General features: G+C 40.4%; 106 protein-coding genes (2 of these 106 cut by a window edge). 104 read left to right on the forward strand and 2 right to left on the reverse strand.

What is annotated here, in order from left to right:
* From priA to spoVM, 11 genes are all read left to right on the forward strand, one after another.
* Window positions 1-2,090, forward strand: the 3' portion of a protein-coding gene (priA, locus tag HHO41_RS04060) for a primosomal protein N' (RefSeq protein WP_169095748.1). 328 nt of this gene lie to the left of the window's left edge; only the last 2,090 of its 2,418 coding nucleotides appear in the window; its start codon lies beyond the left edge, outside the window; the stop codon is at window positions 2,088-2,090.
* 60 nt (window positions 2,091-2,150) lie between these two features.
* Window positions 2,151-2,639 carry a peptide deformylase gene (def, locus tag HHO41_RS04065; RefSeq protein WP_169095750.1) on the forward strand — a complete coding sequence of 163 codons (489 nt, stop codon included), beginning with the start codon at window positions 2,151-2,153 and terminating at the stop codon, window positions 2,637-2,639.
* The gene (gene fmt / locus HHO41_RS04070; protein ID WP_169095752.1) at window positions 2,636-3,577 is read left to right on the forward strand and encodes a methionyl-tRNA formyltransferase; all 942 of its coding nucleotides are present in this window, start codon (window positions 2,636-2,638) and stop codon (window positions 3,575-3,577) included. Before def ends, fmt begins: the two co-directional genes overlap by 4 nt.
* Window position 3,578: 1 nt before the next feature.
* Window positions 3,579-4,928 (forward strand): 16S rRNA (cytosine(967)-C(5))-methyltransferase RsmB, encoded by a 1,350-nt coding sequence (rsmB, locus tag HHO41_RS04075; RefSeq protein WP_169095754.1) that lies wholly within the window; start codon window positions 3,579-3,581, stop codon window positions 4,926-4,928.
* Window positions 4,928-6,019 carry a dual-specificity RNA methyltransferase RlmN gene (gene rlmN / locus HHO41_RS04080; RefSeq protein WP_169095756.1) on the forward strand — a complete coding sequence of 364 codons (1,092 nt, stop codon included), beginning with the start codon at window positions 4,928-4,930 and terminating at the stop codon, window positions 6,017-6,019. Before rsmB ends, rlmN begins: the two co-directional genes overlap by 1 nt.
* A 4-nt stretch (window positions 6,020-6,023) precedes the next feature.
* Entirely contained in the window at window positions 6,024-6,776 is a 753-nt protein-coding gene (locus HHO41_RS04085) for a Stp1/IreP family PP2C-type Ser/Thr phosphatase (protein WP_169095758.1), read from the forward strand.
* Between the two features lie 2 nt (window positions 6,777-6,778).
* Window positions 6,779-8,758, forward strand: coding sequence for a Stk1 family PASTA domain-containing Ser/Thr kinase (gene pknB / locus HHO41_RS04090; RefSeq protein WP_169095760.1), 1,980 nt, complete (start codon window positions 6,779-6,781; stop codon window positions 8,756-8,758).
* Window positions 8,759-8,897: 139 nt separating this feature from the next.
* Window positions 8,898-9,779 (forward strand): ribosome small subunit-dependent GTPase A, encoded by an 882-nt coding sequence (rsgA, locus tag HHO41_RS04095; protein WP_169095762.1) that lies wholly within the window; start codon window positions 8,898-8,900, stop codon window positions 9,777-9,779.
* Window position 9,780: 1 nt separating this feature from the next.
* The gene (rpe, locus tag HHO41_RS04100) at window positions 9,781-10,425 is read left to right on the forward strand and encodes a ribulose-phosphate 3-epimerase (protein WP_169095764.1); all 645 of its coding nucleotides are present in this window, start codon (window positions 9,781-9,783) and stop codon (window positions 10,423-10,425) included.
* A gap of 72 nt (window positions 10,426-10,497) precedes the next feature.
* Entirely contained in the window at window positions 10,498-11,139 is a 642-nt protein-coding gene (locus HHO41_RS04105; protein WP_169095766.1) for a thiamine diphosphokinase, read from the forward strand.
* A 103-nt stretch (window positions 11,140-11,242) separates the two neighbouring features.
* Window positions 11,243-11,323 carry a stage V sporulation protein SpoVM gene (spoVM, locus tag HHO41_RS04110; protein ID WP_169096063.1) on the forward strand — a complete coding sequence of 27 codons (81 nt, stop codon included), beginning with the start codon at window positions 11,243-11,245 and terminating at the stop codon, window positions 11,321-11,323.
* Window positions 11,324-11,934: 611 nt separating this feature from the next.
* Here spoVM and rpmB read toward each other — a convergent pair.
* Entirely contained in the window at window positions 11,935-12,123 is a 189-nt protein-coding gene (gene rpmB / locus HHO41_RS04115; RefSeq protein ID WP_090830093.1) for a 50S ribosomal protein L28, read from the reverse strand.
* 317 nt (window positions 12,124-12,440) lie between these two features.
* Here rpmB and HHO41_RS04120 point away from each other — a divergent pair, with 317 nt between their 5' ends.
* From HHO41_RS04120 to ylqF, 28 genes are all read left to right on the forward strand, one after another.
* On the forward strand, window positions 12,441-12,803 hold the full coding sequence (locus tag HHO41_RS04120) for an Asp23/Gls24 family envelope stress response protein (protein WP_169095768.1): 363 nt from the start codon (window positions 12,441-12,443) through the stop codon (window positions 12,801-12,803).
* Between the two features lie 15 nt (window positions 12,804-12,818).
* Entirely contained in the window at window positions 12,819-14,492 is a 1,674-nt protein-coding gene (locus tag HHO41_RS04125; protein ID WP_169095770.1) for a DAK2 domain-containing protein, read from the forward strand.
* 123 nt (window positions 14,493-14,615) lie between these two features.
* Window positions 14,616-15,278, forward strand: coding sequence for an L-serine ammonia-lyase, iron-sulfur-dependent subunit beta (sdaAB, locus tag HHO41_RS04130; protein WP_169095772.1), 663 nt, complete (start codon window positions 14,616-14,618; stop codon window positions 15,276-15,278).
* 56 nt (window positions 15,279-15,334) lie between these two features.
* The gene (gene sdaAA / locus HHO41_RS04135) at window positions 15,335-16,213 is read left to right on the forward strand and encodes an L-serine ammonia-lyase, iron-sulfur-dependent, subunit alpha (protein ID WP_169095774.1); all 879 of its coding nucleotides are present in this window, start codon (window positions 15,335-15,337) and stop codon (window positions 16,211-16,213) included.
* Window positions 16,214-16,215: 2 nt separating this feature from the next.
* Window positions 16,216-18,264 carry an ATP-dependent DNA helicase RecG gene (gene recG / locus HHO41_RS04140; protein WP_169095776.1) on the forward strand — a complete coding sequence of 683 codons (2,049 nt, stop codon included), beginning with the start codon at window positions 16,216-16,218 and terminating at the stop codon, window positions 18,262-18,264.
* A gap of 212 nt (window positions 18,265-18,476) precedes the next feature.
* A complete protein-coding gene (fapR, locus tag HHO41_RS04145; protein ID WP_169095778.1) occupies window positions 18,477-19,040 on the forward strand; it encodes a transcription factor FapR in 564 nt (187 codons plus the stop codon).
* 16 nt (window positions 19,041-19,056) lie between these two features.
* Window positions 19,057-20,058 carry a phosphate acyltransferase PlsX gene (gene plsX / locus HHO41_RS04150; RefSeq protein WP_169095780.1) on the forward strand — a complete coding sequence of 334 codons (1,002 nt, stop codon included), beginning with the start codon at window positions 19,057-19,059 and terminating at the stop codon, window positions 20,056-20,058.
* 18 nt (window positions 20,059-20,076) lie between these two features.
* The gene (fabD, locus tag HHO41_RS04155) at window positions 20,077-21,021 is read left to right on the forward strand and encodes an ACP S-malonyltransferase (RefSeq protein WP_169095782.1); all 945 of its coding nucleotides are present in this window, start codon (window positions 20,077-20,079) and stop codon (window positions 21,019-21,021) included.
* Window positions 21,021-21,764, forward strand: a complete 744-nt coding sequence (gene fabG, locus HHO41_RS04160) for a 3-oxoacyl-[acyl-carrier-protein] reductase (protein ID WP_169095784.1) — start codon at window positions 21,021-21,023, stop codon at window positions 21,762-21,764. Before fabD ends, fabG begins: the two co-directional genes overlap by 1 nt.
* 86 nt (window positions 21,765-21,850) lie before the next feature.
* Window positions 21,851-22,084 (forward strand): acyl carrier protein, encoded by a 234-nt coding sequence (gene acpP, locus HHO41_RS04165; protein WP_169095786.1) that lies wholly within the window; start codon window positions 21,851-21,853, stop codon window positions 22,082-22,084.
* A 230-nt stretch (window positions 22,085-22,314) separates the two neighbouring features.
* On the forward strand, window positions 22,315-23,079 hold the full coding sequence (gene rnc, locus HHO41_RS04170) for a ribonuclease III (protein ID WP_169095787.1): 765 nt from the start codon (window positions 22,315-22,317) through the stop codon (window positions 23,077-23,079).
* Between the two features lie 38 nt (window positions 23,080-23,117).
* Entirely contained in the window at window positions 23,118-26,684 is a 3,567-nt protein-coding gene (smc, locus tag HHO41_RS04175) for a chromosome segregation protein SMC (RefSeq protein ID WP_169095789.1), read from the forward strand.
* A 27-nt stretch (window positions 26,685-26,711) separates the two neighbouring features.
* Window positions 26,712-27,701: a signal recognition particle-docking protein FtsY gene (ftsY, locus tag HHO41_RS04180; protein ID WP_169095791.1), complete on the forward strand. Its 990-nt coding sequence runs from the start codon at window positions 26,712-26,714 to the stop codon at window positions 27,699-27,701.
* Between the two features lie 186 nt (window positions 27,702-27,887).
* A complete protein-coding gene (locus HHO41_RS04185; RefSeq protein ID WP_169095793.1) occupies window positions 27,888-28,217 on the forward strand; it encodes an aminotransferase yhxA in 330 nt (109 codons plus the stop codon).
* Window positions 28,218-28,240: 23 nt separating this feature from the next.
* Window positions 28,241-28,639: a DUF350 domain-containing protein gene (locus tag HHO41_RS04190; protein ID WP_169095795.1), complete on the forward strand. Its 399-nt coding sequence runs from the start codon at window positions 28,241-28,243 to the stop codon at window positions 28,637-28,639.
* Window positions 28,640-28,662: 23 nt separating this feature from the next.
* Window positions 28,663-29,118, forward strand: coding sequence for an RNA helicase (locus tag HHO41_RS04195; protein ID WP_169095797.1), 456 nt, complete (start codon window positions 28,663-28,665; stop codon window positions 29,116-29,118).
* A 13-nt stretch (window positions 29,119-29,131) separates the two neighbouring features.
* The gene (locus HHO41_RS04200; RefSeq protein WP_169095799.1) at window positions 29,132-30,361 is read left to right on the forward strand and encodes a glutathionylspermidine synthase family protein; all 1,230 of its coding nucleotides are present in this window, start codon (window positions 29,132-29,134) and stop codon (window positions 30,359-30,361) included.
* Window positions 30,362-30,384: 23 nt separating this feature from the next.
* Window positions 30,385-31,416 carry an ion channel gene (locus HHO41_RS04205; protein WP_169095801.1) on the forward strand — a complete coding sequence of 344 codons (1,032 nt, stop codon included), beginning with the start codon at window positions 30,385-30,387 and terminating at the stop codon, window positions 31,414-31,416.
* 96 nt (window positions 31,417-31,512) lie between these two features.
* Window positions 31,513-31,845, forward strand: coding sequence for a putative DNA-binding protein (locus HHO41_RS04210; protein WP_169095803.1), 333 nt, complete (start codon window positions 31,513-31,515; stop codon window positions 31,843-31,845).
* Between the two features lie 15 nt (window positions 31,846-31,860).
* The gene (gene ffh, locus HHO41_RS04215; protein WP_169095805.1) at window positions 31,861-33,216 is read left to right on the forward strand and encodes a signal recognition particle protein; all 1,356 of its coding nucleotides are present in this window, start codon (window positions 31,861-31,863) and stop codon (window positions 33,214-33,216) included.
* Between the two features lie 106 nt (window positions 33,217-33,322).
* The gene (rpsP, locus tag HHO41_RS04220; RefSeq protein ID WP_169095807.1) at window positions 33,323-33,595 is read left to right on the forward strand and encodes a 30S ribosomal protein S16; all 273 of its coding nucleotides are present in this window, start codon (window positions 33,323-33,325) and stop codon (window positions 33,593-33,595) included.
* A 12-nt stretch (window positions 33,596-33,607) separates the two neighbouring features.
* On the forward strand, window positions 33,608-33,838 hold the full coding sequence (locus tag HHO41_RS04225) for a KH domain-containing protein (protein ID WP_169095809.1): 231 nt from the start codon (window positions 33,608-33,610) through the stop codon (window positions 33,836-33,838).
* A 231-nt stretch (window positions 33,839-34,069) separates the two neighbouring features.
* Window positions 34,070-34,462, forward strand: coding sequence for a YlqD family protein (locus tag HHO41_RS04230; RefSeq protein WP_169095811.1), 393 nt, complete (start codon window positions 34,070-34,072; stop codon window positions 34,460-34,462).
* An 8-nt stretch (window positions 34,463-34,470) separates the two neighbouring features.
* Window positions 34,471-34,992: a ribosome maturation factor RimM gene (gene rimM, locus HHO41_RS04235; protein WP_169095813.1), complete on the forward strand. Its 522-nt coding sequence runs from the start codon at window positions 34,471-34,473 to the stop codon at window positions 34,990-34,992.
* Complete coding sequence (gene trmD / locus HHO41_RS04240) at window positions 34,992-35,741, forward strand: tRNA (guanosine(37)-N1)-methyltransferase TrmD (protein ID WP_169096065.1); 750 nt, start codon at window positions 34,992-34,994, stop codon at window positions 35,739-35,741. The genes rimM and trmD overlap by 1 nt, the downstream gene beginning before the upstream one ends.
* Window positions 35,742-35,875: 134 nt before the next feature.
* Window positions 35,876-36,220 (forward strand): 50S ribosomal protein L19, encoded by a 345-nt coding sequence (gene rplS, locus HHO41_RS04245; protein WP_169095815.1) that lies wholly within the window; start codon window positions 35,876-35,878, stop codon window positions 36,218-36,220.
* Between the two features lie 163 nt (window positions 36,221-36,383).
* Entirely contained in the window at window positions 36,384-36,935 is a 552-nt protein-coding gene (lepB, locus tag HHO41_RS04250) for a signal peptidase I (RefSeq protein WP_169095817.1), read from the forward strand.
* A 73-nt stretch (window positions 36,936-37,008) separates the two neighbouring features.
* A complete protein-coding gene (gene ylqF, locus HHO41_RS04255; protein ID WP_169095819.1) occupies window positions 37,009-37,923 on the forward strand; it encodes a ribosome biogenesis GTPase YlqF in 915 nt (304 codons plus the stop codon).
* A gap of 195 nt (window positions 37,924-38,118) precedes the next feature.
* Here the strand turns inward: ylqF and HHO41_RS04260 are convergent, their stop codons facing one another.
* A complete protein-coding gene (locus HHO41_RS04260; protein WP_169095821.1) occupies window positions 38,119-39,090 on the reverse strand; it encodes a nuclease-related domain-containing protein in 972 nt (323 codons plus the stop codon).
* Between the two features lie 109 nt (window positions 39,091-39,199).
* On the opposite strand from HHO41_RS04260, the gene HHO41_RS04265 reads away from it, so the two are divergent.
* From HHO41_RS04265 to HHO41_RS04585, 65 genes are all read left to right on the forward strand, one after another.
* On the forward strand, window positions 39,200-39,976 hold the full coding sequence (locus tag HHO41_RS04265) for a ribonuclease HII (RefSeq protein ID WP_169095823.1): 777 nt from the start codon (window positions 39,200-39,202) through the stop codon (window positions 39,974-39,976).
* A 251-nt stretch (window positions 39,977-40,227) separates the two neighbouring features.
* Window positions 40,228-41,391: an ADP-forming succinate--CoA ligase subunit beta gene (sucC, locus tag HHO41_RS04270; protein ID WP_169095825.1), complete on the forward strand. Its 1,164-nt coding sequence runs from the start codon at window positions 40,228-40,230 to the stop codon at window positions 41,389-41,391.
* Between the two features lie 21 nt (window positions 41,392-41,412).
* Complete coding sequence (gene sucD, locus HHO41_RS04275) at window positions 41,413-42,315, forward strand: succinate--CoA ligase subunit alpha (RefSeq protein WP_169095827.1); 903 nt, start codon at window positions 41,413-41,415, stop codon at window positions 42,313-42,315.
* Window positions 42,316-42,511: 196 nt separating this feature from the next.
* Window positions 42,512-43,381 (forward strand): DNA-processing protein DprA, encoded by an 870-nt coding sequence (dprA, locus tag HHO41_RS04280; RefSeq protein WP_169096067.1) that lies wholly within the window; start codon window positions 42,512-42,514, stop codon window positions 43,379-43,381.
* A 275-nt stretch (window positions 43,382-43,656) separates the two neighbouring features.
* Window positions 43,657-45,738 (forward strand): type I DNA topoisomerase, encoded by a 2,082-nt coding sequence (gene topA, locus HHO41_RS04285; RefSeq protein ID WP_169095829.1) that lies wholly within the window; start codon window positions 43,657-43,659, stop codon window positions 45,736-45,738.
* A 159-nt stretch (window positions 45,739-45,897) separates the two neighbouring features.
* Window positions 45,898-47,202: an FADH(2)-oxidizing methylenetetrahydrofolate--tRNA-(uracil(54)-C(5))-methyltransferase TrmFO gene (trmFO, locus tag HHO41_RS04290; protein WP_169095831.1), complete on the forward strand. Its 1,305-nt coding sequence runs from the start codon at window positions 45,898-45,900 to the stop codon at window positions 47,200-47,202.
* Between the two features lie 61 nt (window positions 47,203-47,263).
* A complete protein-coding gene (xerC, locus tag HHO41_RS04295) occupies window positions 47,264-48,166 on the forward strand; it encodes a tyrosine recombinase XerC (protein ID WP_169095833.1) in 903 nt (300 codons plus the stop codon).
* 23 nt (window positions 48,167-48,189) lie between these two features.
* A complete protein-coding gene (gene hslV / locus HHO41_RS04300; protein WP_169095835.1) occupies window positions 48,190-48,732 on the forward strand; it encodes an ATP-dependent protease subunit HslV in 543 nt (180 codons plus the stop codon).
* A 20-nt stretch (window positions 48,733-48,752) separates the two neighbouring features.
* A complete protein-coding gene (hslU, locus tag HHO41_RS04305; RefSeq protein WP_169095837.1) occupies window positions 48,753-50,162 on the forward strand; it encodes an HslU--HslV peptidase ATPase subunit in 1,410 nt (469 codons plus the stop codon).
* A gap of 107 nt (window positions 50,163-50,269) precedes the next feature.
* Window positions 50,270-51,049 (forward strand): GTP-sensing pleiotropic transcriptional regulator CodY, encoded by a 780-nt coding sequence (gene codY, locus HHO41_RS04310; protein WP_169095839.1) that lies wholly within the window; start codon window positions 50,270-50,272, stop codon window positions 51,047-51,049.
* A 241-nt stretch (window positions 51,050-51,290) separates the two neighbouring features.
* The gene (gene rpsB, locus HHO41_RS04315) at window positions 51,291-51,989 is read left to right on the forward strand and encodes a 30S ribosomal protein S2 (protein ID WP_169095841.1); all 699 of its coding nucleotides are present in this window, start codon (window positions 51,291-51,293) and stop codon (window positions 51,987-51,989) included.
* A 147-nt stretch (window positions 51,990-52,136) separates the two neighbouring features.
* Window positions 52,137-53,018: a translation elongation factor Ts gene (gene tsf / locus HHO41_RS04320; protein WP_169095843.1), complete on the forward strand. Its 882-nt coding sequence runs from the start codon at window positions 52,137-52,139 to the stop codon at window positions 53,016-53,018.
* Window positions 53,019-53,204: 186 nt separating this feature from the next.
* On the forward strand, window positions 53,205-53,927 hold the full coding sequence (gene pyrH, locus HHO41_RS04325) for a UMP kinase (RefSeq protein ID WP_169095845.1): 723 nt from the start codon (window positions 53,205-53,207) through the stop codon (window positions 53,925-53,927).
* Window positions 53,928-53,929: 2 nt separating this feature from the next.
* A complete protein-coding gene (frr, locus tag HHO41_RS04330; RefSeq protein WP_169095847.1) occupies window positions 53,930-54,487 on the forward strand; it encodes a ribosome recycling factor in 558 nt (185 codons plus the stop codon).
* A 293-nt stretch (window positions 54,488-54,780) separates the two neighbouring features.
* The gene (locus HHO41_RS04335) at window positions 54,781-55,557 is read left to right on the forward strand and encodes an isoprenyl transferase (RefSeq protein ID WP_169095849.1); all 777 of its coding nucleotides are present in this window, start codon (window positions 54,781-54,783) and stop codon (window positions 55,555-55,557) included.
* A gap of 36 nt (window positions 55,558-55,593) precedes the next feature.
* Complete coding sequence (locus tag HHO41_RS04340; protein WP_169095851.1) at window positions 55,594-56,394, forward strand: phosphatidate cytidylyltransferase; 801 nt, start codon at window positions 55,594-55,596, stop codon at window positions 56,392-56,394.
* A gap of 34 nt (window positions 56,395-56,428) precedes the next feature.
* Window positions 56,429-57,571: a 1-deoxy-D-xylulose-5-phosphate reductoisomerase gene (dxr, locus tag HHO41_RS04345; protein ID WP_169095853.1), complete on the forward strand. Its 1,143-nt coding sequence runs from the start codon at window positions 56,429-56,431 to the stop codon at window positions 57,569-57,571.
* A gap of 111 nt (window positions 57,572-57,682) precedes the next feature.
* The gene (gene rseP / locus HHO41_RS04350) at window positions 57,683-58,945 is read left to right on the forward strand and encodes an RIP metalloprotease RseP (RefSeq protein WP_169095855.1); all 1,263 of its coding nucleotides are present in this window, start codon (window positions 57,683-57,685) and stop codon (window positions 58,943-58,945) included.
* A 69-nt stretch (window positions 58,946-59,014) separates the two neighbouring features.
* Entirely contained in the window at window positions 59,015-60,718 is a 1,704-nt protein-coding gene (locus tag HHO41_RS04355) for a proline--tRNA ligase (RefSeq protein ID WP_169095857.1), read from the forward strand.
* Window positions 60,719-61,198: 480 nt separating this feature from the next.
* Complete coding sequence (locus tag HHO41_RS04360) at window positions 61,199-65,464, forward strand: PolC-type DNA polymerase III (protein WP_481747083.1); 4,266 nt, start codon at window positions 61,199-61,201, stop codon at window positions 65,462-65,464.
* Between the two features lie 278 nt (window positions 65,465-65,742).
* The gene (gene rimP, locus HHO41_RS04365; RefSeq protein WP_169095861.1) at window positions 65,743-66,210 is read left to right on the forward strand and encodes a ribosome maturation factor RimP; all 468 of its coding nucleotides are present in this window, start codon (window positions 65,743-65,745) and stop codon (window positions 66,208-66,210) included.
* 101 nt (window positions 66,211-66,311) lie between these two features.
* Window positions 66,312-67,439, forward strand: coding sequence for a transcription termination factor NusA (gene nusA / locus HHO41_RS04370; protein WP_169095863.1), 1,128 nt, complete (start codon window positions 66,312-66,314; stop codon window positions 67,437-67,439).
* 17 nt (window positions 67,440-67,456) lie between these two features.
* Entirely contained in the window at window positions 67,457-67,738 is a 282-nt protein-coding gene (gene rnpM / locus HHO41_RS04375; RefSeq protein ID WP_169095865.1) for an RNase P modulator RnpM, read from the forward strand.
* Entirely contained in the window at window positions 67,738-68,040 is a 303-nt protein-coding gene (locus HHO41_RS04380) for a YlxQ family RNA-binding protein (protein ID WP_169095867.1), read from the forward strand. Before rnpM ends, HHO41_RS04380 begins: the two co-directional genes overlap by 1 nt.
* 19 nt (window positions 68,041-68,059) lie before the next feature.
* Window positions 68,060-70,300 (forward strand): translation initiation factor IF-2, encoded by a 2,241-nt coding sequence (gene infB, locus HHO41_RS04385; RefSeq protein WP_169095869.1) that lies wholly within the window; start codon window positions 68,060-68,062, stop codon window positions 70,298-70,300.
* On the forward strand, window positions 70,300-70,581 hold the full coding sequence (locus tag HHO41_RS04390; RefSeq protein ID WP_169095871.1) for a DUF503 domain-containing protein: 282 nt from the start codon (window positions 70,300-70,302) through the stop codon (window positions 70,579-70,581). The genes infB and HHO41_RS04390 overlap by 1 nt, the downstream gene beginning before the upstream one ends.
* A 16-nt stretch (window positions 70,582-70,597) precedes the next feature.
* A complete protein-coding gene (gene rbfA / locus HHO41_RS04395) occupies window positions 70,598-70,966 on the forward strand; it encodes a 30S ribosome-binding factor RbfA (RefSeq protein WP_169095873.1) in 369 nt (122 codons plus the stop codon).
* Window positions 70,967-71,211: 245 nt separating this feature from the next.
* Window positions 71,212-72,135: a tRNA pseudouridine(55) synthase TruB gene (truB, locus tag HHO41_RS04400; protein WP_169095875.1), complete on the forward strand. Its 924-nt coding sequence runs from the start codon at window positions 71,212-71,214 to the stop codon at window positions 72,133-72,135.
* Between the two features lie 26 nt (window positions 72,136-72,161).
* Entirely contained in the window at window positions 72,162-73,109 is a 948-nt protein-coding gene (gene ribF, locus HHO41_RS04405) for a bifunctional riboflavin kinase/FAD synthetase (RefSeq protein ID WP_169095877.1), read from the forward strand.
* Between the two features lie 120 nt (window positions 73,110-73,229).
* Window positions 73,230-73,499: a 30S ribosomal protein S15 gene (rpsO, locus tag HHO41_RS04410; RefSeq protein ID WP_169095879.1), complete on the forward strand. Its 270-nt coding sequence runs from the start codon at window positions 73,230-73,232 to the stop codon at window positions 73,497-73,499.
* A gap of 444 nt (window positions 73,500-73,943) precedes the next feature.
* Window positions 73,944-76,064 carry a polyribonucleotide nucleotidyltransferase gene (gene pnp / locus HHO41_RS04415; RefSeq protein WP_169095881.1) on the forward strand — a complete coding sequence of 707 codons (2,121 nt, stop codon included), beginning with the start codon at window positions 73,944-73,946 and terminating at the stop codon, window positions 76,062-76,064.
* A 423-nt stretch (window positions 76,065-76,487) separates the two neighbouring features.
* Window positions 76,488-77,438, forward strand: coding sequence for a polysaccharide deacetylase family protein (locus tag HHO41_RS04420; protein ID WP_169095883.1), 951 nt, complete (start codon window positions 76,488-76,490; stop codon window positions 77,436-77,438).
* 130 nt (window positions 77,439-77,568) lie between these two features.
* Window positions 77,569-78,804, forward strand: coding sequence for a M16 family metallopeptidase (locus tag HHO41_RS04425; protein ID WP_169095885.1), 1,236 nt, complete (start codon window positions 77,569-77,571; stop codon window positions 78,802-78,804).
* 568 nt (window positions 78,805-79,372) lie between these two features.
* A complete protein-coding gene (locus HHO41_RS04430) occupies window positions 79,373-79,621 on the forward strand; it encodes a YlmC/YmxH family sporulation protein (protein WP_169095887.1) in 249 nt (82 codons plus the stop codon).
* Window positions 79,622-79,773: 152 nt separating this feature from the next.
* Window positions 79,774-80,676 (forward strand): dipicolinic acid synthetase subunit A, encoded by a 903-nt coding sequence (dpaA, locus tag HHO41_RS04435; protein ID WP_169095889.1) that lies wholly within the window; start codon window positions 79,774-79,776, stop codon window positions 80,674-80,676.
* Window positions 80,673-81,266, forward strand: a complete 594-nt coding sequence (gene dpaB, locus HHO41_RS04440; protein ID WP_169095891.1) for a dipicolinate synthase subunit B — start codon at window positions 80,673-80,675, stop codon at window positions 81,264-81,266. The genes dpaA and dpaB overlap by 4 nt, the downstream gene beginning before the upstream one ends.
* A 190-nt stretch (window positions 81,267-81,456) precedes the next feature.
* Window positions 81,457-82,512 (forward strand): aspartate-semialdehyde dehydrogenase, encoded by a 1,056-nt coding sequence (gene asd, locus HHO41_RS04445; protein WP_169095893.1) that lies wholly within the window; start codon window positions 81,457-81,459, stop codon window positions 82,510-82,512.
* Window positions 82,513-82,631: 119 nt separating this feature from the next.
* Window positions 82,632-83,864 carry an aspartate kinase gene (gene dapG, locus HHO41_RS04450; RefSeq protein ID WP_169095895.1) on the forward strand — a complete coding sequence of 411 codons (1,233 nt, stop codon included), beginning with the start codon at window positions 82,632-82,634 and terminating at the stop codon, window positions 83,862-83,864.
* Window positions 83,865-83,926: 62 nt separating this feature from the next.
* Window positions 83,927-84,793 carry a 4-hydroxy-tetrahydrodipicolinate synthase gene (dapA, locus tag HHO41_RS04455; protein WP_169095897.1) on the forward strand — a complete coding sequence of 289 codons (867 nt, stop codon included), beginning with the start codon at window positions 83,927-83,929 and terminating at the stop codon, window positions 84,791-84,793.
* Window positions 84,794-85,166: 373 nt separating this feature from the next.
* Window positions 85,167-86,834 (forward strand): ribonuclease J, encoded by a 1,668-nt coding sequence (locus tag HHO41_RS04460; RefSeq protein ID WP_169095899.1) that lies wholly within the window; start codon window positions 85,167-85,169, stop codon window positions 86,832-86,834.
* Window positions 86,835-87,005: 171 nt separating this feature from the next.
* Window positions 87,006-87,755 (forward strand): ClpP family protease, encoded by a 750-nt coding sequence (locus HHO41_RS04465; protein ID WP_169095901.1) that lies wholly within the window; start codon window positions 87,006-87,008, stop codon window positions 87,753-87,755.
* The gene (locus HHO41_RS04470) at window positions 87,752-87,961 is read left to right on the forward strand and encodes a YlzJ-like family protein (protein ID WP_169095903.1); all 210 of its coding nucleotides are present in this window, start codon (window positions 87,752-87,754) and stop codon (window positions 87,959-87,961) included. Before HHO41_RS04465 ends, HHO41_RS04470 begins: the two co-directional genes overlap by 4 nt.
* A 127-nt stretch (window positions 87,962-88,088) precedes the next feature.
* A complete protein-coding gene (locus HHO41_RS04475) occupies window positions 88,089-90,485 on the forward strand; it encodes an FtsK/SpoIIIE family DNA translocase (protein ID WP_169095905.1) in 2,397 nt (798 codons plus the stop codon).
* A gap of 335 nt (window positions 90,486-90,820) precedes the next feature.
* Window positions 90,821-91,546 (forward strand): GntR family transcriptional regulator, encoded by a 726-nt coding sequence (locus HHO41_RS04480; protein WP_169095907.1) that lies wholly within the window; start codon window positions 90,821-90,823, stop codon window positions 91,544-91,546.
* Between the two features lie 77 nt (window positions 91,547-91,623).
* Window positions 91,624-92,733 (forward strand): BMP family lipoprotein, encoded by a 1,110-nt coding sequence (locus tag HHO41_RS04485; protein WP_169095909.1) that lies wholly within the window; start codon window positions 91,624-91,626, stop codon window positions 92,731-92,733.
* A gap of 153 nt (window positions 92,734-92,886) precedes the next feature.
* Complete coding sequence (locus HHO41_RS04490; RefSeq protein ID WP_169095912.1) at window positions 92,887-94,410, forward strand: ABC transporter ATP-binding protein; 1,524 nt, start codon at window positions 92,887-92,889, stop codon at window positions 94,408-94,410.
* The gene (locus HHO41_RS04495; protein ID WP_169095914.1) at window positions 94,407-95,483 is read left to right on the forward strand and encodes an ABC transporter permease; all 1,077 of its coding nucleotides are present in this window, start codon (window positions 94,407-94,409) and stop codon (window positions 95,481-95,483) included. Before HHO41_RS04490 ends, HHO41_RS04495 begins: the two co-directional genes overlap by 4 nt.
* Window position 95,484: 1 nt before the next feature.
* Window positions 95,485-96,438, forward strand: a complete 954-nt coding sequence (locus HHO41_RS04500) for an ABC transporter permease (RefSeq protein WP_169095916.1) — start codon at window positions 95,485-95,487, stop codon at window positions 96,436-96,438.
* 195 nt (window positions 96,439-96,633) lie between these two features.
* Window positions 96,634-97,914 (forward strand): EF-P 5-aminopentanol modification-associated protein YfmF, encoded by a 1,281-nt coding sequence (gene yfmF / locus HHO41_RS04505; protein ID WP_169095918.1) that lies wholly within the window; start codon window positions 96,634-96,636, stop codon window positions 97,912-97,914.
* Window positions 97,914-99,200, forward strand: coding sequence for an EF-P 5-aminopentanol modification-associated protein YfmH (gene yfmH / locus HHO41_RS04510; protein ID WP_169096069.1), 1,287 nt, complete (start codon window positions 97,914-97,916; stop codon window positions 99,198-99,200). The genes yfmF and yfmH overlap by 1 nt, the downstream gene beginning before the upstream one ends.
* Window positions 99,201-99,463: 263 nt before the next feature.
* On the forward strand, window positions 99,464-100,186 hold the full coding sequence (gene ymfI, locus HHO41_RS04515) for an elongation factor P 5-aminopentanone reductase (protein ID WP_169095920.1): 723 nt from the start codon (window positions 99,464-99,466) through the stop codon (window positions 100,184-100,186).
* Window positions 100,187-100,277: 91 nt separating this feature from the next.
* A complete protein-coding gene (locus HHO41_RS04520) occupies window positions 100,278-100,535 on the forward strand; it encodes a DUF3243 domain-containing protein (protein ID WP_169095922.1) in 258 nt (85 codons plus the stop codon).
* Between the two features lie 183 nt (window positions 100,536-100,718).
* The gene (locus HHO41_RS04525; protein WP_169095924.1) at window positions 100,719-101,504 is read left to right on the forward strand and encodes a YmfK family protein; all 786 of its coding nucleotides are present in this window, start codon (window positions 100,719-100,721) and stop codon (window positions 101,502-101,504) included.
* 17 nt (window positions 101,505-101,521) lie between these two features.
* Window positions 101,522-102,454: a RodZ domain-containing protein gene (locus HHO41_RS04530; RefSeq protein WP_169095926.1), complete on the forward strand. Its 933-nt coding sequence runs from the start codon at window positions 101,522-101,524 to the stop codon at window positions 102,452-102,454.
* 202 nt (window positions 102,455-102,656) lie between these two features.
* Window positions 102,657-103,235, forward strand: a complete 579-nt coding sequence (gene pgsA, locus HHO41_RS04535; RefSeq protein WP_169095928.1) for a CDP-diacylglycerol--glycerol-3-phosphate 3-phosphatidyltransferase — start codon at window positions 102,657-102,659, stop codon at window positions 103,233-103,235.
* A gap of 23 nt (window positions 103,236-103,258) precedes the next feature.
* Window positions 103,259-104,512, forward strand: a complete 1,254-nt coding sequence (locus tag HHO41_RS04540) for a competence/damage-inducible protein A (RefSeq protein ID WP_169095930.1) — start codon at window positions 103,259-103,261, stop codon at window positions 104,510-104,512.
* Between the two features lie 700 nt (window positions 104,513-105,212).
* Complete coding sequence (gene recA / locus HHO41_RS04545) at window positions 105,213-106,262, forward strand: recombinase RecA (protein ID WP_282434260.1); 1,050 nt, start codon at window positions 105,213-105,215, stop codon at window positions 106,260-106,262.
* 400 nt (window positions 106,263-106,662) lie between these two features.
* Window positions 106,663-108,222 (forward strand): ribonuclease Y, encoded by a 1,560-nt coding sequence (gene rny, locus HHO41_RS04550; RefSeq protein WP_169095932.1) that lies wholly within the window; start codon window positions 106,663-106,665, stop codon window positions 108,220-108,222.
* A gap of 283 nt (window positions 108,223-108,505) precedes the next feature.
* Entirely contained in the window at window positions 108,506-109,303 is a 798-nt protein-coding gene (locus tag HHO41_RS04555) for a TIGR00282 family metallophosphoesterase (RefSeq protein ID WP_169095934.1), read from the forward strand.
* Between the two features lie 166 nt (window positions 109,304-109,469).
* Window positions 109,470-109,730, forward strand: coding sequence for a stage V sporulation protein SpoVS (gene spoVS / locus HHO41_RS04560; RefSeq protein ID WP_147532215.1), 261 nt, complete (start codon window positions 109,470-109,472; stop codon window positions 109,728-109,730).
* Window positions 109,731-110,292: 562 nt separating this feature from the next.
* A complete protein-coding gene (locus HHO41_RS04565) occupies window positions 110,293-112,023 on the forward strand; it encodes a 2-oxoacid:acceptor oxidoreductase subunit alpha (RefSeq protein ID WP_169095936.1) in 1,731 nt (576 codons plus the stop codon).
* A complete protein-coding gene (locus HHO41_RS04570) occupies window positions 112,024-112,890 on the forward strand; it encodes a 2-oxoacid:ferredoxin oxidoreductase subunit beta (RefSeq protein ID WP_169095938.1) in 867 nt (288 codons plus the stop codon). It abuts the gene before it with no gap.
* Window positions 112,891-113,074: 184 nt separating this feature from the next.
* Window positions 113,075-113,824, forward strand: a complete 750-nt coding sequence (locus tag HHO41_RS04575) for a DeoR/GlpR family DNA-binding transcription regulator (protein WP_169095940.1) — start codon at window positions 113,075-113,077, stop codon at window positions 113,822-113,824.
* Complete coding sequence (gene pfkB / locus HHO41_RS04580) at window positions 113,821-114,747, forward strand: 1-phosphofructokinase (RefSeq protein ID WP_169095942.1); 927 nt, start codon at window positions 113,821-113,823, stop codon at window positions 114,745-114,747. Before HHO41_RS04575 ends, pfkB begins: the two co-directional genes overlap by 4 nt.
* Window positions 114,744-115,343: the beginning of a PTS fructose transporter subunit IIABC gene (locus HHO41_RS04585; RefSeq protein WP_169095944.1), read on the forward strand. Its footprint extends 1,284 nt past the window's final position; only the first 600 of its 1,884 coding nucleotides appear in the window; it begins with the start codon at window positions 114,744-114,746; its stop codon lies beyond the right edge, outside the window. The genes pfkB and HHO41_RS04585 overlap by 4 nt, the downstream gene beginning before the upstream one ends.

Genomic DNA, 115,343 nt, shown 5'->3' on the forward strand with positions numbered 1-115,343 from the left:
CGCAATATGAAAAAAATATCGTACTGGCTGAAACAGCAGCGATTGCCGATGTTGATGAAAAACTACGTCACTACCTTTTTACGACAAAGCAAATGTCCTGGAAGGAAGCACTCCACCACGATTTAATTTCGACTGTCCATAAAGAAGTAGCAAAAGGAACGGTTGAAGTGCACTATGTCGTAAAGGAGAAAACGAAGAAAAAGAAACGACTTCACGTCCTTCCAGCATTATCAGGTCCTGAGCTTGAACGAGAAAAAGCCAATCTAACCAAAGCTAAAAAACAATTGCAGCTCGTTGATTATTTCCTAGCGAATCCCGAACCAATCGAATTGCAAAAGCTACTCGAAAAGCTGTCCATTGGTAGTGCAACAATTAAAAGCTTAGTTGAAAAGGGGATATTGCAGCAAGAGGAAATCGAAGTGTATCGAGATCCCTATGCCGAGCGGGAGTTTAAGCGGACTGAACCGTTTCCGCTAACAGACCAGCAGTCTCAAGCAATTGCACCGATAATGAGCTCGATTGAAAATGATCAACATCGTGTCTTTCTTTTATATGGAGTAACAGGCAGTGGTAAAACGGAAATTTATCTGCAATCAATTCAAGAAGTAATTGATAAAGGAAAGGAAGCCATCGTGCTTGTTCCGGAAATTGCCCTGACCCCACAAATGGTCAATCGTTTTAAAGGGCGCTTTGGCAACCTAGTTGCCGTCTTGCATAGCGGACTTTCAAATGGTGAGAAATATGATGAGTGGCGGAAAATTCAGCGCAAAGAGGTTTCGGTGGTTGTTGGAGCTCGCTCGGCTATTTTTGCACCATTCGAAAATTTAGGCATTATTATTATTGATGAGGAGCATGAAACAAGCTATAAGCAAGAGGAGAACCCACGGTATCATGCCAGAGATGTTGCGATTCACCGCGCCGAGCGTTATTCATGTCCGGTTATCTTAGGAAGTGCCACACCAGCGCTTGAAACCTTCGCCAGAGCTCAAAAAGGTGTTTATCAATCATTAATCCTATCGAAACGGATGAATGATCAGGCTCTGCCGTCTGTGAAAATCATTGATATGCGTGAGGAGCTTCGCAACGGCAATCGCTCGATGTTCTCGACAGATTTATTTGAAAAGCTTCAGGATCGCATCCAAAAGAAACAGCAAACCGTGTTATTTCTAAATAAACGCGGTCATTCTTCGTTCGTGATGTGTCGGGATTGTGGGTATGTTGTATTATGTCCGCACTGTGAAATCTCATTAACCTATCACCGCGTTCAAAATAATATGAAATGTCATTATTGTGGTTATGAATCAGCAGTGCCGAAGCTTTGCCCAGAATGTCAAAGCGAGCATATTCGCTATTTCGGTACTGGTACTCAGAAGGTTGAAGAGGAGCTAGCAAAGCTCCTGCCTGAGGCCAGGGTCATTCGAATGGATGTGGATACAACCACTCGTAAAGGTTCGCATGAAAGGCTGTTGACTGAATTTCAGCAGGGAAAAGCTGATATTTTATTAGGAACGCAGATGATTGCCAAAGGACTTGATTTTCCGAATATTACCCTTGTTGGCGTCCTGTCGGCTGATACCATGTTACATCTGCCTGATTTTCGCGCTTCTGAAAAAACATTTCAATTGTTAACCCAAGTAAGTGGAAGAGCAGGTCGACACCAGCTCCCTGGTGAGGTTGTGATTCAAACCTATACCCCTGAGCATTACAGTATTGAATTGGCTGGGGAGCAGGATTTTGATCAATTTTATACAAAAGAAATGATGATGCGCAAAATTCATCAATACCCACCGTTCTTTTATTTGACGCTGATTACGGTAAGCCACGAGGAGCTCATGAAGGTGGTCTCGGTTACCGAGAAAATTGCCCGCTATTTACGATCACATCTGTCAAATAAAGCTGTCATTTTAGGCCCGGTCGCTTCACCAATCCCGAGGATCAAGGATAGATATCGATATCAATGTTTGATAAAATACAAACGGGAACCAGAATTGACAAATACGTTAATTAAAATCAATGAATTATTTTTACCAGAAACAACAAGAAATGGAATGCAAATCTCAATAGATATGAATCCATTTATTTTAATGTAAAGTTATGAGATTGCAGATTTTAGTTGAAAATGAAAGATATAGATAATTGGAGGAACGGAATTGGCTATTCGAAAAATCGTAACCTATCCCGCTGAGATATTAGAAACGAAGTGTGAGACGGTCACAGTGTTTGATAAAAAGCTAGCGAGAATTTTAGACGATATGTACGATACGATGATTGAGCATGATGGAGTCGGGCTTGCCGCTCCGCAAATCGGTTTAAATAAACGGATTGCGATTGTCGATATTGATGATGAAATGGGTACCATTGAGCTAATCAATCCGAAAATCGTCGAAGCAACCGGCAGTCAACTTGGACCAGAAGGGTGTTTAAGCTTTCCGGGAGTTTACGGAGAAGTAACTCGGGCAAATTATGTCAAGGTTCAAGCACAAGATCGTAAAGGACGAACCTACTTAATTGAGGCAGAAGAATTTTTAGCACGAGCAATTCAGCACGAACTTGACCATTTGGATGGTGTCCTGTTTACAACGAAAGTGACGAGATATTTAACGGAAAGTGAATTGGAAGGAGGCGAAGCGGAATCATGACCAAAATAGTATTCATGGGTACCCCTGATTTTTCGGTTCCGATTTTACGAACACTTGTGGAAAATGGCTATGATGTCGTTGCTGTAGTCACGCAGCCTGATCGCCCGGTTGGACGTAAAAAGGTGTTAACGCCACCACCTGTGAAAGTTGAGGCTTTGGCGCATGGAATTCCGGTGTTTCAACCTGAAAAAATCCGCCGACCGGAAGAGCTAGCACCAATTCTTGAGCTAAAGCCAGATTTAGTTGTCACTGCAGCATTTGGACAAATTTTACCTAATACATTACTTGAGGCACCAAAGTACGGCTGTATTAATGTCCATGCCTCCCTACTGCCGGAATTGCGCGGAGGAGCGCCCATTCATTATGCAATTTTGCAAGGAAAGAAAACAACAGGCATAACGATTATGTATATGGCCGAGCAATTGGATGCCGGTGATATTCTCACGCAACGGGAGATAGATATTACTGAAGCGGATAATGTCGGAACACTTTTTGAAAAATTAAGCAAAGTCGGCTGCGAGTTACTAATCGATACTTTGCCAAAATTACTTGCAAATGAGCTTACAGCGATTCCCCAAGATGAGGAAAAAGCAACATTTGCTCCAAACATCAAACGGGAGCAGGAGAAAATTGACTGGACTAAATCTGGTGAAGAAATCTATAACCAAATTCGCGGGTTAAATCCATGGCCGGTGGCGTTCACAGTGTGGAACGAATTGCCATTGAAAGTTTGGGAAGCAGCTAAAGTCTCTGCTCCAAAACAAGCTGCACCAGGTACGGTGCTTGAGTTACAAAAAGACGGGATTGTGATTGCAACGGGCAATGAAACGGCAATCAAAATGATAGAGATTCAACCTTCAGGGAAAAAGAAAATGCCTGCAGCACAATTTTTACAAGGAAAAGTCTCGATGAGCATAGGTGAAAAGATTGGAGACTAAAATGAAGGATAAGAAAAAAAATGTCCGCGAAACGGCATTAGAGTTGCTAGAGGCGATTGATAAAAATCAAGCCTATAGCAATCTTTTACTTAATAAAACAATTGAAAAAAATCAAATTCCGAAAGTGGATGTGGGCCTTTTAACGGAGCTTATCTATGGGACCTTGCAGCGCAAAATGACCCTGGACTTTTATTTGGCCCCCTTTATAAAAAATAGTAAAAAGCTTGAGGGCTGGGTCTTAAACCTGCTTAGGCTGACAGTTTATCAAATGGTCTACTTAGATAAGATACCAGATCGTGCCGCAATTTTTGAGGCGGTCGAAATTGCCAAAAAACGCGGACATAAAGGGATTTCCGGCATGGTCAATGGGGTATTGCGCAGCATCCAACGTGAGGGTTTACCGAGTCTTGAAAAAATAGCTGACCCGGTTGAACGGCTTTCTGTGGCCACCAGTCATCCGCTTTGGCTTGTTAAGCGCTGGGTTGACCAGCTAGGATTTGCGAAAACCGAGGCCATGTGCGAATTGAATCTGACAGCGCCTCTGCAAACAGCGCGCGTGAACCTGACGAAAATAAGCCGCGATGAATGTGTCACCATTCTTGAAGGAGAAGGTTTCCAGGTTGAAAAAAGTCCGATTTTACCAGAAGCAATCAAAGCTATGCGAGGTAACTTGGCGACAACTAATGCCTTTAAAGAAGGATTGCTAACAATTCAAGATGAAAGCTCAATGCTCGTTGCGCATGCGCTCGATATCCATCATAACGAGATGATTCTTGATGCCTGTGCTGCTCCTGGTGGAAAATCAACCCATATCGCCGAAAAATTAAACTTAACTGGCTCAGTCATTTCTTTGGACCTTCACGAGCATAAGGTGAAATTAATCGCTGCGAATGCCGAGCGGTTAGGCTTGGAAAACATCAAGACAAAGGCGCTCGATTCAAGGAAGGTGCAAGGGCAATTTGCAAAAGAGAGTTTTGATAAAATATTGCTTGATGCACCGTGCTCAGGGTTAGGGGTTATGAGACGCAAGCCAGACATGAAGTACACGAAAAAGCCTGAGGATTTAAGCCGGCTTCAGTCGATTCAATTAGATCTGCTTGATGCAGTGGCGCCGTTGTTAAAAAATGATGGAATTTTAGTTTATTCTACATGTACGATAGATAAGGAAGAAAACACCATGGTAGTTGAAAAATTCATGCAAAACCACCCTGAATTTTTGGGTGATTTGTCGATGATAAAGCGGATGCCAGACGCTGTCCAACCGCTGATAGACGAATTTTCTCTGCAAATATTACCTCAGGACATAGGTTCAGATGGGTTTTATATCGCGTGTTTAAGAAAGAGGGTGTAATGTTGGAAAATATAACAACAACAGAGAATCAAACAACAAGTGATGATAAGCGTTCGATTTATTCATTGCGATTAATGGAGATTAAGGAATGGTTAACAGAGCAAGGTGAAAAGCCATTTCGTGCCGGGCAAATTTATGATTGGCTTTACAAAAAAAGAGTTTCATCGTTCGAGGAAATGTCAAACCTTTCGAAAGGATTACGGGACAAGCTTGGCGAACATTTTGTGTTAACGACATTAAAGACAATTGTTCAACAGACTTCATCTGATGGTACAATCAAGTTTTTGTTTGAGTTAAAGGATGGTTTTTCAATCGAGACGGTTCTTATGCGACACGATTATGGAAATTCTGTATGCGTAACGACCCAGGTTGGTTGCCGAATTGGCTGTACCTTCTGTGCTTCAACATTGGGAGGGTTAAAACGTAATTTAGAAGCCGGGGAAATTGTTGCTCAAGTCGTTAAAGTTCAACAGGCACTGGATGAAACGGAGGAACGCGTTAGCTCGATTGTTATTATGGGGATTGGTGAACCATTTGATAATTATGATAATATGCTTTCTTTCTTAAAAATTTGTAATAGTGAAGAAGGCTTAAATATCGGAGCACGCCATATTACCGTTTCGACTAGTGGAATCGTTCCCAAAATTTATCAATTTGCTGATGAAAATATGCAAATTAATTTTGCGATTTCACTTCATGCCCCAAATACGGAAATTAGGAGCAGGCTCATGCCAATTAATCGCGCTTACCAGCTCTCAGACTTAATGAAGGCCGTGCGTTATTACATTGAAAAGACTGGGCGTCGCGTCAGCTTTGAGTATGGCTTGTTTGGTGGGGTAAATGACCGGGTTGAACATGCGGAAGAGTTGGCAAAGCTAATAAAAGGAATAAAATGCCATGTGAATTTAATCCCTGTCAATTACGTTCCGGAGCGGGATTATGTAAGGACCCCAAGAAATCAAATTTTTGAATTTGAAAAGACATTAAAAAAACATGGAATCAACGTGACGATTCGCCGCGAGCACGGGCATGATATCGATGCAGCATGTGGACAGCTTCGTGCTAAGGAGCGGAAAGAGGAGACGAGATAAACGCATGAAAGCAGTTTTTATGACAGATAGAGGAAAAATTCGTCAACATAATGAAGATAACGGTGGGATTTTTGCAAATCTCGCCGGTCAACGCTTAGCCATCGTTGCAGATGGGATGGGTGGACATCGCGCCGGGGATGTCGCCAGTGAAATGGCAATTAAATCTCTTAAAGATTTTTGGGAAAAAACCGAAGAGATTACCACAGCTGAAGTTGCGGAACGTTGGATTCGTGAGCATATACTTGTTGTAAATCGTGAAGTTTTTCAGCATTCTCAAGTTCACGATGAATGTGAAGGAATGGGAACAACGATTGTGGCAGCAATCTGTACAAATAAGTTTACGACGATTGCCAATATTGGCGATAGTCGTTGTTATATGCTAAATGAGATTGGTTTTAAGCAAATTACCGAAGATCACTCATTGGTTAATGAACTTGTTCGCTCTGGCCAAATTTCTAAAGAGGATGCTGAACATCACCCACGCAAAAATGTTCTAACACGTGCGTTAGGCACAGAAGCTGATGTTGCGATGGATATCACGACCATTACCTTTGAGGAAGGGGATTTGCTCCTTTTATGCTCTGATGGCTTATCTAATAAAGTAAGCGAAAGCGAGCTTGGTGAAAAATTGACAGATGACACCACTTTGGAACAGAAAGCAACCAGCCTCATTGAACTGGCCAACCATTATGGCGGTGAGGATAATATCACTCTAGTTATTGTAGAATTTTACGATACTTGCGAAAGTGGTGAATAAACATGATGATTGGAAAGCGTGTTAGCGGCCGTTATAAGATCATCGATATGATCGGTGGCGGTGGTATGGCCAATGTTTATTTAGCACATGATATAATCCTAGATCGCGATGTAGCGGTAAAAATGCTTCGGCTTGATTTTGCCAATGACGAAGAATTTATTCGACGTTTTCATCGTGAAGCACAGTCGGCAACAAGTTTAGTACATCCTAATATCGTCAGTATTTACGATGTCGGAGAAGAACAGGACCTCTATTATATTGTCATGGAATTTGTGGATGGACAAACGCTAAAACAATACATACAGCAACATTCGCCGCTTGCAGTGGTAGAAATGCTAGACATTATGAAACAATTAACGTCTGCCATCTCTCATGCGCATCAAAATCACATTATCCATCGGGATATTAAACCTCAAAATATATTAATTGACCATCAAGGGAATGTTAAAATTACCGATTTTGGCATTGCGATGGCGTTAAGTGCGACGAGCATTACCCAAACTAACTCAGTGCTTGGCTCGGTTCACTATTTATCGCCGGAGCAAGCAAGAGGTGGAATGGCCAATAAAAAATCAGATATTTATTCGCTTGGAATTGTCATGTTTGAATTGCTAACTGGTCGACTTCCTTTTTCAGGAGAGTCAGCTGTGTCGATTGCTTTAAAGCATTTACAATCAGAAACACCGTCACTAAGACGTTGGAACCCGCTTATTCCGCAAAGTGTGGAAAATATTGTTTTAAAAGCAACAGCAAAGGACCCGTTCCATCGTTATAATAGCGTTGAGGAAATGGAAGCTGATTTGCTAACAGCGCTTGATCCAGAACGATTAAATGAGCCGAAATTTGTCATTCCGATTGATGATGAGGCAACCAAGGCCATTCCGATTATTACGAATGATCGCAACTATCCTCATAATATGGATGAAACTCGTATTCATGAGAAAGAGAAAGCGGTTGAGGAACCACAGCAGCCAGGGAAGAAGGACAAAGAACCGCAAAAGCCCAAGAAAAAGCGCAAAAAGCTTCCTATTATTCTAGTTTCAGTTTTTGTAGCATTAGTTCTTTTTGGAATACTTGCTGTGACTGTACTCCCTGACTTAATTGGTCCGGATGATGTTACTGTGCCTGATGTGGGCGAAATGGAGCTTGAAGATGCAATCTCGGAGATTCTTTCTGCAGGGCTTGAAGTAGGCGATACAATCGAAGTATCAAGTAATGAAGTTGAAGAAGGCCTTGTTGTTAAAACTGATCCGAAAGCAGGCAGCTCAGTTAAGGAAGGTACTAAAATTGACGTATTCCAAAGTATCGGAAAAGAAAAGCTGAAGCTTGATGATTATGTTGGTCGTAATTTTGATGATATCGAAAGATTGCTCAAAAAGCAAAATTTCAAAGATATTAGGACAATCGAAGTATACGATACCAGTGAACCTGGGACGATATTAGAGCAGACCCCAGAAGAGGGGGAAGAGGTTCTTCCAGAGGATACAGTGATAGAGTTTACGATCAGTAAAGGCCCTGAGAAAATTACGCTAAAAGATTTAACTGAATTTAATGCTAAAGGTGTTCAGGAATATGCGCAGTCCTCGGGATTAACGATAGATATGTCACAAGAGCAATATCATGATACGATTGCTCAAGGTTTAGTCATTTCGCAAAATCCTGTACCTGGTACTGAACTTAATATAGGCGATAAGGTTACTGTGATTATGTCAAAGGGTAAACAGGAAATTCCGCCTAAAAAAGTGATTAAAGAGATTACCATTCCATATGTAGAAGCTGCCCCAGGCCAGGCAAACGAAGTCATCATCTATATTGAGGATTTGAATCACAGCATGACAGAGCCGTATGAAACGATGTATATCACCCAAACCGTAAAAAGAACGATAGAATTGAATGTTCCATATGGTAAAGTTGCAGGCTATAAAGTCATTCGCGATAAGAGTGTCTATATCGAAGAATCCGTCTCCTATCCGGCGGATTAAAGAAAGTGTCCAGCTGCAGCGGCTAGGGGCTCGGGGTCACAAGTCAAGCCCTTCCGGAAATCAGGATTTCCTGCAGGGCGGACCTTTGCCCTGTCGCCCCTAAACGAGCCGCCTCCGCATTTCAATAAGGAGGAGTTCTATGCCTGAAGGCAAGATTATTAAAGCACTTAGTGGCTTTTATTATGTGCTAGGTGATGAAGGAATTGTCCAATGTCGAGGAAGAGGAGTATTTCGAAAAAATAAAGTAACTCCATTAGTTGGTGACTATGTTGTTTATCAAGCTGAAAATGATCTGGAGGGTTATATTCTCGAAATTAAGGAGCGGAAAAATGAATTAGTCCGACCACCAATCTCCAATGTCGATCAAGCGATTCTTGTATTTTCAGCAGTAGAACCAGATTTCAGTACGACCCTATTGGACCGTTTTCTTGTTCTCGTTGAGTACAACCATATAAAACCAATCATTTGTATTTCTAAATTAGATTTACCGAATGAGACCTTAAAAACAAAGCTAGACCAATACGCAGAGGACTATCGAAACGCAGGCTACACCGTCATTCTTACATCCTCGGAAACAGAACTAGGCATAGACGAGCTTGCTCCATATTTAGAAGGGGAAATCTCCGTCTTTGCCGGACAATCGGGTGTTGGCAAGTCATCCTTACTAAATGTGCTTCGGCCAGACTTAGAATTAAAGACAGATGATATTTCATCACACCTGGGTCGGGGGAAACATACGACCAGACATGTGGAGTTGATTGAAATTGGCAATGGACTTGTTGCCGACACACCTGGGTTTAGCTCGTTAGAATTTACCGATATTGAAGCTGAAGAGCTGACCTATTGCTTTCCGGAAATCGCTATTGAGAGTGAACACTGTAAATTTAGAGGTTGTTTACACCTCTCTGAACCAAAATGCGCTGTGAAAGCAGCGGTTGAGACCGGAAAAATTCCTGAGTACCGTTTTGACCACTATAAAGATTTTTTACAAGAAATAAAAAAGAGAAAGCCGAGGTATTAACATGGTTAAAATTGCACCATCAATATTATCAGCTGATTTTGCCAAGCTGGGAGAAGAGATTAAAGATGTAGAACGTGGTGGCGCCGATTATATCCACGTTGATGTAATGGACGGTCATTTTGTTCCCAATATTACAATTGGACCACTGATCGTTGAAGCGATTCGTCCTGTGACAAAATTACCATTGGATGTTCATTTGATGATTGAAAATCCAGACCAGTATATAGAAGCATTCGCGAAAGCTGGAGCCGACTATCTTACGGTTCATGTTGAAGCTTGTAAGCACCTTCATCGCACACTAAATTACATTAAATCATTTGGTGTTAAGGCTGGAGTTGTGTTAAATCCGGCTACTCCTGTGGAAATGATTCAGCATGTTTTGGATGATGTGGATATGGTGTTATTTATGACAGTAAATCCGGGCTTTGGTGGGCAGAAATTTATCCCTGCGGTTCTTCCGAAAATTAAGCAACTAAAGGAAACAATTGATGCAAAAGGACTGGATATTGAGATTGAAGTAGACGGCGGCGTAAATCCAGAAACAGCACGACTTTGTGTTGAAGCAGGAGCAACGGTATTAGTTGCTGGCTCTGCAGTATACAATCAAGCAGACCGGGCAAAAGCAATCGCTGAAATTAGAGGTTAATCATTACCATTTAAAGAGTCAGCTAATCGCTGGCTCTTTTCTTAAATAGAAAAAGGACATCAGGTGAATAAGATGAAAATAAATATTGTTGGAGGCGGACCAACGCAATTCCTACCTGATTTACATCAATATGATGATGATTCAATTTGGGTTGGTGTCGATAAAGGTGTTACGATATTACTGGAAAAGGGAATTACGCCCGCGTATGCATTTGGTGATTTTGATTCAGTCTCTCATGAAGATTGGCTGAAAATTGAGCAAACTGTTAGCGGAATTCAAAGGTTTAAACCTGAAAAAGATGAAACCGATATGGACTTAGCCGTCAACTGGGCGTTGGAGCAAGAAACCGATATGATTCGGATTTTTGGCGGGAGTGGCGGTCGACTCGATCATTTTTTTGGAAATGTTCAATTGTTGCTTAAGCCGATTTTGGAAGCAAAAACGACAGAGTTAACCATGATTGACAAGCAAAATATTATCTACGCCAAACAACAGGGAACTCATGGTATCGAACGTATGTCCAACCTGAAGTATATCTCATTTATTCCTATCACACCGGTAAAAAATCTGTCGCTTCGCGGGTTTAAATATCCATTGACGAATTGTCATATTCCATTAGGTTCAACATTATGTATTAGTAATGAGTTACTAAGTGAATATGGTACTTTTTCTTTTACTGAAGGCATATTATTGGTGATAAGAAGTTGTGATTAAAAATCACCTGATAAAAGTACTTATCTACTTATATTGAATATGATGTTAAGGGCAGATGAAAACCGTATATGGATTTGTTTAGATGGTGAGGAGGGACAATATTATGAGATTTTATACGATCAAACTACCAAAATTCCTTGGGGGACTTGTCCGTGTAATGATAGGAGCATTTAAAAAGAACTAAGGTTGGTTTTATGTGGTTTTCGTATTGCAACAAAATATAGTTCTAATTAGATCGCTGCACCCTGTAATGGGGTGCTTTTTATATTGAAAAAGGACAAAATGAAGCGGAAATCTTCTACAAATGTCCGCAAGGAGGAACCTGGAGGACAAAACGCATCACAAAAAAGAAGAAAGTGTCCGCAAGAAGCTCTCTAGAGGACAAAACGCATCACAAAAAAGAAGAAAATGTCCGCAAGAAGGTCTCTAGGGGACAAAACGCATCACAAAAAAGAAGAAAATGTCCGCAAGAGGGTCTCTAGGGGACAAACGCATAACAAAAAAGGAGAAAGTGTCCGCAAGAAGATCTCTAGGGGACAAAACGCATCACAAAAAAGAAGAAAATGTCCGCAAGAAGGTCTCTAGGGGACAAAACACATCACAAAAAAGAAGAAAGTGTCCGCAAGAAGATCTCTAGGGGACAAAACACATCACAAAAAAGAAGAAAGTGTCCGCAAGGGGGTCTCTAGGGGACAAAATACATCACAAAAAAGAAGAAAGTGTCCGCAAGGCAAGCAAAATGCATTATTTTAACAAAATAAAAAGACACCCTCGGCGGGTGTCTTTAAGAATGCATTAAACGCGTTCTACTTTACCAGATTTTAACGCTCTTGCTGAAACCCATACACGTTTAGGCTTACCGTCAACAAGAATGCGAACTTTTTGAAGGTTTGCACCCCATGTACGCTTGTTAGCGTTCATTGCGTGGGAACGTGCATTACCTGTAGTGGTTTTCTTACCAGTGATTACACATTTGCGTGGCATGTTTCTTTCCCTCCTTACTACCGAAGCTTGAAACTATTTTTCCATGCTGGTATTTACAATCGCTAGATTATGTCCAACAATTTTAAAAAAATTAAAGAGCATGTTTGTTTCTCAGACATAAAAAGATACCTTAATAATTTAACATACAACTTTTGTGAATGCAATAGGATGGGAAAAAAGGTTTCAAGAAAAAAACCTTGACATAGTAAAAATCACTTTGTTCATAATAAGACTATAAGAGGATTCGCTTTTAATCTTAAAGCGGTTATAGTAAAATTACTTTAGTCAAGCAGCAATTTCCAAAGGGGGAACGATTTATGTCAATAGAACTTAAAACACAATACGGGCAAATTGATATTTCAAATGAGGTAATCGCTACAATAGCTGGTGGTGCGGCAACAGATTGCTATGGTATCGTAGGGATGGCTTCAAAACAACAATTAAAAGATGGTTTGACCGAAATATTGCGTCGAGAAAATTTCACGCGTGGTGTAATCGTTCGCCAGGAAAATGATGAAGTACATATCGATATGTATATTATCGTAAGTTACGGAACGAAAATTTCCGAGGTTGCTCACAATGTACAATCAAAAGTGAAATATACATTGGACAAAACCGTTGGGCTTGCAGTTGACTCGGTAAATATTTACGTTCAGGGTGTTCGTGTAACGAACCCGTAGTGAGGAGGATTTTTTGTGTCGATTAACGTCTTAGATGGAAACCGTTTCGCAGAAATGATTATTCAAGGTGCCAATCATCTTTCTGCTAATGCTAAATATGTCGATGCGTTGAATGTATTTCCAGTTCCAGATGGTGATACTGGAACAAATATGAACTTATCTATGACTTCCGGGGCTAAGGAAGTAAAGAATAACACCCAAGCACATATTGGAAAAGTTGGTTCAGCGCTGTCAAAAGGGCTGCTAATGGGTGCAAGAGGGAATTCAGGCGTTATTTTATCCCAGTTATTCCGTGGTTTTTCCCGAGCCATTGAGCATAAATCAGAAATTACAGCAAAAGACTTTGCCTCTGCGCTTGAATCTGGAGTTGAAACTGCCTATAAAGCGGTGATGAAGCCTGTTGAAGGAACGATTTTAACCGTTGCCAAAGATTCTGCGAAAAAGGCAGTCCAAGTTGCTAAAAAACAGGCTGATATTATCGTTGTCATGGAGGAAGTGTTGAAAGAGGCGCAAAGCTCATTAAACCGTACTCCTGATCTATTGCCTGTTTTAAAAGAGGTAGGTGTAGTGGACAGCGGTGGTCAAGGTCTTGTCTTCGTATACGAAGGCTTTTTGGCTGAATTAAAGGGAGAAGCACTTCCAGATGCAACAACTGCCCGAATAAAAATGGAAGAATTAGTAAGTGCTGAGCATCACAAAAGCGTTCAAAGCCATATTCAAACAGAAGATATTGAATTTGGCTATTGCACGGAGTTTATGGTAAAGCTTGATCGAGAGAAGCAACCTTTTTCTGAAGAAACTTTCCGTCAAGATTTAAGTAAACACGGCGACTCCTTACTAGTTATTGCAGATGAAAAGCTTGTAAAAGTTCACATCCATGCGGAGTATCCAGGGGAAGTTCTATCCTACGGTCAACGCTATGGAAGTCTTGTCAATATGAAAATCGAAAACATGCGTGAGCAGCATTCTTCGATCGTTGGCGAGCCAACAATGGCGGTTGAAGAACCGCAAAGCACAAAGGTAGCAGAACCTCGTGAGTACGGGATTGTAACTGTCTCAATGGGCAGCGGGATTGCTGAACTATTCAAAAGCATAGGTGCCCAAGCGGTAATCGAAGGTGGGCAAACGATGAATCCTAGTACAGAGGATATTGTTTCCGCTATTAAAGCAGTAAATGCTAAAAAGATTATTGTTCTTCCGAATAACAAGAATATCATCATGGCAGCAGAACAGGCTGCTGAGCTTGTTGACGAAGAGGTAGTTGTCATTCCTTCAAAAACTGTACCACAAGGAATGTCAGCGCTATTAGCGTTTAACCCTGCTGTATCGTTAGCTGACAATCAAGCGGCGATGACCGAAGCGCTTCAGCATGTGAAGACTGGACAAATTACCTTTGCGGTAAGAGATACAAGCATCGATGGCTTAACGATCGAAAAAGATGATTTCATGGGGATTTTAGATGGAAAGATCCTTGTGAAAAATAAAGATAAAGTTCAGGCAGCCGAGGAGCTCCTTACAGAAATGATTGATGAGGATGCTGAAATCTTAACAATTTTACAAGGCGAAGATGCTACTGAAGCAGATGTCGCTGCACTCACTGACTTTATCGAAAGACAATTCCCAGATGTGGAAGTCGAAATCCACAACGGTAAACAACCATTATATTCATTTATTTTTTCAGTTGAATAAAAATTATTTTGATATATCATTGAAATAGGAGGGGCACCCTCCTATTTTTTTGTGGGCATTTTTGAGCGAAACTGTTTTTAACGACATACAATAGAAAAATAGATAAAAGAGGGGATTAGCAGGGTGAAATACAAAAGTGTATTTGACATCATCGGGCCTGTGATGATTGGGCCATCAAGTTCACATACTGCAGGAGCAGCTAGAATTGGCAGAGTGGCACGCAGCTTGTTTCGGCGTGCGCCTAAATGGGCCCATATTCATTTTTATGGTTCATTTCGGCAAACCTATCGCGGGCACGGTACGGATGTTGCGATTGTTGGCGGTATCCTTGATTACGATACTTTCGATGAGAGAATTATTGATGCGATTACGATCGCTAAAAATTCAGGACTCGAGCTTTATTTTTATGAGGAAGATGCCATACCTGATCATCCTAATACAGCAAAAGTTCGCATTGGTGATGACCACAGTGAAATGGAACTTGTCGGTATATCGATTGGTGGAGGTAAAATTGAGATTATCGAACTCAACGGATTTCAGTTAAAATTATCTGGTAATCATCCTGCCATACTTGTATCCCATAACGATAAATTTGGAACAATTGCTAGTGTCTCCAATACTTTAGCAAAATATGAAATAAATATTGGACACATGGAGGTTTCCCGCAAGGATGTCGGTCAACAAGCACTCATGACGATTGAGGTCGATCAAAACATTGATGATAGGATCCTTCAGGAAATTGAAAAACTCCCCAACGTCTTAAAAGTTACCAGAATTGTAGAGTAATAGATGCATAAGTTTACCAACAAAACAAAATCAATTCAAAAGAAGGAGGACATCTCGTGTTTCGCAACGTAGCTGAATTGGTTCAACTCGCTGAGGCGCAAAAAAAGCAAATTGCCGATATGATGATTGAGCAGGAAATGTCTGTAACAGGACGGACAAAACAAGAAGTTATGCAAATGATGGACCGAAATTTAACGGTGATGGAGCAAGCTGTCGAGCGCGGTATAAACGGTGTGCATTCTCATTCTGGTCTGACTGGCGGAGATGCTGTTAAGCTGCAAACCTATTTGAAAAAAGGGCAGTTTTTATCTGGCGAAACCATTCTTGATGCTGTAAGTAAAGCAGTCGCAACGAATGAAGTTAACGCTGCAATGGGTACTATTTGTGCAACACCGACTGCGGGAAGTGCTGGGGTTGTGCCTGGGACACTATTTGCGGTTAAAAATAAATTACATCCCACGAGGGAGCAAATGCTTAAATTTTTGTTTACAGCGGGAGCATTTGGCTTTGTTGTTGCCAATAATGCCTCCATTTCAGGAGCGGCTGGAGGATGCCAGGCTGAGGTTGGCTCAGCTGCAGGGATGGCTGCTGCTGCAATTGTCGAAATGGCAGGAGGAACGCCAAGCCAATCAGCAGAAGCAATGGCCATTTCTTTGAAAAATATGTTAGGCTTAGTATGTGATCCCGTTGCGGGATTAGTAGAAGTCCCGTGTGTAAAAAGAAACGCAATGGGAGCTGCCAATGCAATGGTGGCTGCCGATATGGCATTGGCGGGAATTACAAGCAGAATACCTTGTGATGAGGTCATTGAAGCGATGTTTAAAATAGGGCAAACCATGCCAACCACACTGAGAGAAACAGGACAAGGAGGGTTGGCGGCAACGCCGACGGGTCGAAAGCTTGAAGCCAAGATCTTTGGCAAGCCGCTAAAATAATTGTGAATCAAACGTTGAGAGAACCGGTAACCGTATTGAAAGGGATTGGGGAAGAAACGGCGGAATTGCTCGCTGAATTGAATATTCACACTGTTTGCGATTTATTGGAATACTTTCCGTATCGTTATGAAGATTACCGGTTACGAGATCTAGCAGAGGTTAAACACGACGAAAGAGTAACGGTAGAAGGGAAGGTTCACAGTGAACCTTCTTTAGTTTTTTATGGACGTAAAAAATCGCGCTTAATCATTCGAGTATTAGTTGACCGCTATTTAATCCAGGTAGTGTTTTTTAATCAGCCTTTTCTAAAAAAGAAAATTAGTTTGAATCAGCAGGTGACCGTAACCGGGAAATGGGACGCACACCGTCAGACAATCACTGCAAGTGAAATTCATGCAGGTGCAGTTTCACAAACGAAGGAGCTTGAGCCGGTTTATGCGATCAAAGGGAAATTGACAGTTAAAGGCGTAAGGAAGTTTATTAAACTGGCGTTTTCACAATATCAAAATCAAATCGAGGAAATTTTACCAGAGGCGATGCTTACCCGCTATAAGCTGTTAAATCGCAAAAGTGCGCTAAGAGCTTTACATTTTCCGCTGAACCAAGATGAAGTGAAACAAGCCCGCAGAAGATTCGTCTATGAGGAATTTCTGATGTTTCAGTTAAAGATGCAGGCGCTCAGGAAATACGAGCGGGAGCAATCTGCTGGAGTTGCTCTAAACTTTGACCAACTAAAGCTGGACGAGTTCATTAGCAGTCTGCCGTTTCCATTAACGAATGCCCAACAGCGAGTCGTAGGCGAAATTTTAGCCGACCTTAGCTCGCCATTTCGGATGAATCGGCTCTTACAGGGAGATGTAGGCTCTGGTAAGACGGTCGTCGCGGCTATTGGATTGTTCGCTAGTGTATCGGCAGGCTATCAAGGTGCGCTTATGGTGCCAACTGAAATCCTGGCTGAACAGCATGCGCAAAGCCTAAAAGCACTGTTAGAGCCGGTAGGAGTCAGGAGTGAATTATTGACTAGCTCCGTTAAAGGGAAACGGCGCAGAGAAATTCTTGAGCAGTTGCAAAATGGTGAGATTGATGTTTTGATCGGTACCCATGCCTTAATTCAAGATGAGGTTGTTTTTAAGCGTTTAGGCTTTGTCATTACCGATGAACAGCATCGCTTCGGTGTTGAGCAGCGCCGTGTGTTACGGGAAAAGGGTGTAAGTCCAGATGTGTTATTCATGACGGCAACACCGATTCCAAGGACTTTGGCGATTACTGTTTTTGGTGAAATGGATGTATCGATTATTGATGAAATGCCGGCAGGGCGAAAGCCGATTGAAACGTATTGGGCAAAACATGAAATGCTCGACCGTGTCCTAGCTTTTATGGAAAAGGAATTACGAAAAGGTCGACAAGCCTATGTGATTTGTCCATTGATTGAAGAATCGGAGAAACTTGATTTGCAAAATGCAATTGATGTCCACCATACATTAACGCAATATTTTCAAAATCGGGCCAAAGTCGGTTTGATGCACGGGAAGCTCGCAAGTGATGAAAAGGACCAGGTGATGAAGGAATTTAGCACAAATGAAGTACAGGTGCTTGTGTCAACAACGGTGGTTGAGGTTGGAGTGAACGTGCCAAACGCAACGTTTATGGTGATTTATGATGCGGAGCGATTTGGATTAGCTCAGCTTCATCAGCTTCGCGGCCGGGTTGGTCGAGGTGCCGAGCAATCCTATTGTATTTTACTAGCTGATCCGAAAACGGAAGTAGGTAAAGAACGGATGACGATTATGACAGAGACCAATGACGGCTTTGTTGTCAGTGAAAAGGACTTGGAATTAAGAGGACCAGGCGACTTTTTTGGGAGAAAACAAAGCGGAATGCCAGAGTTTAAATTGGCCGATTTGGTTCATGATTACCGCGCGCTTGAAACGGCTCGGAACGATGCAGCAACTTTAATAAATTCGAAGGTATTTTGGGAGTCAGACGAGTATAAGGCACTCAGAACCTACCTTGAGGAATCAGGTGCAATGGCAGGAGAAAAATTAGATTAGGGTTCTTAGTGGTGTCTAGCTCCAGCGGCTAGGGGCTCGGGGTCATAAGCCAAATCACTCCAGAGTCTAACGACTCTTGCGTGATTCGTCTTATGCCTGTCGCCCCTGGTCAAGCCGCTTCCGCTTTTCCAATTTTTTTCTTGCAATCTTATATTTCAACTTATATACTACTATTAGTACCTAGTCATAAGAGCTCGGACGGTGTGATAAATATGAGACGCAATAAAAAAGAACGTCAACAATTACTTAAAAGTACTATTAAGGAAAATCCTTTTATTACAGATGAAGAACTTGCCGAAAAGTTCTCTGTCAGCGTGCAAACGATACGCCTTGATCGCTTGGAATTATCGATTCCAGAGTTGCGTGAGCGAATAAAGCATGTTGCTGAAAAACGGTTTGATGACGAAGTTCGCTCACTACCGATTGATGAAATTATTGGTGAAATAATCGATATAGAATTGGATAAAAGTGCAATTTCTATCTTTGACGTAAGACGAGAGCATGTGTTTAAACGTAATCAAATTGCCAGGGGACATCATTTGTTTGCTCAGGCAAATTCGCTAGCTGTTGCGGTAATTGACGATCAACTGGCGTTAACCGCAAAGGCCAATATTCATTTTACTCGGCCTGTTAAAGAAAACGAACGTGTGATTGCCAAAGCAAAGGTTGAAAAAATTGATGATGAGACAGGAAGAACAAAAGTAGAAGTGACTAGTTTTGTGAATAATGAACTTGTCTTCAAAGGCGATTTTGACATGGTTCGTTCAAAAAAATAACATAAGGATGAGTGTTATGAAAATTGCAATCGATGCAATGGGTGGGGACAATGCCCCTAAGGAAATCGTGCTTGGTGCAATGAAAGCCATTAGCAAATTTCCAGATGTCGAGATTACCCTTGTTGGGGATGAGACGAAAATTAAGCAATATTTAACTAATAACGAAAGAATTACGATTTTACATACAGAAGAAGTAATCCTCGGAAGTGATGAACCAGTTAGAGCCGTTCGACGCAAAAAAACGGCATCCATGGTGCTTGCTGCGCAAACTGTAGCCGATGGAAACTCAGATGCTTGTATTTCGGCGGGAAATACTGGAGCGCTTGTTGCAGCTGGATTGTTTGTGGTCGGCAGAATCGAGGGAATTGACCGACCGGCATTATCACCAACCTTGCCAACGATTGGTGGGGAAGGTTTTTTACTACTTGATGTCGGTGCCAATGCTGATGCGCGTCCAGAGCACTTGCAGCAGTTTGCCATTATGGGTTCGATATACTCGCAAAAGGTACGGGGAATTGCCAAGCCTCGTGTAGGTTTATTAAACATAGGTTCAGAAGAAAAAAAGGGAAATGATTTAACCAAAAAAACCTTTGAGCTTCTGAAACAAACCGATCTTCATTTTATCGGAAACGTTGAGGCACGCGATTTGTTAGATGGCGTGGCCGATGTTGTAGTCACAGACGGCTTCACCGGCAATATGGTGCTGAAAACGGTTGAAGGTACTGCGATGTCAGTGTTTAAAATGGTGAAATCAACCTTGATGAACTCATTGAAGACCAAAATTGCAGCCGTAATGTTAAAGCCAGATCTTTATAAATTAAAAAATAAAATGGATTACTCTGAGTATGGTGGGGCCGGGTTGTTTGGCTTGAAGGCTCCTGTCATTAAAGCGCATGGCTCCTCTGATGCCAATGCGATTTATAATGCCGTTCGCCAAACAAGAGAAATGGTTGGTGGCGATGTGACGGGATTGATTAAGGAATCGGTTGCCAAGCTTAACACTCCAGTTGAAAATTAGGAAAATAGGTGAAGATATATGGGTAAAATCGCATTTTTATTTCCAGGCCAAGGTTCACAAACAGTCGGAATGGGTAAAGAAGTCGCTGATTCGTTTCTCGAATCACGGGCCATTTTTGAAAAGGCAGACCAAACTTTACAAGCTGAATTAACGAAATTAATTTTTGAAGGACCACAAGAGGAACTGACGCTTACAACAAATGCGCAGCCTTCATTAATGACAACAAGTATTGCCATTTTAGAGCATTTCAAACAATCCGGAATTAAGCCTGATTACTGTGCTGGTCACAGTCTTGGTGAATATACTGCTTTAGTTGCAGCTGGTGCCTTTTCGTTTGAAGACGGGGTATATGCCGTGCGCAAACGCGGTGAATTCATGGAAGAAGCTGTCCCAGCTGGCGAGGGAACGATGGCAGCAGTTTTAGGAATGGATCGTGATGCGTTAACTGCTGTATGTGAAGAGATTACAAAAGGCGGAAATCCGGTTCAGCTTGCGAATATGAATTGCCCTGGTCAAATCGTTATCTCCGGCTCTAAAACGGGTGTTGAATTAGCTTCAGAGCAGGCGAAGGAAAATGGCGCGAAACGTGTTCTGCCACTTGTGGTAAGTGGACCATTTCATTCTTCGTTAATGAAGCCTGCTGCCGAGAAGCTTAGTGAAGTTCTGAATAAAATTACGATTGGTAATGTCTCTATTCCTGTTATTGCCAATGTTACAGCAGCACCAATGACAGATGCGGAAGATATTAAGCAAAAATTAATCGAGCAATTGTATTCACCTGTTCTTTGGGAGGATTCAGTCAACAAGATGATTGAATTAGGTGTAGATACATTTATTGAAATTGGTCCTGGTAAAGTATTATCTGGATTAGTGAAAAAAGTAGACCGAAAAGCTAAGACTTATTCCATATCTGATGTTGAAAGCTTAAACGCGACAATTGAAGCATTGAAGGGGGAAGCGTAATGAAATTACAAGGTAAAGCAGTGCTTGTTACAGGGGCGTCAAGAGGAATTGGACGTGAAATTGCGTTAGAGCTTGCTAGAGAAGGCGCAAACGTAGCTGTAAACTATTCTGGTAGTGAAGCAAAAGCACAAGAAGTTGTCGCAGAAATCCAAAGTCTTGGTTGTGAAGCATTTGCTGTTCAATGTGATGTTGCCAATAGCGAATCAGTAACGGAAATGATTAAAGCAACGATTGAGCGTTTTGGAAAACTTGATATTTTAGTAAACAATGCCGGAATTACCCGCGATAATCTTTTAATGCGCATGAAGGATGACGAATGGGATTCTGTTATTAATACGAACCTTAAAGGTGTGTACCTCTGTACGAAGGGTGTTACCCGTCAAATGATGAAGCAAAGAAGCGGCCGAATCATTAATATTGCTTCTGTAGTGGGTGTGAGCGGAAATCCTGGTCAAGCAAACTATGTTGCAGCTAAAGCTGGTGTAATCGGTTTAACAAAAACAGCTGCAAAGGAACTTGCTTCGAGAGGAATTACTGTAAATGCAGTCGCTCCAGGGTTTATTACTACCGATATGACGGATAAACTAACAGAAGAGGTAAAGGAAGCGATGCTTAGTCAAATCCCACTAGCGCGTTTTGGTGAGCCAAGTGATATTGCTAAAGTGGTGACCTTCCTTGCTTCAGAAGATAGTCGTTACATGACAGGCCAAACCCTTCATGTTAATGGCGGAATGGTTATGTAATCAGCGAATTTTTAAAGAAAGTTCGATACAACCATTTATTAATGAATCAAAATACTCTATAATGGCTTGAGGGGAGGTGAACAAGAATGGCAGATGTATTAGAACGTGTAACGAAAATCATCGTTGATCGTTTAGGTGTTGAAGAATCTCAAGTAAAATTAGAGGCTTCTTTCAAAGAAGATCTTGGCGCTGATTCCTTAGACGTAGTAGAACTAGTTATGGAATTAGAAGATGAATTTGATATGGAAATCTCTGACGATGATGCTGAGAAAATTTCCACAGTTGGTGACGCTGTGAATTACATAAAAAGCACACTTTAATCGTTAGAGACTAATGAAGCTCCGTTTTAATAACGGGGCTTTATTCTGTAATTTTTGTACACATTTATAACTTGGGCTACCACGCGGGTATTCCAAGTTTCTTTGCGTAATGAGTTCTTTTTTTTATATGATAGAAGATAGACTTTAGTCAAAGTGATTGTGTTTCATTCCAGTCGTAAAAATAAGTATTGGGATGGCATGTTTAATATATGATCAAGGTGGAGACCAAAATGCGCAAAAATGGAAATGACCGTGAAATAAAACTCAGTCGCGCAAAAGAAATTCAATTTAAGGAATTTCAAACACGAATTGGTTTTGATTTTTCAAATAGCACTTTATTAAAACAGGCGTTCACACATTCATCCTATGTGAATGAGCATCGCAAAAAGCCGTATGAAGATAATGAACGGCTTGAATTTTTGGGAGATGCAGTTTTGGAACTGACTGTCTCACAATTCCTTTATAAGAAATATCCAATGATGAGCGAAGGGGAGTTAACGAAGCTTCGTGCAGCGGTTGTATGTGAACCGTCGTTGGTTGGATTTGCCAATGAATTAGCATTTGGCCAGCTTGTCTTGCTTGGCAAGGGCGAAGAAATGACTGGTGGGAGAGAAAGACCAGCGTTATTGGCCGATGTTTTTGAAGCGTTTATTGGCGCATTGTATTTGGATAAAGGAATTGACAGTGTCATTCAGTTTTTAGAACGAGTCGTATTCCCAAAAATCAATTCTGGTGCTTTTTCTCATGTGATGGATTTTAAAAGCCAATTGCAGGAATTGGTGCAAAGAGATGGTGTTGGTACGATTGAGTACAAAATTCTTCTCGAAAAGGGACCGGCCCACAATCGTGAATTTTGTTCAGTGGTCTCATTAAACGGGCAGGAACTTGGGACTGGAACAGGCAGGTCGAAAAAGGAAGCGGAGCAGCATGCTGCACAAATGGCGTTGGAAAAACTAAAGGCATTTATTCAAAAGGAACAAGATCAAGAACTGTAGCTCGCACTGGAGCAGTTGACAATTAGGAGGTACACAGCATGTTTTTGAAGCGTTTAGATGTCGTCGGTTTTAAATCATTTGCCGAACGAATCTCTGTTGATTTTGTTCCAGGTGTTACTGCAGTTGTTGGTCCTAACGGTAGTGGAAAGAGTAATGTTACCGATGCGATTCGCTGGGTGTTAGGCGAGCAATCGGCAAAGTCTTTGCGTGGTTCGAAAATGGAAGACATTATTTTTGCAGGCAGTGATTCTAGACGTCCGTTAAATTTCGCGGAGGTTACGCTGACTCTCGATAATGAGGACCAATTTCTTCCGGTTGATTACAATGAAGTGAGTGTTACAAGACGCGTATATCGCTCGGGTGATAGTGATTTCTTGATCAACAAACAAGCCTGCCGCTTGAAGGATATCATTGATTTGTTTATGGATTCCGGTTTGGGACGTGAGGCCTTTTCAATCATCAGTCAGGGGAAGGTTGAAGAAATCCTTAATAGCAAGGCAGAGGATCGCCGCACGATTTTTGAAGAAGCAGCCGGTGTATTAAAATATAAAAATCGCAAGAAAAAAGCGGAGTACAAGCTTGCCGAAACGCAGGAGAATTTAAATCGTGTCAGCGATATTCTTCATGAACTTGAAGCCCAAGTTGAACCGTTAAAAATTCAAGCGTCCTTAGCAAAGGATTATTTGGACAATAAACAGGAGCTTGAGCATTTTGAAGTGGCGTTAACAGTGTATGAGATTGAAGATTTTCATGCAAAATGGGAAAAGCTCTCACAAGATTTAGAAAAACATCAAGAGGATGAATTAAAGCTTTCCAACCAGCTCCAAATAAAGGAGGCAAAAATTGAAGAAAAGCGCGACAAAATTTTTGCCATCGATGAATCAATTAATGATTTGCAGTCCGTATTGCTTCGTGCCACCGAAGAGCTTGAAAAGCTTGAAGGTCGGAAGGAAGTTTTAAAGGAACGCAAGAAAAATGCCTCGCAAAATAAAGATCAGCTTGAGAAAAATTTAGCTGAGCTTACGGAAAAGGTTGCAGAATTTGCCCGTGACAAGGAGCTACAAACGGAGCAAGTTGCATTGCTGAAAGCAGCAGTGGCGAAGTTGACAAAGGATTTAAGTGACAAGCTTAGCCAACTAGATGCATTTAGTGAAAATATCGAACAAACAATTGAATCATTAAAAAGTGATTATATTGAATTACTAAATGAGCAGGCGAGCAGTAAAAATGAGCTCCGCAATATCGAGCAACAATTAGAGCAGCAAGCAATGCGCAATAGCCGTTTGGATGAAACAAATGAGTCATTTTTGCACAAACGTGAAGAAATTAACCAGAAAAAGCAGGCTGCCGAAGAAAGATTAGCCGAGGCAAGTAAACAGCTCGAGGAACAAATTCAGACCTACTATCAGGAGCAGCGCAAGCTCGAGACTGTTAAAAATCAATATGAAAAGCAGGAAAAATTACTTTACCAGGCAATCCAATACCTGCAGCAATCGAAATCTCGGAAGGAAATGCTCGAAGAAATGGAAGAAGATTTCTCCGGTTTTTTCCAGGGAGTAAAGGAAGTTTTAAAGGCGCGTAAATCTACATTACAAGGGATTGAAGGGGCGGTTGCAGAATTAATCACCGTTCCAAAGGAATATGAAACGGCGTTAGAAATTGCGCTCGGTGCAGCGATGCAGCATATCGTCGTCGATAATGAGCAACATGCACGCAGTGCGATTACCTTTTTAAAACAGCATTCCTATGGTCGTGCAACATTTTTACCATTATCGGTCATTAAAGGGAAAAGCCTGGCCGCTTATCAGCTGGATACTGCTAAACAGCATCCAGCCTATATCGGTGTGGCATCATCATTAATTAGCTTTGATGCCAAATATCAGGAGATTATCACTAATCTTTTAGGTAATGTCGTGATTACGAAGGATTTAAAGGGAGCAAATGAATTAGCTAAACTGCTGCAATACCGCTGTCGTTTAGTCACGCTGGATGGAGACGTTGTGAATCCTGGTGGTTCGATGACGGGTGGTGCGGTAAAACAAAAAAACAATTCATTGTTGAGCAGAAAAAGTGAGTTAGAAGAGCTTAAAGTTAAAATTGCCGAAATGGACCGGAAAACGTCCCAGCTTGAGCAACAGGTGAAACAGTTGAAATCTGACAGTCAGACGAAGGAAGCCGAATTAGAGCAATTACGAAAACGCGGTGAAGAACTGAGACTTCATGAGCAAGCTGTCAAGGGCGACCTGCGTGAAATTGAGTTTGAAGAGAAAACGATTAATGAACGCCTAGCGTTGTATGATATGGACCGAACTCAATCTAATCAGGAAAAGAGCTCACTTAATACCCGAAAAGCGGAGTTGACAGACAAACTGGCTAAGCTGTCTGAGACGATTCTAGAGCTTGATCAACAAATTAAGCAGTTATCTCAGCAACGAAATGATGAATCCACATCTAAAGAAGCTCTGTTGTCAGAGATTAACGATAAAAAAGTAGAGCTGGCCGCGCAAAAGGAGCAACTTTCATTTGCCAATGAAAAACTGAATCGCACTTCGGTTGAGTTAACCGAAAATCAAGAGAAGCAAAAGACAGTTCAAGAGGATTTACAGCTTTTGTCATCAGAAATGACTAATAGTTCCTCTGGTGAAGAACAGCTGGAAATCGCTGCAAAGAACATGCTTGATGACAAAAATGAAACGATTAAGTTCATTGCCCAAAGACGTGATGAGCGTGTAAAACTTCAGCTGGAGCTTGAAGATGAAGAGCTTGACGTGAAAGAATTAAAACGTCAACATAAAGGTTTAGTCGAAGTATTAAAGGATGAAGAGGTAAAGTTGAACCGGTTTGATGTTGAGCTTGAAACACGCTTGGCTCATCTCAGAGAGGAGTATATGCTTACCTTTGATGCTGCAAAAGCAGATTATCCATTGACTTTACCGATTGAGGAAGCTCGTAAAAAAGTAAGGCTGATCAAGAGAACGATTGAGGAGTTAGGAACGGTCAATCTTGGGGCAATCGATGAATATGAACGCGTATCAGAACGCTTCGAATTTTTACTCGAGCAAAAAACAGACCTCCAAGAAGCTAAAGATACTTTGTATCAGGTCATTAGTGAAATGGATGATGAGATGAAAAAGCGGTTTGAACAAACGTTTACAGGCATCCGTTCCTACTTTGAACCAACCTTTAAGGCCTTGTTTGGTGGTGGCCGAGCAGACCTTCGCCTAACGGATCCAACTGATTTGTTAAATACGGGCGTTGAAATTGTCGCTCAGCCGCCAGGTAAGAAGCTGCAAAACCTTGGACTTTTATCAGGTGGCGAACGGGCCTTAACTGCAATTGCCTTGCTGTTCTCAATATTAAAGGTGCGACCGGTGCCGTTCTGTATTTTAGATGAGGTGGAAGCAGCGCTTGATGAAGCCAATGTAAGCAGGTTTAGTGCGTATTTAAAACGCTATAGCAGTGAAACCCAATTTATTGTCATTACACACCGTAAAGGTACGATGGAAGAGGCCGATGTCCTTTATGGGATTACGATGCAGGAGTCTGGAGTATCGAAATTGGTGTCTGTAAGATTAGAGGAAACCCAAGATTTAGTTCAATCTTAATGAACCATTTGGCGAGGAAGTGAGAAGATGAGTTTTTTTAAAAAATTAAAAGATAAGATTTCTCAGCAAGCGGATACGGTAACAGAAAAGTTTAAGCAAGGCTTAACGAAAACCCGTGATAATTTCTCCGGAAAAGTAAATGATCTTGTGGCCCGCTATCGCAAGGTTGATGAGGATTTCTTCGAAGAGCTTGAAGAAATTCTGATTGGAGCCGATGTTGGCTTTGATACCGTCATGGAGCTTATTGACGAATTGAAAATGGAAGTAAAACGGAAAAACATCCAGGACCCAAAGGAAGTTCAAGATGTTATTTCTGAAAAATTGGTCGATATCTATCAAGGCGGAAGCTCAGATGCTTCTTCTGATTTGAATATCCAGGAGCAAGGCTTGACGGTCATTCTATTCGTAGGTGTTAACGGCGTTGGTAAAACGACAACGATCGGTAAGATTGGTCATAAATTCAAATCGGAAGGTAAAACCGTGCTAATGGCAGCAGGAGATACATTCCGGGCCGGTGCGATTGAACAACTAGAGGTGTGGGGCGAACGCGTTGGCGTTGAGGTGATTAAACAGGGAGCCGGTTCAGACCCCGCCGCTGTAATGTATGATGCCATTCAAGCAGCGAAAGCACGTAACGCCGATATCCTTCTTTGTGATACGGCAGGTCGTCTTCAAAACAAGGTAAATTTGATGAAGGAACTTGAAAAGGTTAAGCGGGTGATTGAACGGGAAATTCCTGGTGCACCGCATGAGGTTTTACTTGTACTAGATGCAACTACTGGGCAAAATGCAATGATTCAAGCAAAAACGTTCAAGGAAGCAACCAATGTAAGCGGGATTGTATTAACGAAGCTTGATGGGACTGCCAAGGGTGGTATCGTTCTTGCGATTCGAAACGAACTAGACATTCCAGTTAAATTCGTAGGACTTGGTGAAAAAATGGACGACCTTCAGGAATTTGACGCAGAGAAATACGTATACGGTTTATTTGCTGAACAAATTGAAGAAGAAGCTTGAAGGTGACATGATAATATCAAGACTGCATGAGGGGTGTTCTCAGCAGTCTTTTTTATTGGAGAGAAACCAATCGTATTGAAAGGATGAAAACTAACAAATTATTAATATTTTTGTAAAATTTTAGTAATCAATAAATTCTAATCATGATAAAATAGTGAAGGATAAATGTTAGGAAGGAGGATGCATATGAAGAAAACAAAAAGAATAATGGCGGGTATTTCTACAACGGCACTTGCTTTTGGCCTTTCCGGCTGTGGAAATGATGATTTACCACCGGTTCCAGATGATACTGCTTGTAACGATTGGGAATGGGATAGCGATGATGGTGTCTGGGAATGTGACGAATATGAATCATCATATTATGGTCACTATTACTATGGTGGTTCATACTATTCATCAAAATCGTCTCTATACAAAAATAAAGGTTATTCTAGTTACAAAAAAAGTAGTTCCTTCAAAGGTGGAGGCAAGGCGAGCAGCGGTTTTGGTAGTGGTTCGAAAAGCTTTGGAGGTTAAACTTCGAGAAAAGAGGTATGATAATGGATTTATACATTAATTTTGCATTGTATTTGTTAGTCTCACTTGGGTTACTAGTGGTCGGGATCTTTCTTTTTGAGATTACAACAACCAAGGTAAAGGAATTTCAATTAATTGCTGAGAAAAATTTGACTGCAGCCCTGTCCTTAGGAGGAAAACTTTTAGGTTTAGCGGTTGTCCTTGGTTCAGCAGCAGAAAACTCAGTATCATTAGTCGATATGGCAATTTGGGGTGGTGTTGGGATTGTCGCCCAAATCATTTTCTTTATTTTAGCCGAAGTTTTGACGATTCGCTTCAGCATCGAAAATGCAATTAAGGAAGATAACCGAGCAGTTGGATTTATGCTATTCTCACTAGCAATCGCTGTTGGCTGGGTTGTCGCGAAGTGTTTAACGTACTAATCGTTAGTATGGAGGTGTAATCATTGCGTATACTTACTTATTTTATTGATCGTGGTAATGGCGATTATGAGCCGTTTTATGAATACCATCGTTCCGACGTTGGTGAGGATGAATTTTACGCCCGGCAATTGTGTACATATTTCATTATGAAAGGACTTCAATACCAATTGACCTCAAATGAAATGAAGGGTGAGGAAGAAATTCTTGTTTTAGAAGAAATGGGTTCTAATCACCGCCTGTCTGATGAACAAGATTATCATGGCAAGGGGCTGCATGTGGAGTTTCGCAGTTCTCTTCCAGAAGAGAATTACCGGCTACTCCATGTCCGCCCGTGTGAATCCCACTTTGAGGTCATTCGTTATCTGCTCAAGGATGTGGTCGATATTCCATTTGTTGGTCAGGTTTATACGACTTCAACTGAAATTGATGAGGACAGAGGCGTATATGTGGTCTACGTAAAGGAAATCGAGGCCGACTAAAAGGAGAATTTCGATGAAGCCTTCAACCTACCAGAACAATCGTCAACAATTTTACAGTAGGGTGGAAAAGTTTTGGCCGGATCTTTATGGTGAGGAATATGCTTTATATGATGTATTTCGCACCAACCAAAATTTTGTTTCTAAAGTTCATGAAGCCACCAATCGAATTGGTCAAATTTTTTTCAAAACGGCAAAACTGCTTCGTGTGGCTGATGATGACATCCTACTTGAAATGGGTTTCCCTCGGGAAACTCTCTCTTTTGTTCGGCTTTTGTCTCCTGCAGCTGCAAGCGTGATTGCTAGACTGGACCTTGTTCAAAGCGGCGACAGCTTTAAATGTCTTGAAATAAACGCCGATACCCCTACCTTTATCAAAGAAATATTTTCAATAAATGAATTGATTTGTAAAGATTTTGCCGTTAAGAACCCGAATGCTGGGATGGAAAATCGCTTAGCTAATGCGATTCAGTCTAGTATTAGTACGGTGTTAGGCGATAAATATCCAGCTCATCTCGTGTTTACGGCACATGATGACCATTTAGAAGACTTTAATACAGCACGTTATCTTCAGGAGCTATGTCAACTACCATCTCGGTTTGTTCCACTTAATCAATTGCAAATCATTAAAGGTGATGGTCTTTATGATGAACTTGGAAATAAGATTGATCTGCTTTATCGGCAAACCTTCCCAATTGAAAATTTAATCGAGGATCAAGATGACGAGGGAAATCCTATCGGAGTTTGGCTTTTGGATTTGGTTGCAGAGGGCAAGCTTAAGCTGATTAATCCTCCGTCTGCATTTTTATTACAAAATAAAGCAGTTCAAGCAGTAATCTGGGGTTTGCATCAGGAAAGAAATGATTTTTTTACTCCCATGGAGCATGAGTGGATTGCACAGCATTTTTTGCCGACATACTTAGAGCCAGACTATTTTCTTCTTAATGGTCAAGCTTTCGTAAAAAAGCCTAGCTTTGGTCGTGAAGGCGATACGGTTGAGATATATGATGGCACTGGCCATTTGCAAATGGCGGACAAGCAAACGTCATATACTGGATACACGCCGATATTTCAACAACATATAGAGCTCCCTACCGTTTCCTTTGCTTCAGAAAAAGGGCAGCAAACAGGGCATTGGATCATCGGAAGCTTTTTAGTGAATGGTCGACCTGGAGGTATTGGTTTACGAGTTGGGAATGCCATTACGGACAATTTATCTTACTTTTTACCGATTGGAATCCAGTAAAACGCGAGTAACGGAGGGTTACAATGTGGCTTTTACACAAGATATTTTCCAAGCTTAGTAAGGTTCCTTTAAAAAAATTGGTAGGGCTAACAATTTTAGTCATTTTGGTTTGTAGCTTTATCATCAAGAGCGTTGAACCAGAGACATTCCCAAGCTATTTTGATGCGCTGTGGTGGACGATGACAACGATTGTAACGGTTGGCTATGGTGATTTTTATCCAACAAGCTTTTTCGGCCGGCTGTTTACGATGCTGATTTTGTATACAATCGGCATTGGAGCGATGGGGCTGATCATCGGGAAGATTTTTGAAAGCTTTAGCTTATATCGTAAGCTCAAGGAGGAAGGTAAATTGAAATTTTCCGGGTCTGGTCATTACATATTAATTGGTTCTTCAAAGGAAAAAATGCAAAATGTGCTTGAGGAAATTTGCTGTACGGAGCAAAAGGCCGAAATAGTCATTATCGACAATGCTGATAAATGTCCCATTGACCATGACCGCGTTCATTTTATTAGTGGCGATCCCGCGGATGAATCGGTGCTGCTCAAAGCAAATATTCTTGAATCGAAATCCGTCTCCGTTTTTACGGATGAGCGAATCGAACTTTCGGAGTTTGCTGATGGAAAAACGCTCCTGATTGCCTCAAGGGTGGAGGCCATCTCGAAGCATTATCAAAAAAGTATTTATACGATCGTGGAAATTATGAAGGAGCATCATATTTCTCTATTTGAATACGCTAAAGTTGATGAATTTGTGCTAGCGAAGGAATCAGTGTCCAGATTAATGGCCCAGGCTGCTATTTATCCTGGTTCTAGCCGCCTATTTAAAAAATTGCTTAGTAATGCTGATGAAGAAAATATCTATGAAATATATAAAAAGCCGCATTGGAAAACGTATAAAGAGGCTGCGATGGAGTTATTTGATTTAGGGGCAACGCTTATATCCGATGGAAGCAATTTGGATATTGCCCGCAGATCAAACGAGCCGATTGCTGAAAATGCAAAAATGTTCATCATCTGTAATAAAGAAACGTATGAAAAGGTAAAAGATTGCTAGATTGTCACATGAAAAAACAGGCGTATCTTGACACAATACGTCGTTTTTGTGTAAACTACGATGTAAAGGCTTTTCACTTAACAAGGGGGAACGGCGATGCTTGAAAAAACAACACGCATGAATTACTTGTACGACTTTTATCAATCGTTGTTAACGCCAAAGCAGCGCAGCTATATGTCCCTATATTATTTAGATGATTTTTCCCTTGGAGAAATTGCTGAAGAGTATGACGTAAGCCGGCAGGCAGTGTATGATAACATTAAGCGAACGGAAGCAATGCTTGAAGAATACGAGGAAAAACTCGCCTTGTTCAAGAAATTCCAAGAACGCAATCAACTACTTGCTCAGGTTAAAGAACTGCTTACGAATGACGCTCCGTCTAAACAGGAGTTACTTGAAGCAATTGCCGATATTGAAAAATTAGATTAGGGGGCGGCAAAAGGAATGGCATTTGAAGGATTAGCCGACCGACTGCAAAATACGATCCAAAAAATTCGTGGTAAGGGTAAGGTTTCTGAAGCGGATGTAAAGGAAATGATGCGCGAAGTTCGTCTTGCCCTATTAGAGGCAGACGTTAACTTTAAAGTAGTAAAAGAATTTGTTAAAAAGGTTAGTGAGCGTGCTCAAGGACAGGAAGTACTGAAAAGCCTGACACCAGGGCAACAGGTTATTAAAGTCGTTAAAGAGGAATTAACCGAGCTAATGGGCGGTGAGCAAAGTAAGATTGCCGTTGCCAATCGTCCACCAACAGTCATTTTAATGGTTGGTTTGCAAGGTGCTGGTAAAACGACAACAACCGGGAAACTTGCCAATTTGTTACGCAAGAAATACAATCGTAAACCGATGCTGGTAGCAGCTGATATTTACCGTCCCGCAGCGATAAAGCAGCTTGAAACGCTAGGTAAACAATTAAATATGCCAGTTTTCTCACTGGGTGATCAAGTGAGCCCGGTTGAAATTGCTAGACAAGCCATTGCTAAGGCTAAGGAAGAGCACCATGATTACGTGCTTATTGATACTGCTGGTCGCTTACATATCGATGAAAATCTGATGGATGAGCTGAAGCAAATCAAAGAGTTATCAAAACCTGATGAAATCTTCCTCGTTGTTGATGCGATGACGGGTCAAGATGCTGTCAATGTAGCGCAAAGCTTTAATGATACACTTGGTTTGACGGGTGTTGTGTTAACGAAGCTTGATGGTGATACTCGTGGTGGTGCTGCCCTTTCAATCCGTTCTGTAACAAATACGCCAATTAAATTTGTTGGTCTTGGTGAGAAAATGGATGCGCTGGAGGCGTTCCATCCAGAGCGGATGGCCTCACGGATTCTTGGTATGGGTGATGTATTAACCCTAATCGAGAAGGCCCAAGCAAGTGTTGACGAGGAAAAGGCGAAAGAGCTAGAGCAAAAAATGCGAACGGCATCCTTTACATTGGACGATTTCCTTGATCAGCTTGGTCAAGTTCGTAATCTTGGTCCGCTTGAGGATATTTTAAAAATGTTACCAGGCGCCAATAAAATTAAAGGTTTAAACAACGTACAAATTGATGAAAAACAAATTTCTCATGTCGAAGCGATTATTCAGTCGATGACGAAGGCAGAAAAAATTAACCCTGAAATCATTAATGCAAATCGCAAAAAGCGGATTGCCAAAGGGAGCGGGACATCGGTTCCAGATGTTAATCGCCTATTGAAGCAATTTGAAGACATGAAGAAAATGATGAAGCAAATGACAAATATGCAGCAAAAAGGGAAGAAAAAGGGTGGCTTTAAGCTTCCATTCAACCCATTTGGATAAGATTAGCTAGCCAATTTTTAGGTGTTAAGAAAAAACACTTTACAAACTTTTTATTCATTGGTAATATAATATCTTGTGTGAAACTATTCGGAGGTGCTTTTTTAAAATGGCAGTAAAAATTCGTTTAAAACGTATGGGAGCAAAAAAATCTCCTTTCTATCGTGTTGTAGTAGCAGATTCTCGTTCACCACGTGATGGACGTTACATTGAAGTAGTTGGAACTTACAACCCAGTTGCAAATCCAGCGATCGTTGATATCAATGAAGAATTAGCTCTTAAATGGTTACAAACAGGCGCGAAGCCATCTGATACAGTTCGTAACCTTTTCTCTAACCAAGGCATTATGGAAAAATTCCATAATGTTAAGAACAGCAAGTAATTCGAGATTCTTATGAAACAACTAATTGAAACGATCGTTAAGCCCCTTGTTGATTTTCCGGACGACGTCACCGTTGATGTCATTGAAGAGGATCAGCGCGTAACCTATAAGCTTTCAGTTAACAAAACCGATATGGGGAAGGTAATTGGAAAGCAGGGGCGCGTTGCGAAGGCAATTAGAACAGTAGTCTATGCAGCAGGATCATCACAACAGAAGAAGATTTTTTTAGAAATCTCAGAATAAGGAGGGGCTCACCCTCCTTTTTTCGTATGGAAAAAAAGAAAAGCGGAAGCGGCTCGCACAGGGGCGACAGGCACAAGACGAGCTGGCCTGAAGGTTGTTTTTTACCTTCTGGACAGATTGGCTTGTGACCCCGAGCCCCTAGCCGCTGGAGCTAGACAGGTTAATTGCCCGCGGAAAGCGAGCGTCTGAAGCGTAAATCAACAATTTATCTTGGGGAGGAATAACCTTGCGATGAAATTGCTGCAAACAGTTGTGGTTAAACAAATTTTAACAGAACAAAGCAAGCATGAACTATTTGAAAAATATCAATCCAAAAAGCTCCAGCTCCAAAAAGAATGCGACCAACTCCGTTTTGAAATGAAAAAGCTCGAAAAAACGAAAAAATTTCAGCCAACCAGCCTGATTCAGCATTTCGACAAAGAAATCCAGGCTCGCCAAGAAAAAATCAAGTTAGCTGATTTTCAAATCGAACAACTACATAACCTACCAATAGGAAGCGAATTAAAGGAACGCGAAGTCCAAGCGCTGGTTGACATAAATGTCGGAGAGCGGTGGGATGATTTTCTTGCCGGCTCGACCATCATCGTAAAAGATGGCATGGTAACGGAAATTAGAGAGAGGTGAACACAAACATGGAAAAATGGTTTAATGTTGGTAAAATCGTAAATACGCACGGGATTAAAGGTGAGCTCCGGATTGTTTCAAAGACAGATTTTGCGGAAGAACGCTATAAACCAGGCAACCGCTTGTTTTTATTTTTGGATGGAACTAAGGATCCATTAGAATTGACGGTGAAAACACATCGAACTCATAAAAATTTTGACTTATTGGTGTTCGAAGGTTATGAAAACGTCAACGAAGTGGAAAAGTTTAAAAATGGTGTTTTAAAGGTACCAGAAAATCAGCTAGGTGCATTAGATGAAGGTGAATTTTATTTTCATGAAATCGTTGGATGCCTTGTTTTCACAGTGGATGGCGTTGAAATTGGTAAGGTGACCGAAATATTAACGCCTGGAGCCAATGATGTCTGGGTAATTAAACCGAAAAATGGCGGTCGTGATATATTAATTCCGTATATTGAACAGATTGTTAAAAAGGTCGACGTCAAAGAGAAAATCATTTTGATTCAGCCGATGGAAGGGCTCCTGTCATGATGAAAATCGATGTTCTCACGCTTTTTCCGGAAATGTTCTCCGGCGTGTTCTCCCAATCGATTTTAAAAAAGGCAGCTGATAGTGGTGCTGTTACCTACAATCCAGTGAATTTTCGCCAGTACTCAGATAACAAACATCAGACTGTCGATGATTATCCTTACGGGGGCGGAGCTGGAATGGTTTTGAAGCCACAGCCAATTTTTGATGCGGTGACAGATCTGACCAAGGCTGACGACGCGGAGCATCCGTGTAAGCCTCGGGTTATTTTGCTCTGTCCACAAGGGGAACGTTTTCATCAAAAAAAAGCGGAGGAGCTCGCAAAAGAAGAGCATTTAATCTTTATTTGCGGTCATTACGAGGGCTATGATGAACGAATTCGCGAGCATATAATCACAGACGAAATATCGATTGGAGATTATGTTCTTACCGGGGGAGAGCTTGGGGCAATGGTGATCATTGATAGTGTGGTCAGGTTGCTTCCTGGTGTGCTTGGGAACGAAGAATCCCATCAGCAGGATTCATTCAGCACAGGCTATCTTGAACATCCACATTATACAAGGCCGGCAGACTTCCGTGGTTTGAAGGTCCCAGAGGTGTTAATGTCTGGGAATCACCGATTAATTGAAGAGTGGCGCAGGAAGGAATCGCTGCGAAGAACCTACTTGCGAAGACCTGATTTGCTAGAGGATATTGAGCTGACAGACGAGCAGCAAAAATGGTTAGCAGAGTTTAAAAAACAGCAGGAATAACTATTGCGAATGGGCACTATTTGTGATAAGATATCTTTTGTGACTTGGACTGTAAAGTCTATTGTCTTGATAACGATGTTCCGCTGCATCATTTAGAAGGAGTGCAAGAGCATCTGTGGGAGGAGTTGAATACGATGCAAGCATTAATCAATGAAATTACTAAAGAACAACTTCGTTCTGATCTTCCAGCGTTCCGTCCTGGTGATACTGTACGTGTACACGTAAAAGTTATCGAGGGAACTCGTGAGCGTGTTCAGATCTTTGAAGGTGTTGTAATTAAGCGTCGTGGTGGTGGAATCAGCGAAACTTTTACAGTTCGTAAGATTTCTTACGGTGTAGGCGTTGAGCGTACATTCCCTGTACACACACCAAAAATTGCGAAGCTTGAAGTTCTACGTCGCGGTAAAGTACGCCGTGCGAAACTTTACTACTTACGTGAATTACGTGGTAAAAAAGCTCGTATTAAAGAAATTCGTTAATAGCAAGAATCGGGGGCTTGGGATTTTTCAAGCCCCTATTTTTGTCAGTAAATGATAGAAAAAAATTAACAAAAAAATTGCTTCCCATCGTGTTAATTGTTGCTAACTTATGTAAAATAAATATGTACTGATACTTTTTTGTTGGAGATTGGTGGGGAAACGAATGACTAAGAAGAAAAACGAACTTTGGGAATGGACAAAGGCTTTAGTAATCGCAGTAATTTTAGCAGCTATTATTCGTACATTTTTGTTTGCACCGATTGTAGTGGATGGATTATCGATGATGCCGACTCTTCATAATCAGGATCGGATGATTGTTAATAAATTCAGCTATAAAATTGGTGACCCTAAACGATTTGATATTATCGTTTTTCATGCTCCAGAAGGTAAGGATTACATCAAACGTGTAATCGGATTACCTGGTGATGAGATTGAATATAAAGATGACACTCTTTATGTAAACGGGAAAGCTTATCAAGAGCCCTATCTGGCAGAATATAAAAAGGCCGTGATTGATGGACCACTTACTGAGCCATTTACATTGCAAGAAAAAATCGGTAAAACCAAGGTGCCTGCGGGTGAGCTTTTTGTTATGGGTGACAATCGCCGCTATAGTAAGGATTCCCGTCACATTGGTACGATTCCGATGGAAAAAGTGCTTGGAAAAACGAACATCCTTTATTGGCCAGTTAAAGACATGCAACTTGTGGACTAGATTAAGGACGAGACCGAGCCGTTTTGTGGCAAGCCCATTCTAGAATTATTTTTAAAAAAGGGGTGACATAGGTATGACGATTCAATGGTTCCCCGGACATATGGCGAAAGCTCGCCGTGAAGTTACCGAAAAGCTGAAGCTTGTCGATATTATTTTTGAGCTTGTTGATGCGAGGATTCCTTTCTCATCAAGAAATCCAATGATTGACGAGATTATTCAACACAAACCAAGACTCGTGTTATTAAATAAAGCAGATATGGCCGACAAAGACATCACCAATCAATGGATTCAATACTTTAAAGATCAAGGTGTTGCGGCGTTGGCGATCAATTCTCAAGCTGGCCTAGGCATGAAAGAAATCGTAGCCGAGGCTAAAAAGCTTTTGAATGAAAAATTTGAACGGATGAAGGCGAAGGGAGTTAGACCCCGCGCAATCCGCGCTATGATTGTCGGCATTCCTAATGCAGGGAAGTCCACCTTGATTAACCGTTTAGCGAAAAAAAATATCGCGAAGACGGGAAACACACCTGGTGTGACGAAGGCTCAGCAATGGATTAAGGTTGGTAAAGAATTAGAACTGCTGGATACACCGGGGATTCTTTGGCCTAAATTCGACGATCAAGAGGTTGGTCTAAAGCTGGCCGTAACAGGTGCAATTAAAGATACTTTGTTAAATATGCACGACCTTGCCCATTTCGCCTTGCGCTATTTGGAACGAGAATATCCAGATCGGCTTAAGGAACGATTTAAGCTTGTCGATGTTCCGGAAGAAACGGTTGAGCTGTTCGATGTAGTCGGACGTAATCGCGGCTGTTTGGCTGGTGGAGGCTTGGTAGATTACGATAAGGTGTCAGAGCTTGTTATCCGTGAGCTACGGACAGAAAAGTTGGGACGATTATCGTTTGAAAAACCGAGCGACCTGGAGAAACAGGCGGAAGCTGATGCAGCGTCGAAACAAACTAGTGAATTAGAACCAAATTTCGAGTAAAATCGAGATTTGGTTCTTTTTTTGGGCGGGATTGCAGGCTGAGTAGGTGAGTAAGTTTGTCGAATTTGGTCGAAATTCGGATAAATGGCCCAAATCGTCGGATAAACTGCAAAAATCGTCGGACAAACACTCCGAAAAGTCGGACAAACATCCCAAAATGGCGGACAAACACCAAAATTCGTCGGATAAAAATTTTCACTCCTGAAGAATGTCCCAATTAAGTTGATAGATTCTCGTCTTTTTTGGACCAGTACTTGGTAAATTCAAGGAAATTAGTTTTTTATAGGAAAGACCCATTGATGGGAAATGTAAAAACTCACAAAACTGTTGATTGGTAATCGAAGGGCCATGCAATAAGTAATAATCACGAAGAGCTTTCACATGAGCGCGATTGGATTCGCAGCGACATTTAGGACAAATCCACTTGCCGCGGTGATAAATACAGCCAAGAAACAGACATATAGGACAATGGACACCACTCTTAAGTTCAGACCGAGAAATGTTATAGATTTTTTCAAGATCATAGACGGGGTCAGTATGTTTTGCTAATAATAGATCGATGAGTTGGCGGCATTGTTCAGGGCTAAGCACATTAGGAGCATTAGCATATTGATTCGTCAGACCTTCAATGCGCCCGATAACGCTTCGTCCGCGGCAGACACGAAATAGGGTTGCTGGATCCTCTACAGACTGAATTAGGCAGTTATTATTAGTTAAAACAACTAAATATTCAATTGGAACAGAAGGGAATTGATGTGTTAACAGCCAATTCTGCATATCGCGAGCATGAAGTTTTCCCTGAAGAATTGGGTTTTCATAAGCAATCTCAGCATTTTGAATTAATTGATCGAAGTGCTGGTCAAAGTCTAATTTTCCAGCAAAGTTTTTCGAATCTACTAAAATGATGGTATTCATAGTCAATAGGAATGAATCAAGCTGGAAGAATGAATGACCGTTATGTAGGCGAAGGTCTTGGAGAATTTGATAGTAGTTTTGGGGAAGTTGCTCCAGATAATAATCGAGTTTTCGCTCTCCAGCATAGCCTGCTTCGTGCCTGTTAATGCTGTCGAGAATCATCGGGACCTTTGGATGATTGGCTGGGATTCTGCCGAGAATGGCTTCATTAAAGAGAAGAATTCGCGGTTTTGATCTTGGTTTATGTATCATAATCGTCCTCCTTTTTCCTAATATAACAAATTCAATAATAAATAAAATTTCCCTCCTTTTTTTAGTATAATTAAATTTGAATTTTGATTTTGAAGGTGTGAATTGCGACATGGAAAAATTAACAATTAGCCAAATTGAAGTGCGCTTAAAAACTATACAAGAAAATGAACAGTTAGATTTTATTAAAATCTTACAAGAAGACGATCGCAAGGGAGTTCAGCAATTGCTTGCAAGATGGCAAAAAGAGCAGGAGCACAGAAAGCAACTCCGCGAAAAATTCTTGGAAATGAGTCAATATGAACAGAAGCTTCGCAGACAAGGCTATCAGTATATTGCGGGTATCGACGAAGTGGGGCGGGGACCACTAGCTGGCCCGGTTGTTGCTGCAGCCGTAATTTTACCAGAAAACATCTATTTACCGGGGGTGGATGATTCCAAAAAGCTTAGCGAACAGAGGCGTGAGGAGCTTTACGCACAAATTACAGAACAAGCCATTGCCTATCAGGTTGGCATTATTTCAGCAGCGGAAATTGATCAAATTAATATATATGAAGCAACGAAAAAAGCGATGCTAGCGTGTGTTGCGGGGCTCTCAACTAAGCCTGATTTTTTGCTTATTGATGCGATGAAGCTCACCACGCCATACCCGTATGAAGCAATTATTAAAGGTGATGCAAAGAGTATTTCGATTGCTGCAGCCTCAATCGTTGCCAAGGTCACAAGAGATCGGATGATGAAAAATCTGCATGAACAATATCCTGATTATGGTTTTGTAAACAATATGGGTTATGGAACAAAGGAGCATCTAGAGGCAATTAAAACGGTCGGAATCACCTCTTATCATCGTAAAAGCTTTGCACCCATTAAAGATTACATAGGCAATTAACATGGAATCTTAGCCGAGGCTGACTCATTATGATAAATGTACTTTTATAGCGAATGAGTCGGCTTCTTTTTTGTGGGCATTTCCTAAATAATAAAATTTTTAATATTTAAAATATTATTAATATGAAAAAATTCTGAAAATTATAACAAATTTATGAAATTTTATGTTATATTGGTAGACATAGTAGCAATACTTTTTATACAATATTTTCACGCAGTCTATTTTTTAAGAGTTTGATAGGAGGATGGGAAATGAATATCCATGAGTATCAAGGGAAAGAAATCCTCAAGACTTACGGGGTATCCGTACCGAATGGGAAAGTGGCTTTTTCAGTTGAAGAAGCAGTAGAAGTAGCAAAATCATTATCGACAAAAGTTTGTGTGGTCAAAGCACAAATCCATGCTGGAGGCCGCGGTAAAGCCGGTGGCGTTAAGGTAGCAAAGAACCTAGATGAAGTGCGTACATATGCAAATGAAATCCTAGGCAAAACTTTAGTCACACACCAAACTGGACCAGAAGGAAAAGAAGTAAAACGCTTACTTATTGAAGAAGGCTGCGACATTAAGAAAGAATATTACGTAGGTCTAGTGTTGGACCGTGCGACTTCTCATGTGGTATTAATGGCATCAGAAGAAGGTGGAACAGAAATTGAAGAAGTGGCTGAAAAAACGCCTGAAAAAATCTTTAAGGAAGAAATTGACCCAATTGTCGGCTTAACTGCTTTCCAAGCTCGCCGCATTGCGTTCAATATTAATATTCCGAATACTCTGGTAAACCAAGCGGTTAAATTTATGCTAGGTTTGTACACAGCGTTTATCGAAAAGGATTGTTCCATTGCTGAAATTAATCCACTTGTTGTAACAGGTGATGGTAAAGTAATGGCACTAGATGCTAAGTTAAACTTTGATGCAAACGCTTTATATCGACAAAAAGATGTATTGGAATATCGCGATCTTGATGAAGAAGATCAAAAAGAAATCGAGGCTTCAAAATACGACTTAAGTTATGTTTCCTTAGACGGAAATATCGGTTGTATGGTAAATGGAGCAGGACTTGCGATGTCAACAATGGACATTATCAAATATTATGGCGGTGAACCCGCGAACTTCCTTGATGTTGGGGGCGGTGCGACTGCTGAGAAAGTTACAGAAGCCTTCAAAATCATTCTTTCTGATCCAAACGTTAAAGGTATTTTTGTTAATATCTTTGGAGGAATTATGAAATGTGATGTTATTGCTACAGGTGTCATTGAAGCAGCGAAACAGGTTGGTCTAGAAGTGCCACTTGTTGTTCGTTTAGAAGGAACAAACGTTGACCTTGGCAAGCAAATCCTTGGAGAATCAGGATTAAATATCATTGCAGCGGAATCGATGGCAGATGGGGCACAAAAAATCGTTTCCCTAGTGTCGAAATAGGATTAGAAGGGAGAATTTACGTTGAGCGTATATATCAATAAAGATACAAAAGTGATTGTGCAAGGTATTACAGGGTCAACCGCATTATTTCATACAAAGCAAATGTTAGAATATGGAACAAAAATCGTTGGTGGGACTACACCTGGAAAAGGTGGCTCTGAAGTTGAAGGTGTTCCAGTATTTAATACGGTGAAAGAAGCTGTTGAGGCGACTGGTGCAACTGCTTCCGTTATTTATGTGCCGGCACCATTTGCTGCAGATGCTATTTTAGAAGCTGTTGAGGCTGAACTTGATCTTGTTATTTGTATAACTGAGCATATTCCAGTGTTGGATATGGTAAAAGTTAAACGTTATATGGAAGGTAAGAAAACTCGCCTAGTAGGTCCAAACTGCCCAGGTGTTATTACTCCTGATGAATGTAAAATTGGGATTATGCCAGGCTATATTCATACAAAAGGCCATGTAGGAGTTGTATCTCGTTCTGGAACGTTAACATATGAGGCGGTTCATCAATTAACACAGGCCGGAATTGGTCAATCAACAGCTGTTGGAATCGGTGGGGACCCTGTAAATGGGACAAACTTCATCGATGTGTTAAGCGCTTTCAATGAAGATCCTGACACCTATGCAGTCATCATGATTGGCGAAATCGGCGGTACAGCGGAAGAAGAAGCTGCTCAGTGGATTAAAGCAAATATGACTAAGCCGGTCGTTGGATTTATTGGCGGACGTACTGCTCCTCCAGGAAAGCGGATGGGTCATGCTGGTGCGATTATTTCGGGCGGTAAAGGGACTGCTGATGAAAAAATCCGCGTCATGAATGAATGTGGCATAAAAGTGGCAGACACACCATCTGTTATGGGCGAAACCTTAATTCAAGTGTTAAAAGAAAAGGATTTATACGAAAAGTGTCGAACTCATTAAGAGTGAGTCAGAACTTTTTTAACAGCTTCTAGTAAAAAAGTAAAGGGGAGGACTTATCACGGTGTGATTTAACACGGATAAGTTTTCCTCTTATCCTCATGTAGATTTCCTCTATCACCAGTCTTTATTTCTTTCCATGTCAGTTTCTATTTTGAATATTTTGTGAATCATTTCACTTGGAGGTTTTTTGATGGATATGGATTTATTTAGACAAAAGCTCCTTTTGCTGCATCATTGGAAGGGTGTCGGTTGGAATGCGATTTATCATATTTTGAAAGCTGATCCGACGCTTTCGTCAATAAACGAATTTACAATTGCAGAGCTGAAACAAAATTTCCTTCTTCCTACACGCTCAACACCCTACAAAGATCTACAACTGGATTCGACAATATCTCTCCTCGAAGGCTATGGAAGTAGCCGCATCATCCCGATTACTATTTTTGATGATCATTATCCAACATTACTAAAAGAAATCTATCAACCACCGTGGGTGATATTTGCAAAAGGAGATATCAATTTGTTACATCATCCAAAGAAACTCGCAGTGGTGGGTGCAAGAAAAGCCACAACATACGGGAAACTAGCGATTCAACTGTTATTTCCAGATTTAATCCGGTCAGGATATGCGATAGTGAGCGGCCTTGCCAGGGGCATTGATGCAATTAGTCATGAAACAGCAATGAACTATGGTGGACGAACTATTGCAGTGATAGCTGGTGGAATTAATCATATATATCCAAAGGAAAATCTAATCCTAGCACAACGGATGCTAAACGAACAATTAATAATTTCAGAATTTCCACCAGACACAAGACCAGAACGATGGCATTTTCCGCTCAGAAATCGGATCATTAGCGGAATAAGCAGTGGCACATTAATTGTCGAAGCAGAAAAAAGAAGTGGCTCTTTAATTACCGCCAATTATGCATTGCATGAGGGAAGAGAGGTATTTGCGATTCCGGGAAGTATTCTAAATCCACTATCTGTTGGGACCAATGAATTAATCCAACAGGGTGCAAAGCTCGTGAAAACAGTTCAGGATATTACGGAGGAATTAGCATTTTAATGGCTTTGTTTAGCATGATAAATCTTACAAAAAAATGACTTTTTTAAATTATTTTTATAAAAAAGGTTGAAATTATTGCCAATCTGTTATACATTTTGCAACAGATATTCATCGTGTGTTTCATACTTTTTTTTCGATTATGTATGTGAAAACGTTTTCTGTTTTTATTTTTAATTGACAAATTGAATTTGTTTGTTCAATAATAGTGATTAATTTATTTAACCAATATCTTGAAATGAAGATTTGCGAATAATCCCTCTAAGGAGGACTACTGGATGTCAGATTATCTTGTAATCGTTGAATCACCAGCAAAAGCTAAAACGATTGAACGGTATCTTGGGAAAAAATATAAAGTGAAAGCATCTATGGGCCATGTCCGCGATTTGCCAAAAAGCCAAATGGGTGTAAACATAGATGATAATTATAACTATGACTTAAAATACATAACGATCCGCGGTAAGGGTCCGGTATTGAAGGAATTAAAAACAGCTGCCAAAAAAGCGAAAAAAATCTTTCTCGCGGCTGACCCCGATAGAGAAGGTGAAGCTATTGCCTGGCACTTAGCTCACACTTTGAATGTCGATATTCATTCCGATTGTCGCGTTGTATTTAATGAAATCACTAAGGACGCGATTACGGAATCATTTAAAAACCCACGGCCAATTAATATGGACTTGGTGGATGCTCAACAAGCAAGACGGGTTCTAGACCGATTAGTGGGTTATAATATTAGTCCACTTTTATGGAAAAAGGTGAAGAAGGGTTTAAGCGCCGGCCGAGTTCAATCTGTCGCCGTTAAACTCATCATGGATCGTGAAAAGGAAATTAAAGATTTTGTCCCAGAAGAATATTGGACGATTTCCGCTGAGTTTTTAAAAGGGACCGAAGCTTTTGAAGCAAGCTTTTATGGGATAGGCGACGAGAAAGTCGAGCTTAAAACGGAAGCTGAAGTAAAGGCGGTATTAGCCAAACTTAAAGGGAATTCCTTTACCGTTGACTCCGTGACCAAGAAGGAACGAAGACGAAATCCGGCTTTGCCATTTACGACTTCATCCTTGCAGCAGGAAGCAGCACGTAAGTTGAACTTTAGAGCTAAGAAAACGATGATGCTTGCTCAACAGCTTTATGAAGGGATCGATCTTGGATCTGAAGGAACAGTTGGTTTAATCACCTACATGAGAACAGATTCAACGAGGGTTTCTGATCTCGCTCAAAATGAAGCGGTGGAGTATATTAAAAGTACCTTCGGTGATGCTTATTTGCAAACTGAAAAGCGGAAGGAAAAGAAGCAAACCAATGCACAGGATGCCCATGAAGCAATCCGTCCAACCAGTACAGGTCGTGAACCGAATAGCTTGAAGGAGTTCTTAGGGCGCGATCAACTTCGCTTATACAAATTAATCTGGGAGCGTTTTGTTGCGAGTCAAATGGCCTCAGCGGTCATGGATACAATGAGTGTCGATTTGAAAAATGGTGACGTAACTTTCCGAGCTACAGGTTCAAAAATCAAGTTTCCTGGATTTATGAAAGTGTATGTTGAAGGAACGGATGACCAAACTGAAGAACGCGAAAAAATGTTGCCTGACTTAGTAAGTAAAGATAAGGTGTTAAAAAAAGATATCGAACCCAAACAGCATTTCACTCAACCGCCGCCACGTTATACGGAAGCGAGACTGGTTAAAACTTTAGAGGAATTAGGAATAGGTAGACCATCCACCTATGCTCCAACCTTGGATACCATCCAAAAACGTGGATATATTGCATTAGATAATAAACGATTTATACCGACGGAGTTAGGAGAAATTGTCACAGAATTAATTTGGGAGTTTTTCCCGGAGATTCTGAATGTTGATTTCACTGCTACGATGGAACAAAATCTTGATAATATCGAGGATGGGAAAGTAAATTGGATTAAAATCATTGATGAATTTTATCGTGATTTTGAAAAGCATCTCGCAATAGCTGAAGTGGAAATGCAGAAGGTTGAAATAAAAGATGAACCTGCAGGTGAAGATTGTGAACAATGTGGCAGCCCAATGGTATTTAAAATGGGACGCTATGGAAAATTCATGGCCTGTAGCAATTTCCCTGATTGTCGGAACACTAAGCCGATTGTTAAGGATATCGGCGTGAAATGTCCTACCTGTAAGGAAGGAAATATCATTGAACGCAAGAGCAAAAAGCGGCGTATCTTTTATGGTTGTGATCAATACCCTGGATGCGAGTTTCTCTCTTGGGATAAACCTTTACCACGAAATTGTCCAAAATGTGACAATTTGCTAGTGGAAAAGAAATTGAAAAAGGGTGTCCAAGTTCAGTGCATTAAATGTGATTACAAGGAAGAGCAGCAAAAGTAAGGGTGAGCATCGTGCTCACTCTTTTTTATGGTAAGGACGCCTTGCACTTTTCTAATGTGAAACTTTTTACTTAATTTTTCGTATGGATAAAGGTAAAATGGATAGGATTGTGGGTAAAGTAATACTGGTTTGTACATAACCATCGGGAGGATATATTTAATGGAAGTAATTGTTAATGTTATTGGTGCTGGCTTAGCGGGTAGTGAAGCGGCATGGCAAATCGCAGAGCGTGGCATAAAAGTCCGACTTTATGAAATGAGGCCTGTTAAGCAAACACCAGCACATCATACTGATAAATTTGCCGAGCTTGTTTGTAGTAATTCTTTACGTGCTAATACATTAACCAATGCAGTCGGTGTATTAAAAGAAGAAATGCGGAAGCTAAATTCAGTTATCATCAGTTCTGCTGATGCTTGTGCAGTTCCTGCTGGAGGAGCGCTTGCGGTTGACCGTCATGAATTCGCCTCACGGGTAACGAACTTAGTTAAAGGCCATCCGAATGTGACGGTTATCCATGAGGAAGTTACTGAAATTCCGGAAGGACCAACCGTGATTGCTACCGGACCATTAACAAGTGAAGCTTTGTCTCATAAACTTAAAGACATTACGGGTGAAGAATATTTATATTTTTATGACGCAGCTGCACCTATTCTTGAAAAAGAAAGCATAAATATGGATAAGGTATACTTAAAATCCCGTTATGATAAAGGAGAAGCTGCTTATTTAAATTGTCCCATGACTGAGGAAGAATTCAATCGCTTTTACGAAGCACTTATTACAGCTGAAACAGTTCCATTAAAGGAATTTGAAAAGGAAGTCTTTTTTGAAGGTTGTATGCCGATTGAGGTAATGGCAAGTCGCGGTAAGAAAACAATGTTATTTGGACCGATGAAACCGGTTGGTTTAGAGGATCCTCGTACAGGAAAGCGACCTTTCGCAGTTGTCCAGTTACGGCAAGATGATGCAGCGGGAACTCTATATAATATTGTTGGTTTCCAAACTCATTTAAAGTGGGGTCCACAAAAAGAGGTCCTTTCGTTAATACCTGGATTAGAGCAAGCAGAAATTGTTCGTTATGGTGTCATGCATCGTAACACATTTATTAATTCTCCAAAGGTTTTAAAGGCAACCTATCAATTAGGAACAAGGGATGATCTTTTCTTTGCGGGACAAATGACAGGTGTTGAGGGCTATGTAGAATCAGCGGCTAGTGGCTTAATTGCAGGCCTTAATGTAGCGAGATTGGTGCAGGGCAAGGAGCCGGTTGTATTCCCGATCGAAACAGCAATTGGCAGTATGGCTCATTATATTACGACAGCTAATCCAAAAAGATTCCAGCCAATGAATGCTAATTTTGGTTTATTACCTGAATTACCGGAGAGAATTAAAGGTAAGAAGGAAAGATATGAACAACTTGCGAACAGAGCGTTAGAAACAATTCAGAACTTTGTGAAAAGTTTGTAAAGTTTATTGTAAAGCTATATATATTATGATAATATTTAGTAGCCTTTGTGAGGTGGCTAAAATGTCGGCAAATGTGAACGTTTCTTTAAAGTTATTTATTGAATATTTACAAATTGAGAAGAATTGTTCAGAATATACAATTGAACATTATCAACATGACATTAGAGATTTCTCTATGTTCATGGCTGAGCAAGCAATTGAAGGGTATGAACAGGTAAAATATGCTGATGTCAGACTTTATTTAACAAAGCTATACGAGAAAAATCTTGCCAGAAAAACAGTTGCTAGAAGAATTTCCTGCATGCGGAGTTTTTATCGATTTCTGCTTCGAGAAGAGCTAATCGATGAAAACCCATTCTCGTTAGTGTCGATTCCTAAAATAGAAAAGCATCTACCCTCTTTTTTTTATGATTCCGAACTGGACGAACTTTTCAAAGCTTGTGATATATCAACTCCGCTTGGGCAAAGAAACAAGGCGTTGTTAGAGCTTTTATATGCTACGGGTATCCGGGTAAGTGAATTATGTAAAATCACCTTAAAAGATTTGGATATGTTCGTTTCGACAGTTTTGGTTAATGGAAAAGGGAAAAAACAAAGATATGTTCCATTTGGAAGCTTTGCACACGATGCTTTAGAGTTATACATACAACAGGGGCGACATAAAATCGTTATGAATAAAGAAGACCATGGTATGCTTTTTGTGAATTTTCGTGGTGGTCCATTGACTCCGCGTGGTGTTCGCAAAATCCTGAATTCAATCATGGATAAGTCAGCAATAAGCGGAAAAATTCATCCGCATATGCTCCGTCACACCTTTGCCACACATTTATTAAACAATGGTGCAGATATGCGTACTGTCCAAGAGCTACTGGGGCATTCAGAGCTATCATCGACACAGATTTATACGCATGTTACGAAGGAATTTTTAAAGGATACGTATATGTCTCATCATCCTAGAGCCTAAGTAGGAAGAAAGGGGTTTAGTACATGTCTCAATTGCATGCAACAACAATTTTTGCTGTTCGCCATGATGGAAATTGTGCGATGGCTGGTGACGGTCAAGTTACATTTGGAAATGCCGTTGTGATGAAACACACAGCAAGAAAAGTTAGAAAATTGTTTAATGGAAAAGTAATCGCTGGTTTTGCTGGATCAGTTGCAGATGCTTTTACTTTATTTGAAATGTTTGAAGGAAAGCTTGAGGAGTATAATGGCAATCTTCAAAGAGCAGCTGTTGAACTGGCAAAGCAATGGCGAAGTGATAAAGTTTTAAGGCGTCTTGAAGCCATGTTAATTGTGATGAATCAACAGGATTTGTTGTTAATCTCAGGTACTGGTGAAGTAATTGAACCGGATGACGGTATATTAGCCATTGGTTCTGGAGGCAATTATGCGCTTGCAGCAGGGCGCGCCTTGAAAAAGTATTCCGGTGAGCATTTAACCGCACGAGAAATTGCCCGTTCAGCGCTTGAAATTGCTTCAGAAATATGTGTTTACACAAATGGCAATATTATTGTGGAAGAGCTGTAAACGAAAGGAGACTTGAAGTTATGGGAAAAATGACTACGTTAACGCCTCGTCAAATCGTTGAAAGGCTCGATCAATATATTGTCGGCCAAAAGGACGCAAAAAAAGCAGTTGCAGTAGCACTTCGAAATCGGTATCGCCGAAACCTATTAGCTGAGAATCTTCGTGATGAAATCGTTCCAAAAAACATTTTAATGATTGGACCAACTGGGGTAGGGAAAACGGAAATTGCCCGTCGTATCGCTAAAATAGTTGGGGCTCCATTTATTAAGGTGGAAGCAACAAAATTTACTGAGGTTGGATATGTGGGTCGCGATGTTGAATCAATGGTTCGCGATTTGGTAGAAACCTCAATTCGGCTAGTTAAAGAGGAAAAAATGTTAAAGGTTAAAGATCGAGCTGAAGAGAATGCCAACCGTCGTTTAGTTGATTTGCTTGTTCCAACTAAAAAGAAGGCTTCAACCTACAAAAATCCTCTTGAAATGCTGTTTGGTGGTAATACTGCCCAAAACGACCAAGTAGAACAGGACTCAGACCAAGAAGCGTCCAATTATGAAAAACGTCGTGCGGTTCAGGAAAAACTGGCAAGCGGTGCTTTGGAAAATGAAGTCGTTACCGTAGAAGTTGAAGAACAGCAACCATCGATGTTTGACATGCTCCAAGGTTCTGGTATGGAACAAATGGGTATGAATATGCAGGATGCATTAAGTAATTTTATGCCAAAACGCCGTAAAAAACGGAAACTGACTGTAAGTGAAGCTAGAAAAGTTCTAACAAATGAAGAAGCGCAAAAATTAATCGATATGGATGAAGTAACGAGTGAAGCTGTCAGAAAGGCAGAACAAACTGGTATCATTTTTATCGATGAAATTGATAAAATTGCGAGCAAAAATTCTGGTGGCTCATCTGCTGATGTCTCACGGGAAGGTGTTCAAAGAGACATTCTTCCGGTTGTTGAAGGTTCAACGGTGGTCACAAAGTATGGCTCGGTTAAAACGGATTTTATTCTATTTATTGCAGCGGGTGCTTTCCATATGGCAAAGCCATCTGATTTAATCCCGGAGTTACAAGGACGTTTTCCAATTAGAGTGGAATTAACGAAACTGACAGTAGATGATTTTGTGAAAATTTTAGTTGAGCCAGATAATGCTTTGATTAAACAATATCAAGCATTATTGGAAACTGAAGGTATACAAATTGAATTTTCTGACGATGCTATACGTAAGATTGCTGAAGTGGCATTTGAAGTGAATCAGGATACCGACAATATTGGCGCAAGACGTTTGCATACCATTCTTGAAAAGCTTCTCGAGGATTTATCCTTCGAAGCGCCGGAAATTACCTTAGAAAAAATTACGATTACACCTCAATACGTAGAAGAGAAACTTGGAGCCATTTCTAGAGATAAAGATTTAAGTCAATTTATCCTCTAATCAATCCGGCAATAAAATATGGGTGAATAACCTTTTGGTTTTTAAAATAGAGAAAAATACACAATAAAATATGATGTTTTGTTTGAAGCACATAGGAGGAAGAATTAATGGATTTATTAACAAAAACTAGAACAATCAACGCAATGCTGCAAAGAGCTGCAGGTAAACCTGTAAACTTCAAAGAAATGGCCGAAACTCTACGAAATGTAATCGAGGCAAATGTTTTCGTTGTAAGTCGTCGTGGTAAATTATTAGGATTTGCAATTAAACAATCCATTGAAAATGAACGTATGAAAAAAATGCTTGAGGACCGTCAATTCCCTGAAGATTATACAAAGAGCTTGTTTAATATACAAGAAACATCTTCAAACATCGATATTGAAAGTGAGTACTCTGCATTTCCGTATGAAAATAAAGCATTATTCACTTCTGGCTTAACAACAATTGTTCCTATTATCGGTGGTGGTGAGCGTTTAGGTACACTCATTTTATCACGCCTGGAAGAAAATTTCCTTGATGATGATTTAATTTTAGCTGAGTACGGTGCAACTGTAGTAGGAATGGAAATTCTTCGCGAAAAATCTGAAGAAATTGAAGAAGAAGCACGTAGTAAAGCGGTTGTTCAAATGGCGATCAGTTCGCTTTCTTATAGTGAGCTAGAGGCGATTGAACACATTTTTGAAGAACTAAACGGCAATGAAGGATTATTAGTTGCATCAAAAATTGCTGACCGTGTTGGCATCACTCGTTCTGTGATTGTAAATGCGCTTCGTAAACTTGAAAGTGCAGGCGTTATTGAATCACGTTCATTAGGGATGAAAGGAACTTACATTAAAGTTCTTAATGACAAATTCCTTGTTGAACTAGATAAATTAAAGTCTAACTAATAGCTGGTTGAGATCAAAACCCAGATAGATTTATAATCTATTTGGGTTTTTTATTTCTTGGATTAGGAAATTTTCTGCTTTGGACACAGGAAGCGCTTGATTGTCGAAACGGTTTATGCTATATTAGTTGATGGTGTTAATACACACGCTAATGGATTTAGCCGGCAGGTGCTTATTATAAGTTTCCGGTTAAAGATGAATTTAGCGGAGGAAATCAAAAACCTTTAGGAGGAAACAAAACATGTCAGTAATTTCTATGAAGCAATTGCTTGAAGCTGGTGTACACTTCGGACACCAAACTCGCCGTTGGAACCCAAAAATGAAGAAATATATCTTCACAGAGCGTAACGGCATTTATATCATCGACCTTCAAAAAACAGTTAAAAAGGTTGAAGAAGCTTATAACTTCGTTAAGGAACTAGCTGGTAACGGCGGAAAAATCCTTTTCGTAGGTACTAAAAAACAAGCTCAAGATTCTGTAAAAGAAGAAGCAGCTCGTTCTGGTATGTACTTCGTTAACCAACGTTGGTTAGGTGGTACTTTAACAAACTTCGAAACAATCCAAAAGCGTATTTCTCGCTTAAAAGATATCGAAAGAATGGCAGAAGACGGAACTTTCGACGTTCTTCCTAAGAAAGAAGTTGTTCAATTAAAGAAAGAACAAGAACGTTTAGAAAAATTCTTAGGCGGTATCAAGGATATGAAGAATCTTCCAGATGCTTTATTTATCATTGACCCTCGCAAAGAGCGTATCGCAGTAGCTGAAGCACATAAATTAAATATTCCAATCGTAGGTATCGTTGATACAAACTGCGATCCAGATGAAATCGATTATGTAATCCCAGCTAATGATGATGCAATCCGTGCAGTTAAGCTTTTAACTGGAAAAATGGCAGATGCGATCCTTGAAGCTAAACAAGGTGAAGAAGTTACAGCTTAATTTAGTACGCTAAGTTTGATTGGAAAAGGTGATAAGAGGGAGCACCCTTTATCACCTTTTTTTAAAGATAATTGGTAATTTAGCTAGTTTACCTAAGCAAATATTTGTAAAAAATAGTACATAGTGATGATAAGGAGGAATTTTATTATGGCAATTACCGCTCAAATGGTAAAAGAACTTCGTGAAAAAACGGGTGCCGGAATGATGGATTGTAAGAAGGCCCTTACTGAAACTAATGGTGACATGGAAAAAGCAATTGATTTCTTACGTGAAAAAGGTATCGCAAAAGCTGCGAAAAAATCTGATCGTATTGCTGCAGAAGGTATTACTTCTATCCAAACAGAAGGTAATGACGCAGTAATCTACGAAGTTAACTCAGAAACTGACTTTGTTGCAAAAAATGAAGGCTTCTTAACATTAGTTAAAGAACTAGGCGAACACCTTCTTAAAAACAAGCCAGCAACTGTTGAGGAAGCTGAAGCTCAAACAATGGACAACGGTGCAACTGTAGCTGAACACATCAATGCAGCAATCGCGAAAATTGGTGAAAAAATCAGCCTTCGCCGTTTTGCAGTCCTATCTAAAACTGATAGCGATGCATTTGGCGCTTACCTACACATGGGAGGCCGAATCAGCGTATTAACTGTTCTTGAAGGATCTACTGAAGCAGATGCAGCTAAAGATGTATCAATGCACATCGCTGCTTTAAATCCTAAGTATGTATCACGTGATCAAGTCTCTGCTGAAGAGGTTGAGCGTGAGCGTCAAGTATTAACAACACAAGCTCTTAACGAAGGCAAACCAGAAAACATTGTTGCAAAAATGGTTGAAGGCCGTCTTGGCAAATACTTTGAAGATGTTTGTGTTCTTGATCAAACATTCGTTAAAAACCCAGATCAAAAGGTTCGTCAATTTGTTGAATCTAAAGGCGCTAAAATTCGTGAATTCGTTCGTTTTGAAGTAGGCGAAGGCTTAGAAAAACGCGAAGATAACTTTGCAGAAGAAGTAATGAATCAAGTTAAAAAATAATGATAAGCGTGATTTACTAGGCATTTCTCCTAAGTAAATTAACTTTCGCTTTTTGATGATTGTTATAGGGGACACTAGGTGTTCCCTATTTTTAAGAAAAAATGTTTACATTAGACCCAAGCGTAACGTGCATAATCAAGTCTTGGGCTAACGAGAAAGCATACAATTGGAGGTTCTTAAGTTCTTATGAGCAGCCCTAAATATAAACGCGTCGTATTAAAATTAAGTGGTGAAGCCTTAGCAGGTGATGCTGGTTTTGGTATTAATCCTGCCGTAATTAAGTCGATTGCCAATCAAGTGAAAGAAATTGCCGAATTAGGTGTGGAAGTTGCTGTTGTTGTAGGTGGCGGAAACATTTGGCGTGGAAAAATTGGTAGTGAGATGGGCATGGACAGAGCAACAGCAGATTATATGGGTATGCTTGCAACCGTGATGAACTCACTTGCTCTTCAGGATAGCCTTGAGCAAGGAGGCATTGAGACACGTGTCCAAACGTCTATCGAGATGCGTCAAGTTGCAGAACCATACATTCGTCGTCGGGCAATCCGTCATTTAGAGAAGAAACGCGTTGTAATTTTTGCAGCTGGTACAGGAAATCCTTATTTTTCAACGGATACTACTGCTGCTTTACGTGCTGCCGAGATTGAGGCGGATGTAATCTTAATGGCGAAAAACAATGTCGATGGCGTCTATTCAGCTGACCCTCGTATCGATAAAAATGCCAAAAAATATGATCAATTATCCTACCTCGATGTGCTTAAGGAAGGTTTAGCAGTAATGGATTCTACAGCTTCATCTCTATGCATGGACAACGATATTCCGTTAATTGTCTTCTCAATTATGGAGAGTGGCAATATTAAGCGGGTTGTCATGGGTGAAACAATCGGAACAATTGTAAGGGGGAAATAATCATGCCAAAACAAGTTCTTGCAACTGCAAAAGATAAAATGTTAAAAGCAATCTCCGCTTATACGCGAGAGCTTGCAAGTATCCGTGCCGGCAGAGCAAATGCGTCATTACTTGATCGTCTGACAATTGATTATTATGGCGCTCCAACACCAGTTAATCAACTTGCAGGTATTTCTGTTCCGGAAGCTCGTCTATTAGTGATTCAGCCATATGATAAATCGGTGCTTGGTGAAATTGAAAAGGCGATTCTAAAATCGGACCTAGGCTTAACGCCTTCTAATGATGGAAACATTATTCGCTTAATGATTCCTCAATTAACAGAAGAGCGTCGTAAGGAATTAGTCAAGTTGATTAAAAAGGATTCAGAAGAAGCGAAGGTTGCTGTTCGTAATATTCGCCGTGATGCAAATGATGATTTGAAAAAGCTCGAAAAGAATGGTGAAATTACCGAAGACGAACTTCGTGGTTATTCCGATGATATTCAAAAATTAACGGATGAACATATAAGCAAAATTGACCAAATTACTAAAGATAAAGAGAAAGAAGTAATGGAAGTTTAATTTAAATCTTTTCATTAGACCCTCTTGTTATAGGGGGTTTTTTTCATAGTTTATGCTTTTGGATCGAAAAGTAAATCGTTGCGAGATGCAGCACGGTTGCTTATTTTTACAACTTACATTCTGAAAATTGGTCCATTTACATAATCTTTTTATAGAGATATCTTTTTTCTTTTTTGGTATGATAAGAGCATGTGAATAATATGGAAAATGCCTTCGGTATAGTCTATATTTGGAAAAAGTATTTGAATATGTTCGAAGAAGAAGATTATCTTATTTTTTAGAGGAGCTAACTTATGTTTAATAAAATAAAGCTGTGGAAGAATCAGCAACAGTCTTCCAGTCTCCAAGAGCGGATGTTACAAATTAAGGAGCAGCCGGTTCCTTCACATGTTGCAATTATAATGGATGGTAATGGAAGATGGGCCAAAAAACGAGCATTACCTCGTATTGCAGGACATCATGAGGGCATGAAGGTGGTTCGTAAAATCACTCGATTGGCGAGCAGATTAGGGGTAAAAACTCTGACATTATACGCCTTCTCAACTGAAAATTGGAAACGCCCCAAAACTGAGGTCGATTATTTATTGAAACTGCCTGAGGAGTTTTTAGGTACATTTTTACCTGAGTTAGTTGAAGAAAATGTACGTGTAACGATGATGGGTTATAAAGAAAAATTGCCAAACCATACGGTTAATGCAGTGGATAAACTCATTCGTGATACGAAGGAGAACACAGGTTTAGTTTTAAACTTTGCATTAAACTATGGCTCAAGAGCAGAAATTATTGAAGCGGTAAAAGGTGTCTTAAATGATTGCCAGGATGGCATACTAAAGAGTGATGAACTCACAGAGGAAAAGTTTTCTTCTTATTTGATGACATCAGCGTTGCCCGATCCGGATTTATTAATTCGTACGAGTGGTGAGATACGACTAAGTAATTTTATGCTTTGGCAACTAGCTTATTCAGAATTTTGGTTTACAGAAGTACTCTGGCCAGATTTTTCTGAAGAGGATTTAATCGAGGCAATTGAGGCATATCAAAATCGTCAAAGAAGATTTGGTGGAGTGTAGCAATACTCCGTTCAAGAAAAGGTGTTGAAAAATTAAATGAAGCAACGAATCATAACAGCGGTAGTTGCAGCAGCGGTTTTTTTACCAATTGTCATTTATGGAGGAACGCCGTTTATTTTATTAACATATCTACTAGCAACTGTGGCTCTATATGAATTATTGAAAATGCGAAAACTAAGACTGTTTTCGGTTCCTGGAATCATTTCATTAGTCCTCTTGTGGATTTTTCTGCTACCGGACCAATTTACTGATTTACTGGCTAACTTAGATTATACAAAAATTGAGTTAGCTCTCTTTGCAGTGTTATTATTTATGACATATACTGTCGTGACTAAAAATCGATATACTTTTGATGATGTGGCATTTGCAATTCTATCTACTTTATATATCGGGATTGGTTTCTATTATTTTATTGAAACGAGAAATGCCGATTCTGGCTTAATTTATATTTTTTATGCACTATTTATCATTTGGGCTACGGATTCGGGTGCATACTTTATCGGAAGAGCATTTGGTAAGAAAAAACTTTGGCCAGAAATTAGCCCGAAGAAGACGGTGGAAGGATTCTTTGGCGGGATTGTAAGCGCATTGGTTGTTGCCCTATTATTTGTTATTTTTTCTGAAATAGATGCAAATACAGCCATTTGGAAGTTATTCTTAATTACAACAGTACTGTCCGTGTCTGGACAAATCGGTGATTTAGTTGAATCAGCGATTAAGCGTCATTATCAAATTAAAGATTCCGGTCATATTCTACCGGGTCATGGTGGAATACTGGACCGTTTCGATAGCTTATTATTTGTTTTGCCATTAATGCACTTTCTCCATTTATTATAGGAATCATAGCATAGATATATAGGAGTGGAACTTAGTGAAATATATTAGTTTGTTAGGTGCAACCGGCTCGATTGGCATGCAAACACTCGATGTGATAAAAGAACACTCAAACGATTTTAGATTGGTTGCATTTTCTGTAGGAAGAAACATTCAATCGGCACGAGAGATTATTTCACAATTTAACCCAGAGCTTGTGTCTGTCCAAGAAAAGTCTGATTATGAAACACTAAAGCAGGACTTCCCTCATGTTACGTTTACATATGGGAATGATGGTCTAACCGAGGTTGCGGTATATGAAAAAGCAAATATATTAGTCAATGCTGTCCTTGGCAGTGTCGGACTATTGCCGACACTTCAGGCAATTGAAGCAAAAAAGACGATAGCAATTGCTAATAAAGAGACGCTGGTTACTGCGGGACATTTAGTGATGGATGCTGTGATGAAACATGGTGTAGAGCTACTGCCTGTTGACAGTGAGCATTCAGCTATCTTCCAAGCTTTACAGGGTGAACGCTCAAAAAATATCGAGCGCCTTATCTTAACTGCCTCTGGCGGTAGCTTCCGAGATCGAACAAGGGAAGAATTAAAAAATGTTTCGTTAAAGGAAGCTTTAGCTCATCCAAACTGGGCGATGGGAGCAAAAATCACGATTGATTCAGCGACAATGATGAATAAGGGCTTGGAAGTGATCGAAGCTCACTGGTTATTTTCATTGCCTTATGAACAAATAGATGTGTTGCTCCATAAGGAAAGCATCATTCACTCAATGGTTGAGTTTCATGATAGCAGTATCATTGCCCAATTAGGTACACCAGATATGAGAGTACCGATTCAATACGCTTTAACATATCCGGATCGTTTACCACTACTGGGCACAAAAAGGCTAAATTTAGCCGAAGTTGGCAAGCTTCATTTCAGGGAAATGGATTTGGAGCGGTTCCGCTGTTTGAAATTTGCCTATGAGGCAGGTAAAATTGGCGGTACAATGCCGACGGTGCTAAATGCGGCAAATGAAGCAGCAGTTGCGGCGTTTATTGAAGGCAAAATCTCGTTTTTACAAATCGAGGATTTAATTGAAAAAGCCCTATCTGCCCATCAAAGTGTAAGCAATCCAAGCTTGTCAACAATCCAGGAAATTGATAAAGAAACAAGAAAATTTGTACAGACGCTTTGTTAGCAGTGTACCGCTTTGTATATTAGACAAGCATCATGATTTAATTAGCTTAGCGCAATCAAAGATTATTAACATATCCTGGTCTTTTATTCCAAAAAAAGGTGGTTTTCAAGTTTGAGCACAGTAATAGCCTTTATTGTTATTTTCGGCGCCCTCGTATTCTTTCATGAATTAGGACATCTCATCTTTGCGAAACGAGCCGGAATTCTATGTCGAGAATTTGCAATTGGCTTTGGTCCTAAAATTTTTTCCCACAAGAAGAATGAAACCGTCTATACGATTCGCTTGCTTCCAATTGGTGGATTTGTAAGGATGGCTGGGGAAGACCCGGAAATGATCGAAATCAAGCCAGGACACAGAATCGGCCTTTTGCTAGATGAAAAGTCAGGAATTGTCAAAAAAATCATTTTGAATAATAAGGATAAATTCCCCAATGCTCGCGTGATGGAAGTAGAAAGCGCAGATATCGAACATGCTTTAGTTTTAAAAGGCTATGTTGATGGAGAAGATGACGATTTACAAACATTTTCAATTTCACGTGATGCGGTAATGGTTGAGGATGGGATTGAAACGCAAATTGCACCATATGATCGTCAGTTTGCTTCAAAATCACTTGGTCAAAGAACGATGGCAATTTTTGCCGGTCCCATGATGAATTTCGTGTTAGCCTTTTTTATTTTTCTAGCGATTGCCTTCATGCAAGGAGTTCCTTCAAGTGAACCCATGCTTGGTAAAATTACCCCGGATGGCACAGCAATAGGTGCGGGCCTTAAGGAAGGCGATATGGTTCAAGCAATCGACGGAGCTGAAATTACCAGCTGGAATGATGTGGTTGAAACAATTAGAAAAAATCCAAATAAAGAATTGGAATTTACGATTGAGCGTGACGGAAAAACTCAGGATATTTCGGTTGTACCAGAAGAAACTGAAGTAGAAGGAAAAAAAATCGGGCTCATTGGCGTATACAGTCCGGTTGAAAAATCCCCGTTAAAAGCCGTAAGTTATGGATTTAAAGAAACTTATTCATGGACTAAAGAAATCATCTTTATGCTTGGAAAGTTAATTTCCGGTGAATTTTCAATTGATGCATTATCTGGTCCAGTTGGAATTTATAAGTCAACAGATACGGTCGCGAAATCAGGAATTTATTATTTAATGAAATGGGCAGGTATTTTAAGCATTAACCTCGGGATTATGAACTTATTGCCAATTCCAGCGCTAGATGGAGGAAGATTGATGTTTTTTGCCGTTGAATTTTTACGAGGCAAACCAGTCGACCGCCAAAAGGAAGGTATGGTGCACTTTATCGGCTTCGCATTGCTCATGCTACTAATGCTTGTCGTTACATGGAACGATATCCAACGATTTTTCCTGTAATAAATGTAGTTCCAGCGGCCGGATACCTAATACCCGGTCGCTTCACTTTAAAATTAGAGGTGCTATGAAATGAAACAGAGTATGACATTTATTCCTACCTTGCGTGAAGTACCTGCGGATGCAGAAATTAAAAGCCATCAATTGTTATTACGTGCTGGCTTCATGCGCCAAAATGCTAGCGGGATATATAGCTATCTACCGTTAGCCAAAAAGGTTCTCCAAAAAATTGAAACGATTGTTCGTGAAGAAATGGATGCAACTGGTGCAGTTGAACTGTTAATGCCTGCGCTTCAGCAAGCTGAATTATGGCAGGAGTCTGGTCGTTGGTATACATATGGTCCAGAATTAATGCGCATGAAGGACCGCCATGAACGCGAATTTGCGTTAGGAGCGACCCATGAAGAAGTCATTACCAGTCTTGTTCGTGATGAGGTAAAATCCTATAAACGTTTACCATTATCCTTATATCAAATTCAAACAAAGTTCCGTGATGAAAAGCGTCCTCGTTTTGGATTGTTACGTGGTCGCGAATTTATTATGAAGGATGGATATTCCTTCCACTCTTCACAAGAAAGCCTAGATGAGGTTTATGCTGCGATTTATCAAGCATACTCAAATATTTTCTCGCGCTGTGGCTTGAATTTCCGCGCAGTTATTGCTGACTCAGGGGCAATGGGTGGTAAGGATACTCATGAATTCATGGTCTTATCAGATGTCGGTGAAGATACAATCGCCTATTCAGATACCAGTGATTATGCAGCCAATATTGAGATGGCACCGGTCGTCAAAACTTATGAAAAGTCTACTGAGGCACCGATCGGTCTTGAAAAAATAAAAACAGAAAATCAACGAACGATTGAAGAAGTGGCAGCATTCTTAAACGTGCAGCCAGAGCAATGCATTAAATCATTAATGTTTAAAATTGACGATAAATATGTACTAGTACTTGCGCGTGGCGACCACGAAATCAATGATATTAAATTGAAAAATCTATTTGAAGCAGGTTCAGTCGAATTAGCCGATGCTGAAGAAACAGCAGAAATCCTTGGCTGTCCAGTAGGTTCACTTGGACCAATCGGTGTTGAAAACGTTGAAATTGTTGCTGACCATGCCGTGGCTGCAGTTGTAAACGGGGTTTGTGGTGCGAATGAAGAACACTACCATTATTTGAATGTTAATCCTGAACGTGATTTTAATGTATCACAATATGCCGACCTCCGCTTTATCCAAGTTGGCGATCCATCCCCAGACGGAAAAGGATCGATTCTGTTTGCAGAAGGTATCGAAGTTGGTCACGTCTTCAAGCTGGGCACACGTTACAGCGAAGCGATGAATGCTACGTACCTTGATGAAAATGGCAAAGCCCAACCAATGATTATGGGATGTTATGGAATTGGTGTTTCCCGGACGATGGCTGCCGTGGCAGAACAATTTAACGATGAAAAAGGGCTAGTTTGGCCAGTAAAGGTTGCACCATTCGATGTTCATCTCATTCCTGTCAACATGAAGGATGGCGACCAAGCTGGTTTAGCTGAAGAACTATATAGTCTATTAAAACAAAACCGTTTTGATGTCTTGCTTGATGATCGGATTGAACGACCAGGTGTAAAATTTGCCGATTCGGATTTAATTGGTTTGCCTGTTCGCGTAACAGTTGGGAAAAAAGCCAATGAAGGAATTGTTGAAGTAAAGGTTCGCAAAACAGGTGAAGTACTTGAAATTGCGAAGGATGAGTTAGTAGAACGCTTAACACAACTCTTACAAACACTTTAATTATGGATACTCGTCATTTTTATGGCGAGTTTTTCTTTTAGTGTCTAGCACAAGGTGCCTTGCGCTTTTCTTAGTAAGGAAACTTCTGTTAAAAAATCCTACGTTTTTCCGAGACACCATTATGTTATAATAGCATTTGTTCTATTATATTTAACTTTTAGCTGTGTTAAAGCTTAGTGTTGATTATTCGCAAGTTGATTGGAGCGGAAGGCACGAAGACTCCTGCGGGAGTAGCTGGTATGGGAGACCCCGCAGGCGCGAATGCGCCGAGGAGGCTCCCAACTAGCCCCGCGGAAAGCGAAGTGCCTGAAGCGGAAATCAACATTCTTGTTTAACACAGCAAACTTTTAAAAACATAGATTAGATTCTAGCTCCAGCACCTTAAGAGGGTGCTTGCGCTTTTCATAAAGGGAGTGAGGAGATTTGAGTGATTCGAAAGGGAAAAAGGAGCGTTTTAAGCTTCTCCTGCAGCAGCTGGAAATGACCGAGGATGCAATTGTCAGATACTTTGAACATGCGCAATTGCAAAAAGTAGTCGTCGATCGTGATTCGAGCAAATATCATTTTCATTTTTTATTAGAAAAAATCCTGCCGGCTACGATTTACCAATTACTTGCTGCCAGATTACAAAGTACGTTTTCGTATATTGCCAAGTCATCTACTTTCTCGATGCAAGTGTTGGATTCACAATTCCAGCCTGAATTGGCACAAGAATACTGGAAATTATGTGTGCAAGAACTCGACGGAATGTCTCCTCCAACCCAAAAGCTTCTACATGAACAAACGCCAAATGTAATGGGAAATAAGCTGTTGATTAAGGTTCATAATGAGCCTGAAGGTCTAAATATTAAAAATAAATATTCTGGTCTTATTTCTACTATCTATACATCGTTTGGTTTTCCCCAGTTAATGTTAGATACGGAAGTATCACATGATTCTACTAAAGTTGAAATGTTCATGAAGCAAAAGGAGAAGGAAGATCAAGAAAAAGCGTTATTAGCGTTAGTTGAAATGCAGAAAAAAGATTCTGAGAAGGCTTCTGGCGGTGGTGAGGCAGAACAAAGCGGACCACTTATGGTCGGTCTAACGATTAAGGATGATGCCGACTTCCGCAAACTAGAAGATATTAATGAAGAAGAACGTAGAATTGCTGTGGAAGGTTATGTCTTTGCCGCCGAAACGAAGGAATTGCGGAGTGGGCGGACGCTGTTAACTTTTAAAATTACAGATTACACCAGTTCCATCATGGTCAAAATGTTCTCTCGTGACAAGGAAGACGCTGCACTATTCGAACGGGTGAAAAAAGGAATGTGGCTGAAGGTGCGTGGTAGTGTTCAAAACGACACCTTTGTGCGTGACCTTGTTATGATTGGGAATGACCTCAATGAAATAAAACCAATCCAGCGAAAAGATACATCACCAGATGATGAAAAACGCGTTGAACTTCATCTTCACACACCGATGAGCCAAATGGATGCTGTTACTTCTGTCGGCACCTTAATTGCCCAAGCCAAAAAATGGGGTCATAAAGCAATCGCTGTGACTGACCATGCAGGTGCTCAATCATTCCCTGAAGCTTTTGGTGCTGGTAAGAAAAATGATATTAAAATTTTATATGGAGTTGAAGCTAATCTAGTCGATGATGGAGTGCCAATCGCATACAATGATGCCCATCGGTTCCTTGCCGAGGATACTTATGTTGTTTTTGACGTTGAAACAACTGGACTATCAGCTTACTACAATACAATCATCGAGCTAGCGGCGGTGAAAATTCGGGGCGGGGAGATTATCGATCGCTTTGAATCATTTGCCAATCCACACCATCTGCTATCAGCGACGACGATTAATTTGACTGGAATTACGGATGATATGGTGCAAACTGCACCAGAAGTCGCCGAAGTGCTCGAGAAATTTCATACATGGGTTGATGATGCTGTATTAGTTGCCCATAATGCATCCTTTGATATGGGCTTTCTCAATGTAGGCTATCAAAAGATGGGCTATGAAAAAGCAAAGAACCCGGTAATTGATACATTAGAACTTGGTCGTTTTTTGTATCCGGAATTGAAAAACCACCGTTTAAATACGCTAGCTAAAAAGTTTGATATTGAATTAACCCAACATCACCGTGCGATTTATGATGCAGAAGCAACGGGATATTTGATGATAAAAATGTTAAAGGATGCGGCCGAAAAGGGTATCGAGTACCATGACCAGTTTAATGAGAATATGGGGAAAGGTAACGCCTATCAGCGTGCCCGTCCTTATCATTGCACACTGCTCGCTCAAACTGAAGCAGGTTTAAAAAATCTATTTAAGCTTATATCGATTGCGCACATTCAGTATTTTTATCGGGTACCGCGCATTCCGAGATCTGTGCTTCAAAAATACCGTGAAGGCATTTTAGTTGGCTCGGCCTGCGATAAAGGTGAGGTCTTTGAAGGGATGATGCAAAAATCCCCAGATGAAGTCGAACCAGTGGCAGCGTTCTATGATTATTTAGAGGTAATGCCAAAGCCGATATATGCTCCGCTCATTGAAATGGAGTTAGTCCGCAATGAACGAGATCTTGAACAGATTATCGGCAATATCGTCGCATTAGGCGACAAATTGGGGATTCCTGTAGTCGCGACGGGAAACGTCCATTATTTAAATGAGAATGATAAAATTTATCGCAAAATCTTAATTAATTCGCAAGGTGGCGCGAACCCGTTAAACCGCCATGAGCTACCTGATGTGCATTTCCGGACGACAAATGACATGCTAAAGGAATTTAGTTTCCTTGGAGCCGAGAAGGCCAAGGAAATTGTCGTGACAAATACAAATAAGGTTGCTGACATGATTGATGTCATCAAGCCAATTAAGGACGACCTGTATACACCGAAAATTGAAGGCGCCGATGAAGAAATGCGCGAAATGAGTTATGCGATGGCTCGTAAAATTTACGGCGATACTCTTCCAGAAATTGTTGAGGCCAGGTTAGAAAAAGAATTAAAAAGTATTATCGGACACGGATTTGCGGTTATTTATTTGATTTCCCATAAGCTCGTAAAAAAATCATTGGATGATGGCTATCTCGTTGGTTCGCGGGGGTCGGTTGGTTCTTCATTTGTAGCCACGATGACCGAGATCACGGAGGTAAACCCATTACCGCCGCACTATGTGTGCCCTACTTGCAAACAATCCGAGTTTTTCAATGATGGTTCGGTTGGTTCAGGTTATGACTTGCCTGATAAGGATTGTCCAAATTGCGGCGCTAAATACAAAAAAGATGGACAGGATATTCCGTTTGAAACTTTCCTAGGTTTCAAAGGGGACAAGGTTCCCGATATCGATCTTAACTTTTCCGGTGAGTACCAGCCACGGGCCCATAACTATACAAAGGTTTTATTCGGTGAAGAATATGTTTATCGTGCTGGAACGATTGGAACAGTTGCTGACAAAACAGCATTTGGCTATGTTAAAGCCTATCAGCAAGACAATAATTTACAAATTCGCGGCGCTGAAGTTGAGCGTTTAGCTTCAGGCTGTACGGGTGTAAAGCGAACGACAGGACAGCATCCAGGGGGGATTATTGTTATCCCGGATTATATGGATGTTTATGACTTTACACCGATTCAATTCCCAGCCGATGATCGAAATTCGGAATGGAAAACGACCCATTTTGATTTCCATTCGATTCATGATAATGTGCTAAAACTTGATATACTCGGACACGACGATCCGACCGTGATTAGGATGCTCCAGGATTTAAGCGGAATTGACCCTAAAACGATTCCTACCGACGACCCTGTAGTGATGAAAATTTTTAGTGGGACTGAATCGCTTGGAGTAACCGAAGAACAAATTATGTGTAAAACAGGAACCTTAGGTATTCCGGAATTCGGTACACGCTTTGTAAGGCAGATGCTCGAGGATACGAAGCCAACAACATTCTCTGAGCTCGTGCAGATTTCAGGCTTATCACACGGTACAGACGTATGGCTTGGTAATGCCCAGGAATTAATTCAGCAAAAAATTTGTAATCTAAGCGAAGTAATCGGCTGTCGTGATGATATTATGGTTTATTTAATTTATCAGGGCTTAGAGCCATCTTTTGCTTTTAAAATTATGGAATCGGTTCGTAAAGGTAAAGGTTTAAGTGATGAAATGGAAGAAGAAATGCGCCGAAACGAAGTACCGGAATGGTATATTGATTCCTGCAAAAAGATAAAATATATGTTCCCGAAGGCGCATGCCTCCGCATACGTATTAATGGCTGTGAGGATTGCTTACTTTAAAGTCCATCATCCACTGCTTTATTACGCAGCGTATTTTACCGTACGGGCTGAGGATTTTGATTTGGATGCAATGGTACGTGGTTCTCAATCCATTCGTGCAAAGATCGAAGAAATCAATAATAAAGGCTTAGAAGCTTCTACAAAAGAGAAAAACCTTTTAACCGTCATGGAGCTAGCGCTAGAAATGTGTGAACGTGGCTACTCATTTGGGAAGGTAGATTTATACCGATCAAGTGCCAGTGACTTTATTATTGATGGAAATTCATTAATTCCACCATTTAATGCAATCCCTGGTTTAGGTACGAACGTAGCCTTAAACATTGTCAAAGCACGGGAGGAAGGCGAATTCCTTTCGAAAGAAGATTTACAACAGCGAGGTAAGGTATCTAAAACACTGATCGAATTCCTCGATAACCATGGCTGCTTAGGAAACTTGCCGGACCAAAATCAATTATCGTTATTTTAGAACGGTGTCTAGTAGAAGCGCCTTACGCTTTACTTTTTACCAACAAAAAACAACTCAAATATCTTGACAAATGTTGATTTAGCAATCTTTCCATTTGCAATAAAAAATGGGTTATGGTATAGTTTTAGTGGAAATACTTTAGATAACTCTCGCAAACAAGAGTGGGGCAACCTACTCTTTTGTTGTGTCTACATGTTTTTCATTGGAAATTTCTAGTTATTTAGGATTTTTTTGCGAGTCCTTTTAGCATTTTTTTCAAAGGAGGGATCAGATAACTTATGAGCAAAGTGGCTGAAGTTGTGGAAGGAATGGTTACCCCAATCTTAGCTGAAATCGGTTTAGAATTGGTTGACATTGAGTACGTAAAAGAAGGAAGAGATTATTTCTTGCGCGTATTTATTGATAAAGAAGCTGGTGTTGATATCGAGGAATGTGGGATAGTCAGTGAAAAATTAAGCGAAAAGCTCGATGAAGTTGATCCAATTCCACATAATTATTTTTTAGAGGTTTCATCACCAGGTGCGGAACGACCGCTTAAAAAAGACAAGGATTTTACAAATGCAATTGGCAAGAATGTTTTTATCAAAACATATGAACCAATTGACGGTGAAAAAACCTTTGAAGGACAATTAACTCATTTTGATGGTGAAACGGTAATCGTCGAAGTAAAGATTAAAACACGTAAGAAAAAGATTGAGATACCTTATGTCAAAATCGCAAATGCCCGTTTAGCTGTGACATTCTAGAATCGGTGACTAAGGGTGCGAATGACCATTTAATTTTTATATGAAGTAAGCATTTTTAAAAAAGAGGTATTTTTATTCAGTTAAAAGGGGGATACGCTCAAATGAGCAGTGAATTGTTAGATGCTCTAACCTTGCTTGAAAAGGAGAAAGGCATTTCTAGGGACGTTTTGATTGATGCGATTGAAGCAGCCCTTGTATCCGCTTATCGCCGGAATTTTAATCAAGCACAAAACGTTCGGATTGATCTTAATCTTGAAACAGGTTCTATGCGCGTTTTTGCACGTAAAGAAGTGGTTGAAGAAGTTTTTGACCCACGCTTGGAAATTTCGATTGAAGAAGCACAACGGATTAATCCAAACTATCAAGAAGAAGACGTAGTGGAAATGGAAGTAACTCCAAAGGACTTTGGTCGTATTGCTGCCCAAACTGCGAAGCAAGTAGTAACACAACGCGTTCGTGAAGCAGAACGTGGCATCATTTATTCCGAATTTATTGATCGTGAAGAAGACATTATGACCGGAATCGTCCAACGTCAAGATGCGAAATTTATTTATGTTAGTCTCGGGAAAATTGAAGCAATTTTACCAGCTAATGAACAAATGCCGAATGAGCGTTATAAGCCGCATGATCGCATAAAGGTATTTATTACAAAGGTTGAAAAAACAACTAAAGGTCCGCAAATTTTCGTATCACGAACACACCCTGGTTTGTTAAAGCGTTTGTTTGAGATTGAAGTGCCGGAAATATATGATGGGACAGTAGAAATTAAATCGGTTGCCCGTGAAGCGGGAGATCGTTCTAAAATCTCTGTTCACTCAGATAATCCTGAAGTTGATCCAGTCGGCTCATGTGTTGGACCAAAGGGAACACGGGTTCAAGCGATTGTAAACGAGTTAAAAGGCGAAAAAATCGATATTGTCAAATGGTCAAATGATCCAGTTGTGTTTGTAGCAAATGCATTAAGCCCTTCTAAAGTGCTCGACGTACATGTTAATGAAAATGACAAAGCAACAACAGTGGTTGTTCCAGATTATCAGCTTTCATTAGCAATTGGAAAACGAGGTCAAAATGCTCGTTTAGCTGCAAAATTAACTGGTTGGAAAATTGACATTAAATCTGAGACAGAGGCAAGAGAAAAAGGAATTTATCCGCGTGAAGAAGCACTGTTGACTTATACGCCAGACGACGATGATGATTCCGATTTTGATTTTGCAGATGATTTGGATTAAATAAGAGGTGAATGATCGTGAACAAACCTAAAAAAGTTCCGATGCGAAAATGCATTGCGACAGGTGAAATGAAGCCAAAAAAAGATCTCGTTCGCATCGTTCGCTCAAAGGAAGGCGAAGTTTCGATTGATCCAACCGGCAAAAAATCTGGTCGGGGAGCTTATCTTTCCAAAGAAAAAGAAGCTGTAATATTAGCCAAGAAGAGAAATATTTTAGCCAATCATTTACAAGTTTCTATTGATGATTCTTTATATGATGAGTTACTAGATTTGATCGAGAAGGAGAAACGACTTTCCTAATGAACTCTAAATTGTGGATGTCATTACTTGGCTTAGCAAATCGAGCACGGAAAATTACATCTGGAGAAGAATTATCCGTCAAAGAAATTCGGAGTGGTAAAGCAAAACTTGTCTTATTAGCAGCGGATTCGTCCGCGAATACATCTAAAAAAATCACTGATAAATGTAATTCCTATCACGTTCCTTTGAAAATCGTAGAAAATCGTTATTTATTGGGGAAAGCTATAGGAAAAGAGGCCCGCGTCGTGGTAACTGTATTAGACGAAGGATTTGCAAAAAAACTGCTTACATTGCTCGATTAATTTTAGCGGGGGTGAAAGAATGAGTAAAATACGCGTATACGAATATGCAAAAAAGCATAATGTGTCAAGCAAAGACATTATCGCTAAACTAAAAGAAATGAATATAGAGGTAACAAACCATATGGCAACAATTGAGGACGAAACAGTTCAAAAGTTAGAAGGAATTTATAATTCAAACAAAGACACAAAACCTGCACAAAAAAGCTCGAAGCCGCAAAGTTCACAGCAAATGGGGAACAAACAATCATCTAAACCACAAGGTAATAAACCACAGCCGCAAGTAGTTCCTAAAACGAAAGCAAGTGCGTTTGAAGATGATGATAAAAACGTGGCTCCTTCAAAAGTAGTGAAGGTTCAAAGTGGTCCACCGAAACGTGACAACAAACCACAAGGCTTTCAAGCAAAAAATAAAAATAATAATAACAGAGGAAAATCAAATTTCCAAAATAGAGGTAAACAACAACAAACTCATCAAGCTCATCAGCAACAACCGAGAAAAGAAAGAGAACTGCCTGCAAAGATTACTTTTACAGAGTCTTTAACAGTTGCAGAACTTGGTAAAAAGCTGCATCGTGAGCCATCTGAAATTATTAAAAAGCTGTTTATGCTTGGTGTTATGGCGACCATCAACGTGGAACTAGATAAAGATTCAATTGAATTAATTTGTGGCGATTACGGGGTTGAGGTTGAAGAAGAAATTAAAATTGATACAACTGACCTCGAGGTTTATTTCACAGAAGATACTGCTGAAAACATGATCGAGAGACCATCAGTTGTAACGATTATGGGTCACGTTGACCATGGTAAAACGACGCTACTCGATTCTATCCGTCATACAAAGGTAACTGAAGGCGAAGCTGGCGGTATCACTCAGCATATCGGAGCTTATCAGGTTGTTGAAAACGGAAAGAAAATTACTTTCCTTGATACTCCTGGACATGCTGCCTTCACAACGATGCGTGCTCGTGGTGCCAAAATTACTGATATCACGATTCTAGTAGTTGCAGCAGATGATGGTGTTATGCCACAAACAGTTGAAGCGATTGCCCATGCCAAAGCAGCAGAGGTACCAATCATTGTTGCTGTTAATAAAATGGATAAACCGGCTGCTAATCCAGACCGCGTTATGCAGGAATTAACAGAGCACGGTCTTGTCCCTGAAGCTTGGGGTGGAGAAACGATTTTCGTTCAGCTATCTGCAAAAACAGGCGAAGGAATTGACAATCTGCTTGAAATGATTCTATTAGTAAGCGAAGTAGAAGAATGGAAGGCAAATCCGAATCGCCATGCTATCGGAACTGTCATTGAAGCCCAGCTTGATAAAGGCCGTGGCTCAGTTGCGACATTATTAGTTCAAAACGGTACCTTAAAAATCGGTGACCCAATTGTTGTCGGAAACACTTTTGGCCGTGTGCGTGCTATGGTAAATGATAAAGGACGCCGCGTCAAAGAAGCAGGTCCATCAACACCAGTTGAAATTACTGGTTTAAATGATGTGCCTCAGGCCGGAGATCGCTTTGTTGTCTTTGATGATGAAAAAACAGCTCGTCAAATTGGGGAAGCTCGTGCTTCAGTAGCCCTTCAAGCATCTCGTGGTGAAAAGACTCGCGTAAGTCTTGATAATTTGTTTGAACAAATGAAACAAGGCGAAATGAAAGATCTTAATGTCATCATTAAAGCCGACGTTCAAGGTTCAGCAGAAGCTCTTGCTGCATCGCTTATGAAAATTGACGTAGAAGGCGTAAATATTAAAATTATCCACCAAGCGGTTGGGGCCATTAATGAATCAGATGTTACGCTTGCTGCAGCATCTAATGCCATTGTCATTGGCTTTAACGTTCGCCCTGATGTTAATGCAAAGCGTGCTGCTGATGAAGAAAAGGTTGATGTTCGTCTGCACCGCATTATTTATAAAGTGATTGAAGAAATTGAAGCAGCAATGAAAGGGATGCTTGACCCTGAATACCAAGAAAAAATCATCGGACAAGCGACAGTTCGCCAAACCTTTAAAGTATCAAAAATTGGTACGATTGCTGGCTCATACGTTACCGATGGGAAAATTACGAGAGACAGTGGCGTTCGTGTCATTCGTAACGGTGTCGTAGTCTTTGAAGGTGAAATTGATGCGTTAAAACGTTTCAAGGACGATGTTAAAGAGGTAAGCCAAGGGTATGAATGTGGTATTACCGTTAAAAACTATAATGATTTGAAAGAAGAAGATGTAATCGAAGCATACATTATGGAAGAAGTGGAACGTTAATGATAGTTGGCTTAGCCAATTGTGAATGCATCATTTATGATGCTCATTCATTAAAAGAAAAACGAGCTGTACTTCTCCGAATTCTTTCAAGACTTAAACAAAAATACAATGTGTCTGTTGCAGAGGTTGATTATCAGGATGTTTGGCAACGAACAAAAATTTCCATTGCTGCTGTTGCCTCTGCAAAGGTTGCAGTTGAAAAAGAGCTGCAAAATGCATTGCGGTTAATCGATTCATTCCCAGAAATTGAACGAACCATAACCGATATAGAGTGGCTTTAATAATGAGGTGAAAAGCATGAGCCTTAGAGCAAATCGTGTTGGAGAACAGATGAAAAAGGAGCTTGGCGATATTATCGGAAGAAAAATCAAGGATCCTCGGATCGGTTTTGTAACGGTAACTGACGTCGAAGTTTCTGGCGATCTCCAGCAAGCCAAGGTATTTATATCAGTATTAGGAGATGAAACGCAACGCGAAAATACGTTAAAAGGTCTCGCAAAAGCCAAAGGCTTTATTCGCACAGAGATCGGTCAACGGATTCGTTTGCGCAAAACTCCAGAGATTATTTTTGAGTTTGATGAATCAATCGATTACGGAAATCGAATTGAAACATTATTACACGAAATTCACGAGGAAGATAAACAAAAGCATACAGACGGGGAATAATTGTTTACTCTTCCCAACACTAAGAAAGGCTGACTTCGTTTAAGTCAGCCTTTTTCAAGTAAAAATTATGTTAAAGGAAGGTTGATTGGAACGGAGGGCGCGAAGACTCCTGCGGGAGTACGGGGCAGGGGAGACCCCACAGGCGCTTTAGCGCCGAGGAGGCTCCCCGCTACCGCCCGCGGAAAGCGAAGCGCCCGGAGTAGAAAACAACCTTCCTCGAGCATTTTTAGTAAGGAGGCTTACAAATGGAAGGAATTTTACCGCTCTATAAACCAACTGGATTAACCTCACACGATTGTATTTTTAAGCTGCGAAAAATCCTGCACATGAAACGAATTGGTCATACCGGAACACTCGACCCTGAAGTTGATGGAGTGCTTCCAATCTGTCTTGGTCGTGCAACAAAAGTAGCTGAGTACATAACCGATGCTGGGAAAACATATGAAGGTGAAGTGACGATTGGTTTTGCCACTACCACGGAAGATGCAACCGGTGAGACGGTGGCTGAAACAAAGCTTAATCGTACAGTGAGCCGAAATGAAATCCTGGATGTCCTAACATCATTAACTGGTGAAATCACCCAGACACCACCCATGTATTCCGCTGTAAAAGTAAACGGGAAACGACTATATGAATATGCCAGACAAGGAATAGAAGTAGAACGTCCATCGCGAAAAATAACGATATACTCGCTTGAATTACTAGACGATCGAGACGAATTTCAAGGAGATACGATAACGTTTCGGTTTCGAGTTGCCTGCAGCAAAGGGACATACGTCAGAACGTTAGCAGTAATGATTGGAGAAAAACTAGGCTTTCCGGCCCATATGTCCAAATTGACAAGAATCCAATCGGCAGCATTTACGCTTGAAGACTGTTTTACTTTTGCGCAAATCGAGGAAATGGTCGCCAATGGAACCTTTATGAATGCGCTGAAACCTCTAGAAGTTGGGCTTTCTTATTTGCCGAAATTGTCTATAAATGATAAATTAGCAGAGAAAGTAAAAAACGGAGCAGTTTTGCCGATCCCAGCAAACTTCGCTGACGTAACAGGTCCAATTGTTATCGAAACGGAGCAAGGGAGAGCATTGGCAATCTACAAGCCACATTCGCAAAAACCGGGCATGATGAAGCCAGAAAAAGTTCTCCGTAACGATGCTGAGATTTAGGAAAGTTGTAGAAAAGGTGAGTTTTTGTGAAAGTTATTAAGATTAATCATCCTCATCAATATCAACCAGAAAGTTTTCCAAAAATGGCGATGGCACTTGGTTATTTTGATGGGGTTCATTTAGGACATCAAAGTGTGATCAAGGAAGCAAAGGCAAAGGCTAATGAGTTTGGTTGGAAAAGCGCCGTTATGACCTTTGATCCACACCCATCCGTTGTACTTGGTAAAAGCGAGCAACGCGTAACTTATTTAACACCACTTGAGGATAAAATAGACATCATTAAAGAGTTAGGCATTGACTTTTTGTTCATTGTTCATTTTACGACAGAGTTTGCCAGCCTTTTGCCCCAGGAATTTATTGATCAATACGTTATTGCTTTAAATGTAGGTCATGTAATCGCTGGTTTTGACTTTGCTTATGGGCGCATGGGTAAAGGGAATATGGAGACGATACCGTTCCATTCAAGAGGTCAATTTGGAGCAACAGTGGTACCGAAATTTGCCTTAGGTGAGGAAAAAGTAAGCACGACGCTGATTCGTACCGAGCTTAAAGTAGGAAACGTAGATCGCTTGCCAACATTATTGGGAAGATTTTATACGACAACCGGAACGGTTGAACATGGAGAAAAGCGTGGCAGAACGATTGGGTTTCCGACGGCAAACATTGATGTCAGTGAAGATTATCTGCTTCCGCCAACCGGAGTTTATGCTGTCCGTTTAAAAATTGGTCAATCGTGGTATGCTGGAGTATGTAATCGAGGTTACAAACCGACGTTCCATCAGGAATTAAACAAGCAAACGATTGAGGTTCATCTGTTTGATTTTTCTGGGGATATATACGGTCAAATCGTAACGGTCGAATGGCATCTTCGCCTTCGCAGTGAGCAAAAATTCGCGGGAATACAAGAGCTTGTGACACAAATCGAACAGGATAAGCAAAATGCCCTTTCGTACTTTATGCACAATTCTATTTAGAACTTGCTTTTTGTCAAAAAAAGATGTATTCTAATAAACGTATGACGAACCTTTGCTTGGCAATACGACTCACCGACGTTTGCTCAGTAATAGGGGATTATTAAATAGGAGGTGAACAGGATGGCAATCACTCAAGAACGCAAAAACGAACTTATCAATGAGTTCAAAACTCATGAATCAGATACTGGTTCTCCAGAAGTTCAAATCGCTGTCCTTACAGAATCGATTAACAATTTGAACGACCATTTGCGTACGCACAAGAAGGATCATCACTCACGTCGTGGTCTTTTGAAAATGGTAGGTAAACGTCGTAACCTACTAACATACCTACGTAACAAAGACGTTCAACGTTACCGTGTGTTAATCAACAAGCTTGGTTTACGTCGATAGTCAACAGAAGCGGGATTTTTTCCCGCTTTTTTGTTATTGTAAAATGCTTTATTATTTTAGGGAAATCCTGTAAATTATACATATTTTTACGGCTATTTTAAGGAACATAAATAATGGTCATAATAGTAAGAAAAGCGAAAGCGGCTTGGTAGGGGCGACAGGCACAAGACGATCCCTGCAGGAAATCCAGATTTCCGAAAGGGATTGGCTTGTGACCCGAGCCCCTAGCCGCTTGCGCTAGACAACAAGAAAAGCGAAAGCTCACTTTACTTCGTGATTTAGCTTTTTCTTTTCATGTGCAAATATTCGCTTCGAGGGTAAAATCTCGATTCACATAAAATAACTGCGATAATTACCTTTTGAAAGCAAAAGGATAATGATAATAGTAAAGGATAGGTCCTTACCACCATATTCTGGTGGTACTGGTAGAGAGGGGTAAAAAGTATGGGTCAAGAAAAACAAGTATTTTCGATAAATTGGGCTGGCCGGACATTATCTGTAGAAATTGGACAACTTGCCAAACAAGCAAATGGTGCGGCATTAGTTCGCTACGGTGATACAGTTGTGTTAAGCACAGCGACAGCATCAAAAGAGCCAAAGCCATTAGACTTCTTTCCGCTTACAGTTAATTATGAAGAAAGACTATATGCGGTAGGAAAAATTCCGGGGGGCTTTATTAAACGGGAAGGTCGTCCAAGTGAAAAAGCCATTTTGGCGAGCCGTTTAATTGACCGACCAATTCGTCCATTATTTGCTGACGGTTTCCGAAATGAAGTTCAAGTTGTCAGTATTGTCATGAGCGTGGATCAGGATTGTTCGTCTGAAATGGCAGCAATGTTTGGTTCTTCATTAGCGTTAAGCGTTTCCGATATTCCTTTTGAAGGGCCAATTGCGGGTGTTGTGGTTGGACGTGTCGAAGGTGAGTTTGTGATCAATCCAACCGTAGAACAATCGGAAAAAAGCGATATGCATTTATCTGTTGCCGGAACAAAGGATGCCATCAACATGGTTGAAGCTGGTGCAAAGGAAGTACCAGAAGAGGTTATGCTTGAAGCCATTATGTTCGGCCATGAAGAAATCAAGCGTTTAATTGCTTTCCAAGAGGAAATTGTAGCCAAAGTCGCTAAAGAAAAAATTGAAATCACTTTATTTGAAGTTGATAAAGAGCTTGAAGCAGAAATTCGTGATTTAAGTGAGCAGGAAATGGTTGCTGCGATACAAGTTCAAGAAAAGCATGCTCGTGAGGCTGCGATTAAAGCTGTTAAGGAAAAGGTCCTTGCAAAGTATGTAGAAAGCGAAGCAGAAGCTGATGTACTTAAGCAAGTTAAGCAAATCCTTGATAAAATTGTTAAAGGTGAAGTTCGCCGTTTAATCACGGTCGAAAAGGTCCGTCCTGACGGTCGTAAACCAGATGAAATTCGCCCGTTATCCTCTGAAGTTGGCTTATTGCCACGTACTCATGGTTCAGGTCTTTTCACTCGTGGTCAAACACAAGCGTTAAGTATTTGTACACTTGGTGCCTTAGGTGATGTGCAAATTTTAGATGGACTAGGAATTGAAGAGGAAAAACGCTTCATGCATCATTATAATTTCCCTAATTTCAGTGTTGGGGAAACTGGTCCAATGCGTGGACCTGGCCGTCGTGAAATTGGTCATGGAGCATTAGGTGAGCGTGCACTTGAACCGATTATTCCTGATGAAAAAGATTTCCCATATACTGTTCGTCTTGTTTCAGAGGTGCTTGAATCAAATGGTTCGACTTCACAGGCAAGTATTTGTGCAAGTACATTGGCGATGATGGATGCCGGTGTTCCGATTAAAGCGCCAGTTGCCGGAATTGCGATGGGACTTGTTAAATCAGGAGAGCATTATACAATCTTAACTGATATTCAAGGTATGGAAGACCATTTGGGTGATATGGACTTTAAAGTAGCAGGAACAGCTAAAGGTGTAACTGCGCTTCAAATGGATATAAAAATCGATGGTCTATCTCGTGAAATTTTAGAAGAAGCACTTCAACAAGCGAAAAAAGGTCGCATGCATATTCTCGAGTCAATGCTAAGTACAATTGCACAGCCTAAAGAAGAGCTTTCTAAATATGCACCAAAAATCTTAACCATTCATATTAACCCAGACAAAATCCGTGATGTTATTGGACCAAGCGGTAAACAAATCAATAAGATTATTGAAGAAACTGGCGTAAAAATTGATATCGAGCAAGATGGAACAGTCTTCATTTCATCAACAAATGAAGAAATGAACCAAAAGGCGAAGAAGATTATTGAAGATATCGTTCGCGAAGTTGAAGTAGGACAAATGTACCTTGGTAAAGTAAAACGAATTGAAAAGTTTGGTTGCTTTGTGGAAATTTTTGCTGGTAAAGATGGCCTCGTTCACATTTCTGAGCTTGCTGAAGAACGAATTGGAAAAGTGGAGGACGTTGTTGCTATCGGTGACGAACTTCTCGTTAAAGTAACTGAAATCGATAAACAAGGTCGTGTCAACCTATCTCGCAAAGCTGTTCTCAAAGAACAACGCGAACAGAGAGAACAAGCACAACAATAAATAAAAGCGGAAGCGACCGTTCAGCGGCGTATGGACTGGAGCACATCGACTGAGATAAAGGAAACACGAAGAGCGGAAGCGATTCGATGTTGACTTATCGTAGGGAGGTGGGCGAAGTCCACTAGACGCTGGTCGCTGGAGCTGGATAAATAAAAGCGGAAGCGGCTTGACCAGGAGCGACAGGCATAAGACGAATCACGCAAGAGATGATAATCTCTGGAGTGATTTGGCTTATGACCCCGAGCTCCTAGCCACTGGAGCTAGATAAATAAAAGCGGAAGCGACCGTTCAGCGGCGTTTAGCCTTTCGCTAGATATAAACATTGAAAAAGTCAGGGGCCTCCCTGGCTTTTTCAAGTTATCGGATGCCTTTGTTCTACCTTGTCCCGTCACTTCATACTTTAAAGATGAAGGGGGCCTGTTTATGAGAATAATCAAGGTGATATTAATCGTAACATTTACAACATTATGTATTGTATATAATCCGATTTCTGATCGATATGTTTCCTTATTAAAAGGGGAAACCGTACAGGTCGATAAACATAGTAATCCACTGTATGAGGAAATAATAAAAAAGAGCAAACTATATGAAGTTGCGGCTGCTGATGCCAAAATAGATCCGATTTGGAAGGCAATCCCTGGCTATAACGGTCGTGTTGTTGATATAGAAGCATCCTATAAGAAGATGAAGAAACAAGGAGAATTTTCCGAAGATAAGTTGATATTTAAACAAACAAAGCCAAAAATTCATCTTCAAGATTTACAAGCTGCACCAATCTATCGAGGCAATCAGGAAAAACCGATGGTAGCATTCATTATTAATGTTGCTTGGGGAAATGAATATTTGCCAGACATGCTTGCCACCTTGAAAAAACATAACGTCAAAACAAGCTTTTTTCTTGAAGGTCGATGGGCGAAGGAAAATCCCGATTTGACAAAAATGATTTATGAAGCAGGTCATGAAATCGGAAATCATTCTTATACTCATCCGGACATGAAAAACTTATCAGTTGCAGAAATAAAAAATCAATTACAAAAAACAAATGACGTAATAAAAGCAACAACAGGACAAGTACCAAAATGGTTCGGGCCACCAAGCGGCAGCTATCGTGACGATGTCGTCAAAATTGCCGATGTTATGGGCCTTGGTACGATTATTTGGAGTGTAGATACAATTGATTGGCAAAGACCGGCTCCGGATGTAATCATCCAGCGGGTTGAATCGAAAGTCCATCCAGGTGCACTCATTCTCATGCATCCAACAGCTCCAACCGCTAAGGCGCTCGACCGTCTTATTACGGTCATGGAACAAAAAAATTTACAAATTGGAACAGTTTCAGATACCTTAAGTGAAAATCGAATTGGATCAAATTAACTTGTAAAATACATCATTTTGGAAAAAAAAATCATAATAAGTTATACTTATTAAATAGTTGGATCGGTTTTTATTTTATTAAGCGCTAACAAGCTGCCGCGTCCGCTTTTCGACGACTGGAGGAGTTTCTTTGATTACAAAATATACTTGTCAAAATGGAATAAGAGTGGTGTTAGAAAATATTCCAACAGTAAGATCTGTTGCCATTGGGATTTGGATTGGCACTGGATCAAGAAATGAAACCCCCGAATTAAACGGGATATCACATTTTTTAGAGCATATGTTTTTCAAAGGGACAAAAACGAGATCTGCCAGAGAGATTGCTGAATCATTTGATAGCATCGGCGGTCAAGTAAATGCATTTACGTCTAAAGAGTACACTTGCTATTATGCAAAGGTATTAGATACACATGCCCCATTTGCTTTGGAAGTATTGGCAGATATGTTTTTCAACTCAACGTTTGATGAAGAAGAATTACTTAAAGAAAAAAATGTTGTATATGAAGAAATAAAAATGTATGAGGATACTCCAGACGATATCGTTCATGATTTGCTTAGTAAAGCAGTGTATCAGAATCACCCGCTTGGTTATCCTATTCTTGGAACTGAAGACACCTTACAAACCTTTACTGGTGATACGTTGAAACAATACATGAAAGATGCCTACACACCAGAAAATGTGGTTATTTCAATAGCAGGAAATATTTCTGACGCTTTTATTAAGGAAGTTGAGTCATATTTTGGCTCATATCAAGGTCAAAGAGCCGTTCAACTTGATCAAAAGCCAAGCTTTAACACCAACCAAATTACTCGTAAAAAAGAAACAGAACAAGCCCATTTATGCATTGGTTTCGATGGACTACAGGTTGGTCATGATGATATTTATGAACTTATTGTCTTAAATAATATTCTAGGTGGTAGCATGAGCAGCCGCTTGTTCCAAGAGGTTCGTGAACAGCGAGGGCTTGCTTATTCTGTATTCTCCTATCATTCAGCCTATCAGGATAGTGGAGTTGTAACCATTTATGGTGGTACAGGAGCAAAGCAGCTTGATGTTTTGTTTGAAACCATTCAAGACACCTTATCTAAATTAAAGCAAAACGGCATCACCGAAAAAGAACTAAATAATAGTAAAGAGCAGCTTAAAGGTAGCTTAATGCTTAGTCTTGAGAGCACCAACAGCCGCATGAGCCGTAATGGTAAAAATGAGCTTCTGTTAAGTCGTCATCGTTCACTCGATGAGATTATCGAGCAAATTGATCTTGTCACAAAAGCTGAAGTTGACAAAATGGCCAATAATATTTTTAATGATCAATATTCATTAGCACTGGTAAGCCCAGACGGCGAACCGCCAAAAACAAAATAGTATTTTTGAGGTCGAACGACGTGTCAATACTGGCACGTCATTTTTTTGTGGTCAGTATTGGGGGAATCGTGCCCGAGAAGAGTGAAAAACTGAGCTAGCGGTAACGATAGGTCAACTATCGTGCCCGTAAAGGGGGAAAAATCAGGCTAGCGGTAACGATAGCGCCGTAATCGTGCCCGTGAAGGGGGAAAAATCAGGCTAGCGGTAACGAAAGCGCCGTAATCGTGCCCGTGAAGTGCGAAAAAAGAAGCTAGCGGTAACGATAGGTTAATTATCGTGCCCGTGAAGTGCGAAAAACTGAGCTAGCGGTAACGATAGGTCAACTATCGTGCCCGTGAAGTGCGAAAAACTGAGCTAGCGGTAACGATAGGTCAACTATCGTGCCCGTGAAATGCAAAAAATGAAGCTAGTGGTAACGAAAGCGCCGTAATCGTGCCCCCTGAACAGCAAAAAAACATCTAGTGGTAACGATAACCCTCCCAATCGTGCAAATACACTCTATTTCTAGTCTAAAACCCCACGTGATTTGATACATATATATAAAGGACAATGAAACGGGGGCAATGGTATGAAGCTAAGTGACTTAAGCGGAAAAGAAATCGTTGATGTGAAGCGGGCGGAACGTTTGGGGGTTTTGGGCCAAACTGACCTGGAAATAAATGAGCAAACAGGACAAATCGAAGCACTGCTCATTCCAACCTTAAAATGGTTTGGACTGAGGAAACAAGGCAATGAAGTTCGTGTCCCCTGGCGTCATATTAAAAAGATCGGCACTGATATGATCATTATTGATATACCTGATGAAGAAATTGAATAACAAAATAAAGCTGAAAAGCTATCCAAAAAGACAGGGTCTTAAGACCCTGTCTTTTTTATGTTAGAAAATCACCGATTCACAACAACTATCATAAAATACTGAAGTTAAACCAATTACTGTTTGGATTTTAGAAAAAGTAGGTGATTATTCTCATGCTGACAGGGTTGCAAATCGCAGTCATTGGCGGCGATGCAAGACAGCTCGAGATCATCAGAAAACTGACTGAAATGGATGCAAAGCTCTCGCTAATTGGTTTTGAACAGCTTGATCATGCTTTCACAGGAGCAGTTAAAGAAAAAATCGATGATCTGGATTTTTCCACTATGGATGCATTAATACTGCCTGTTCCAGGTACGACTCTGGAAGGACATATAGAAACAATATTCTCAAATGAAAAGGTTGTTTTGAATGAAGCGATGCTTGCCCAAACACCTGAACACTGCATCGTCTATTCCGGAATCAGTAATGCGTATTTGAACGGGATCATCAAATCGACTAACCGGCGTCTAGTTCAATTGTTTGAGCGGGATGATGTTGCGATTTATAATTCAATTCCAACAGTCGAGGGGACAATTATGCTGGCAATACAGCATACTGATTTTACGATTCATGGTTCAAGTATAGTGGTATTGGGATTAGGAAGGGTTGGAATGAGTGTCGCCCGAACATTCCATGCACTTGGTGCGAAGGTGAAAGTTGGCGCAAGGCGGAGCGAACATATTGCTCGAATCACGGAAATGGGCCTAACACCATTTGTATTAAAGGATATTCATCAATTTGTAAAAGATACGGATATTTGTATCAATACGATTCCTCATCAAATCGTTACAGCCTCTGTTATTGCTAATATGCCTGCTCATACGTTGATTCTTGATTTAGCTTCAAAACCGGGAGGGACTGATTTTCGCTATGCAGAAAAAAGAGGGATTAAAGCGATACTGGCCCCTGGCTTGCCAGGAATTGTTGCCCCTAAAACTGCTGGGCAAATCCTTGCCAATGTCCTGACCCAACTGCTAAAGGATGACCTTATGAATCGGAAGGGGAAAGCAAAATGAGTTTGAAAGGGAAACGAATTGGATTTGGGATAACTGGATCCCATTGCACCTATGAAGAAATCTATCCGGAAATAGAAAAACTAGTGAAAGCAGGCGCCGAGGTTTTGCCTGTGGTCACATTTACCGTAAAGAATACCGACACACGATTTGGCAAAGGTGAGGACTGGATTGCCAAAATTGAAGCAGTAACCGGAAATAAAGTGATTGATTCAATTGTTAAAGCAGAACCACTTGGTCCACGAATTCCACTTGATTGTATGGTCATTGCGCCATTAACCGGTAATTCAATGAGCAAATTTGCCAATGCGATGACTGACAGCCCCGTCCTGATGGCTGCAAAAGCAACGCTACGTAACGGCAAACCGGTGGTGCTCGGAATTTCCACAAATGATGCCTTGGGTCTAAATGGCGTTAATTTGATGAGATTGATGACGACAAAAAATATTTATTTTATTCCGTTTGGTCAGGATGATCCGGTTAAAAAACCAAATTCAATGGTAGCAAGAATGTCATTGACTGATCAAACGATTTTAGCGGCAATAGAAGGTAGACAGCTCCAACCTGTGTTAGTTGAAAAATACCTGGACTAAACAGAATCTTCGTACTTTTCAAGTAAACCTATAAAAAATTTGATTCCTTAATGAACTCATTATGTTAAAATAAATGATAATATAAATGATGACGGTAGTCCTTTAAAGAATGAAAGGCGCCGTCTCTACCATTCATCGTAATAAATGCATGAAAAATCATACTTATTGACACAGGAAGGGGACTCTATCCATGAGCCAAACTAAAGGTTACAATGTCGCAGTTGTTGGTGCAACTGGGGCGGTAGGACAACAAATGATTCAAACACTGGAAAACAGAAATTTTCCAATCGCAAAATTAACATTACTTTCTTCAGCACGTTCTGCTGGTAAAACTGTAACTTTCAAAGGCGAAGAAATTACTGTACAAGAAGCTAAGCCTGAGAGCTTTGAGGGAATTGATATTGCTTTATTTAGCGCAGGTGGGAGTGTATCATTAGAGCTTGCGCCTGAGGCAGCAAAACGCGGTGCTATTTGTGTGGACAACACAAGTGCTTTCCGTATGGACCCTAATGTTCCACTTGTCGTACCTGAGGTTAATGAAGCTGACCTTCACGAGCATAATGGGATTATTGCTAATCCAAACTGTTCAACGATTCAAATGGTCGTTGCGTTAGAACCAATCAGACAAAAATATGGTTTAAATAAAGTGATCGTTTCAACGTATCAAGCTGTGTCCGGATCTGGTGCTGTGGCAATCGAAGAATTACAAGAACAAACGAAATCAATCGTTAATGGTGAAGCGTTTGAACCAAAAATTCTCCCAGTAAAATCAGATAAAAAACATTATCAAATTGCCTTCAATGCGATTCCGCAAATTGATAAATTCCAAGACAACGGTTATACGTATGAAGAAATGAAAATGATCAATGAAACTAAGAAAATTATGCACTTACCAGAGCTAGCTGTGGCAGCAACTTGTGTCCGTATTCCTGTGGCAACAGGGCACTCTGAAACGGTTTATTTTGAAATTGGCGAGTCAGGTGTTCAAGCATCAGAAATCAAGGCATTATTAGAAAATGCGCCAGGAATTGTCCTTCAAGATGATCCTAGCGAGCAAATTTATCCTATGCCTGCAGATTGTATTGGTAAAAATGATGTATTTGTTGGACGTATTCGCAATGATTTAGATGAAGAAAAAGGCTTCCACATGTGGGTGGTTTCCGATAACCTTCTAAAAGGTGCAGCATGGAACTCAGTTCAAATAGCAGAAAGCTTAATTAAATTAGGATTAGTGACGGAAAAATAATCATTCTATTCAACCAAACCTGCTGCACAGTTTTTAAGTCTTGTTTGTCAGTCGAAAAATAAGACAAATTGTGCAAGTCGGTTTGGTTTTACCAATAATACAACTTAGAAGGTGTTACGATGAAAATGATTGTTCAAAAATTTGGCGGTACATCCGTCCGTGACGAAAATGGCCGTCAAAATGCAAAACGCCATATTGAGGCAGCTTTGAAGGATGGATATAAAGTAGTGGTAGTGGTATCTGCAATGGGACGAATCGGTGATCCTTATGCAACAGACACGCTATTATCTTTAATCGGTGGAAGTAAAAGCAAGATTTCCAAGCGGGAATACGATTTATTACTTTCTTGTGGTGAAATGATTTCAAGTGTGGTTTTTACTAATATGCTACTTGAAAATGGGATCAATGCTGTTTCATTAACTGGCGCGCAAGCAGGATTCGTCACCAGCAACGAGCATACAAATGCGAAGATATTGGAAATGAAATGTGACCGTCTTTTAAGAGAGCTTGAGGATGCAGATGTAGTAGTTGTCGCTGGCTTTCAAGGAGCTGCTAAAAATGGGGATATTACGACGATTGGTCGGGGTGGTAGCGATACTTCAGCTGCAGCATTAGGCGCCGCGATAAATGCGGAAGTCATTGATATTTTTACAGATGTTGAGGGAATTATGACGGCTGACCCGAGAATTGCCAATAATGCTCGACCTCTATCGGTAGTAACGTATACGGAGGTATGCAATATGGCTTATCAGGGTGCGAAGGTCATTCATCCACGTGCTGTTGAAATCGCGATGCAGGCTAAGGTGCCTATCCGCATTCGCTCAACGTATAGCGACAATACAGGGACACTTGTAACGACCGCAAATCGCGATAACCATGGCAGCGATATTAAGGAACGTCCGGTAACAGGCATCGCCCACGTTACGAATGTAACGCAAATCAAGGTGTTTGCCAAAAAGGATCAATACAATCTTCAAGCCGAAGTGTTTAAAGCGATGGCTAATGAAAATATTAGTGTTGATTTCATTAATATTTCTCCAAATGGAGTGGTCTACACGGTTACCGACGAGATGGCGGACCGTGCCGTTTCTGTGTTAAAGGAGCTTGGGCATGAACCTGCTGTTGAAACAAATTGTGCCAAGGTTTCCGTCGTCGGTGCAGGGATGGCAGGAGTACCGGGAATTACGGCGAAAATCGTGACCGCTCTTTCAGAAAAGGAAATTAGAATCTTACAATCGGCAGATAGTCATACCACCATTTGGGTCCTTGTAAAGCAAGAGGATTTAGTGCAGGCAGTCAATGCATTACACGATGCATTTAGCCTGGAAAATGAAGTACTAGAACATGAATAATTGTTATTTTTACGAGAGAAGGGGCAAAGCTCCGAAATAGATTGGTAAAGAGGAGTGGCATGATGACTATTTTCGGTCGGGTTTCCACCGCAATGGTAACCCCATTTGATAAGAACGGGCATATTGACTTTGCAAAAACGACGCAGCTAGTGAATTACTTAATTGAGAACGGCACTGATTCACTGGTGGTCGCTGGTACAACTGGTGAATCTCCAACTCTTTCTAAAGAAGAGAAGGTGGCATTGTTTCAGCATGTTGTTCAGGTTGTAAATAAAAGAGTCCCGGTAATTGCCGGAACAGGAAGCTACAACACGTATGAATCAGTTGAATTAACGAAACGGGCAGAGCAGGTTGGTGTTGATGCGATCATGCTTGTTGGTCCATATTATAATAAGCCGAATCAAGAAGGCTTGTATCAACATTTTAAAACAATTGCTGAAAGTACTAAGCTTCCTGTAATGGTATACAATATTCCGGGCCGGTCAGTTGTTAATATTTTACCCGAAACCATCATTCGCTTGTCAGCCATTCCTAATATTGTTGCAGTAAAAGAAGCGAGTGGGGACTTAAGTGCCATGACAAAGATTATTGCTGAAACGGATGAACATTTCTTTTTATACAGCGGTGATGACAGCTTAACGATTCCTGTCTTGGCTATTGGTGGTGCCGGAGTCATTTCGGTCGCTTCACATGTAATTGGTAAAGAAATGCAAGAGATGGTTCAAGCGTTTTTGAATGGAGAGCATGCAGCAGCATCAAAACTACATCAACGTTTATTGCCGATTATGCAGGGCTTATTTAAGGCTCCGAACCCTGTTCCAGTGAAAACCGCGTTGCAGATAAAAGGTCTTGATGTCGGGTCAGTTCGCTTGCCATTAGTACCATTATCAGAACAAGAACGAACAGCAGTAGCGGATTTATTTAAATAATATTTTTCAATCCAAAGAGGTTGCCAATGTGCAGCCTTTTTTTATTTTGGCTGTGTTAAAGCTTAGTGTTGATTTTTCGCAAGTTGATTGGAGCGGAAGGCACGGAGACTCCTGCGGGAGTAGCTGGTATGGGAGACACCGCAGGCGCGAATGCGCCGAGGAGGCTCCCAACTAGCCCCTAAGGTGCGCGAAGTGCCTGGAGCGGAAATCAACATTCAAATTTAATACAGCCTTATTTTTAAAAATGATGGATTCTATAAATTCAGAATCCTATCCAAATGGCGAGAGATAAAGGTTGTAAAGGCTTTCTTCCTTCAAGTATAATAACTGTAATATAATACGGTCGGGCGATAGACATTAGGAGGAAACAGATTTGAATAATAGCAAAAATGAAATGATAAAGCTCATTGCTCTTGGGGGAGTAGGGGAAATCGGTAAAAACATGTACTTGGTGGAGGTTAACGATGATATTTTTATCGTTGATGCCGGACTGATGTTCCCGGAGGATGAAATGCTCGGGATCGACATCGTCATTCCAGAAATAACGTATTTGCAAGCAAACAGGGAACGCATAAAAGCTTGTTTTTTGACACATGGACATGAAGATCATATCGGTGCTCTAGCCTATCTACTGCATAGCATTTCAGTTCCAGTATATGGTACGAAGTTAACGTTAGCATTAGCACAAGCAAAATTAACTGAGTATGAGTTTCACGGGAATGTTGATTTTCATGAAATTACTTCCGATTCGGTGCTTAAGTTCGCAGCGACTGAAGTTACGTTTTTCAGAACAAATCACAGCATTCCTGACGCGGTTGGGATATGCTTTCAAACGTCACAAGGTGCGATTGTTCATACGGGTGATTTTAAATTCGATCAAGCAGCGACACCACTATATAAACCTGAAATCGGTAAAATGGCTAAAATCGGTGAAGATGGAGTGCTATGTCTACTCTCTGATAGTATGGGTGCCGAAAAACCAGGCTATACACCGACTGAAGCTAAGGTAGTTCATGAAATGAATGATGCGTTTTATAAAGCGCAAGGTAGAATTATTGCAGCTTGTTTTGCATCAGATTTAAATCGAATTCAACATTTATTTGATGCAGCCCACTTGACTAATCGCAAGGTAGCGGTAGTTGGAAAAAGTCTGAAGCGAGTGTTTGATATCGCTTTAAATCTTGGTTACATCGAAGTCCCAGATGAAATCATCATTCCGCTTGCAGAGGTGAAAAAATACTCTGATCAGCAAATTATGGTGTTAACAACAGGAAGTCAGGGCGAACCGCTAGAGGTCCTGCAAAAAATGGCGAAGCAGGCTCACAAGCATGTGAACATTCAACCAGGTGATACGGTGCTGTTTGCAGCCTCACCGTTACGTGGAAGTGAACTTTTGCTCTCTAAAACGATTGATATGTTGTTCCGAGCTGGAGCCAACGTAATCTCTGGACGTGAAATTGTTCAAGTATCGAGTCACGGCAGTCAAGAAGAATTAAAAATGATGATCAATTTAATGCAGCCAAAATTTTTCATCCCCATCCATGGTGAATATAAAATGCTTCATGCCCATGCCAAAGTCGCGAAGGCTTGTGGAATTTTAGGTGAAAACATTTATATTCCGGAAAAAGGCGAAGTAGTAGAACTAAAAAATGGGAAATTGGTGCCAGGTTCAAAGGTGCCAGCAGGTAATATTTTAATAGACGGAAAAGGTGTCGGTGATGTTGGTAATATCGTCCTCCGTGATCGCAGATTGCTGTCACAGGATGGAATATTAATTGTTGTCGTAACCTTAAATAAATCAAACAAAACCATTGCTGCAGGACCGGAAATTATTTCACGCGGCTTTGTCTATGTCCGCGAATCGGAAAAGCTTATGGAGGAGTCAACGGCAAAGGTTCGTGATATTGTTGAAAAAACAATCGCGAAGGATTCCTTTGATTGGACTACGCTTAAGCAAGAAATGCGTGATACTTTAAATCAATATTTATTTGAAAAAACAAAACGCCGACCAATGATACTGCCAATTATTATGGAAATTTAACCATAACCTGAAGTGCCTGATTTTTATATCAATCAGGCGCTTTTTTATTGTATATATGCAAAAAGCATGGAATGAAACCGCAAAATAAGCTATTAATTTTATAGGTAGCCAGAATGAAAAAGTCTTACCAGTTCATACTAACAATATTAAAGTGTGAAGGGGGACTTTTGGATGAGTCATTTCTTTAATCAATCAGATGATGCAAGAGAAGAGCAGGAGCAACCAAGTGAAGAAAAGACATCAGGTCTTTTAGAAAAAATACAGCAGTTAGGTCAGACCAATGTTCCACAGCTTTCACAGGATTCTACTATCCATTGCTTAACCATTGTTGGACAAATTGAGGGACATTTGCAACTCCCTCCTCAAAATAAAACAACCAAGTATGAGCACTTAATTCCGCAAATTGTTGCGATTGAGCAGAATCCGAAAATCGAAGGGCTGCTTGTTATCCTGAATACAGTAGGTGGCGATGTTGAAGCGGGACTAGCCATTTCAGAAATGCTGGCTTCACTGTCAAAGCCAACCGTTTCGATTGTCCTTGGTGGCGGTCATTCAATCGGGGTGCCAATTGCGGTATCGTGTGATTATTCGTTCATCGCCGAGACAGCAACCATGACGATCCACCCGATTCGTTTAACCGGTCTTGTCATTGGCGTCCCAGCAACCTTTGAATATTTGGATAAAATGCAAGAGCGAGTTGTCAATTTTGTTAAAAAGCATTCAAAAATCACCGAAGAAAAATTCAAAGATTTAATGTTTGCTAAAGGGAATTTAACAAGAGATATCGGGACAAATGTCATCGGGGCAGATGCGGTGGAGTACGGATTAATTGATGGAGTGGGTGGAATTGGTCAGGCAATGAAGAAGCTGAATGATCTGATTGATTTGAAAAAGAAAGAGGATGAGGGGCTGATTCAATGATCCTTTATACGATGATGCCTCATGAATTAATATTTCCGGAAACTTCGCAAACTGACTCAAATATGATGCTTGTTACATATGAAGGTATTCCAGTCATGGTTGAAAAAACGGACACCCAAGATTATCGGGTTGTTCGGGTCGTAAGCACAGACCCACAGCATTATTTAAATGGAAAAGTAACTCCGGGGACAAAAATTTCATTTTAAACTCGTTTGCAAACACCAGTTTGGTCAACAGTATGGTATAATAAGGATTAAATAGCAGCCACCAGAAGGCTGCTTTCTTTCTTCCTAAACTAGAGAAAAAAGAAAAATTGAACATCAAGGTGATAAAATGGCCAAGACAAAACGGCGAACGAAGAAAAAAGTTGAAATCAAAAAGACATTAAAATACGAGTTAATTGGAATTGTCATCATTGCGCTTTCGTTAATAACCATGGCGAAACTTGGCAAGGCCGGAGCTGCTTTCGTACTTTTTTTTCGATTTTTTATGGGGGAATGGTACATCGTCAGTGTCCTTGGGCTGTTAGCCTTCAGCCTTTATATGATGATCAAAAGAGAGCTGCCTAACCTGCTGCATATTAAGCTTATCGGCGCTTATTTAGTAGTCGCAGCGATTCTCTTATTTGACCATATCAATTTTATTGAAATATTATCTAAAAGCGGTCAATTCAAGAATCCAAGCGTCATTATGAAGACGTTTGACATATGGTGGAATGGTGAGGTCCAAAATCAAACGAGCACCCGTGAACTAGGGGGCGGGATGATTGGTGCGATTCTATTTGCGCTGTTTAATTTCCTTTTTGCAGAGACAGGGACAAAAATTGTTGCATTTGTACTGATTATCATCGGTGTCACTCTAATTACTGGTAAATCATTAAGCACAGCACTTGGTAAAGTATTTGTCAGAATGGGACAATTCGCTCAAGATCAATGGCAAGCATTCGTAAGTGACATGAAAGAATGGGGCGAAACACGGAAGCAAAAGCAGATCGAGAAAAAAGCAGAACAGAAAGAATCTCGAGCGACACGATCGAAGAAAAAAGCAAAAGAAAGTGAAGACAAGGAAGTCGTTCCTATTGTGGGACAAGCAGCACCAATTGATGAGGTCGTTCCAACACCTGAACCAATCATTTCGAGTTTTGCTGAACGTGCCTATCCTGTTAATGAAGTAGTGCAACCTGTAGTTGAACCGGTGAAGGCAGGAAAAACGAGTTCTGCAAAGGGAACAGGTGAGAAAGTAGCGGTTGACCATGAAGAGGTCGTCCCTAATATTTCATTCGCCGAAGTGGAAAATGTATCATATGAATTGCCACCGCTTGATTTGCTAAACTTCCCGCGTCACACCGACCAGAGTGGAGAATATGAATTAATCCATGCCAATGCGGCAAAGCTTGAGCGAACCTTTCATAGCTTTGGTGTAAAAGCTCGTGTTACTCAGGTCCATCTTGGGCCAGCAGTAACGAAGTATGAAGTGCATCCAGACGTTGGGGTTAAAGTAAGTAAAATCGTTAGCCTTAGTGACGATTTAGCTTTGGCATTGGCTGCTAAAGATATCAGAATTGAAGCGCCAATCCCTGGGAAATCAGCGATCGGCATTGAAGTTCCGAATTCGGAAGTCGCCATCGTATCTTTACGAGAGGTATTAGAGTCGAAGCAAAACAATCGGCCTGATGCTAAGCTGTTAATTGGTCTTGGACGAGATATTACCGGTGAAGCGAAGTTAGCCGAGCTAAATAAAATGCCACATTTACTTGTTGCTGGATCAACTGGTAGTGGAAAAAGTGTGTGTATTAACGGGATTATTACTAGTATTTTAATGCGTGCCAAACCGCATGAAGTGAAGATGATGATGATCGACCCTAAAATGGTTGAATTAAATGTATATAACGGTATTCCTCATTTATTGGCACCGGTTGTAACAGATGCGAAAAAGGCTTCGCAGGCCTTGAAAAAAGTTGTGAGTGAAATGGAACGGCGCTATGAATTATTTTCACATACCGGAACGAGGAATATTGAAGGTTACAACGAGCATGTTAAACGGCACAATGCTGAAGAGGAAGCCCAACAACCGTTATTGCCGTATATTGTTGTCATTGTCGATGAGTTGGCCGATTTAATGATGGTTGCATCCTCCGATGTTGAGGATTCGATTACACGCTTAGCACAAATGGCCCGTGCCGCCGGAATTCATTTAATCATCGCCACGCAACGACCATCAGTTGACGTTATTACCGGGGTAATAAAAGCTAATATTCCGTCGCGGATTGCCTTTGCCGTTTCTTCAGCAACTGATTCACGGACGATTCTTGATATGGGCGGAGCCGAGAAGTTGTTAGGACGGGGAGACATGCTATTTCTGCCGGTAGGTGCATCCAAACCCGTTCGGGTCCAAGGGGCGTTTTTATCCGACCAAGAGGTTGAGGACGTCGTTGATTTTGTCATTACACAGCAAAAGGCACAGTATCAGGAGGAAATGATACCTGACGACATTCCGTCTAATTTTTCTGAAGTAGACGATGATTTATATGACGATGCTGTTCAGATGATCGTTGAAATGCAAACTGCATCTGTTTCGATGCTGCAGCGGAGATTCCGAATTGGCTATACAAGAGCAGCCAGATTAATCGATGAAATGGAACTCCGAGGTGTAGTCGGACCATACGAAGGCAGCAAACCCCGCACCGTCCTAATTGGAAAAAACAAAGAAGACATCGACAAAGAAGCTTAATTTTAAAAAGAGGTTTGTCCATTATTTGGACAGACCTCTTTTTGTTGGAAAGACTAATCATTTTGGCACAATACAGCCATACTAACATTAGATTCTCATCGAAAAAGAGTCATTGTCACTATAAAACATTTGCTTAATATAATATTTTGTAATAGCTTACAAAACAGAATGTCAAGACATTTTACGCTAATTAAACGCGGTTTAAAGCTTTTTTTTCTAAAATTAAAATCATTATTTATTTATAGTAGAAAAGTATGTTATATTATTGTCGGTTAGTAGGAATGTAATACATCAGAGGTCTGATGTCTGAAAGAAGAATTGTCGGAGGAAACAGCATGTCAATTAAATCAGATAGTCGACACTTATATTTACAAGTTATCGATCGGCTAAAGCAAGATATCGAAAAAGGCATATATCGTGAGAAGGAGAAGCTTCCTTCAGAATTCGAACTTGCCAAAAAGCTAGGAGTGAGCAGAGCTACACTTCGTGAGGCTCTACGTATTTTAGAAGAAGAAAGCGTTATCATTCGCCGACATGGCGTGGGAACCTTTGTTAACGCTAAGCCATTGTTCACTTCAGGAATCGAGCAACTGAAAAGTGTTACCAGTATGATTGAAGACGCCGGAATGACTCCGGGAACAAAATTCTTGCACTCACAGACGTTAGCTCCGACTGAAGCGGATATTCGTCGATTTTCGTGCACAGAGGATGACTTGATTGTTGTCAGTGAACGGGTAAGAACAGCCAATGAAGAACCGGTCGTTTATTGTATCGATAAAATACCGGAAAAAATTCTGCCTGAGTCTTTCACTAAGGGACAGGAATCAATCTTCAAAATTTTAGAGGCTGAATCTCATCGAAGAATAACCTATGCTGTTGCGCAAATTGAACCATTAGGTTATCATGAGAAAATTTCTCCGATTTTGAAATGTGATCCAGAAACTGCACTGTTAGTCTTAAAGCAAATGCATTATGACGAATCTGATGAACCCATCCTTTTTTCAGTCAACTATTTTAAAGCGGATAAGTTTGAATTTAACGTCTTAAGAAAACGAATTTAATCGGAATACTTGACGTAAACTATTCTTAGTACGTTTTAAACATTCTTACTAAATCACACATTTAGGGGGTACAAGCCTTGAAAAAGCGAAAATTTAGTATTGTTTTGTCATTGCTATTAATGGTTAGTATGCTGTTAGCTGCTTGTGGTGGTGGCGATGACAAAGGTAAAGACGATAAAGACGGCGGTACTAAAAAAGCCGACCTTAAAGTAGGTATGGTTACAGATGCAGGAACAATCGATGATAAATCGTTTAATCAAGGTACATGGGAAGGTATTCTGAAGGCGAAAGATGAGCTAGGAATAGACGCAAAATATCTAAAACCAGCTACTGCAATTGAAGCCGAATACTTAAAGGAAATGGGTAATCTGTACGATGCTGGCTACAAATTTATCGTTACTCCTGGGTTTAAGTTTGAAACTGCTGTTTACCAAGCACAGGATAAGTACAAGGATGCTAAATTTGTCATTATTGATGGAAACCCACATAAAGGGGACTTTAAACCTGCGGTAAAGGATAACACAGTATCCATTTTCTTCGCAGAGCATGAATCAGGATTCTTAGCTGGTGTGGCTGCTGCACTTCAATTAAAAGAAGCAGAAGCAGGTTTCATTGGTGGTATGGAAATTCCAGCTGTGCAAAAGTTTAACTGGGGCTTCCAACAAGGCTTAAAATATGCAAATGAAAATCTAGGCACAAAGATCACGATTAAAGCTGATAACATTGTTTACCAAGGCTCATTTGATAACGTTGGAGCAGGTCAACAAATCGCTGCGCAAATGTATGACCGTGGTGTAGATGTTATTTTCGCAGCTGCTGGTGGAGTTGGCGTTGGTGCAATCAACGAAGCAAAAACTCGCGTTAAGGGCGGCGAAAAAGTTTGGATGGTCGGTGTTGACGTTGACCAATATGAAGATGGTAAATACGAAGGTGACAAATCAGTTGTATTAACATCTGCAATGAAGAAAGTCGATAAAGTATCTTACGACATGGTTAAAGCTGAGTTAGATGGCAAATTCCCTGGTGGAGAAACTTTAACATTTGATGCAACAAACGATGGTATTGGTTTACCTGAGAAAAATCCAAACCTAAGCGATGATACTGTTAAGAAGGTAGAAGAAATTTTCCAAAAAATCAAAGCTGGTGACATTAAAGTTTCCGCTGAAAAAGGCGATTTATTGAAGTAAGCTTGAAAACAAAAGAGACGGCGTTCGTTCCGTCTCTTTTGCAAATTATAAATGTATAGATTGTTAATAGCATTCGAGAGCATCGAGTAAAGGAACTTATCGGTGTAGATAGGGGAATCTATTGTTATTCTAGATAAAAAGGTGAGTGCTACGATGGATTATGTTGTAGAGATGCTAAATATACGGAAAGAATTTCCGGGTATTGTTGCAAATGATAATATTACCTTGACGCTCCGAAAAGGGGAAATTCATGCGCTGTTAGGTGAAAACGGTGCAGGAAAATCAACGCTGATGGGTGTATTATTCGGAATGTATCAGCCTGAAAAAGGTCAAGTGAAAATTAGAGGAGAAGAAGTTCGAATCGCTAATCCAAATGTAGCAAACCGATTAGGGATTGGAATGGTGCATCAGCATTTTAAACTCGTTGACAATTTTACCGTCACCGAGAATATTATTTTAGGTAGCGAACCGCTTAAAGGGATGGTTCTGGATATTGATAGTGCTGCGAAGAAAATAGCAGAGCTATCAAAGCATTATGGTCTTAACGTGGATCCGCATGCGAAGATTGAGGATATTTCTGTAGGAATGCAGCAACGGGTTGAAATTATGAAAATGCTTTATCGTGAAGCAGAAGTACTGATTTTTGACGAACCTACAGCGGTGTTGACGCCAAGTGAAATTGAAGAACTGATGAAAATTATGCGTAATCTTATTAAAGAAGGTAAATCGATTATTATTATTACTCATAAATTAAAGGAAATTAAAGCAGTTGCAGATCGTTGTACGGTCATTAGACGTGGGAAATCAATTGGAACCGTGAATGTTGCGGAAGCGAGTGAAGCGAGCCTTGCAGAAATGATGGTAGGGCGTCATGTTTCATTTAAAGTGGATAAGAAAGAAAGTACACCGGGTGAAGTCGTACTTAAAATAGATTCAGTTTCAGCTAAAAATAATCGGAAAGTTATGGGACTTAAAAGCTTTTCCTTGGAAGTGAGAGCTGGAGAGATTGTTGGAATAGCTGGGGTTGAGGGCAATGGTCAATCAGAACTTGTTGAAGCGATTACGGGTCTTCGCAAGGTAGAATCGGGACAAATTTATCTTCTAAACGAAGAAATTACGAACATCCCGATCCATCAAAGGATTGAAAAGGGAATCGGCCATATTCCAGAAGACCGCCAAAAACGTGGTCTGGTGTTGGACTACACATTGGAATCCAATATGGTGTTAGAAGTATACAATAAACAGCCATTTGCCAAAAACGGATTATTAAACTTTAATGCGATTCGCACTTATGCCAAGAAAATCCTTGAAAACTTTGATGTGCGTTCCGGTGAGGGTGCTGCATCGATTGCAAGAACGTTATCGGGTGGGAATCAGCAAAAAGCGATTATCGGTCGTGAAGTTGAATTGAACCCTAAGCTCTTAATTGCTGTACAACCAACACGTGGCTTGGACGTTGGTTCGATTGAATATATTCATAAAAGATTAATTGAACATCGAGATAAAGGGAACGCTGTCCTGTTAGTGTCCTTGGAGCTTGATGAAGTACTGCAGCTATCTGACCGAATCGCAATCGTTAACAATGGTGAACTCATTGGCGTTGTGAATGCGAAGGAAACGAATGAAAATGAAGTAGGTCTAATGATGGCTGGAGTTAGTAAGGAGAGAAGCGTATGAGAAATTTCATCGTATCCATCATCGCGATTATTTTAGGACTCATCGCCGGCGGAATTTTAATGTTATTAATCGGTAGCAATCCGATTGATGGTTATCTGTATTTATTCCAGGGTGCGTTGAAAAATATTTCTCGGATTGGTGATACTTTAGCAACGGCAACGCCACTCGTTTTTACAGGCTTATCTGTAGCCTTTGCATTTCGTACTGGGCTTTTCAATATCGGTGCATCCGGTCAAATGCTAATCGGTGGTCTTTGTGCAACTGCTGTAGGACTAACTTATGATTTTTCAAGACCTATTCTTTTATTGATGATGATTTTTGCCGGTCTTCTAGGAGGAGCACTTTGGGCACTGCTTCCGGGGTTATTAAAAGCAAAATTCAACGTACATGAGGTTGTTTCAACGATCATGATGAACTGGATTGCGTATTGGACTGTTTACTATATTGTACCAGGTTATTTCAAGGGAGAATTCCTTGAAACAGAATCAAAGAAGCTGCCCGATGCAGCCACTTTAAAGGTCCCATTTTTAACAGAAATGTTCCAAGGATCTTACATTAATCTAGGTATCTTCATAGCTGTGATTGCAGTCATCATTGTTGCCTTTATTATAAATAAAACCACTTTAGGATTTGAGTTAAAAGCAGTTGGTTTCAATCGTCACGCTGCCGAATATGCCGGAATGCACGTTAACCGCAATATTATTCTTTCAATGCTTATTTCCGGGGGGCTTGCCGGTCTTGCTGGTGTGGCTTTATACGCAGGTAATGCTTCAACCATCCAAATTGGGATTTTACCATCAGCAGGTTATGATGGAATTGCCGTATCCCTATTAGGTGCCAATACACCTGTAGGCGTATTTTTTGCAGCGATTCTATTTGGAATTTTATATTCTGGTACAGGATTTATGAATGCCATGACCGAAATTCCACCAGAGCTTGCGAATACGATTATCGCGATTATCATTTATTTTGCGGCAACAAGTATTCTAATCGAACGGGTTATCAAAAGATTTTGGAAAACACGTTCTAGTAAAGAAGTCGTTGTCCCTGATGTGAAGAAGGGAGAATCATAAGATGTGGACAATCATTGAACAAATTTTCCCGTATGCCATTGTATTTACGATTCCATTGCTCATTACCGCGTTAGGTGGGTTGTTTAGTGAACGAAGCGGTATTGTCAATATCGGATTAGAAGGATTAATGGTAATTGGCGCTTTCGCTGGGGCATTAACCATTCACTTTATGCAGCAAACATGGCCACATGATACTTGGGTACTTTGGATTGGTTTAGTAGCAGCAATGGTAGCTGGTATGCTGTTTTCATTGCTTCATGCTTTTGCCAGCATTAACTTAAGTGCCAATCAAATTATTAGTGGTACGGCGATTAACTTGATTGCCACCGCTTTAACAGTATTTTTAGCTAGAAATATTACCGGAAGCGGTAATATTCGCTTAACAACAGGCTTCTCGCCTATGGATATTCCTGGGCTATCAAAAATACCCATCATCGGCGATTTATTTTTCACAAAAACCTATCCGACAACGTGGTTCATCTTAGTTATCCTTGTTGTTAGTACGTTTATTCTATATAAAACAAAATATGGTCTTCGTTTACGTTCCTGTGGGGAATATCCACAAGCTGCAGAGGCAGCAGGCGTTAACGTACGGGCGATTCGTTACAGCGGGGTTATCATATCAGGAGCATTCGCTGGCTTAGGAGGCGCCTTGATTATTGTTACGTATGCAGGTGAATTTACAGGAACAGTATCTGGTTTAGGATTTCTAGCCTTGGCGGCATTAATTTTTGGACAATGGCGACCTTATGGTGTGCTAGGGGCTACGTTCTTCTTTGGTTTTGCGAGTACCATTGCCAACGTATCTCAAGTAATTCCTGAGTTCCAAGTGATTCCGCCGATTATCCTAAAGACGTTTCCATACGTCGTGACACTGTTAGCACTTGTTGTTTTCTCAAAATCTACCCAAGCACCAAAAGCTGCTGGAGAACCGTTCGACTCCGGTAAGCGCTAATACGAAGACCCTTGGCTTTAGTCTAGCCAAGGGTTTTTTGCGTAAAACTTGTATAAAATTGGTACTGAAAGGTATAGTAGAAATTAACTACTATAAGATTCTCGCGAAAATGCTTGAATTATTCTAAAATGGGAAAAATAACACAACGTGCAGTCACATAAGATAAGACATATGCATTTGGTCAGGAGGATGAAGATGACAGTAATCACGGAAACCATTACAGAGATGAAGGGGTATAACCTTCATATTGTCAAAACTGAAAAATATAAAACCAATACGTTTATTTGGAAGATGAAGGCCCCTATAAATAAGGATGAGGTCACGTTAAGAGCCTTATTACCATACGTCCTGCAAAGCAATTCGAAAAAATTCCCATCAACTACGGCACTGCGTTCTTATTTGGACGATTTGTACGGTGCATCCCTCTATGTCGATTTATCCAAGAAAGGTGAATATCATATAATTAGCTTTTCATTAGAAGTTGCAAATGAAAAGTTTTTGTCAGACCCAACCCCATTGTTACGAAAAGCGATCGAATTTTTTGCAGAAATATTAACGAATCCCAATGTGTCAAGTTCTGGCTTTGACTCAACTACCATTGATGCTGAAAAGCGAACGCTAAAACAGCGGATTCAATCTATTTATGATGACAAAATGCGCTATTCCAATTTTCGCTTGGTTGAAGAAATGTGTAAAGATGAGCCATATGCCCTTCATGTCCATGGACAAATGGAACAAGTTGATGAGATTACCTCAGCAAGTTTATATAGTTATTTTCAACGTGCATTCTGCGAGGATGAAATGGATTTTTATGTGATCGGTGATGTGGAGGAAAGAGAAGTACAAGCGGTTAGTGATGAACTATTGCACTTTCAAGCGCGCACACCAAAGCGGTTATCAGAAGCGCATACGAAGAAAACAATTGAAGCAAAAGAAGTGAAAGAAGTTCAAGATGTTAAACAGGGCAAACTAAATATTGGCTATCGCACGAATATCATCTATGGTGATGCCGACTATTTTGCACTGCAGGTTTTTAATGGAATATACGGTGGCTTTTCTCATTCCAAGCTTTTTATCAATGTTCGGGAAAAAGCAAGTCTTGCTTACTATTGCGCAAGTAGATTGGAGAGCCATAAAGGTCTAATGATGGTCATGTCAGGTATTGATAATAAAAATTTCGATCAAGCGATTACGATTATTAAGGAACAAATGCAAGCGATGAAAAACGGTGATTTTAGCGATGCAGAGCTTGAACAGACGAAAGCCGTAATTAAGAATCAATTATTGGAAACCATCGATACGGCCAGAGGAATGGTCGAAATTCTGTACCATAATGTTGTCGCTAGTACTAAGATCAGCCTCGATGATTGGCTTGAAAAAATGGATCAAACAACTACCGAGGAAATTGTCAATGTGGCAAATAAAATTGACTTGGATACCATCTACTTTCTTACAGGAACGGAGGCGGGCGAATGATGGAGAAAATTAGCTTTGACCAGCTCCAAGAGGAATTATTTTATCAAAAGCTTGATAATGGCTTAGATGTTTATATTTTACCAAAAAAAGGCTTTAATAAGACCTTTGCGACGTTCACAACTAAATATGGCTCGATTGATCATCATTTTGTTCCACTCGATAAAGCTGATTATGTCAAAGTACCAGATGGAATCGCCCATTTCCTTGAGCACAAGCTGTTTGAAAAAGAAGACGGAGATGTGTTCCAACAATTTAGTCGCCAGGGTGCTTCAGCTAATGCGTTTACTTCCTTTACGAGAACCGCCTATTTATTTTCAAGTACATCAGATGTTGAAAAAAACCTGGAAACGTTAGTGGATTTTGTTCAAGATCCATATTTTTCAGAACAGATGGTTGAGAAGGAAAAAGGCATTATTGGACAGGAAATTACGATGTATGATGATAATCCTGACTGGCGCCTCTACTTTGGCTTAATTGAAAATATGTACCATAACCATCCTGTTAAAATTGATATTGCCGGGACGATTGCATCCATTACCGATATTACGAAGGATATGCTTTATGAGTGCTATCATACCTTCTATCATCCAAGTAATATGCTTTTATTTGTTGTCGGTCCCGTTAATCCTGATGAAATCATGAAACAGATTGTCGATAATCAGACGAAGAAGGATTATAAGGATCAGGGAGAAATCAAACGGGAATTTCAAGAGGAACCAGTGTCGGTCGCCGAACCAAAAAAAGTCCTACAAATGAACGTGCAGACGTCAAAGTGCATGGTCGGATTGAAGGCCGCACAGGTGGATTTGCAAGGCGAGGTAATGCTGAAAGCGGAATTAACCGCTAATGTATTGCTCGATTTGTTATTTGGTAAGAGCTCAGAAAATTATCATAAGCTTTATAGCGCGGGGTTAATTGATGATTCGTTTTCTTTCGATTTTACCCTAGAGAAGGGCTTCGGTTTCCTTATGGCAGGAGGCGACACCAACGACCCAGATAAACTTGCTGCGACGTTGAAGGAAATGCTATTTGAAGTCAAGGACGGTCATCGCTTTAGTGAAGACGCGTTAAGTCGTTCGAAAAAGAAAAAAATTGGTGCATTTTTACGAGCCGTTAATTCACCGGAATATATTGCGAATCAGTTTACTCGTTATGCTTTTAATGATATGGATTTATTTACAGTTGTTCCAACTTTAGAAAAAATCACCTTGGACGATGTAAAACAGACAGCTGCGGAATTGATTGCTGAAGAGCGATTTACCGTTTGTCAAGTGATCCCTAAATAACGGAAGAAAAGCGTCGCTTGGCGGCGCTTTTTCCAATCGGATGGCTGTGTTAAAGCAGAATGTTGTTTTTTGGCAAGTTGATTGGAGTGGAAGGCGCGAAGACTCCTGCGGGAGCAGCGGGACAGGTGAGACCCCACAGGCGCGAATGCGCCGAGGAGGCTCACCGCCCGCCCCGCGGAAAGCGAAGCGCCTGTAACGGAAATCAACAGCCACGTTTAACACAGCCAATCAGATAGATGCAGTTGCTTTAAGGAGAGGAACTTATGAAAAAATATGTATTGATAACGGGCGCAAGTGGGGGAATTGGTCAAGCAATCGCGCTAAAACTTGCCAAGGAAGGTTATTCCCTTTATTTGCACTACCATACAAATGAAAAGGCAATCGCCAAGCTGCTCACTCAGCTAGAAGAATATGGCGGGGAATACATACCGATTCAAGCTAATTTGGCAGAAATGGACGGAATTAACCATGTTGCAGCGAGTATTTTCGCAATAGATGCAATTGTTCATAACAGCGGGACAAGCCATTATGGCCTCCTCGTTGATTTAGTTGAAGCTGATTTAAATCAACTAATAAATTTACATATTAAAACGCCTTTGCTGTTAACAAAGGAATTACTTCCGAAAATGCTTCAGAAACGCAGTGGCGCAATCGTCGTTATTTCGTCGATTTGGGGGCAAACTGGCGCAGCTTGTGAAGTGGCTTACTCCTCTGTAAAAGGAGCTCAAATTGCCTTTGTGAAAGCGTTAAGTAAGGAAGTTGCTTTGAATGGAATTCGCGTGAATGGAATTGCTCCAGGGGCTATTGCAACCGAAATGCTAAGTGATTTTTCTGAAGAGGAACTTGATCTGCTTCGTGGTGATATTCCACTTGGCATCTTAGGTGCCCCGCAGCACGTGGCTGACGGTGTTTCGTTTTTATTATCAGAGCAATCGGCGTATATCACTGGTCAAATCCTTGGAATTAATGGCGGTTGGTATATGTAATATTTTTCAAAAAGGAAAATGATAAATCGTGAATATTATCAGGCCTCTCAATGCAAAATAACAACGTACTACTTTAAAAGGAGGACTCACGATGTCTGTTTTAGATAACTGGTCACAATGGAAGGATTTCTTAGGAGATCGACTAAATCAAGCGCAAAGTACTGGAATGAACAAGGATGTAGTTAATGATTTAGCTTACCAGATTGGTGATTACTTAGCGAGTCAAGTGGAGCCGAAAAATGATCAGGAAAAAATTCTTGCTGATCTTTGGTCTGTTGCATCTCCTGATGAGCAGCATGCCATTGCAAATATTATGGTGAAACTTGTTTCAAACGACGGTACACGCTGATAGTGCACAAAAAAGAGAGGGTTTCCTCTCTTTTTTTAATGGATAAAAATTGGTTTAATTGTTTAATCGGGAAATATTTAAAGCAAATGGGTTTTCCCTTTCATCTTCATTAAAAATCATATATTATAGTACCTAGATGAAATTATGAGGAAAAAATCTATTGACTGATTTGGAGGTTGAGTAATGGAAAAGAAAGAATGGTATTTAGAATATGAAATTCAAAAAAACCGTCCTGGTCTATTAGGTGATATTTCCTCCTTATTAGGTATGTTAAAAATAAATATTGTCACGATAAATGGAATTGATTCTGGGCGTCGCGGCCTCCTAATTAAGGCAGAAGATAACGAAAGAATAAAACGATTAGAGTCAATTTTGAATACAATGGACACAATAAAAGTAATTAAACTTCGTGAACCAAAACTTATGGACCGTTTAGCTGTCCGTCATGGTCGATATATTCAAAGAGATGCAGATGATAGAAAGACATTTAGGTTTATCCGTGCTGATCTTGGTGTTTTAGTTGATTTTATGGCTGAATTAATGAAACAAGAAGGTCATAAGTTAATTGGAATCCGCGGAATGCCACGCGTTGGAAAAACTGAGTCAATTGTTGCATCGAGTGTTTGTGCGAGTAAACGTTGGCTGTTTGTTTCATCCACTCTACTTAAACAAACCATTCGTAATCAATTGATTGAGGATGAATATAGCGAGAATAATGTCTACATAATTGATGGAATTGTATCGACACGTCGGGCGAATGAACGTCATTGGCAGCTCATTCGTGAAATTATGCGGATGCCGACTGTAAAGGTTATCGAGCATCCAGATATTTTTATTCAAAACAGTGAGTATACAATGGATGATTTTGACTACATAATTGAACTGAGAAATGATCCGAGCGAAGAGATAACCTATGATTTAGTTGATTCTAATCTCACAAGTTCTGATATTGTCGGTTTTGATTTTTAATATGGTGGTGTTTTTCTGTGAATGAACTAGGTAGTAGACTGAAGCAGGCCCGTGAAGAAAAGGGACTGAGCTTAGATGATCTCCAAACGCTAACAAAAATTCAAAAGCGTTATTTGCAGGGAATCGAAGAAGGTAATTATTCGATGATGCCCGGCAAATTTTATGTGCGCGCTTTTATTAAACAATACGCTGAAGCGGTTGGAATCGATCACGAGGAGTTATTTGAAAGCTACAAAGCAGATATTCCTCCAGTATATGATGAACAAATAAATGAAAATATATCACGTGTTCAAACGAAAAAAACGCTTCCAGCAGGGAGCTCAAAGGTGCTCGATCTGCTACCTAAAATTCTACTTGGTGTTTTAGTCGTTGGTGTCGTGGCAGTCATTTATTTATTTGCACAAAAGAATGCTGGTGATGATGAAAAGAAAGAAGCTGCAAAAGGCAGTCAAGAAGTGAAGATCGAAGAGTCGGAAGACTTAAAGAAAACAGAAGAAACCTCTGCAACTAGTGACAAAAAGAATGCCGAGGATAAAAAAGCTGAAGATAAATCGAAAGATGACTCAAAAGCTGACGAACAAAAAAATGATGAAAAGAAGCAAGAAGAAAAAGCTACACAAGCTTTAGCAGTCGTTTCTGCACAAGGCAATGAAACAGCCTACGAGCTAAAAAATGCAGACAAGTTTGAATTAACGGTTACGACAACAGGTGAAACCTGGATTAACATTTTAAATGGTAAGGGCACTTCCTTCTTCCAGGGAATGTTAAAGAAGGGTGCAACAGAGAGTCAGACTGTCGATTTTTCAAAGGAAACCGAAGCGGTTGTTGTTGTTGGCCGTTCCTCAGATACCGAAATTTTTGTGAATGGACAAAAGCTTGAATATGCTGTCCCTGTTACTGAGGAAGTTCGCCAAGACATCACCATTCGCTATGTTCCACCAACGCAATAGTCATCATTTGATGACTATTTTCGCATGTGTGCGGACATGAGCAAGCTGCTTCCGCTTTTATTTATCTAGCTCCAGTGGCTAGGGGCTCGGGGTCACAAGCCAACCCGCCAAGAAGGTCAAAGAACGACCTTCTCGCCGGCTCGTCTTGCGCCAGTCGCCCCTGGGCAAGCCACTTCCGCTTTTATTATTTGGAGGGAAAAAAATGAATTTACCTAATAAGATTACAGTGTCACGAATCATGTTGATCCCACTATTTCTAGTCATTATGCTAGTGGATTTTTCTTGGGGTGAAATGAGCTTTATTGGTGCAGATATGCCTGTTACCCATTTTGTCGGAGCCCTTATATTCATCATTGCATCGACTACTGACTGGATTGATGGACATCTTGCCAGAAAACATAACTTAGTTACAAACATGGGGAAATTTCTAGATCCGCTTGCTGACAAGCTATTGGTATCTGCAGCATTGATTGTATTGGTAGAGCTTGGCTATGCTCCATCATGGATTGTTATCGTGATTATCAGCCGCGAATTTGCCGTAACTGGATTACGTTTGATTCTTGCAGGAACAGGGGAAGTTGTAGCTGCGAACATGCTTGGAAAAATCAAAACTTGGGCGCAAATTGTTGCAATTTCAGCATTACTTTTACATAATACGATTTTTGAACTCATAAACCTTCGCTTTGATTTGATTGCCCTTTGGGTGGCGCTCATCTTTACGATTTGGTCAGGTTGGGATTATTTTTATAAAAATCGTGACGTACTTGTCAATTCAAAATAACATCTATATTAAGGAGGCAGGCTATGAATGCGGAAATCATTGCAGTAGGAACTGAGCTTTTGCTTGGTCAAATCGCCAATACGAATGCACAGTTTATTTCAAAGGAGCTTGCCGATTTAGGAATAAATGTTTACTATCATACTGTCGTCGGCGATAATTCAAGCCGATTAAAATCAGCTCTTGCAATTGCTGAATTACGTTCAAATCTCATCATCTTCACAGGCGGTTTAGGCCCAACGAAAGATGATTTAACAAAAGAAACAATTGCTGCACACTTAGGCAAAAACTTAGTCTATGATTCTGAGTCATTAAAATCAATAGAAAGCTATTTTGAAAAGACTAACCGTCACATGACGGAAAACAATCGTAAACAAGCGATGGTTATTGAAGGGTCTCATGTGTTGCCAAATGATCATGGCATGGCACCGGGAATGGCAATTGTGATGGATAAGCGAATCTACATCTTGTTACCAGGACCACCGAGTGAAATGCAGCCGATGATGGCTCATTATGGATATGACTATTTAGCTTCGAAATTAACGGACCGTGAAAAGATTGTGTCAAGGGTACTTCGCTTTTTCGGAATTGGGGAGGCGGCCTTGGAAACTGAAATTGAAGATTTGATTGAACAACAAACCAATCCTACGATTGCCCCACTTGCAGGTGATGGTGAAGTTACTTTGCGTTTAACGGCTAAGCATTCCTCATTTTCTGAGGCTGAGAGATTGCTTGATTTGACAGAAGCTCAGATTCGCTTAAGAGTCGGACAGTTTTTGTATGGCTACGATGAGTCTTCTCTGTTAGAAGAAGCGATGAAGCTGTTGAAGCAACAAGGGCTAACCATTGCAGCAGCTGAATCGTTAACTGGGGGCATGTTTCAGCAGCAAATCACAACCGTTTCCGGAGCAAGCAAGGTTTTAAAAGGTGGCGTAGTTTGTTATACAAATGAAGTAAAGCGCAACATCCTTAATCTTTCCGAGGAAATAATCAGAAGAGATGGTGTGGTCAGTGAAGCTTGTGCTGCCGAGCTTGCCCGTAATGTTGCCGAACTTTTAAATGCAAAAATCGGTATCAGTTTTACCGGTGTCGCTGGTCCGGATGAGCAGGAAGGCAAACCTGTCGGAACAGTCTTTATCGGACTTCATCACGAGGGTAGGCCAACGATCGTGAAGCAGCTTCGCTTAAGTGGAAACAGAGATTCCATTCGCAATCGTACCGTGAAATTTGGTTTTTACCTATTATTACAAAGTTTAGCAGATACGCAGAGTGCCGGTTAGGTGCTCTGTTTTTTGTTGGTTGTTAAGGTGGGTTTGGTGATTGGAGCTATGTTTGGAGCGTACATCTGAAAAGATAGCACCAATGGAGGTGATTGGAGCTATGTTTGGGGAGTACATCTGGAAAAGTTAGCGCCAATGAGGGGTATTGGAGCTATGTTTGGGGAGTACATCTGGAAAAGTTAGCACCAATGAGGGGTATTGGAGCTATATTTGTGGTGTTCATGTAAAAAAGATAGCGCCAATGTGGGTGATTGGAACTATGTTTTGAGCGTTTATCCAGAAAAGATGGCTCCAACAATCCTAGTTACGGTTTTTATTTGAAATTTGATGGGTTTCGTTTGTCACGAATTATTCGTATTTTAGGTAAAATTGCATTTTTGGCACATTTTTACCCCCGAAACTACGAGTTTGCCTAGGCGAAAATATGTTTTTTGTGTAAAAATTGGCTACGAAAAAACCGAATAGATGTTCGATGTTTTTGTGGACAAACCGAAAAAAAGCAGTTATATTATAAATAGGTTTTGAGATGAGACAAGGAAGGAAAAGAGGTGAAAAGTACGTTCTGAATAAGTCATCACATGAAAAACGAAGTGAAAGCAATACAATGCGAACACTAAATTTTACATAGTGATAGCAATCAAATAAACGTACTGTATAAGCAGCTTTTTCTTCCTTGTTTATGAATAAAGGAGGAAATATTTTGGCTAATAATGATCGTCAAGCTGCCTTAGAAATGGCTCTAAAGCAAATAGAAAAACAATTTGGTAAAGGCTCTATCATGAAACTTGGAGAGCAAACCGACCGTAAGATTTCCACTATCTCAAGTGGATCACTTGCTCTCGACGTAGCACTTGGAGTAGGTGGGTACCCTCGCGGAAGAATTATTGAAATATATGGTCCAGAGAGCTCTGGTAAAACAACCGTAGCCCTTCATGCAATCGCTGAAGTTCAAGCTGCTGGTGGGCAAGCGGCATTTATCGATGCTGAGCATGCCCTTGACCCAGTTTATGCCCAAAACTTGGGGGTAAACATTGACGAATTACTACTTTCTCAACCAGATACTGGTGAACAAGCACTTGAAATCGCTGAAGCACTTGTGCGTAGTGGAGCTGTGGATATTCTAGTAATCGACTCTGTAGCAGCACTTGTTCCAAAAGCGGAAATCGAAGGCGAAATGGGTGATGCACACGTTGGTTTACAGGCCCGCTTAATGTCACAAGCACTTCGTAAACTTTCAGGTGCAATCAATAAATCAAAAACTATCGCTATCTTTATTAACCAGATTCGTGAAAAGGTTGGAATTATGTTCGGGAACCCCGAGACAACCCCAGGGGGACGTGCCCTTAAATTCTACTCAACGGTTCGACTTGAAGTCCGTCGTGCTGAACAATTAAAGCAAGGTAACGATATCGTCGGTAACAAGACAAAAATCAAAGTCGTTAAAAATAAAGTAGCACCACCATTCCGTGTGGCTGAAGTTGATATTATGTACGGAGAAGGAATTTCCATTGAAGGCGAAATCGTCGATATGGGTTCAGATCTTGATATTGTCCAAAAAAGCGGTTCTTGGTATTCATACAATGATGAGCGTGTTGGCCAAGGACGTGAAAATGCGAAGCTTTATTTAAAGGAAAATAAAGAAATTCGCAAGGAAATTCTTCAAAAAATCCGTGACCATTACAATCTTGATGGTGAAAAGGTTGTTACTGAGGAACCAGATGACCAAGAAGAGTTAAATTTACTAGACTAATCTAAAAATGGAAGCAGCAAAGTTGGTCTTACCATTTTGCTGTTTCTTTTTTTATGAGAAGTTTACTAATTTTGTAAAAATATTCATTGTTGAGATTGAAAATACTTTATACTTCAACTATTCAAACAAAGCAAATAAAAGAAAGATTTCCGTAAAAATACAAAAAAATTCTAAAAACCGGCAATATAAAATCCACAATATGGTAAACATAGTAATCATAAGGGACAACACGCTTGACAATAAAAATCCACAGCTTTACAATTAAATATGTATATTTTACATTTTTATGAGTATGTGAAAGCTTAAAAGCCCTCGTGCTGTATATTGACGTGAGAAACCAGTGTACATGCCGACAAGTTAAGAAATGCATTACAAGATCATAGCAAGAGGAGGTGAAACGATGGAACCTATTACGATCATCTCCATTTTGCTTGGCCTATTCGTCGGTGCGGTTGTTGGCTATTTTATTCGTAAGTCCATTGCTGAAGCAAAGATTGCTGGTGCAACTAATGCTGCAGAGCAGATTTTAGAAGATGCAAAGCGCGAAGCTGAAGCGTTAAAAAAGGAAGCACTGTTAGAAGCAAAGGATGAAATTCACAAGCTTCGCACAGAAGCTGAACGTGAGGTTCGAGAACGAAGAAATGAACTGCAAAAACAAGAAAACCGGTTGCTGCAAAAAGAGGAGAATCTAGATCGAAAGGACGAATCGTTAGACAAGCGTGAAGCCCAATTAGAGAAGAAAGAGGATACTCTTAACCAAAGACAACAGCATATTGAAGAGATGGAAAGCAAAGTGGACGAGATGGTACGATTGCAACAAGCTGAATTAGAACGAATCTCGAGCTTATCGCGTGAAGAGGCTAAAAATATCATTTTAGATCGTATGGAACAGGAATTAGCACATGATACTGCTGTAATGATAAAGGAAAGCGAAAATCGCATTAAAGAAGAATCTGATAAGAAGGCAAAAGAAATTTTGTCACTGGCGATTCAACGTTGTGCGGCTGACCATGTTGCAGAGACAACTGTATCTGTAGTAAACCTTCCAAATGATGAAATGAAAGGCCGAATCATTGGACGCGAAGGACGAAATATCCGTACTCTTGAAACCTTAACAGGTATCGACTTGATTATTGATGATACGCCAGAAGCGGTTATTTTATCTGGTTTTGATCCAATTCGAAGAGAAACGGCCCGCTTAGCTCTTGACAAGCTTGTTCAAGACGGACGTATCCATCCTGCACGTATTGAAGAAATGGTGGATAAAGCTCGCCGTGAGGTAGATGAGCATATCCGCGAAATTGGTGAACATACTACTTTTGAAGTAGGCGTTCATGGGCTCCATCCGGATCTAATTAAAATTCTTGGACGACTTAAGTTTCGGACAAGTTATGGCCAAAACGTGTTAAAACATTCAATCGAAGTCGCTCAGTTATCTGGCTTATTAGCTGCTGAGTTAGGCGAAGATGAAACATTAGCACGCCGTGCCGGATTATTACACGATATTGGTAAAGCAATCGACCATGAAGTGGAAGGAAGCCACGTTGAAATAGGGGTAGAGCTTGCTACGAAGTACAAGGAGCACCCAGTTGTTATTAACAGTATTGCTTCCCACCATGGAGATACTGAACCAACTTCAACCATTGCGGTTCTTGTTGCTGCAGCAGATGCATTGTCAGCTGCTAGACCAGGTGCCCGCAGTGAAACTCTTGAAAACTATATTCGTCGACTTGAAAAACTTGAAGAGATTTCAGAGTCGTTTGATGGCGTTGAAAAGTCATTTGCAATTCAAGCTGGTCGTGAGATCCGGATTATTGCTAAACCGGAACAAATTGACGACTTGGAAGCACATCGACTTGCGCGAGATATCCGAAAGAGAATTGAAGAAGAGCTTGATTACCCGGGTCATATAAAAGTGACGGTTATTCGGGAAACAAGAGCTGTAGAATATGCAAAATAAAGCGGTGCATCTGCGCCGCTTTTTTTTATTGAGTATGTAAGTTTCGTCCATCGCAAAAAAGGAAGTCATCAATAAGGGTTATTAGGTACCTAATTTAGCGGCAACAGCCTAAACCAAGTCATCAAAGCTATATGTATGCGCCTTGACCTTGCGAACCCCGTCAAGCCGAATTGGCCAAACCCAACATACCCAACTCCAGCTTTTCAGGCGTGCTACCGCTATTGATTTAATATGTGCTACAATGAAACACAGGAAAATACCGTAACATAGAAAGGAATTAGCCATGAGAATTTTGTTTGTAGGAGATGTTGTTGGTTCTCCTGGTCGGGACATGGTCAAAGAATATGTTCCAAAATTAAAAGAAAAATATCGCCCAACCATTACGATCATTAATGGTGAAAACGCTGCAGGCGGTAGGGGAATCACCGAAGCCATATACCGTAGTTTCTTAGAGGTCGGTGCCCAAGCTGTAACGCTCGGGAATCACACTTGGGATAATCGAGAGATCTTTGAATTTATCGATAAAGCAAAATACCTAGTTCGTCCGGCAAACTTTCCTGAAGAAGTACCAGGTAAGGGGATCACTTATTTAAAAATTAATCAAGACGAAGTCGCCATTATCAATTTACAGGGGCGGACCTTTATGCCCGCAATTGATTGCCCTTTTAAAAAAGCAGACGAGCTTGTTGAAGAGGCTCGGAAAAGAACGCCCATTATCTTTGTTGATTTTCATGCAGAGGCGACGAGTGAAAAGCAGGCAATCGGTTGGTATTTGGATGGCCGCATTTCAGCCGTTGTAGGCACCCATACACACGTGCAAACGGCAGATGACCGAATCTTGCCAGGAGGTACTGCTTACATCAGTGATGTGGGCATGACAGGTCCATATGATGGCATTTTAGGGGTCGAGAAGGATGCCGTCTTAAAAAGGTTCTTAACAAGCCTGCCAAGCCGATTTGAGGTTCCTAAGGAAGGGCGAACACTGCTTAGCGCAGTCATGATAGATATTGATAAAAAAACCGGAAAAGCGAAGAAAATTGAGAGAATCTTGATTAATGACGATCACCCGTTTTTCTCTTAACAAAATCAAAAGAAATGAGTCTCTGACATTATGTCTGAGGCTTTTTTTCGTCCAAGCCGGAATAACTATTAGAATGAGCGAATATAGTAACAATGGAATGAGTTACACCTGATTTGTTCATGTAACTGAACATGCGGGATCGGGAATGAACGAGGGGGAGCCAGGAATGGAGATATTAAAAGTTTCAGCAAAATCTAATCCTAATTCTGTAGCTGGTGCGCTTGCTGGTGTTCTACGAGAAAGAGGCGCTGCAGAAATTCAAGCTATCGGCGCAGGTGCATTGAATCAAGCCGTTAAGGCAGTTGCGATTGCAAGAGGTTTTGTTGCGCCAAGTGGAGTCGATTTAATTTGTATCCCGGCATTTACTGATATTAAAATTGACAACGAGGAACGAACAGCGATAAAGCTTATTGTTGAACCGAGATAAAAGTATTTTTGGAGATTAAAAGGAAGTTTTGTCAAGTGGTAATGTATCACAATTTATTAAAAAAATGACGAAAAAACAGAAGTATATACAAAAAACCTGTTTGTCGCAAGTGCGCTAACAGGTTCTTTTTTTGGGAAATTTTATGATAAAAGCATAAAAAATCTGTTTAAAGCAGAAAAAAACTATTCTAAAATACACTGGATGAACCTAACTTTTCACTCTTGCAATCCTAAGATTTAACTGTGAATTAGGAAAAAACCCTTATTTATAGGGGTTTTTGGCACCTAAAAAATATGAATGAGCATTCACTTCACCCGCGCCATATTTAGTATTTTCCCACAAATAAAAAAATATTCACATTTTCGTCAAAATTTCGCCTTTTAGGGTTGCATTTTTTAACGGTAAGGTCTAGAATTGTAATCGTTTAGTACCACACTTTAATATTTTTTAAGAAGTTTTAACTATATAAGGGTAATTTCTAGTGAATTTTCTAGGAAGGTGCTACACTTAGAATTGTAATAATTCTACATATTTTCTTAACGTATCCAAAGGGGTGTAAGAAATGATTAATCAGCTTTCATGGAAAGTTGGCGGACAGCAAGGGGAAGGCATTGAAAGTACAGGGGAAATCTTCTCAATAGCCTTAAATCGCATGGGTTATTATTTGTACGGTTATCGTCACTTTTCATCTCGTATTAAAGGCGGTCATACAAATAATAAAATCCGCGTAAGTACGAAAGAAGTTCGTTCCATCTCAGATGATCTTGATATTTTGGTGGCTTTTGACCAAGAAACGATAGATCTAAACTATAAAGAACTCCACGACAACGGAGTTATTATGGCAGACACTAAATTTAATCCACAACAACCGGAAGACACAAAGGCTTCATTGTATGCGGTTCCATTCACGGAAATTGCTACTGAACTTGGTACATCTTTAATGAAGAACATGGTTGCAATCGGTGCAACTAGTGCAGTATTAGACCTTGATATTCACGTGTTTGAAGAAGTTGTAAACGAAATCTTCGGTAAAAAAGGTCAACAAGTTGTAGACAAAAACATGGAAGCAATTCGTTCTGGTTTTGAATATATGAAAGAAAAGCTTGGTGGCAGTATCGAAACTATGCATCTTGAAAAAGCAGATGGTCAAAAACGCTTATTCATGATTGGTAACGATGCTATCGCAATGGGTGCTTTGGCTGGTGGTTGTCGCTTTATGGCAGCGTATCCAATTACTCCTGCATCAGAAATCATGGAATACTTAATTAAGAAATTACCAGCATTAGGTGGAGCAGTTATCCAAACAGAAGATGAAATTGCTGCTGCAACAATGGCAATCGGTGCTAACTACGGTGGTGCTCGTGCCCTAACAGCATCTTCAGGCCCTGGACTTTCTCTTAAAATGGAAGCTATCGGTTTAGCAGGTATGACTGAAACTCCAATCGTAATTGTTGATACACAACGTGGAGGTCCATCAACTGGTCTTCCTACTAAACAAGAACAATCTGACCTTATGGCAATGATCTATGGTACTCACGGTGAAATTCCAAAAATCGTAATGGCACCAAGTACTGTAGAAGAAGCTTTCTATGATACTGCTGAGGCCTTTAACTTGGCTGAAGAATATCAATGTCCGGTTATCGTTCTATCAGACTTGCAATTATCACTAGGAAAGCAAACAGTTGAGCCACTTTCTTTAGATAAAGTTGAAATTCGTCGTGGTAAGCTAGTTCAAGAAGAACTTCCAGAAATCAACGGCTACTTTAAGCGTTATGAAGTGACTGAAGATGGTGTTTCTCCTCGTTCAATTCCTGGCCAAAAATATGGTATCCACCATGTAACTGGTGTTGAGCATGCTGAAACAGGAAAGCCTTCTGAATCTGCAGCAAACCGTATTGCTCAAATGGATAAACGTTTTAGAAAAATCGAAAACCTTAAATTCGACACACCTGTATACAAAAATGCTCCTCATGAAGAAGCAGACTTGTTAATCGTAGGTTTCAATTCTACAAGAGGTGCGATTGAAGAAGCAATCGAACGTTTGGAGAAAGATGGATTAAAAGTGAACCATGCTCATGTTCGTTTAATCTACCCATTCCCATCAGATGACATTCAACCATTAATCGAATCTGCAAAGAAAGTTGCAGTAATTGAAAATAATGCGACAGGCCAATTAGCAAACATTATGAAAATGAATGTTGCTAGTGCACATAAATTAGTGAAGATTCTAAAATATGACGGAAATCCGTTCTTGCCGCATGAAGTTTATTCAAAATGCAAGGAGTTGTTCTAAATGGCCACATTTAAAGACTTTCGAAATGATGTGAAACCAAACTGGTGTCCTGGATGTGGAGATTTCTCAGTACAAGCTGCAATGCAACGTGCGGCAGCAAATGTAGGTTTAGAACCAGAAAATCTAGCTGTAATTTCAGGTATCGGCTGTTCTGGACGTATCTCCGGTTACATTAACTCATATGGCTTCCACAGCATTCATGGACGTGCATTGCCAATCGCTCAAGGTGTAAAAATGGCAAATCGCGATTTAACCGTTCTTGCTGCTGGTGGAGACGGAGATGGATTCGCAATTGGTACAGGTCATACTGTTCATGCGATTCGCCGTAACATCAACATTACTTATATCGTAATGGACAACCATATTTATGGTTTAACAAAAGGTCAAACTTCACCTCGCTCTGATGCAGGTTTCAAAACTAAATCAACTCCAGCCGGTTCTGTTGAACAACCACTTTCAACAATGGAGTTAGCATTAACTACTGGCGCGACTTTTGTTGCGCAAAGTTTCTCAACTGATCTTAAAGAACTAACTGCATTAATTGAAGCTGGAATCAAGCATGAAGGCTTCTCATTAATTAACGTGTTCAGTCCGTGTGTAACTTATAACAAAGTAAACACATATGATTGGTTTAAAGAGCACTTAGTAAAACTTAGCGATATCGAAGGTTATGATCCATCAAGTCGCGAAATGGCTATGCAAACATTAATGGAAAAAGACGGTTTAGTAACTGGTCTTATCTATCAGAACACTGCAAGAAAATCTTACCAAGATTTAATTCAAGGTTATTCTGAAACTCCATTAACAAAAGCAGATCTTACATTAGATCAAAATTACTTCGACAAACTAGTTGAAGAATTCGTATAAGAATTGAACGTAAAGCCCTGTCAGGTTCGCCTGGCGGGGCTTTTTTGTATGTTTTTTTAAAAGAGGGAAATGCTAGAATCGTTCATAATCTGTCAAAAATGATGATAGTTTTTGAATGTTAATGATAGAAAATGATTGATTTTTGCAATCGGTTACAGTAAGATATCTACAAAGAGGTGAGAAAATGTTAACTCCAGAACGTCACCAACTAATTTTAACAATTTTAAAAGAAAAACATACCGTCAAAATTAACGAGTTAGTTGAACTAACAAACAGTTCAGAATCAACAATTCGTCGCGATTTAACGCAATTAGAAGAAGAAAAGCATTTAAAAAGGATTCACGGTGGTGCGCAAAGATTGCAAGGGAAACTGCAGGAAATGAGCATGACTGAAAAATCAACCAAAAACCTTCAAACAAAAAAATCAATCGCTCAATTTGCTGCAAACCTAGTGGAAGAAGGAGATTGCATTTATCTTGATGCTGGTTCGACGATAGTAGAGATGATTCCATTTTTACCAAATGGAATTGTCGTAGTAACAAATGGTTTAATGCATGTTGCACCGCTGATGGAAAAGGAAATTGACCTTTTTCTAATTGGCGGACATACAAAAAAGAAAACTGGAGCAGTCATAGGACGTGGAGCGCTCTTAAGTCTTGATCAATATCGCTTCGACAAATGCTTCCTTGGTGTGAATGGAATCCATTCCCAATACGGATTCACCACTCCTGACCAAGAAGAAGCGATGGTAAAGCAAAAAGCGCTCGAATTATCGCGTGAGACATTTGTGCTTGCCGATGACTCGAAATTCTCAGAAATCGCTTTTGCGAAAATCGCTGACCTCCACAAGGCAACGATTATTACCAATGAACTGGATCCAGACACAAAAGAAATTTATCAAAGTAAAACTACGATTAAGGTTGTGACAGCATGATTTTTACCGTAACGTTAAACCCTTCAGTAGACTATATTGTTCAATTAGATAACCCTCAGCTAGGAAAGCTAAATCGTTCTAATCATGAGGACAAGTTTCCAGGCGGAAAAGGAATCAATGTCTCGCGGGTTCTGAAAAGAATGGGTGTCGACAGTAAACCGCTCGGATTCATCGGGGGCTTTACCGGTCAATACATCGAAGATTATCTTCTCCAAGAAGAAATCGTTCCAGATTTTGTCAAAGTAAGGGAAGACACAAGAATTAACATAAAGCTAAAATCCGAAACCGAAACGGAAATTAACGCAAAAGGCCCACAAATATCTGCCGCTGATTTTCAGACGCTTAAGGATAAAATCAAGCAGTTAACAGCACAGGACATGCTTGTGTTGGCTGGCAGCATCCCAGCAACACTTCCAGCGTCAACTTACGAAGAATTGGTACAGCTTTGTGCGGAAAATGGGACGAACTTTATCGTCGATGCTGAAGGTGAGTTATTAACGAAGGTTCTCGCTTATCACCCTTTTTTAATCAAGCCCAATCATCACGAGCTTGGTGAAATTTTTGAAACGCAAATTACAACCTGTGAACAAGCGATCGCATATGGAAGAAAACTCATTGAACAAGGTGCACAAAATGTCATTGTCTCCCTGGCAGGTGATGGTGCTGTTTTTATCAATAAAGAAATTTCATTGATTGCTAATGTTCCAAGTGGTGAGGTTAAAAGTTCAGTTGGGGCAGGGGATTCAATGGTTGCTGGGTTTTTAGCAAAGTATGCAGAAACAAACGATGTTAAGTTGGCTTTTCAATATAGCGTGGCATCAGGAAGCGCAACGGCCTTTTCAATCGGCCTGTGCAGTCCTGAAGAAGTGGAGCAACTACAAGAATTTGTGAAGATACAACAATATGAGGAGAGAGCCCGATGAAAATCACACAAATGTTAACAGAAGAGACCATTACTTTATCAATCTCCGGAAATAGCAAAATGAATGCCATTGATGCACTTGTCGACGTGTTAGATCGTGCAGGCAAACTGTCAGATAAAAAAGAGTATAAAAAAGCGATTATCGCTCGCGAAGAGCAAAGTACAACTGGAATCGGTGAAGGAATTGCCATCCCACATGCGAAGACAACTGCGGTAAAACAAGCAGCGATTGCCTTTGGTAAATCTGAGCAAGGTGTTGATTATCAATCACTTGACGGCAGGCCAGCCCACTTGTTTTTCATGATTGCAGCCCCTGAAGGTGCAAATAATACACACCTAGAGGCGTTATCTCGACTTTCTTCCATTTTAATGAATGAGGATGCTCGGGAAAAACTTCGCAATGCGGCAACTGCAAAAGAGGTTGTTGCGATTATTGATAGTTATGACCGTGAAGATGAGCAAGAAGAACAAAGCATGACCAATAAAAGCCAATTCATCGTTGCTGTAACGGCCTGCCCAACTGGAATTGCCCATACGTATATGGCGGCAGATTCCCTCCGCGCTAAAGCTAGTGAATTAGGAATTGATATTAAAGTG

It is taken from the genome of Bacillus sp. DNRA2, from assembly GCF_012843265.1.
Lineage (GTDB): Bacteria > Bacillota > Bacilli > Bacillales > Cytobacillaceae > Bacillus_BU.

Coding starts and splice junctions, on each gene's coding strand:
- HHO41_RS04420 (WP_169095883.1), top strand. CDS start 76,488: ATGAGAATAATCAAGGTGATATTAATCGTAACATTTACAACATTATGT.
- lepB (WP_169095817.1), top strand. CDS start 36,384: ATGACTAAGAAGAAAAACGAACTTTGGGAATGGACAAAGGCTTTAGTA.
- rimP (WP_169095861.1), top strand. CDS start 65,743: ATGAGCAAAGTGGCTGAAGTTGTGGAAGGAATGGTTACCCCAATCTTA.
- HHO41_RS04120 (WP_169095768.1), top strand. CDS start 12,441: ATGTCAATAGAACTTAAAACACAATACGGGCAAATTGATATTTCAAAT.
- HHO41_RS04390 (WP_169095871.1), top strand. CDS start 70,300: ATGATAGTTGGCTTAGCCAATTGTGAATGCATCATTTATGATGCTCAT.
- topA (WP_169095829.1), top strand. CDS start 43,657: ATGTCAGATTATCTTGTAATCGTTGAATCACCAGCAAAAGCTAAAACG.
- pfkB (WP_169095942.1), top strand. CDS start 113,821: ATGATTTTTACCGTAACGTTAAACCCTTCAGTAGACTATATTGTTCAA.
- HHO41_RS04495 (WP_169095914.1), top strand. CDS start 94,407: ATGAGAAATTTCATCGTATCCATCATCGCGATTATTTTAGGACTCATC.
- codY (WP_169095839.1), top strand. CDS start 50,270: ATGGATTTATTAACAAAAACTAGAACAATCAACGCAATGCTGCAAAGA.
- HHO41_RS04185 (WP_169095793.1), top strand. CDS start 27,888: ATGAAGAAAACAAAAAGAATAATGGCGGGTATTTCTACAACGGCACTT.
- HHO41_RS04225 (WP_169095809.1), top strand. CDS start 33,608: ATGAAACAACTAATTGAAACGATCGTTAAGCCCCTTGTTGATTTTCCG.
- HHO41_RS04260 (WP_169095821.1), bottom strand. CDS start 39,090: ATGATACATAAACCAAGATCAAAACCGCGAATTCTTCTCTTTAATGAA.
- HHO41_RS04230 (WP_169095811.1), top strand. CDS start 34,070: ATGAAATTGCTGCAAACAGTTGTGGTTAAACAAATTTTAACAGAACAA.
- HHO41_RS04265 (WP_169095823.1), top strand. CDS start 39,200: ATGGAAAAATTAACAATTAGCCAAATTGAAGTGCGCTTAAAAACTATA.
- pyrH (WP_169095845.1), top strand. CDS start 53,205: ATGAGCAGCCCTAAATATAAACGCGTCGTATTAAAATTAAGTGGTGAA.
- HHO41_RS04380 (WP_169095867.1), top strand. CDS start 67,738: ATGAACTCTAAATTGTGGATGTCATTACTTGGCTTAGCAAATCGAGCA.
- dapA (WP_169095897.1), top strand. CDS start 83,927: ATGACTATTTTCGGTCGGGTTTCCACCGCAATGGTAACCCCATTTGAT.
- xerC (WP_169095833.1), top strand. CDS start 47,264: ATGTCGGCAAATGTGAACGTTTCTTTAAAGTTATTTATTGAATATTTA.
- ffh (WP_169095805.1), top strand. CDS start 31,861: ATGGCATTTGAAGGATTAGCCGACCGACTGCAAAATACGATCCAAAAA.
- infB (WP_169095869.1), top strand. CDS start 68,060: ATGAGTAAAATACGCGTATACGAATATGCAAAAAAGCATAATGTGTCA.
- spoVM (WP_169096063.1), top strand. CDS start 11,243: ATGAGATTTTATACGATCAAACTACCAAAATTCCTTGGGGGACTTGTC.
- HHO41_RS04335 (WP_169095849.1), top strand. CDS start 54,781: ATGTTTAATAAAATAAAGCTGTGGAAGAATCAGCAACAGTCTTCCAGT.
- truB (WP_169095875.1), top strand. CDS start 71,212: ATGGAAGGAATTTTACCGCTCTATAAACCAACTGGATTAACCTCACAC.
- HHO41_RS04555 (WP_169095934.1), top strand. CDS start 108,506: ATGAGAATTTTGTTTGTAGGAGATGTTGTTGGTTCTCCTGGTCGGGAC.
- fapR (WP_169095778.1), top strand. CDS start 18,477: ATGAGACGCAATAAAAAAGAACGTCAACAATTACTTAAAAGTACTATT.
- ymfI (WP_169095920.1), top strand. CDS start 99,464: ATGAAAAAATATGTATTGATAACGGGCGCAAGTGGGGGAATTGGTCAA.
- HHO41_RS04340 (WP_169095851.1), top strand. CDS start 55,594: ATGAAGCAACGAATCATAACAGCGGTAGTTGCAGCAGCGGTTTTTTTA.
- asd (WP_169095893.1), top strand. CDS start 81,457: ATGAGCCAAACTAAAGGTTACAATGTCGCAGTTGTTGGTGCAACTGGG.
- HHO41_RS04210 (WP_169095803.1), top strand. CDS start 31,513: ATGCTTGAAAAAACAACACGCATGAATTACTTGTACGACTTTTATCAA.
- ftsY (WP_169095791.1), top strand. CDS start 26,712: ATGAGTTTTTTTAAAAAATTAAAAGATAAGATTTCTCAGCAAGCGGAT.
- ylqF (WP_169095819.1), top strand. CDS start 37,009: ATGACGATTCAATGGTTCCCCGGACATATGGCGAAAGCTCGCCGTGAA.
- HHO41_RS04105 (WP_169095766.1), top strand. CDS start 10,498: ATGAAAATAAATATTGTTGGAGGCGGACCAACGCAATTCCTACCTGAT.
- pknB (WP_169095760.1), top strand. CDS start 6,779: ATGATGATTGGAAAGCGTGTTAGCGGCCGTTATAAGATCATCGATATG.
- HHO41_RS04520 (WP_169095922.1), top strand. CDS start 100,278: ATGTCTGTTTTAGATAACTGGTCACAATGGAAGGATTTCTTAGGAGAT.
- rpsP (WP_169095807.1), top strand. CDS start 33,323: ATGGCAGTAAAAATTCGTTTAAAACGTATGGGAGCAAAAAAATCTCCT.
- spoVS (WP_147532215.1), top strand. CDS start 109,470: ATGGAGATATTAAAAGTTTCAGCAAAATCTAATCCTAATTCTGTAGCT.
- dpaA (WP_169095889.1), top strand. CDS start 79,774: ATGCTGACAGGGTTGCAAATCGCAGTCATTGGCGGCGATGCAAGACAG.
- HHO41_RS04480 (WP_169095907.1), top strand. CDS start 90,821: ATGTCAATTAAATCAGATAGTCGACACTTATATTTACAAGTTATCGAT.
- yfmF (WP_169095918.1), top strand. CDS start 96,634: ATGACAGTAATCACGGAAACCATTACAGAGATGAAGGGGTATAACCTT.
- rplS (WP_169095815.1), top strand. CDS start 35,876: ATGCAAGCATTAATCAATGAAATTACTAAAGAACAACTTCGTTCTGAT.
- HHO41_RS04430 (WP_169095887.1), top strand. CDS start 79,373: ATGAAGCTAAGTGACTTAAGCGGAAAAGAAATCGTTGATGTGAAGCGG.
- HHO41_RS04200 (WP_169095799.1), top strand. CDS start 29,132: ATGAAGCCTTCAACCTACCAGAACAATCGTCAACAATTTTACAGTAGG.
- nusA (WP_169095863.1), top strand. CDS start 66,312: ATGAGCAGTGAATTGTTAGATGCTCTAACCTTGCTTGAAAAGGAGAAA.
- rlmN (WP_169095756.1), top strand. CDS start 4,928: ATGTTGGAAAATATAACAACAACAGAGAATCAAACAACAAGTGATGAT.
- rpsO (WP_169095879.1), top strand. CDS start 73,230: ATGGCAATCACTCAAGAACGCAAAAACGAACTTATCAATGAGTTCAAA.
- rimM (WP_169095813.1), top strand. CDS start 34,471: ATGGAAAAATGGTTTAATGTTGGTAAAATCGTAAATACGCACGGGATT.
- dapG (WP_169095895.1), top strand. CDS start 82,632: ATGAAAATGATTGTTCAAAAATTTGGCGGTACATCCGTCCGTGACGAA.
- dprA (WP_169096067.1), top strand. CDS start 42,512: ATGGATTTATTTAGACAAAAGCTCCTTTTGCTGCATCATTGGAAGGGT.
- HHO41_RS04575 (WP_169095940.1), top strand. CDS start 113,075: ATGTTAACTCCAGAACGTCACCAACTAATTTTAACAATTTTAAAAGAA.
- HHO41_RS04500 (WP_169095916.1), top strand. CDS start 95,485: ATGTGGACAATCATTGAACAAATTTTCCCGTATGCCATTGTATTTACG.
- yfmH (WP_169096069.1), top strand. CDS start 97,914: ATGGAGAAAATTAGCTTTGACCAGCTCCAAGAGGAATTATTTTATCAA.
- pnp (WP_169095881.1), top strand. CDS start 73,944: ATGGGTCAAGAAAAACAAGTATTTTCGATAAATTGGGCTGGCCGGACA.
- rnc (WP_169095787.1), top strand. CDS start 22,315: ATGCGCAAAAATGGAAATGACCGTGAAATAAAACTCAGTCGCGCAAAA.
- smc (WP_169095789.1), top strand. CDS start 23,118: ATGTTTTTGAAGCGTTTAGATGTCGTCGGTTTTAAATCATTTGCCGAA.
- dpaB (WP_169095891.1), top strand. CDS start 80,673: ATGAGTTTGAAAGGGAAACGAATTGGATTTGGGATAACTGGATCCCAT.
- HHO41_RS04565 (WP_169095936.1), top strand. CDS start 110,293: ATGATTAATCAGCTTTCATGGAAAGTTGGCGGACAGCAAGGGGAAGGC.
- HHO41_RS04570 (WP_169095938.1), top strand. CDS start 112,024: ATGGCCACATTTAAAGACTTTCGAAATGATGTGAAACCAAACTGGTGT.
- HHO41_RS04190 (WP_169095795.1), top strand. CDS start 28,241: ATGGATTTATACATTAATTTTGCATTGTATTTGTTAGTCTCACTTGGG.
- HHO41_RS04205 (WP_169095801.1), top strand. CDS start 30,385: ATGTGGCTTTTACACAAGATATTTTCCAAGCTTAGTAAGGTTCCTTTA.
- trmD (WP_169096065.1), top strand. CDS start 34,992: ATGAAAATCGATGTTCTCACGCTTTTTCCGGAAATGTTCTCCGGCGTG.
- trmFO (WP_169095831.1), top strand. CDS start 45,898: ATGGAAGTAATTGTTAATGTTATTGGTGCTGGCTTAGCGGGTAGTGAA.
- fmt (WP_169095752.1), top strand. CDS start 2,636: ATGACCAAAATAGTATTCATGGGTACCCCTGATTTTTCGGTTCCGATT.
- HHO41_RS04470 (WP_169095903.1), top strand. CDS start 87,752: ATGATCCTTTATACGATGATGCCTCATGAATTAATATTTCCGGAAACT.
- rsgA (WP_169095762.1), top strand. CDS start 8,898: ATGCCTGAAGGCAAGATTATTAAAGCACTTAGTGGCTTTTATTATGTG.
- pgsA (WP_169095928.1), top strand. CDS start 102,657: ATGAATTTACCTAATAAGATTACAGTGTCACGAATCATGTTGATCCCA.
- HHO41_RS04360 (WP_481747083.1), top strand. CDS start 61,199: ATGACCGAGGATGCAATTGTCAGATACTTTGAACATGCGCAATTGCAA.
- plsX (WP_169095780.1), top strand. CDS start 19,057: ATGAAAATTGCAATCGATGCAATGGGTGGGGACAATGCCCCTAAGGAA.
- rpe (WP_169095764.1), top strand. CDS start 9,781: ATGGTTAAAATTGCACCATCAATATTATCAGCTGATTTTGCCAAGCTG.
- fabG (WP_169095784.1), top strand. CDS start 21,021: ATGAAATTACAAGGTAAAGCAGTGCTTGTTACAGGGGCGTCAAGAGGA.
- HHO41_RS04355 (WP_169095857.1), top strand. CDS start 59,015: ATGAAACAGAGTATGACATTTATTCCTACCTTGCGTGAAGTACCTGCG.
- hslU (WP_169095837.1), top strand. CDS start 48,753: ATGGGAAAAATGACTACGTTAACGCCTCGTCAAATCGTTGAAAGGCTC.
- HHO41_RS04540 (WP_169095930.1), top strand. CDS start 103,259: ATGAATGCGGAAATCATTGCAGTAGGAACTGAGCTTTTGCTTGGTCAA.
- HHO41_RS04465 (WP_169095901.1), top strand. CDS start 87,006: ATGAGTCATTTCTTTAATCAATCAGATGATGCAAGAGAAGAGCAGGAG.
- acpP (WP_169095786.1), top strand. CDS start 21,851: ATGGCAGATGTATTAGAACGTGTAACGAAAATCATCGTTGATCGTTTA.
- tsf (WP_169095843.1), top strand. CDS start 52,137: ATGGCAATTACCGCTCAAATGGTAAAAGAACTTCGTGAAAAAACGGGT.
- hslV (WP_169095835.1), top strand. CDS start 48,190: ATGTCTCAATTGCATGCAACAACAATTTTTGCTGTTCGCCATGATGGA.
- HHO41_RS04525 (WP_169095924.1), top strand. CDS start 100,719: ATGGAAAAGAAAGAATGGTATTTAGAATATGAAATTCAAAAAAACCGT.
- HHO41_RS04085 (WP_169095758.1), top strand. CDS start 6,024: ATGAAAGCAGTTTTTATGACAGATAGAGGAAAAATTCGTCAACATAAT.
- fabD (WP_169095782.1), top strand. CDS start 20,077: ATGGGTAAAATCGCATTTTTATTTCCAGGCCAAGGTTCACAAACAGTC.
- rsmB (WP_169095754.1), top strand. CDS start 3,579: ATGAAGGATAAGAAAAAAAATGTCCGCGAAACGGCATTAGAGTTGCTA.
- sucC (WP_169095825.1), top strand. CDS start 40,228: ATGAATATCCATGAGTATCAAGGGAAAGAAATCCTCAAGACTTACGGG.
- frr (WP_169095847.1), top strand. CDS start 53,930: ATGCCAAAACAAGTTCTTGCAACTGCAAAAGATAAAATGTTAAAAGCA.
- HHO41_RS04475 (WP_169095905.1), top strand. CDS start 88,089: ATGGCCAAGACAAAACGGCGAACGAAGAAAAAAGTTGAAATCAAAAAG.
- rny (WP_169095932.1), top strand. CDS start 106,663: ATGGAACCTATTACGATCATCTCCATTTTGCTTGGCCTATTCGTCGGT.
- HHO41_RS04490 (WP_169095912.1), top strand. CDS start 92,887: ATGGATTATGTTGTAGAGATGCTAAATATACGGAAAGAATTTCCGGGT.
- rpsB (WP_169095841.1), top strand. CDS start 51,291: ATGTCAGTAATTTCTATGAAGCAATTGCTTGAAGCTGGTGTACACTTC.
- rbfA (WP_169095873.1), top strand. CDS start 70,598: ATGAGCCTTAGAGCAAATCGTGTTGGAGAACAGATGAAAAAGGAGCTT.
- rpmB (WP_090830093.1), bottom strand. CDS start 12,123: ATGCCACGCAAATGTGTAATCACTGGTAAGAAAACCACTACAGGTAAT.